The organism is Fuscibacter oryzae (assembly GCF_016765795.1).
Lineage (GTDB): Bacteria > Pseudomonadota > Alphaproteobacteria > Rhodobacterales > Rhodobacteraceae > Fuscibacter > Fuscibacter oryzae.
In genome coordinates this window covers 1-81306 of sequence record NZ_JAESVP010000013.1, presented here as the reverse complement: position 1 = coordinate 81306, position 81306 = coordinate 1, and the positions used below count along the sequence as shown (strand labels likewise).

Genomic DNA, 81306 nt, shown 5'->3' with positions numbered 1-81306 from the left:
AAAAGTCCCATGTGGATCACTCCGTTGCCCCCGCCACTCACCGCGTTGGGGGAAGGTTCACATGGCTCAGTTCTCAGTGAAAATTATGCGCCTAACCGGCTCAGTTCCGGGTGAAAATCAACACCAATTTGTTCCTGTTCCGGCTGACGCGATGCCGCAACTAGAACAACTGTTCGTGGTGCGATGTCAAGGTGTGCGGGATGCCTCCTGCCATGGATCGCAGCAACGAACCCTTGATCACCGCCTTCTCTGCCGTCCTGCGCAAAGCCCGGATGAACGCTGGACTGACCCAGGAAGAGTTGGCCGAGCGCGCTGATGTGTCGGTCAGATTCATTTCGCTGCTGGAGAACGGCAAGCGCCAGCCATCGCTCAGCGCCTTGGCGGCGGTCAGCGCTGGCTTGAACATCCCGATGTCGGTGATGCTTACGATCGTGGAGAGTCGTCTCGCGACCAACCACAACAATCGCGGCGGCGACGAAAACACTCCCTCAGCGTAGATATTCTACACGGACTCGCTTGATCGCCAGACCCGCCCGACATGACCAAAGCACGCCAGAAACGCGACAACGACTACTATCTCGACCGCCTGCGCATCGATTGTCCCGGCATTTATGCCGATTATCAGGCCGGTAAGTTCAAGAATGCGTCCGAGGCGCTCATCGCGGCAGGTCATGCCCAACAAGAAGATCTTCCAGACCCGCCCTGTGTCGAACATCAGGCGGTTTTTCTCTGCCTTAGTTGCCGAGGTCACCAGCGTAGCGTTCTTTGCCCAAGCGCGGCGCAGACGAGAGCAACCATCAGAATGGCGGCTCCATACCAGCTGACGAAGAACAGGGGATTGTCTCTGGTGCAAAACAGGGAATACCCAGCCGTGGCGCCGGTCGCGGCGGTCAGTCCCGCAAGAGCGCCAGACAGCCGTGGCCAAGTGGAGGCGCCTTGGCGAATGACCCGCAGAATGACGGCAGCCGGCACGACCGACAGCAGAAGAATAGAACCGAGACATTCGCCCAGAGATGCGGCGCTCACCTCGGCAAACCGCTCGGGTGCCGCGCGCAAGGCATAGGCCCCGAACCAGAGCGCCACCGCCACGGCCCCCGGTCCTGCGAGGAGCCAGACAGCGCCGCCTGCCCGTGCCCCAGGACGCGCCAGCCGCAGCAACAGCAGCAAAGACGCGGCGCTGGCGGCAAGTGGCAGGATGGTCTTGAACGGCACAACCGGGTTCGACCAGGCCGCCGCCAATCCTTGCCGATGACCAAGGACCAGCAGGAACAGCGTAACCGGCACCGCAATCGACAAGACCATGACCAAAGCCATCCGGCGCGGGTTGAAAGGTGGCAGCGGCGGTTCAGTCGCAAGGCGTCGAATGAGGTTGTCGGTCGTGGTCATGGCAGATCCTTTCGCGCCAGAGCCGCCAGGCGCTTCATGGCCCTGTGCAGCGTCACCCGCAGATTGACCGGCGTCATTTCGAGGCGCACGCCCACTTCGGCTTGGGGTTCCTCCCGCAGCTCCAGAGCGCGCACCACTTCTGCAGATCGCGGGTCAAGCTGGCCAAGCAGTCGATCAACCTCGCGCTGATCATCCCGCGCATCCAGGGGGTCCGCTGTCTCCTCGGCCGGCAGCACGTCACTGTAATCTTCGATCGGCAGATACACTTTCTTCCCGCGGGCACGCAGCGAGTCGATGACCTTGTAGCGGACAATTGCATAGAGCCACGGGCGAAGCGGATGGCCCGCGTCCCAGGTCTGCCGCTTGAGATGAATGGCCAGCAGAACGTCTTGCACAATATCCTCGTGTAGATCCACCGGAAGACCGCGACCGCGCGCGCGGACAATGCCCCGGACAATCGGTGCAACGGCGTGAAGGAAACGCGCATATGCCTGCCCGTCCCCAGCGTTGGCCGCCACCAACAGGATGCCCAAAGGGTCTTCGGTCGCCTGCATCCCCGGTCCCTTCGTTGCGCCGATGCGGATCGTTACAGGAGAGAAGTCCCGGTGAGCAATAAATTCCCGTGACCGCGCCGTCAGCATGAACACCAAAGCGTGAACAGCGTAACAGATCGGTCCTCTCCACGAATGGACTGTCCGAAGACCGGATGCTGATCCGGCAACTTTGGAGGAGAGACACTATGCCACTGACCCGCCGTTCTGTCCTGACCGCCACAATCCTTGGCGCGGTCGCGGCCCGCTACGCGTTTTTGGGTAAGCCGGCACAGGCCGGCGAGGGTTTTGCAGTCACCCACACCGACGCCGAGTGGCGCAAGCTGCTGACGCCAGAGCAATATGAGGTGCTGCGGCAGCAAGGCACCGAACGCCCCTTCACCAGTGCGCTGTTGGACGAACATCGCAAGGGCACCTTTGCCTGTGCTGGTTGCGACCTGCCGCTTTATGCCTCTGACACCAAGTTCGACAGCGGCACCGGCTGGCCGAGCTTCTGGCAACCGCTGAAGGGCGCGGTCGGCACATCGGTCGACACGTCCGGGTTCGTGACACGCACGGAAGTGCATTGCAGCCGCTGCGGCGGCCATTTGGGCCATGTCTTCCCCGACGGACCGCAACCGACCGGCCTGCGCTACTGCATGGATGGGGTCGCGATGACCTTCCACCCTGCCTGACCCTGTCAACGCAAAGGACTGACCAGATGCACTTCCTCCTTGCCTATTTCGGTGGGCTTCCCAACACTCGAAAGGAAAGACCATGACGACGAACCTGAAGGAAGAACAAATACCGCGCCGGCGTGCAGGCTCCTCATTCGTAGCGCTGATCGTGGCGGCGGTGATCGGTGGGGCATCGCTTCTGTCGCCCCCCGCAAGCCTTGCTGGCGAAGGCGTGGTCATTCCGGCGCCGACCCTTGATGAAACAGCCAAATCCGGCACCGAAACCGCCATTCTGGCCGGCGGCTGCTTCTGGGGCGTGCAGGGTGTATTCCAGCACGTGGATGGCGTGATCAGTGCCACCTCAGGCTACGCAGGCGGATCGGCCGCGAACGCCACCTACGACATGGTGAGCAACGGAAGCACCGGCCATGCCGAAGCCGTGCAGATCGTCTACGACCCGATGAAGGTCACTTACGGCCACTTGCTGCAGATCTTCTTTTCGGTGGTGACCGATCCGACGACACTCAATTACCAGGGGCCAGACCACGGGACGCAATACCGGTCGGCGATCTTCCCGACCAATGGCGAACAGGCAAAAATCGCCAAGGCCTATATCGCGGAGCTGGATGCAGCCCATGCGTTCGGCGGCCCCATTGTCACTGCGGTTGAAGCCCCGGCGAAGTTCTATCGGGCCGAGGACCATCATCAGGACTTCCTCGCCCTGAACCCGACCTACCCCTACATCGTCCGCAACGATCTGCCCAAGGTGGCCGATCTGAAGGCGATGTTCCCTGAGGATTATCACGCGAAACCGGTTTTGGTGATGAACTGATCCGGCACCAGTCCGGTCTGTCTGACACCCGTGGCGTGAGCACGCGCCGAGGCCCTGGACGAAACCGGAAAACAAGCTGAGCGACCCTGCCATCCGAAGTATCTGGGCGGCTGGCGCCGAATGAATTCGCTCCCACCTGGGATCGGATGCAACCGCAAACGGGACAAGCCGAGACCGGCACCCCACCAACTAACGGAGACTTCACGATGAAACGCTTTCTGACCGCCCTTGCGATCTCGACCGCGCTGACCGCCCCTGCCTTTGCCGATGCCATGGCCAAGGACATGACCTGCAGCGCCTTTACCGCGATGAGCACCGACGACATGATGACCGCGATGACCGACGCGATGAAGGCAGGCGATGCGATGGCCTCCGACGATGCTATGGCTTCGGGTGACGCGATGGCCTCCGGCGATGCGATGGCCTCCGGCGATGCGATGATGAGCCCGGAAGATACGATGGCGGCACTGGTCAAGACCTGCACCGAACATCCCGACATGATGGTCATGGATGCAATGCACCCGATGAAGTGATCTGCTGCGGGCGCCGGACCAGCTTCGGCGCCCGCCCCTTCAACTTAACCCCGCGAGGGCCCGATGAGCACCACCGAACCGATTGACGCGCCGATGAACGCCACCCCAGCCGGCGGCGACGTAGTGGAGCGGCACCGCCTTTCGACCCGGCTCTGGCATTGGACCAATGTTGTGACACTGGTGATCATGCTGATGAGCGGCTTGATGATCTTTAACGCTCATCCGCGCCTCTACTGGGGCAAATATGGCGCGAACCCGGACTATGCCTGGCTGCAGATCGGCGCGACCCAGGCAAACACCGGCTTTCTGCGCATCGGCAGCCTGACGGTCGAAACGACGGGCATCCTGGGCCGCTGGACCGACAGCAATGGCCAGGTCCGCAACCGCGCTTTTCCGTGGTGGGCCACCATTCCGCAAGGCTACAATCTGGCTTCGGCGCGGCGCTGGCATCTGACCTTTGCCTGGGTTTTTGCCGTTGGCATCGGTGTCTACCTGATCCGCAGCCTGTGGAACCGCCACCTTCAGCGCGACCTGCTGCCTTCTGCGGAGGAGGTGAAGCCGTCGCACGTCTGGACCGATATCAAGCATCACGCCAAGCTGCAGTTCCCGACCGGAGAGGCGGCGCGGCACTACAACGTCCTGCAGAAATTCGCCTATCTGTTGGTGCTGATCATCCTGATCCCCGGCATGATCCTGACCGGCTTCACGATGTCGCCGAGCCTCAATGCGTCGACGCCGTGGCTCTTGGACCTCTTCGGAGGACGCCAGTCGGCGCGTTCGCTGCACTTCATTTTTGCCTGCGGGATCGTCCTGTTCATCCTAGTCCATCTGCTGATGGTCGTCCTGGCGGGCCCGATCAACGAGATCCGTTCGATGATCACTGGCCGCTACCGGCTTCCAAAGGAGAAAAAGTGATGGCCAAACTTCTCACCCGCCGGTCCGTCCTGACCGGACTTGGATATGGCGCGATCATCGGCGGCACTGCGGGCCTGATCTTCAGCCCCTCGTTCCACGACATGGTGCTGAGCACGGGCGAACGGCTGGCCTACCGCAGCCATCGCCTTATCGGACGCGATGCCCTGGCGCCCGAGTTTACCGAGGCGGACTTGTCGCCCGATTTCCGCACCAACGGCAACACCATGCCGAAGTCTGATGATTATCAGCGTCACATGGACACCGGCTTCGCCGACTGGAAGCTGAAGATCGACGGGCTGGTCGCGGCACCGATGGAATTCTCGCTGGCGGCGCTGAAAGCAATGCCCGCCAGAACCCAGATCACCCGCCACGACTGCGTGGAAGGCTGGAGCGCCATCGGCAAGTGGACCGGCGCGCCGCTGGCCGCGCTCCTGTCGCAGGTCGCCCTGCTACCGTCGGCGCGCTTCCTGGTGCTGCATTGCGCCGATGATTTCGGTGGAGACGCCTATTATGAAAGCATCGACCTCGTCGATGCCTTCCACCCGCAAACCCTGCTGGCCTACACGATGAACGACCAGCCCCTGTCCGTCGGCCACGGGGCGCCGCTTCGGCTGCGGGTCGAGCGGCAGCTGGGCTACAAGCAGGCAAAATATGTCATGCGGATCGAGGCGACGGCCACACTTGCCGGGACGGGCCTCGGCAAGGGCGGATACTGGGAAGACCAGATCGGCTATGATTGGTATGCAGGAATCTGACCTGGCCGGGTTGGAATAATCGCCTTGCTTCAAACGCTCCGGGCGGCGTCAAAGCCACCCGGAGGTATTTCGTCTCACGTCGGCACAAGCACCGCATCGACGACTTGGATGACGCCGTTGCCACCCTGCGTGAAGAACATCCCGCCCGCCGAAGCCGAAGCCAACTCCTACGCAGCGCTGGAACCTAAACCCGTGGCCGCGTAACTAACCGAGATCAGCCTACCTCAAACCCGGCGCGGCTCAGATCGCTTCCAAACACCAGCAGAAGCTGAAACTGCAAGGCGTCTGGAAAACTAGAGGCCATTTAATCAGAACATCCCAAAGTAGGGAAGCCGCGCTGTTTCAAACTCTTCAACAACTGGTTCGCCCGGAGAAGGCGCAGCTTCACCGAACACAAGAGCTTCAGGTGCCAAAGGGACTTCATCCTCTGCATCAATTTCCGCCCATTCGCGAATGCGGGCTTCAGCTTCGCGGCGTTGACGCTTGAGACCATCTCCAGTCCAAGGCCGCTTCCAGCCCGTCAGAATTCCGCGCCGGTTCAGAAGATCAGCCAGGGCACGGTGCGACAGGTCGCGATAGGCTTCATCTTCAAGAAGAACATGGGCAATCCTGTCCACGATATTGTCAGACCGCCCGGAGCGTGCGCGCCGCGAGGCCTCCCGTGCTGCTGACAGATCGACCGGCGAGCCAGGTTTCTCTTCTGCCTGCCTACGCGCCAAGGCAGTGGATGTGCCCCGGCGGATGTTGTGCGCTGATGTCTCGCCTTTTCTGACAGCATCAAGAAAACGCTCCTTCGAGAGCATTTCGTCGTCTTCGGCCGACAAGATACAGATATCGAAATTCTGAAGCCATGTTTCGGCATCCTTCACATGACGAAAGAGCCGGGTAGGATCGCTGACAACAAGAACTGCGCCTTCCTGCTGCACATGCCTCGTCGCATCGCGTAACCCTTCGCGGCGGGACAGACTGTCGCTTTTCGCCGCCGAGCCGACATCTTCATAGATGGAGGTCAGAGCAAGGCCACGCTTCTGGCAGCACTGACGCAACTTCTCCGCCTGACGCTCAAGGGCATGGTCTTCATCGGCCTGCATCTCGGTAGACAGTCTGATGTAGCCTATGGCGTTGGTGGGGTGATCGGTCAGGTTGGTCATTGAGGATCTACGTTGTTAACCAGAACAAATGCACACGGTTTGGGGTTCAGCACGCACAAAAACTACGATATCGGAACATTTGTATCAAGCAGAAATCTGGCTGACTACGCTCATCCGGGGCAAGCCCGGTGACGGCACTATGGCCAAAACTCGCCGCCGACCTAGCTTGCTGCCTGCGGTTACGCGGGGATTCAGGATGCAGGAAATTGAACGGGAGGACTGCGCCAAGGGCTGCGACAGCCGCAGAGACGGCGCGCCCGCAGAACCCTCCGCGCCTTCGATCTCCCATGCCTGTCTTGCCAGATGTCGCGCGATCGCAATCACGAGGGTTCACCGCTAGTTACACATGCTCGCAGGCTGGCTGGGGCGAGCGCTGAGGTGCATCCGTGCTCTCGGCGGTGGTGAGGGTGCACCCAGATCAGCAACGCTGCCCCTGATCGCCCCCTGCGCTGTTCTTGGTGATCGCCGTCAGCGCCACCGATGACCGTTCGTTTCTCCCTTCCCTATCAGCATGTCCTCAGACGCCCGCGACGGGGATGAGATGCCTTGCGCGCCCGTCCTTCCGGTGCTGATCAGCATGACGGCGAGCCATGATCATCGTCCGCGGCCGATTTCGTGCTCAGGATCGTGGATCTGCGGACGATCAGCATCGGGTGGATTTCGATGGCCGCAAGCCCGTCCTGCGGTCCGTCTCTCTGGCAAGTTATCGGGAAAATTCAGTTTCGGCGGTCGAAATGTAAACTTAGCGCCCACTTCTCTGTGCCAGGATCAACAAAACAAGGGATTTTCATCGTCCGAAGCGCAACATTTCATCGCCCGAAGCAACCAAATCCGTCCACGAAGCAACCGGAAGTGTTGCGTTTCAGCGGGAATATGTTGCGCTTTGTTGACGTGTGGACAGATTTTCGGCCCGACATGTTGCGCTTGCTCACCCTGTCAACATGGTCACGCGGCCTGACGACGCTGTTCATCAATGCGTTTCCGCGCCCTTGCGTAAACGGATTTGATCGCGGCCGCGGCCAGTTCCTCGGTCTCGAACCTGCCGAGGTTGATGACGGCCTCGTCCAAAAGCACCATCGCCTCGTAGGCATCGCCGATCTTCCACACCCCGCGCGTCGCAGTCGGTTCAGTTCTGGGCGGGCAGTGTTGTTCTTTCTGGCTGCGGCCGGCCTCACGCAGGTTCTTCCAGCGGTTGTCGCTGCGATCGCCGTTGATGTGCTTGACGTTGCTGCGGGCCATGGTGCCTGACATCCACAGCCAGGCCAGCCGGTGAAGCAAGTGATAGCGGTTGTCGATGGAGACCTTGAGGAACCCTCTGTCGTCATGCCGGGTGCCAGCGATCCGGCCTTTGCGGCTTCCTTTGACAAAGGTGAATACCCCGGTGTCAGGGTCGTAGTCGAGCACCTGGTGCAGGCGCTGTTGGGTCAGCATCGTCGATCTCCATCAGGACGTTATCCTGATAGTTAAGGTGCCATCCATGGATCGTCGCATGGGATGGAAAATTTCTGGTCGAGGTGACCAACTGAGTGTCAGGTGCGATTCATGTGTGCGGGGTCGCATGTTGCTGAGCAACACAGCCAGCCCAGAGCAGCCGCTGAAGCCAGTTCTTCGAACGATCGATTTCAAATACCGGCGTTGCGCTCAATAGCAGCTGGGTCCAGACTTTTGACCCATGTCATGGATCGCGGCCCCAAGACGCGGCATGATCGTCTTGTGTTTAGGGATGACTTCTGATGGATACCGCGTCTCTTTTTGAAGATCCGACGCATTTCCTGTTCTTCACGGGAAAGGGCGGCGTGGGCAAGACCTCGCTCAGTTGTGCCGTGGCGTTGGGTTTGGCGGATACAGGCAAACGCGTGCTTCTGGTCAGCACCGATCCGGCCTCGAACCTTGACGAGATGTTGGGCGCCAGGCTTTCCGATCAGCCGAAGGCCATTCCCGGCGCCGTGAATCTGTTCGCCATGAACATCGACCCCGACAAGGCGGCAGAAGACTATCGTGCACGGGTCATCGACCAGTTGGGAGCCGATGTTTCCGAAGTGGAAATAACCACTGTGCGCGAGCAACTTTCCGGCGCCTGCACGATCGAGATTGCGGCTTTCGACGAATTTGTCGGGCTGCTGGCCGGGGATGCGCCGGAATACGATCACATCATCTTCGACACCGCCCCGACCGGCCATACCCTGCGTTTACTGAGCCTGCCTCGTGCGTGGACGGGGTTTTTGCAGGGCAACGACCGTGGTGCTTCCTGTCTTGGTCCACACTCGGGGTTGAAGATGCAGGAGGCGCGGTTCCAGGCTGCGCTGAAGGCCCTGGCCGACCCGAAGCGCAGTTCGATCGTGCTGGTAACCCGCGCCGACCGTGGGGCGGTGCAAGAGGCGGCGCGAACCTCGGACGAGTTGCGCGCGTTGGGGCTTGGCAATCAGCGCCTGGTGGTCAACGGCGTGTTCCATGCGAGCGGGCAAAGGGATGCTGTCGCAGAGGGTCTGGCCCGCGATCACGCCACTGTTCTGGCACATCTGCCACAGAACCTTGCGGCTCTACCCCGGAGCGAGGTTCCGCTACGATCCTTTGATATGGTAGGGCTGCCAGCCCTACGCGCATTGTTTAGGCCCGAGGAGACGGCCGGCCATGTGGCGGTGGTTCCGCCAGGTATCGATGAGGCCGGGCTTGCCGAAATGGTAGACGAACTGGCGCAAGCCGGTCGCGGTCTGGTCATGGTGATGGGCAAGGGCGGGGTGGGCAAGACAACCGTGGCCGCCGCCATCGCCGTGGGCTTGGTCAAGCGCGGGCATCAGGTGTATCTGACAACAACCGATCCCGCCGCGCATGTTGCCTTGGTGGTGGATGGCATCCTGTCTGGTCTGACCGTGGACCGTATCGACCCCGTGGCGGAAACCTCTCGCTATGTCGAAAAGGTCATGGCCACCAAAGGGCGTGATCTGGATGCGGCCGACCGCGCCCTGATGCTGGAAGACCTGGCTTCGCCCTGCACCGAGGAGGTGGCGGTGTTCCATGCCTTTTCGCGGATCGTTGCTGAAGCCCGTAGCGCCTTTGTCGTGGTGGATACGGCGCCGACAGGCCATACGCTTTTGCTGCTGGATGCGACAGGAGCCTATCACCGCCAGATGACGCAGGACATGGGCACCGTGCAGGGGCGTATCGTCACGCCTTTGATGCGGTTACAGGACCCCGACTATACGCGGGTCGTCCTTGTGGCCTTGCCGGAAACCACTCCGGTCTCCGAAGCGGCAAGCCTTCAGGATGACCTGCGGCGGGCCAAGATCGAGCCTTGGGCCTGGGTCGTCAACCGGGCGATGGCGCGCACGGGCACAACTGATCCGCTTTTGCAAAAGCGGGTCGCGTCTGAGGTCGCGCAAATCACGCGCATCCGAAGCGGGCTGGCGCGTCGGCTTTACCTTCTGCCGTTCTGCCCGGAACCGCCTGTCGGGGTCGCGCGTCTCTCAGATCTGAGCTGAATGGTTTCAGACGGAGCAAGCCGCCGGTTCTGCGACCCTGGCAAGGCACCACTGCGTGACGGCTTCGGCTTCGGTCGGAGGCCCTTCGATCTCTTCACCCGCAAAGGCGAGAAACGCCGCGAGGTTCAGACCGTTGACGCCGACCAAAACCGGTAGCCTGATGAGCGCCGAAAACCATGAAGCTGCGTATCTGCCAGCTTGACTTGGATACCGACAATCTAATAATTTGTCTGTAACCTGAAGGGAGGCTGACACGATGATCCAGCGACTGCCGGTCTCGTTGCAGACCCTCTATGCCGATCTTGTGGACCGCAGCTGGTCAGGTTCCTATGGCGAGCTGATCCAGGCTGGCGGGTCACCTTACAAGCGGACGCTGAAGGGGCGCGACTACTGGTATCTCAAGATGCCGATGGTGGCCGGGCAGCGCAGCAAGGATCTTTATCTCGGGCCGGATAGCGACGAAATACAGAAACGCGTCAGCCAGCACCTTGACCTGAAGGCGGTTCGCAAAGATCGGCTGGATATGGTGCGCGCCCTGCGACAGGCGCGCATCCCTGGCCCGGACCCTGTCAGTGGCAATATCCTCTCAGCCTTGTCCGAGGCTGGTGTCTTCCGGTTGCGGGCTGTGGTCGTCGGCACCGTCGCCTTTCAGGCCTATGGCCCCATGATGGGCGTCAGGTTCGAGAATACCGCCGGTCAGACCGGCGACCTGGATCTTGCGCAGTTCCACTCGGTCTCGATCTCGGTCGGTGATGAAATCGACGGTGGGATTCTGGCGCAACTGAAGAGCGTGGACCCACGGTTCGAACCGATCCCCTCCCCCTTTGATGGCACGAAGGCGCTGCGCTATGCGATCCGTGTCGGCGGACAGGAGCTGTTCGCCGTCGATCTGCTTTGCCCGTTGCGCGGGCCTGACCGCGGTTCGACAACGAGCCTGAAGGCGATGCAGGGTGATGCGCAGCTACTGCGCTACCTCGATTTCCTGATCTATGGCGAGATCAACGCCGTGGTGCTGCATGGGATCGGAGTGCCGGTCAACATCCCCGCGCCCGAGCGATATGCCGTTCACAAGCTGATCGTGTCCAGAATGCGGATCGGCACCGCGCAGTCGCAAACGAAGGCGCGGAAGGATCTGGTGCAGGCGCAGACGATGATCGAGGTGCTTCTTGAAGACCGGCGTCATGAACTTCAGGAGGTCTGGAATGAAGCCCTGCGTCGGGGGCCGAAGTGGGAGGAGAAGCTCATGCAGGCGGCAGGGCAACTCGCACACGGTCTCGGTGATCGTCTGATCGCTTTGACAGAGGATCGGTCCTGATCGGTGCATGGAGCGTGCTGTGCTGATCGCGCAAGCAGCGACTCACCAACCCGGAGGATTGAGGCGCCCCCGACCGGCTGGCGCAGAATGCACCCCCACCGTCAGACGCGATTTTTCCTAGGACTTCGCTGGTCCCTTTCGCAGAACTTCAACTCCCACCCGACGCTCTCAGCGCTGGTCGCTAAGTTCAGTCTGTAACCAACCACAGACGAGACCAAAATGACTAACCCCTACGAGAACAGCCATGCGACCATCTTCATCGCTGACCGCATCCGCGACCTGAGCCACACCAAGACCCAGGCCGAGATCGCCACCGAAGCGGGTTTCGTGAATCCGAACATGGTCACGTTTCTCAAAACCGGAAAGACCAAGATCCCCCTTGATCGCATCCCTGCGCTCGCCAAAGCGCTGGAAGCCGACCCCGCGGTTCTGATGCGTCTGGCGCTGGATCAGGCGGTGGGCGCGACCGCAGCGCGGGCGATCACCGAGATCTTCGGCTCGCCCGTCAGCGAGAACGAACAGGGCTGGCTCGACGAAATCCGTGACGCGTCCGGCAATACCGACCCACGCCTGACCGCGCGGTCTCGGACGGCGCTGAGGGGGATCTTCCGCAAATGAGTGAAGGGAAACTCGTCGTGCCGGCTGGACCAGCGGGACCGTGGCACCAGTTGACCGAGAACGAGAAGGCGTGGATTGAGATGATCCGCGTCATCTCCGGCGGCCGCGATCCTCGGATCACCTTGTCCCGCGTTGAGGCGTTGACGAAACTCCTGGACGCGGGATGGGGCGGCGGCGAGGAAAGCTAGCCGTTTCCCGTGGGAGCTAATGCTTCTGACCCACTCGCAAACTTCGAGTGCTGTGAGAACAAATGCGCGACTGATCGGACGGCGCTCAACATGATAACTACGCGCAACTCGCAAACCCACTGCCGGGACAAACCCCAGCAAGATGAACCCACCGGCTAATGAATCGCCGCGTTATGGCGTTAGATCATAGTCCGGGAGTGAGTCGATAACCCGAGACTTCGCGGTAATGCTCACATCGCCATACCCATCAGAAGCGGTGCGTCCGGCGTGCCCCTGTATTCCATCCACAATTCGAATATCCGCGCCCAGATCGCGTGCTTGGGTCTTGAAGCGGTGCCGCCAGGCATAATTGGGCTGCATACCCGCCGGAACAAGACCGCACTCTTGCAGCCAGGTTCCAACTTGGTTTGTCATGCGGACAGCCTTCGCCGCAAATTTGGCAGAGTCTTTGCCGTTATGGAACATCGGCCCAGCGTCAGACTGCTCCACAAACCGAATGAACCCTTCCTCGACTATTTGCCGGTGCAGAGGAACATCGCGGTAATGCCCGGCCTTCATGGTGCCCGCATCGGGCGTAATGCGAATTATCCAGCGGTCGCCTTCCTTACGCACATCTTCTTTTCGCAACTGTGTGATCTCGGAAACGCGCGCGCCAGTGAACGCGCACAGGATCGGAACCCACCGCTTTGCATTTATTGACTCTGGCGTTTCGCGGACACGCCCGCCCGGATCAGATTTCGGTTGATAGGATCGCGAAGCCTTCAAGATATTGACCGCCTCGGCATCTGTGTAACCTGCTTCGCGGGCGCGCTGTTTCTTGGGTTTGGCCTGCTTCACCGTGGCCGCCGGGTTTTCAGGCAGGCGCTCGTTATCGTGCGCCCATAGGAACAGCGACCGGACAGCCGACAGATATATATCTGAAACGGTCTTTGCGGAAAGTTCGTCAAGTAGCTGGTCGCGCCAATCAAGAAGGTTCTTCTTGGTGACGTTTCGCGCGTCATTGTGCCCCAGGAACTTCCGCAGGCTGGCGACGACCGGGCGCATACGCTTTCCGCTGTCCTTCATGAAACCCGCCGTGGTGCGGGCCTTTATGTAGTCATCCCATAGTTTCGAAAGACTCACCGGATCAGGCTCGGCCTCGGGCAGCTTGGCGTTCACCAGCAGAGGGTGTTCAGGCTTGCCGGTAAAGTCTCCTTCGTCGCGTTCAGCGACACGAGATAGGGCTTCATATTCGGCCACGCACAAGGCGCGCGCGATCTGCCGCCATTCGTCCGAACCTGGTTCGGCAGTCAGGTTGCCAGCCGCGCGAAAGCGCTCCACCCGCGCCCCGATCAGCGCACCAAGCTCGGCATCCGTCAGACGGCCCGCCATTGCATCGCGCAAACGCTGCACAAGCGCCTCGTCCACAAACCCGTAGGAATGCCGCACATCGTTCCGCAGTTCGTCATCAAAGGCGATACGCTGTTGGTAGTGGGAAAGTGCGATCTGGGCCGGGGCGAGAGGGTAACGGGCCGGGGCTGATGTGGTTTTCGCGGGTGCGGCCTTCCGTTCAGCTTGCGCAATCTGGTGTTGAAGCTGCGCGACCGCTCCGGGCAACAGCTTCATAGCGGTCCTGCGATCTGGTCCAAGAGGTGCCCGCAGTTCCGACTTACCGACAGCGGCTCGAAGGTCTTTCGGCACCACCAGCCGGGCGAAAAATCTGCCATCGCGGTTCAAAAGGTATCGTTGTGCGCCAGCCATTCCAGACCTGTTTTGTAACAGTGTTTGTAACAGCAAAACGGAATAGCCCCAGCAAAACAAGGCATTTCTTTATTTTGCTGGGGATATGATGGTGGGCGATAAGGGATTTGAACCCCTGACATCTTCGATGTGAACGAAGCGCTCTACCGCTGAGCTAATCGCCCGTGGCGGGGTTATTAGCTGTCTTCCCCATCCTCTGCAAGAGGTTCCGCGCCGGTATTTTTCGCCGGTTTTGCCCCTGCCCGCTTCAGCTTGACTTGCATCATGCTGCCGGTGCCCTGGGGCCGTGTCTTGGCGACGTGCATCCGGCCAAGGCCGGGCAGGTGCAGGGCGTCGCCCTTTTCCAGATGGCTGCCAACCTCGGTCAGAAAGGCCTCGACCACCGCGCGCACCTTGGCTTTCTTGGTGTCCGTTACCTCGGCAACCTTGGCCACCAGTTCCTTCAGCCGAGTCACGGCGACAGCGGCGGCATCCTCGACCGCCTCTGTCACCACCTCCAGCACCGGCACGGCGGGTGCGGGCGCTGTGGGCTTTGGCTTGGCCACCCTGGGCGTTGCGGCCTTGGCTGCCGCTGGCTTGGCTGCCGCCGGCTTGGCGACGGCCTTTGCGGCAGCCTTGGCCGCGCGCGGCGCCTTGGCCGCAACCTTCGCCTCTGCCGGTTTGGCGGTGGCCGTGCGGCTGCGCGGGGCCTTGGGTGCGGCGGGTTTCTTGTCTGCGGGCGCGGTCATGGCCAATCTCCGGCTGGTTTGGCGGCAGCTTATTGCGGGCAGCAGAACAAATCCACTGCATTCAAGGAACTATCCATGGATAAGAAACGAAAACGGGCGCGCAGGTTGCCCCGCGCGCCCGTCTGCTTTTCCTTGACCAATCAGTGTGCCGTGGCCCCAGCCGAGGCTTGCGCTGCGGCCTGACGGGCTGCTGCTGCGGCCTCTTCTGCCGCCTCGTCCCACTCCACCGCAACCGGCTGACGCACCAACGCCTGTGCCAGAACCTCGCGCACATGGGTGACGGGGATGATGGTCAGCCCCGACTTCACGTTCTCGGGGATGTCGGCCAGATCCTTTTCATTCTCTTCGGGAATGAACACGGTCTTGATGCCGCCCCGCAGCGCCGCCAGCAGCTTTTCCTTCAAGCCGCCAATCGCCATCGCATTGCCGCGCAAGGACACCTCGCCCGTCATCGCAATGTCTTTCCTGACCGGAATTCCCGTCAGGACCGAAACGATCGAGGTCACCATCGCCAGACCGGCCGAAGGCCCGTCTTTCGGGGTGGCCCCATCGGGAACGTGGACGTGAATATCCACCGTCTCGAACTTGGGCGGTTTCACCCCGATCTGGGGCGAAATCGACCGCACATAGCTGGACGCCGCTTCGATGGATTCCTTCATCACATCGCCCAGCTTGCCGGTGGTCTTCATCCGGCCCTTGCCCGGCAGCTTCAGCGCTTCGATCTGCAGCAGATCGCCGCCAACGCTCGTCCAGGCCAGACCCGTGACCACGCCAACCTGATCTTCCTTTTCGGCCAGACCAAAGCGATGCCGCTGCACGCCCAGATATTCCTCGGCCTTGGCGGGATCGACCGACACCGCCTTGGTTTTCTTCTTCAGAATATCGGTCACGGCCTTGCGCGCCAGCTTGGCAATCTCGCGCTCAAGGTTCCGCACCCCGGCTTCCCGCGTGTAATAGCGGATCACATGGGTCAGCGCCTCGTCCGAAATGGCGAATTCGCCTTTTTTCAGACCGTTCGCGGCGATCTGCTTTTGCAGCAGGTGGCCTTTGGCGATCTCGCGCTTTTCATCCTCGGTATAGCCGGCCAGCGAAATGATCTCCATCCGGTCCAGCAAAGGCCCCGGCATGGTATAGCTGTTGGCCGTGGTGATGAACATCACGTTGGACAGATCGTATTCCACCTCCAGATAATGGTCCACGAAGGTGCTGTTTTGTTCGGGGTCCAGCACCTCCAGCAGCGCACTTGCCGGGTCGCCGCGGAAATCCTGCCCCATCTTGTCGATTTCATCCAGCAGGATCAGCGGGTTGGTCGTTTTCGCCTTTTTCAGCGACTGGATGATCTTGCCGGGCATCGAGCCGATATAGGTCCGACGGTGGCCGCGAATCTCGGATTCGTCGCGCACGCCGCCCAGCGAAATGCGGATGAATTCGCGCCCCGTGGCCTTGGCCACCGACCGCCCCAGCGAGGTTTTGCCAACACCCGGAGGGCCGACAAGGCACAGGATCGGGCCTTTCAGCTTGGCCGAACGGGCCTGCACCGCCAGATATTCGACGATGCGTTCCTTGACCTTTTCCAGACCGTAGTGATCGGCATCAAGGATCTTCTGCGCGCCTTCCAGGTCTTTCTTGACCCGGCTCTTGGCGCCCCACGGCACGCCCAGCAGCCAGTCAAGATAGTTGCGCACAACGGTCGCCTCGGCGCTCATCGGGCTCATCGACTTCAGCTTTTTCAGCTCGGCCTCGGCCTTCTCGCGCGCCTCTTTGGACAGGGCGGTCTTCTTGATCCGCTCTTCCAGCTCCTTGACCTCGTTCTGGCCTTCGTCGCCGTCGCCCAGTTCCTTCTGAATGGCCTTCATCTGCTCATTCAGATAATACTCGCGCTGCGTCTTCTCCATCTGGGTCTTGACGCGGGACTTGATCTTCTTCTCCACCTGCAGGACCGACATTTCGCCCTGCATGTGGCCGTAAACCTTCTCCAGCCGTTCGGCCACATCTAGAGTTTCCAGCACTTCCTGCTTCAGCCCGACGTCGATGCCCAGATGCCCAGCGACCAGATCGGCCAGCCGCGCCGGTTCGCGGGTTTCGGCCACGGCCGACAGCGCCTCTTCGGGGATGTTCTTCTTGATCTTGGCATAGCGTTCGAACTCGTCGCCCACTGTGCGCAACAGCGCCTCGACCGAGGCCTGATCGCCGGGCGTTTCGCTCAGCACTTCGGCCCGCGCCTCGAAGAAGGCAGGGTTGTCGATGAATTCGGTGATCTTGACCCGCAACTTGCCCTCGACCAGCACCTTTACGGTGCCATCGGGCAGCTTCAAGAGTTGCAGCACATTGGCCAGAACCCCGGTGCGGTAGATGCCATCGGTCGCGGGGTCATCGACCGTCGGGTCGATCTGCGACGACAGCAGGATCTGCTTGTCATCCGCCATAACCTCTTCCAGCGCCTTGACCGACTTTTCGCGGCCAACGAACAAGGGAACGATCATGTGGGGGAAAACCACGATGTCCCGCAAAGGCAGAACCGGGAAGCTCGTGGAAAGGGTGTCCGTCATATCGCGTTTCCTTAGTGGCAGGAGCGCCCGGCCCCGGTAATCGGCAGCACTTGGGCCCTCCCCTCGTATCGGTATATCTGGGGGGCAGTCCCAGAGGTGTCAACCATTGGACAGCCGATCATGCCGTTACATGCCCGTTACAGCAAGCGACAATCCGGGCGAATTGTTGGCGTTCGGCCGGTGTTGCAGCGGTCTTACAGGGGCGCAATATCGCCCATCGCACGCTGGGCGTGAAAATCGGCGACGAAGGCCGACAGGCGGCCCGCCCCGATCGCATCGCGCAGGCCCTGCATCAGCTCCTGAAAATAATGCAGGTTGTGCCAGGTCAGCAGCATCGAGCAGATGATTTCCTGCGATTTCATCACATGGTGCAGATAGGCGCGGGAATAGTTGCGGCAGGCCGGGCAGGTGCAAGCCTCATCCAGCGGGCGCGGGTCGTCCATGTGGCGGGCGTTCTTGATGTTCACCTGGCCCCGGCGCGTCCAGGCCTGCCCGGTGCGGCCAGAGCGGCTGGGCAGCACGCAGTCCATCATATCAATGCCACGCTCCACCGCGCCCACGATGTCATCGGGCTTGCCGACGCCCATGAGGTAACGCGGCTTGTCTTCGGGCAAAAATCCGGGGGCATAGTCGAGGACATTGAACATGATCTCCTGCCCTTCGCCCACCGCCAGCCCGCCGACGGCATATCCGTCAAACCCGATATCTTTCAACGCGGTCGCCGATTCCTCGCGCAGCGCCCGATTGTCGCCGCCCTGCATGATGCCGAACAGCGCATGGCCGGGCCGGTCGCCAAAGGCATCGCGGCTGCGCTGTGCCCAACGCATCGACAGGCGCATCGACTTGGCCAGCGTCGCCTCATCGGCGGGCAGCGCGGGGCATTCGTCAAAGCACATCACGATGTCGCTGCCCAACAGGCGCTGGATCTCCATGCTCCGTTCGGGGGTCAGCTTGTGCTTTGATCCGTCGATATGGCTGCGGAAGGTAACGCCCTCTTCGGTCAGCTTGCGCAGATCGGTCAGGCTCATCACCTGAAACCCGCCGGAATCGGTCAGGATCGGGCGGTCCCAGTTCATGAACTTGTGCAGGCCGCCCAACCGGTCGATCCGTTCTGCCGTCGGGCGCAGCATCAGGTGATAGGTGTTGCCCAAAAGGATGTCGGCCCCGGTCGCACGCACGCTTTCGGGCATCATCGCCTTGACCGTCGCCGCCGTGCCCACCGGCATGAAGGCGGGGGTGCGAATTTCGCCCCGTGGCGTCGAAATCACACCCTTCCGTGCCTTGCCGTCGGTCGCCTGAACCGTAAAGCCGAACTTGCCCATGCTGTGCCCTTCCCGAAGGTGGCCCTTTTGCCTTTGGTGCGGCGGTTTGCCAAGGGGAATTGGGCCACGATGGGGTCAAGGGGGCTTGGCAGCGCGCGCGCCGCATGATTTGTTCTGTCGTACAAAAAAGCAGGCACCGGGCAGTCATGGACGAAACCACCCCCCAACGCGGCACCGAGGCGCGGCGGCGCGAGATTGCCGGGGCCGCGTTGCGCAGCCTTGAAAAACATGGACATGCGGGCCTGACCGCCCGGCGGGTGGCGGCAGAGGCTGGGCTTTCCCTGGGTCATCTGACCTACAATTTCACCGGCATGGACCAGATTCTGGCCGCCGCCTATCAGCTTGCCGCGACCCAGATGCAGGATCAGGCCGAAGCCCGCATTTCCCTGCCCGGCGCGACGCATCCAGAGCGGCTGGAGGCATTCCTGCGCGGCATCTTCTCACCCGAGGCGCTGACCCCGGCCCAATTGCGGGTCCGCATTGATCTCTGGGCCGCCGCACAGGGCAACCCGGCCCTTGCCCAGACCGAGCAAGATGTGAACGCCACCTTGCGCGCCCGCGTAGAAGAGCTGCTTGCACGGATGTGCGATAGCTGGAAATCAGAGCGGATCGCGCAGGTGGCCGACCTGATCATGGCCACGATGGACGGGCTTTGGCTGGATTACGCCCGGCGCGGCGATGTCGAGGCGGTGCGCTCTGCCATCGGGGCATGCGTGATGTTTGCCAAGCTGCGGCTGGGTTAGGCGTTGCCTTGGCCGCTGGCGCGGATATGTTTGATGAAACATAAAGCGCGGCGACCGTTCATGCTGAACATCCAGAAACCCTTGCAGATCATTGGCAGAAAACAGGTTTTTTGTGCCTGATCTGCTGTCGCCCCAGGAATGGCAGGCGCTGGCCCTGTCGCTGAAAGTGGCGTTCTGGGCCACGGTGATCAGCCTGCCTTTCGGCATCCTGACCGCCTGGGCCTTGGCACGGCGGCGGTTCTGGGGGCATGGGCTGCTGAACGGGCTGGTCCATCTGCCGTTGATCCTGCCGCCGGTGGTGACGGGCTATCTGCTGCTGTTGACCTTTGGCCGCAAGGGGCCGGTGGGGGCGTGGCTGGAAAGCTGGTTCGGCATCGTTTTGGCCTTTCGCTGGACGGGCGCGGTGCTGGCCGCTGCGGTCATGGCCTTTCCCCTGATGGTCCGCGCCATCCGCCTTGCGTTCGAGGCGGTGGACCCCAAACTGGAACAGGCCGCCGGAACCCTTGGCGCGCCACCGCCTTGGGTGTTCCTGACCGTGACCCTGCCGCTGATCCTGCCCGGCCTGATCGCCGGGGCCATCCTGTGCTTTGCCAAGGCGATGGGAGAGTTCGGAGCCACCATTACCTTCGTCGCCGCGATTCCGGGGCAGACGCAGACCCTGCCCTCGGCCATCTATGCCTTCCTTCAGGTGCCGGGGGGCGATGCTTCGGCCTTGCGGCTGGTGGTGGTTTCAGTGGCGGTGGCGCTGGGGGCGTTGGCGCTGTCGGAATGGCTGGCGCAGAGGGTCGCTGCCCGCATCGGTGGGCGCATCGGGGGCCGCGATGCTTGAGGTCACCTTTCGCCACGCCTTTCCCGGTCTGGCGCTGGATGTCTGTTTCAACGCCCCGCCCGGCATCACCGTGCTGTTCGGGCGCTCTGGGTCGGGCAAGACCACCATCGTCAATGCGGTGGCAGGCCTGCTGGCCCCCGATCAGGGCCGCATCGCGGTTCAGGGCCGCAGGCTGTTTGACAGCGCCGTGCGGCTGAACCTGCCGCCGCACCTGCGCCGCGCGCCCTATGTGTTTCAGGAAGCGCGGCTTTTCCCGCATCTGACCGTGCGGCAGAACCTGACCTATGGCCGCTGGTTCACCCGCGCCATCACGCCAGATTTTGCTGCTATCGTTGAGATGCTGGGCATCGGCCCGCTGCTGGCCCGCCGCCCTGCCGCGCTGTCGGGGGGCGAAAAGCAGCGGGTCGCGCTGGGGCGGGCCTTGCTGGCGGGCCCAGAAATCCTGCTGATGGACGAACCCCTTGCGGCACTGGACGAGGCGCGCAAGGCCGAGATCCTGCCCTATATCGAGCGGCTGCGCGATGCGGGCGGGCCGCCGGTCCTTTATGTGACCCATGCGCTGACCGAGGTGGCGCGGCTGGCCACCACGCTTGTCGTGGTGGAAAACGGCGTCACCATCGCCCATGGCCCGGCGCAAGACCTGCTGTCCGATCCGGCCCACGCGCCGCAACTTGGCTTGCGCGATGCCGGGTCGATCCTGTCTGCGCGCCTTGTCGCGCAGGAGGCGGATGGCCTGTCGCGGCTGGAAACGGCTGCCGGGCCGCTGTGGCTGCCGCAGGTTCATGCGCCGCTTGGCAGCGCGCTGCGCATTCGCATCGCCGCGCAAGATGTCATCCTGTCACGGCAGGCCCCGCAGGGGCTTTCGGCGCTGAACATCCTGCCCGCCACGGTCAGCGCCTTGCGGCTGGGGGGTGGCCCCGGCGCGCTGGTGCAACTGGCGCTGGGGGGCGAACATCTGTTGGTGCGGCTGACCCGGCGCTCGGCAGAGGCGCTGGCCCTTGAACCCGGCGCGCAGGTTTTCGCCATCGTGAAATCGGTGGCCGTGGCGCAATCCGACATCTTTTCCCCGACACCGCAGGCCCCCCATGACGCTGAACCTTAAGGCCCTAGACCGGGCGCTGGATCTTTTGCCCCTGCGCTACAAGGGGCCGGGCGGCGCGGTGGGTGTGGTGCATCAAGGGCGCATTCATGCCACCCGCGTCTGGGGATACGCCGATCTGACGCGCCGTCAGGCGATGACGGCGGCAACGCGGCTGCCGATCTGTTCAATCTCCAAACAGTTCACCTGCGCGCTGCTGCTGGACCAGATTGCCGACCCTGCCACGTTGAACGAACAGGTGCGCGACTTTCTGCCCGCCTACCGCGATGCGCTGCCAAGTGTAAAGGATCTGGCCGACAACCAGTCTGGCTTGCGCGATTACTGGGCGCTGACCGTGTTGCAAGGCGCTGTACCCGAGGCCGAAGTTCGACGCGAGGATGCCCTGCCGCTGCTGGCGCGGCAGAAAACCGGCCATTTCGCACCCGGCACGGCCTATTCCTATTCCAACGGCAATTTCCGTATTCTGGCCGAACTGATCCAGCGCGCCACCGACCGGCCCTATGAGGAGGCGCTCGCCGACCGCATTCTGGCCCCGGCAGGTATGGCCAGCGCCGTGCAAGCCTCGGACACCCGTTACCCGCTGGATGGGGTTGTGGGCTATGAAGGCAATGACGAGATGGGCTTTCTACCCGCCCAGAATGGCATCTGGTGGATGGGCGATGCCGGGATTTCGGCCAGCCTGACCGATATGCTGGCGTGGGAAACCTTTATCGACACCACGCGGGGCGATGCGTCGGGCCTTTATAGCCGCCTGTCGGCCCCGGCAACCTGGGGCGATGGCAGCCCGGCCTTTTATGCCAATGGCCTGCGGCAGGACCGGGTTGGCCCCCACCGCGTCACCGGCCACGGCGGCGCGTTGCGCGGCTTTCGCGCCAACCGTCAGCATGTCGCCAGTGAGCGCCTGTCGGTCGTGGTGATGTTCAACCACGAGGCCAATGCCCATGCCGCCGCGACCTGGCTTTTGGAAACCGCGCTTTGGGTGCAAGCCGCGCCTGCCCTGCCGCCACAGGGCTGGGACGGGCTGTGGCTGGACAGCGCGAACGGCCTGATCGCCCGCACCACGCAGGACGCAACTGGGGTGACCCTGCGCTATGGCACCACGCCCGCCCGCCTGACCATGGCGGCAGATGGCAGCGCCGTGGCACCCGGTCTGACCCTGCGGCAAGGGCCGGACGGGTTGCAGATGCAGCGTGAAACCGAAAACCTGACCGTCACCGCCAGCCCGCTTGCTTCGCGGGACTGGGCCGATGGCGGCCAGATCGCCGGGCGCTACTGGTCGGACGAATTGCAGGCCGAAATGACCATCGCGGCACAGGATGGCGTGGCCTTTGCCGGGTTTCAGGGCCTGCTGGGATCAGGCCCGATGGAGCGGATGTATCCTGTCGCCCGCGATATCTGGATCATGCCGACCCGCCGCGCAATGGATGCGGCCCCGCCGGGGGACTGGACAGTGCAGATCCACCGGGACGTCGGCGGCGGAATTTCCGGCCTGACCATCGGCTGCTGGCTGGCGCGCAATATCGGCTATCGCAAGCTGGCCTGAACAGATCAGGCGGTACGGTCAGCGCATATCGCCGCGCTGATGGTCCAGCCAGGTGCGTACCGCAGCGGCGGTTGTGTCCAGCAGCGGCGGCAGGTCGTGCGGGGCGGCGGCAAGCAGGCTGCGGTCACCGCGCGTTGCGGCGGATTCAATCGCCTCCAGCCGGGCGTGCAGCGCCATCGCGCCAAAGGTGGCCGCCGCCCCGGCACAGCGGTGCAGCGCCTGCAATTGTTGGCGGTCCGCGTCGGGCTGGGGCATGTTGTTGCCATTCGCGACAAGGCCTTGTCTAACCTCTTGCAACTGATCCAGAAACCGGCCCAGCAGGTCGCGCAGCGGCGCCGTGACCCCACCCCCGACCAGATCAGCCAAGCGTGCGGTATCCAGCACCGGCACAGGTGCCATAGCCGCCCGGTCAGTCGCCGCACCGATGCGAAGGTGCAAATCCCGATTGAAGGTCCGGCCCAACATGGCGATCAGTTGTGGTCGGTCAATTGGCTTTTTCAGCACCTCGGTCATGCCGGCAGCGCGAAAGGCGGCCAGCTCTTCGGGCAAGGCATGGGCGGTGACGCCGACAATCGGAGTGCCACGCGAGGGGCCATCACCTGCGCGGATGGCGCGCGTCGCCGCCTGCCCGTCCATTACCGGCATCGAGACATCCATCAGGATGATGTCAAACGCCCGCCCGTTGGCCAGCAGCACCCCCTCGTGACCATCAGCGGCCTCGGTCACGTCATGACCCTCGGCCTCTACCATTTCGCGCAAGATGGTGCGATTGATCTCGTTATCCTCGACGATCAGAACCTGTAGCCGCTGCTCGGCGGGCATTCGGGCCGGTGAGGCGGCGGTAAGGCCCGTCAGCCCGCTTTCGGCGGAGGTGGCCTCTGCCACCTCCAGCGGCAGACGCATCCAGAACAGGCTGCCCGCGCCAGGCTCGCTTTCCACCCCAATGCTGCCCCCCATCAGCGTCACCAGCCGCCGCGAAATCGCCAACCCCAGTCCGGTGCCGCCCTGACGGCCATAAGAGCTGTCGAGCATTTCGAAATCATCGAAAATCCGCTCAAGATCGGCCGCGGCAATGCCAGTGCCGCTGTCGATCACCCGAAACTCCACCTCGCGGCGGGGGGCCGGATTGCCCAGCGCCTCGACCTCCAGCCTGATTTCGCCGTTCCGGGTGAATTTCGTGGCGTTATTGACAAAATTCAGAAGCACCTGCCGGATCTTGGCCGCATCGCCGATGGTGCCCGGCAGAGCCGGACCATCCCAGGCCCAAGCCAGGGTGTTGCCATTGGCGCGCGCCAGATGCGTCTGGCTTTCCACCACATCCTGCAACACGCGGCAGAGATCAAAGGGCCGCAGGTTCAGCCGCATCATCCCTGCCTCCAGCTTGGACAGGTCCAGCACGTCATTGACCAGCCCGCTCAACAAGCCCCCCGACACTTCCATGGTATCGACATAGCGCCGCTGCCGGGCATCAAGGCGGGTATCCTTCAGCAAGGACATGGTTCCCAGCAGGCCGTTCAGCGGCGTGCGCATTTCATGTGACATCACCGCGACGAAATCTGCCCTCGCCTGCTCGCCGGCGACGGCCTGATCATGGGCGGCCTTCAGGCGCTCCTCGGCCTGTTTCAACTGGGAAATGTCGCGGATGAACAACACGAAAATCTGGCCCTGCTGGCCCTGAATCTTGCGCACAGAAACTTCGGCGGGAAACACCCGGCCAAGGCGGTCTGCCCCGTTCAGATAGATGCGGCCCGGCGTATCCGCTGCCCTGCCGTGCAGCACATCTTCCAATTTGGCATTGCCGGGGCCGCTGCGGGCGCTGTCAGAGGGGGGCAGGATCAGACCGCGCATATCCTGACCGCGCGCCTCTTCAGCGGAATAGCCAAAGATAGCCTCGGCGGCGGGGCTGAAATCCACCACACGGGCATCGCTGTCGCAGACGATGATGCCGTCCAGACTGGTTTCGATCACGGTCTGCATGCGGGCTGCGGTGCGCGTCTGTTCCTGCCCGCGCCGTTCCGACAGGCGGTAAAGCCGCAGCAGCGTCACCGCCAGCAATGAGACGGTCACGAACATACCTGCCGCCGTCACCGCCAGCCGTGCCAGTGTACTGGTGATCTCGTGACGGCTTTCGTCCGAATGGCGGGCAAATTCGGCCAGCCCCGTCAGCGACAGCCGCCGTACCGTTGGGCCAAGCGCATCTGCCTGTTGCTGCAACCCGTCAAGCTGACCCGCCAAGGCCTGATCGGACTGCCCCATGATGACGCCGATCTGTTGCAATTCTTTCGTTGCGATTGTGAAATCGGTTACGAAATCGGTCCTTTCCTGCAGCCAGGAATAGGTGGTTGTGGCGCGAAACGTGTCGATCCGGCTGAAAAAGATGTCATACCGCTTGCGCAATTCGGCATAGTCGGCAGTTTCGGGACCGGTGCGTTCTGCCGTAAGACGGGTATTGCTGATCTCTAGGCGAAAGCGCAGGAATTCGGTATCAACTTGGGCCAGCGACCATTGCAGGTTGTCAGAGGCCGCCGTGCGCAGGGCGTGCAACTGGTCCAGCACATCAACGCTCATCATCCCCATCAGGCCGAACAGCCCCGACAGCACAAAAAACAGGATAGCCGCCCTGGCACGCCGCAACATGCCCCGCCACCCCGAGTCCGCCAAGCCACGGTCCGCCGATGTCTGTACTGTTGTGGCCGAATCCAGCGTCACGCCGCCCCCAGGGCATCCAAGGTCAGGGACCAAGGCTTAAGGCTGAACCTCGATCCGGTCCAGTTGCCAAATGCTGCGGGCATAGATGACCTCGCTGCGATAGGCAGGGTCGGCGTCATAGGGATAGACAATCCACAATGGCCCCTTGTCGCGGATTGTCATGGGCTTGCCGTTGCGGGCATAGGCGATGATGGGCCCGTTATCGGGCCATTCCTCGACCGGGATTTCCACGGCATAATCATTGGCGGCTGTGGCCTCCAGCATCTTGCCCTGCATGTGCGCGGCATTCAGCAAAGCGGCCAGCGGCACCCCGGTAAATTCTTGTGGGCCGTCGGTCCAGATCGTGGTTGTGGTGATGGTCTTTTGCGGCAGGGCCGCCAGCATCGCCTGATCAAAGGCCATACTGGTGGCCTCTGACTTGCCATCCACATGGCCCATCAGCGTCAGCAATACCGGGCCGCTCGGCTCCGATACGGCCACCTGCGCAACCGCGGGACCCTCTGCCCGCAACGGCCCGGCAACGGCGCACACGCAGCCAAGCAAAAGCGCTGCACGACAAAGGGCGTAACGAAGATTTGGCATCACAGTACCCGCACACCTAAAAAGGCCGGACCTGCCCACAGATCCGGCGCCTGATCATCTTTTGCGGCAATCTAGCACCCCGGCGCGCCGCTTGGGCAAGAACTTGTGCATAGGCTCGCTATCCCTTCGGATAGGGCAATCATGGCCTCTGACCACAACGTCGGGACGAAATTTCTCTGGCCAAATGAGATTCCTTATGCCAGCCTTGACAAATAACATATTGATAATATTAATATTTTAATTTTATGCCAGACAGGCATCAGAAATCTCAGGACCGGGGTTCTGTGTTAGCGTTGAACATTGTAACTATGGGGTCGAACCCCGGCTGAATTACCTGCCGACGGATTGCCCTTGTGGTAGTGGAAGCCAATTCATGCGGATCTTGATCGCCGACGATCATGACCTTGTGCGCGACACCATCGTGCTGTTCCTGCAAACCGAAAGCGGGATTGTGGCCGAGGCTGTGGGCAGCCTGCCTGCAGCCGTCGCCGCCATCGAGAGTCAGCCGCAGTTCGATCTGGTTCTGCTGGATATGATGATGCCCGGCATGAACGGGCTGAACAGCTTGCGTCAGGTCATGGCGATGAATGGCGGCCAGAGGGTTGCGCTGATCTCGGGCACCGGCTCGCCGGAGCTGGCGGAACAGGCGCTTGCGGCAGGAGCGGCGGGGTATCTGCCCAAGACCCTCAGCGCCAAATCGCTGGCCAATGCCGTGCAGTTCATGGCGATGGGAGAGCAATATGTACCGCTGGGCTTCCTGCGCTCTGGCGCCGACGAACCGGCCCATCCCCTCGCCCAGCGCCTTTCGCGCCGAGAGCGCGAGGTGCTGGGCGGCCTGATCGAAGGCAAGTCAAACAAGGAAATCGCCCGCGATCTGGGCATCAGCGAACCGACGGTCAAGCTGCATATGAAGACGCTGTATCGCAAGATCGGGGCGCAGAACCGGACACAGGCCGCAATGATCGCCAAAGAGGCGGGGTTGTTTTAGGCGACAACAACGCAGTGCCCGGCCCCCCGCCGCAAGCGGGACAGGAATCGGCAGGGGCAAAAAGATACACCCCAGCCCGATCTGGCGACGGCCATTGCCTTCGCCACGCGGTGAAAGTGCAATTTGCACCGCCGGGGCTCAAAGGCCCGGCCAGCGCCCAACCCGCCCCCGGCGGGCGCTGGCCTCTTGGTGTTCTGGCGGAAACGTCTCTAACGGACAGGTCCCGCACGGACGGGGAAACGCAGTGCGTTTCCTGACCCGCCCGGACAGGCGTTGCGGCAAAAGCAATCCGGCCCTGACCGCCAAGGCGGCTATCTCGGGCGAATTCATCAAGCGAACGATGGTTCGACCGCAAAAAAGATAACCCCTGCCCGCACCGCGGACAGGGGCAATAATTCCGGTGCCAGTGGCTCAGCTACACCCCGTGGTCCCGCCACAGGTGTTGCACTTCATGCAGGTGCCGTTGCGCACAAGCGTGTAGTTGCCGCATTCGCCGCAGGGGTCGCCCTCATAGCCCTGCATCTTCGCCTTGGTCCGGGCATCCATGCTGACGGTGCCAGAGGCCAGCGCGGTCGAGGTTTCCACCACCATCGCGGCAAAGCCGGTTTCGGTGCCGGTCGATGCCATACCGCCCTGGAACACCATCAGTTCTTGCGGCAGACGTTTGCGCAGATATCCGGTGGAGCTGATCGACTTCAGCATCTCCAGCGATTTCGACGCCGCATTGTCGGTGACTTCGGCAAAGTTGCGCTTGCCCTCGTCATCGCCCCGGCCCAGATCATCGAACGAGGCGCCTTGCGGCTTCACATGGGCCAAATCGGTGCGGTCCAGATAGGAAATCGCCAGTTCGCGGAAGATATAGTCCAGGATCGAGGTGGCATTCTTGATGCTGTCATTGCCCTGCACCATGCCCGCCGGTTCAAAGCGGGTGAAGGTGAAGGCCTCAACAAACTCTTCCAGCGGCACGCCGTATTGCAGGCCAACCGACACCGCGATGGCAAAGTTGTTCATCATGGCGCGGAAGCCCGCACCTTCCTTGTGCATGTCGATGAAAATCTCGCCCAGCCGCCCGTCACCATATTCGCCGGTGCGCAGGTAAACCTTGTGCCCGCCGACAATGGCTTTCTGGGTATAGCCCTTGCGCCGCTCGGGCAGCTTTTCGCGGTTGGTGCGGATGATTTCCTTGATGATCACCTTTTCAACGATCTTCTCGGCAATCACCGCCGCCTTTTCCTGCAACGACCCGGTGGCGAGGATTTCCTCGGCCTCCTCGTCATCCTCGATCAGTGCCGAAGCCAGCGGTTGCGACAGTTTCGACCCGTCGCGGTAGATGGCGTTGGCCTTGATGCCCAGTGAATGCGACAGTTCATAGGCCGCCAGAACCTCGGTGATCGAGGCCGAATTCGGCATGTTGATCGTCTTGGAGATCGCCCCCGAGATGAACGATTGCGCCGCCGCCATCATGTAAATGTGGCTGTCCACCGACAAGAACCGCTTGCCGGTCTTGCCGCAAGGGTTGGCGCAGTCGAAGACCGACAGATGTTCCGCCTTCAGGAATGGCGCGCCTTCCAGTGTCATCGTGCCGCAAACATGGTCATTGGCGGCATCGACCTGCGCTTTGGTGAAGCCAAGGTGCTTCAGCAGATCAAAGGTCGGGTCAGCCAGCTTTTCGGCGGGGATGCCAAGGGTCTGCTTGCAGAAATCTTCGCCCAACGTCCACTGGTTGAACACGAACCGGATGTCAAAGGCCGAGGGCAGCGCGCCTTCGATCTTTTCAATCTCGCGCGGGCCGAAACCATGGCCGATCAGCGCGGTGTGGTTGATGCCGGGGCAGTTGCCCAAGGTGCCATGGCCCACGGCGTAAGAAATGATCTCGGCCACTTCGCTGGTGCGGTAGCCCAGCATCTCCAGCGCCGCTGGAACCGACTGGTTGATGATCTTGAAATAGCCGCCGCCCGCCAGCTTTTTGAACTTGACCAGCGCAAAGTCCGGCTCAATCCCCGTGGTGTCGCAATCCATCACCAGACCGATGGTGCCAGTCGGCGCGATCACGGTGGTTTGGGCGTTGCGATAGCCGTGGGCCTCACCCAGCGCCAGCGCCTCATCCCAAGCCGATTTTGCCAGTTGGGCCAAGGCCTTGTCGGGGCATCCTGCGGCGTCCAGCGCGACCGGATTGACGTTCACGCCCTCATAGCCCTTGGTCTCGCCCATCGCGGCGCGACGGTGGTTGCGGATGACGCGCAGCATGTGCTCGGCGTTGCGGGCATAGCCAGCAAACGGCCCCAGCTCTTTCGCCATTTCGGCGCTGGTGGCATAGGCAACGCCGGTCATGATCGCGGTCAGCGCGCCGCACAGGGCACGGCCTTCGCGGCTGTCATAGCCAAGGCCCATGTTCATCAGCAGACCGCCGATATTGGCATAGCCAAGACCCAGGGTGCGGAAGTCATAGGACAGTTGTGCAATTTCCTTTGACGGGAACTGCGCCATCATCACGCTGATTTCCAGCGTGACTGTCCACAAACGGCTGGCATGAACATAGCCTTCGGCATCGAACTTGCCGTCATGGAAGAAGGTCAGCAGGTTCATCGAGGCCAGGTTGCAGGCCGTATCATCAAGGAACATGTATTCCGAACACGGGTTGGAACCCCGGATCGGCCCGTCCGCCGGGCAGGTGTGCCAGGCGTTGACCGAATCGTGGAACTGGATGCCGGGATCGGCGCAGGCCCAGGCGGCATGGCCGATCTGGTCCCACAATTCGCGCGCCGAAACGGTCTTGGCGACCTTGCCATCGGTGCGGCGGATCAGCTCCCACGGGGCATCGTTCTTGACCGCCTTGAGGAAGGCATCGGTCACCCGGACCGAGTTGTTCGAGTTCTGGCCCGAGACGGTGATATAGGCTTCGGAATCCCAATCGGTGTCATAGGTCGGGAATTCGATGCTGGTGAATCCCTGCTTGGCATATTGCAGGATGCGGTTGGTATATGTGTCGGGGATCAAGGCCTTTTTGGCCGATTTGATCGCCGCCTTCAGCGCCGGGTTTTTCGCCGGATCAACAGAATCTTCGGCCGAGCCATCCCACTGACGAATGGCCGAGAATATTTCGTTCAGTTTCAGCTCATGCGCCTTGGACCCGGCGACGAGGCTGGCAACCTTCTGCTCCTCGATCACCTTCCAATTGATGAACTGTTCGACATCGGGGTGATCCATGTCGCAGATCACCATCTTGGCCGCGCGGCGCGTGGTGCCGCCCGACTTGATCGCGCCAGCAGCCCGGTCGCCGATTTTCAAAAAGCCCATCAGGCCCGACGACTTGCCGCCGCCCGACAGCTTTTCGCCCTCGCCCCGCAGCGATGAAAAGTTGGTGCCGGTGCCCGAGCCGTATTTGAACAGCCGCGCCTCACGAACCCACAGGTCCATGATGCCGCCTTCGTTCACCAGATCATCGCTGACCGACTGGATGAAGCAGGCATGGGGCTGCGGGTGTTCATAGGCGGATTCGGATTTGGTCAGCGTGCCGGTCTTGTGATCGACATAGTAATGCCCCTGCGCCGGGCCATCGACGCCGTAGGCCCAATGCAGGCCGGTGTTGAACCACTGGGGGCTGTTCGGCGCGGCCATCTGGCGGGCCAGCATGAACCGCATTTCGTCATAATAGGCGCTGGCGTCGGCTTCGGTGGTGAAATAGCCACCCTTCCAGCCCCAATAGGCCCAAGCACCCGCCAGACGGTCAAACACCTGCTTGGCGGAGGTTTCGCCGACAATCCGTTGATCTTGCGGCAGTTCTGCCAGTGCCGCGTCATCCGGCACTTGGCGCCACAGGAATTTCGGAACGCCAGCCTCTTTCACCCGTTTCAGCCGCGCGGGCACGCCCGCCTTGCGGAAATATTTCTGGGCCAGAACGTCACTGGCAACCTGGCTCCAGCCTTCCGGCACCTCTACCGCGTCATTCTTGAACACCACCTTGCCGTCGGGATTGCGAATCTCTGACGTGGTCTTGGTAAAGGCGATCTCACCATAGGCGCCGCCAGCCTCGGTCGTGAACTTGCGCTCGATCTTCATCTCTGCCCCGTCTCCGCTTGGCAGGGCTTCGCGCCCCGTCCGGTTGAAATCCTTGATAGGCAGACAAATCTCATAGCCCGAAGCCTTTATGGCCCCGGTCGCCGCGCCCGCACTTCCGGCGCTGCATCTGTCGAAGATCATTCCTGCCCAGCCACAACATATGGTGGTGTCGTCGGCCACTTCGTCAAACTGTCGCAAAGACTGGTGTCTCGCAACGGGATTCTTTGGGTTATCCACCAGATTTTGTGCTTGACGCTTTCGCGCAACATATGGGTGGCGTCACGGCGGCGTGATCGCACAGTTCAGGCATCGCGTGAATACGGGCGGAAAAGCCAAGGCGCACACAGATTTGGACGCGACACCTCAGCTTTTGCCGCAAGGCCGGGGCGAATCTGTCAGCGCCGCCTGTTGATCAGCACGATTCCGCCCGCCACCAGCACCGCCGCCCCCAAAAGCGGCAATGTCAGCGTTTCGCCGTAAATCAGCACGCCCAGCGCCATCGCGAACAAGGGTGTCAGGAAGGAAAAGCTGGCCACCGTCGCCGTCGGGTAGACCGACAGCAGCCACAGCCAACTGATGAAACCGCCAGTCACCACCACCAGCGCCTGCAACACCAGCCAAACCCAATGGTGCGGCTGAATATCGCGCAGCAAGGGACCAAAGGCCGGGGCCAACAACAGCATGATCGGGCCTGATACAGCCACCATCCAGAACAGTTGAGCCTCTGGCCCTGCTTCGCGCAGCCGGGTCTTGCGGGCCAGAAACGCGGTGCCCGCCCAGCCCCAGGCCCCGACCAGCGCGCACAGATCACCCCAGATGTTGCCATGCCCGCCGGGGCTGCGCGACAGGATCGCCCAAGCGGTGCCGGCAAAGGCCATGGCAAGGCCCACCGCACGCACCGGGGTCAGCCGTTCCCCCGGCAGGCCGAAATGGGCCAGCAGACCCATCCACACCGGCATGGAATAAAAGATGATCGAGGCGCGGCTGACCGCCGTCAGGTCCAGCGCCAGAAACAGCGCCATGAACTCTACCGCGAAAATCGCGCCAATCCACAGTCCGGGCACCAGATCGGCGCGGCGTACCCGGCCCGTCAGCCCCCGGTGGCGCAGCCACAGCCAGACGAATCCGGTAGCAAGAACCGACCGTGCCCCGGCAAAGAACACCGGCTGCAAACCGCGGTTGGCATCCTTGATGATGATCTGGTTCGCCGCCAGCAGCAGGGTGATTCCCAAAAGCGCCGCAAGGCCCGTTCCGTCCAGCCGATCCTTGCGCATCATCGCCCCCTGTTCGCGGGCCGCACCCTTTGCCTGCGGCCCGGCAGAGTCAAGGCGAGGCGAAGCCAATGGCCAGCCCGAAACCGCTGGCACCCGCAGCGGCTTTTCGCTAATCGGGCCAAAAGGGGGTGGCCCATGACCGACATCATCGCCCGCTGCGAAGCACGGGGCCTGCGGATGACCGACCAGCGCCGCATTCTGGCCCGCGTCATCGGCGAGGCTGAAGATCACCCCGATGTGGAAGAGCTGTACGCCCGCGCCAGCGCCGTAGACCCGAAAATCTCGCTGGCGACCGTCTACCGCACCGTCAAATTGCTGGAAGAGGCGGGGATTCTGGAAAAGGTCGAATTCGGTGATGGCCGCGCGCGCTATGAGGATGCGGAGCGCGACCACCATGACCATCTGATCGATGTATCCTCTGGCCGGGTCATCGAATTCATCGACCCAGAAATTGAGGCCTTGCAGGAAAAGATCGCGGCGCGTCTGGGATACCGGCTGATCGGGCACCGGCTGGAACTGCTGGCGGTTCCCCTGACCAAAGCCGACAAAACGTGAGCGCCGCCGAAAACACCCGCGCCGCCGCTTTGATGACCGGCTCGATGGCGTTCTTTGCCATTGAAGACCTGTTCCTCAAGCGCGCTGCCGAGGCGCTGCCCCCCGGACAGGTGCTGGCGCTGACCGGGGCGGCAGGGGCAGTGGTGTTCTGGCTGCTGGCCGCATCAAAACGCCAGCCCGTGTTGTCGCGCGATGCCCTGCGCGGCGTGCCCTTGCTGCGCACGCTGTCAGAGGCAGCGGCGGCAATATTCTACATCATCGCGCTGGCCTATGCGCCCTTGTCGATGACATCGGCGCTGCTTCAGGCCTCTCCGCTTGTCGTTACTGCGGGGGCAGCGCTGTTTCTGGGCGAAACCGTGGGCTGGCGGCGCTGGACCTCTATTCTTGTGGGGTTTGCCGGGGTGATGGTGATCCTGTCCCCCTGGGATGCCGGGTTTGATCCGACCGGCCTTTTTACCGTGGCCTGCGTTGTGGTTCTGGCTTCTCGCGATCTGGCGACGCGGGTGATGCCGGCGCGGATCGGCACGTTTCAGGTGGCGGCCTGGGCCTATCTGGGGCTGGTGCCAGCGGGGATCGGGCTGATGGGCCTGATGGGCGACAGCTTTGTGCCGCCCACACCGGGCCAGTGGCTGGGGCTGTCGGGTGCCTTGCTGACCGGGCTGTTCGGCTATTACGCCGTGGTCGCGGCGATGCGGCTGGGCGAGGTGTCGGTGGTGGCCCCCTTCCGCTATACGCGGCTGGTCTTTGCCATGGTTGTCGCGATGATCTTTCTGGGTGAACGGCCGGGGCCATCCACCCTGATCGGGGCCGCGCTCGTGGTCGGCTCTGGCCTTTACGCCTTTGCCCGTGAGCGTGCGCGCCGACTGCGTCAGGCCTAGGCGCGCAATACGCCCACAGTCACCAAGCCGTCCACACCCCCCGGCGACAGCCGCATCAGTTGCGCCGCCCGTTGTTCGGGGGTGTTGTCGCCAAAAATCCAATCCCCTTCGAACGTCACCCCGGCCAACGGGGCAATGCTGCCAGCATAGCGCGCATCGGCCAGATACAGCGCCTGCGCCGCCGCCCCCGGCATCGCGATCTGCGAAGTCAGCAACGCCGCCGTCCCCGAAACCGCCGCCGAGGCCGAGGCAAAGACCTCAAAATGGATATGCGGCCAGCGGCCCTGATAGGTTCCGGGAAAGATCGTGGTGAACCGCACGACGCCAGAGGCGTCGCTTTCCTGAAGGCCGCGCAGGTAATTCGCCTCGGCACGCCCATATATCGAATAGTCCCCCGCCGCATCGCAATGCCACAGATAAACCGCCAGCCCAGCCAGGGGCGCACAGGCGGCCTTTACGTCAACCAGTCGAATCTCCAGCTCCAGCAGCGCACCATCGGCCACCGAGGTCAGCCCGCCGAAACTGGGCCGCAGGTCGCGCCGCATCACGCCGCTTTCGGTCAGCACATTCACCGTGGCCCCGTTCAGGCGGTTGGTGCCATCGGCAGGATAGGGGCCGTTGGTTTCCTCCGGCAGCTTCAGACAGGCGGCACCATCGGCCCCCGTCGCGGCCAGGTTCGGCTCGGACTGTCCGGGCGGGCCTGTGAACCACCACCCTGCCCCGGCAGCCCCCGCCACCAGCGCGCCCAAGGCCGCCCGCCGCCCCCACAGCCGCGCATGGTCCTGTCTGAAACTGCCGTCATCATCCTGGGTCATCGCCTGTCACATCCTTGTCTTGGGCCTTGCCTACCAATGATACGCCGCAGCGGCGGGTTTCCGTTGGCGCTAACATGATGCCACTATCTTGCCCTTTCCCTAGGGGCCATCAGCCGCTAAACGAGATTGCAACATTCTTTGGTTCGGGAGAGGCCCCATGAGCACGATCATCGACATTCACGCCCGCGAAATCCTTGACAGCCGGGGCAACCCCACGGTCGAGGTGGATGTGGTTCTGGAAAGCGGCGCCATGGGCCGGGCCGCCGTGCCCTCGGGCGCATCAACCGGCGCGCATGAGGCGAACGAAAAGCGTGACGGTGACAAGTCGCGCTATATGGGCAAGGGCGTGCTGGAGGCGGTGGCGGCGGTGAACGGCGAGATCGCCGAAGAGCTGGTGGGTTATGACGCGACCGAACAGGTCGGCATTGACCGCACCATGATTGAAATGGATGGCACGCCGAACAAATCGCGTTTGGGCGCCAATGCCATTCTGGGCGTGTCGCTGGCGGTGGCCAAGGCGGCGGCGGAATATTCCAGCCAGCCCTTGTACCGCTATGTCGGCGGCACCTCGGCCCGCGTTCTGCCGGTTCCGATGATGAACATCATCAACGGCGGCGAACATGCCGACAACCCGATCGACATTCAGGAATTCATGATCATGCCGGTGGGTGCGCAAGACATCCGCGAGGCGATCCGCATGGGGTCCGAAGTGTTCCACACCCTGAAGAAGGAACTTCAGGCGGCGGGCCACAACACCGGCATCGGCGATGAAGGCGGCTTTGCGCCCAACCTGAACTCTGCCCGCGATGCCTTGGATTTCATTCTGAAATCCATCGAAAAGGCGGGCTACAAGCCGGGCGAGGATATCTATCTGGCACTGGACTGCGCCGCGACCGAATATTTCAAGGGCGGCAAGTATGAGATGAAGGGCGAAGGCAAATCGCTGTCCATCGAACAGAACGTCGATTTCCTGGCCGGTCTGGCCGCCGACTATCCGATCATCTCGATTGAGGATGGCTGTTCGGAAGATGACTGGGAAGGCTGGAAGCTGCTGACCGACCGTCTGGGCGGCAAGATCCAGCTGGTGGGCGACGACCTGTTCGTGACCAACCCGCGCCGTCTGGCCGAGGGGATTGCCAAGGGCTGCGCCAACTCGATGCTGGTCAAAGTGAACCAGATCGGCACCCTGACCGAAACGTTGCAAGCCGTCGATATGGCGCACCGCGCGCGCTATACCAACGTCATGTCGCACCGTTCGGGCGAAACCGAGGACAGCACCATCGCCGACCTGGCCGTGGCCACCAACTGCGGCCAGATCAAGACCGGCTCGCTGTCGCGGTCGGACCGGCTGGCGAAATACAACCAGCTGATCCGCATTGAGGAAATGCTGGGCGAGACCGCCGAATACGCGGGCCGCTCGATCCTGAAGCGTTAAGGCCAGCGCCCAGGATTTTCAAAGACATTTGCGGGCACCTCCGGGTGCCCGTTTTCATTGCCGCGCCTGCATCTACGACCATGCCAGCCGCAAGGTTCCGGCTTTGCCCCGCATCCGTTCACGGTCGTAGAGACTTTGGTGCGATTGTCGGCAAATGCCGCCCGAACCCACCCTGCGCCCATCCGCCGAAAACAGGCGGCAATGGGAGAGAGGGACACATGCACATCATCACCGCACTGGCCATATCCATCGGCGCCTTGGCCGCCGTGGCCACCTACCTTTGCCTCGGCACGCCGCTGGGCCTGCAGGTCTGGGCGCTGTTCATCGGCTGGGGCAGCTTTTACCACTCGGGCGGCAAGGGTGACGGGCTGGTCAAATCGGCCACCAACCATGTCTGGGGCGTCGTGGTCGCGGCGCTGGCGCTGATCGTGGTGGGCACGGTCGGCGGGTCGGTTCTGGTCACGTCGCTGATCGTCGGGGTGTCGGTGGTCATTCTGGTCATGGGCGCGCATCTCCCGCAACTGGCGACCATTCCGGCGGCGGTTTACGGCTATGCCTCGACCGCGGCCTTCTGCCTGCTGACGGGCGTGGCGATTGCCGATGCCGGGGCCACGATCAAGGCGGCGGCGGTGGTGCTGGCCTCGTTGATCGTGGGCAATGTCTTTGGCCTTGTGTCGGAAAAGATCGCCGGCGGCCTGGCCAAACAAGCCTGACGCTTTCGGGCCATGGCGGGGCGTGCTATGCCCCCGCCATGGCAAAAATCATCCTGCTGAACAAACCCTATGATGTCCTGTGCCAGTTCACCGATGGCGAAGGGCGACAGACCTTGGCCGATTTCGTGCCGCTGAAGGATGTCTATCCCGCCGGTCGGCTGGACCGCGACAGCGAGGGGCTGGTGGTGCTGACCGATGACGGTCGGTTGCAGGCCCGGATCGCCGACCCAAAGCACAAGACGGAAAAGACCTATCTGGCGCAGGTCGAAGGCGTGCCGGATGCGGCGTCACTGGCCGCGCTGTCGGGGGGCGTCATGCTGAAGGACGGGCTGACCCTGCCTGCCCGCGCCCGGCTGATTGATGCGCCCTCTTGGCTGTGGCCGCGCAATCCGCCGATCCGGGTGCGCCAGACCGTGGCCGATTGCTGGCTGGAGCTGACGATCCGCGAGGGGCGAAACCGTCAGGTCCGCCGCATGACCGCCGCCGCAGGCCACCCGACCCTGCGGCTGATCCGCTGGCGCGTGGGCGACTGGACGCTGGAGGGGCTGGCCCCCGGAGAGTGGCGGCAGATTACGGTGTGACCACCCCGCTGATCTGATCGCAATCCTGTCGCCAGCACTTGCGACAGCCCCGAAATGCCCCGTCCACAGCCATGTCTGCATTCACCCACTGACAGTGGGGGCGAAATGACGGGCTGAAGCGGCGGGGCGGTGGCGACAATCAGATCTGGCAAGGTCAACCATAGCCGGTAGCCAGACCCGACGGCGCGGCTTCTGCCCTTACGCGAGCGTCTGGGCCAGAAGCCAGTCGCGCACCTCTTGTGCAACGCGGCTCAGGGCAACATCGCGGGGCCAGATGACGTGGAACTGCATCCCTGTCGTCAGGACATGGCTGGTCAGGCGAACCAGGACTCCGCTGGCCACCAGCCCTTCGACCAGATGCCGCCAACCCAGCGTTACGCCCTGCCCTGCCATGACAGATTGAATCACCAGAACATAGTCGTTGATCTGCAACCCCTTCGGGATTCTTCGCCCCTCGATCCCGGCGGCCGCAAACCAATCGCGCCACGTCGCCGCAGATCGGAACGGCTCTTCCAGATGGATAAGCTGGTGGTCCAGCAGATCCGCCTCTTGCTTCGGCATCTCGCGACCCAAAAGATAGCCCGGCCCGCAAACCGGGAAGATCTCTTCCGCCGCAAGCGGTTTGGCCAGATATTGCGGCCACTCCGAGGGGTTCCCGCCCCGCACGGCCAAGGGGATACCCTCGCCCACAAGGTCAAGGTCGCGATCCGCCGTCTGGATGCGCAAATCGATATGAGGCAGATCTTGGCGAAACTGTGCCATACGCGGCACCATCCAGAACGCCGCAAAAGCGGTCGAACAGGACAGGGTTACATGATCCCCGGTTGCCGCCGCCCGCAGGTTCTGCGCTGATCGCTGAATATGCGAAAGCCCGATGGACACATCGGCGTGAAAGCGTTCTCCCGCCTCGCTCAGCCGGATGCGCCGGTGTTCGCGCAGGAAAAGCGCGGTGCCCAGATGTTCCTCAAGCCGCGCAATGGCATAGGACACCGCCGCCTGTGTCATGTGCAGCTCTCGGGCTGCGGCGGTAAAGCTGGGTAACCTTCCCGCCGCTTCAAAGACGACAAGGCTGTTGATCGATGGCAAGAGGCTGCGCAGATTTTCCATAAGCTACATTTATCAAGTCGATGAAAACTTTCCAGCGTCACAGATACCCCAAGACGCATTAGCTTGCCCTTGATTTATCGAAAGGTGCGGTCGTGGCAGACGGGGATCTAGGCGCAAACGAAACCAAGCGTCAGCGCGGCGGGCGCTCACAACGGCGCGAAAGCCGCCTGTCCGGCGGTCAGGGCATGCACCGGCCCTATATCGTGCGGGGCATCCCGACCTATGACATCCTGTCCGACGAAAGCCTGACGGCCATCGAAGCCACCGCCGACCGCATTCTGGCCGAAATCGGCATTGAACTGCGTGACGATGCCGAGGCGATGCGCCTTTACAAACAGGCCGGGGCCGAGGTAGCGGATGTTTCTGCCGATGTCTGGCGCATCAAGTTCGAACCGGGCATGCTGCGCGAAATCCTGAAGACCGCTCCCGCAGAATTCACCCAGCACGCCCGCAATCCGGCCAACAACGTGCAGATCGGCGGCAAGAACGTCGTCTTCGCGCCCTCTTACGGTTCGCCCTTCGTGATGGACCTCGATCGCGGTCGCCGCTATGGCACGATCGAGGACTTCCGCAACTTCGTGAAACTCGCCCAGTCCTCACCCTGGCTGCACCATTCGGGCGGTACTGTGTGCGAGCCGACCGATGTTCCGGTGAACAAGCGCCACCTCGACATGGTTTATTCCCATATCCGCTATTCCGACCGCCCCTTCCTTGGCTCCATCACAGCATCCGAACGTGCGGCCGACAGCATCGACATGGCCCGCATCCTGTTCGGAGCGGATTTTGTAGACCAGAACTGCGTGGTGATGGGCAACTTCAACACCACCTCTCCCCTCGTGCTTGATGGCGTTACCACCGCCGGTATCCGCGCCTATGCCGCCGCCAATCAAGGCTCTATCCATCTGCCCTTCCTGTTGGGGGGCGCTGTCGCGCCGCTGACCATTGCGGGCATGGTGGCACAAGGGTTGGCGGAATCGATGGCGTCCTGTGCGCTCACGCAGCTTGTCCGTCCCGGCGCACCCGCGATCCTTGCATCTTTCTTCTCCTCGATGTCGCTGCGTACGGGTTCGCCCACGTTCGGAACACCTGAACCGGCCATCGGGTCGCTTGCCATGGGGCAACTTGCGCGCCGTCTGAACCTGCCGCTGCGCTGCGCCGGCAATTTCAGCACCTCGAAACTGCCGGACGGCCAGGCGATGCAGCAAAGCATGATGTCCATGATGTCCGCGGTGCAGGGGGGGGCGAATTATGTTCTCCATTCGGCCGGTTTCCTTGATGGTCTGTTGTCGATGTCCTACGAAAAGCTGGTCATGGACACTGACATGTGCGGGTCGCTGCATGCCTATCTGGACGGGATGGCGGTGAACGAGGATACGCTGGCCTTCGAGGCGCTGGCTGAACTTGGCCCCGGACAGCACCTGTTTTCCACCCAGCACACCTTGCGGCACTACGAAACCGCCTATTGGGACAGCGCGCTTGATGACAACCAGCCGTGGGAAACCTGGGACGAGCAGGGCGGCATCGACTATGCCCAGCGCGCCAATGCCCGCTGGAAAAAACTTCTGCGCGAATACGAGGCACCCCCATTGGACAAGGCGACGGACGACGCGCTTCTCGACTTCATCGCGCGCCGCAAGGCCGGGATGGCCGACATGTGGTACTGATCGGCACGGCAGCCTGACCGCCTGATCCCGTTTTCGCAATCGAACCGGCACCGCCCGACCCATGGTCAGGGTGCGGCTGCCCTTTACCCAAAACACGCCAAGAACAGGGAGAGCATTGGCATGAGCAAGGATCTGATCGCCAGGCTGGACGACAAATTGCGCAACACGCGCGAAAATTTCGACTCCATTCCGGTTATCGACGTGGCACCGTTGCTGGATGGCAGCGACAAGATGGGTGTGGCCAGGCAAATTCGCTGGGCGCTGTCCAATGCGGGCTTCATGTATGTCAAGAACCATGGCGTGACGCAGGGCTTTGTGGATGAGGTCTTTGATGTCACGCGCCGCTTCTTTGAAATGCCGATGGCGGACAAGATGGCGCTGCACGTCAGCAGATCTGACGTGGCCTTGCGCGGCTATATCGAGCCCTTTGGCGAAAACACCGACCCTGGCAAGACGCGGGATCTGAAGGAATGTTTCGACATCGGGCCAGAGCGCACCGCGCTGGAGGGGCCCTTCTTCGGCCCCAACCAATGGCCCGCGACCTTGCCGGAGTTCCAAAAGCTGGTCTACGGCTACCATGAAAAGATGGTCACACTGTCCCGGCAGCTCTTGCGTGGCATTGCTCTCAGCCTCGACCTTCACGAGACCTTCTTTGAAGGCATCATGACGGACCCGATCAGCATCCAGCGCCTGCTGCACTACCCGCCCCAGAACGGCCACGCCGACAAGGACATTATCGGCATCGGCGCCCATACCGACTATGGCAACCTGACGATCCTTGCCCAGGACGACGTGGGTGGGCTGCAAGTGATGAACCGCGAAGGCAACTGGGTTGATGGCACGCCCATCCGCGGAGCCTTTGTCATCAACATCGGCGACCTGATCCAGAAGCTGACGAATGATGTCTATCTTGCCAACATGCACCGCGTGATCAACACCTCGGGGCGCGAGCGCTATTCGATCCCGTTCTTCATCGACGCCGATTTCAACGCGGTGATCGCACCCCTGCCCTCTTGCGTGACCGAAGCGAACCCGCAGCGCTATCCGCCTGTCACCTGTGGCTCACACAAGTTCGGGCGCTTTGTGGCAAGCTATGCCCACCTGCAGGCACCCGCTGCCTGAACAAACGCCCGACGTGCCGGCCTGTTCCGGCACGTCTCATCCGCAGCGCCATGCCGCCCTGCTTCAAATAGTGTTCTGCATAATGTCGGGAGGCTTGCCTGACTTGCGATTTCTGATCATCCGGGAAAAACACGCCATCGTAACCTTTTACAAAATCAGGATTGCCCTGAAATCGTTGACATTCGTCAGTGTAGGCCCTGTGATCACATTGCCACCAATCTGGCGAAAGAAGCTGTGCGCATCATTTCGGGCAAGGGCATCGGCCGCCGAAACCCCGATGCGCGCCGATGATGCAAGCGTATCAGGGCCGATGATCGCGCCCGCGATTTCTGCGGCACCATCCACACCATCGGTGTCGCAGGCAATCACGTGAATGCCTTCCGCCCCATCCAATGCCAGCGCCAGCGCAAGGCAAAATTCTGCATTCGGCCCGCCGACGCCTGCACCCCGGCGGGTAACGGTCAACTCTCCGCCGGACAATAGCACAAGGGGCCGATCAGTCGCAGTGCGACCCGCCTTCAGCCGCAGCGCAAGCGCGGCCATCTCGGCACCCACATCGCGGGCCTCACCTTCCAGCGCATCGCCCAACAGCCGCACCTCGCAGCCGCTCTTTTCAGCAAGCAGGGCAGCGGCCTGCAAGGATTGGGCCGGTGCCGCGTAAAGCACGTTCTGAACACGCGACAGGCGCGGATCGGTCGTGGAAACGACCTGACTCGGCCGTTTCAGGGCCGCCAGCGCACTGTCCGGCACAGCGACCTTCCAGTGCTGCAAAATAGCCGCCGCCTGCTGGCCCGTGCTGTCATCGCCCACTGTCGGGCCAGAGCCGATCAGCGCCGGATCATCGCCCGGCACGTCAGAGATCAGCAACGCCAGCATCCGCGCCGGATAGGCCGCCGCCGCCAACTGCCCGCCCTTCACCCGGCTCAGGTGCTTGCGCAGGATGTTCATGTCACCAATCGGCGCACCCGAGGCCAGCAACCCCGCATTGACCGCCTGCTTGTCCGCCAGCGTCATCCCCGCAGCCGGGGCACAGAGCAAAGCCGAGGCCCCGCCCGAGATCAGGGCAAGAACGAAATCCCTCTCTTGCAGGCCAGAGACCAGCGCAAGCATCCGCGCCGTGGCATCAACACCAGCCTGATCCGGCACCGGGTGCGCCGCCTCGACAATTTCGATGCCACGACAGGGGCGGCCATAGCCGTAACGCGTGATCACCAGCCCTTCGCACGGCCCCCACGCGGCCTCGACCGCCTCGGCCATCCGCGCGCTGGCCTTGCCTGCGCCGATCACGACCACCCGGCCCGCAGGCTTGGGCGGCAGGAAACGCGCCAGCGATTGCATCGGGTCGGCAACCTCGACCGCGCGGTCGAAAAGCGAACGCAGAAAGCGGGCGGGGTTTTGCATGGGCATCTTCCTGTTCGGGCGCAAGGTCAGCCCAGATAGGGGCCTTCCAGCCCCGATGCACGCAGCATCTGCGCCAACCGGTTGCAGGTCATCACAAAATCGCGGCCAAGCTGGTCCGTCGCGCCAGCCTTCAGATCCTCTGCATGGCGCGCAAGATCAGCGGCAAGGCTGGACAATGTGTCAAGTTTCCCGGCTTCGCCTGACAGATGGTTCAGATCATGGGCCGAAACGCCCCCCATACCATGCGGACGGGTGCCACCGGCATTGGTCAGCCCATCGGGCAGATCGCCCTTCAGGTTACGCACCTGACCCTTCTGGATCGCATCCAGAATCTGGTCGATGGCCTGAATGGCCCCGGCGACGCGGGTCGGATGGTCGGTATCGGCGGCGGCATGGGGCAGCAGCGACAGCTTGGCCCTATGGGCGGACAGCAGGTCAAGATAGGGCAGCATCGGCCCCGAAAGAGTGCCGCTTTCCATATCCCGAAACAGGTCGGCATCAATCGCGGCATGGTCAATCTGGCCAGAGGCCAGCGCATCGGCCAGCGCGGCGGTATCCACCAATTCGCCACGGTCATAGTTCACCAGAACCGCACCATGGGAAAGCGCGGCCATCACCCCGGCCCCGATCAGGCCGGCATTGGCATAGCCATCGGGGCCGAGCGCCCCAAGGCCGATATGCACGCTGATCACATCGGCCCCGGTCGCGGCAGAAACCGGGCTGTCGGCATAGTCGAAGCCTTCGCTTTCGATCCAGTCCCGATGGCGCGGGCGGGCATGAACGCGCACCCGCATGCCAAAGGCCCGCGCCAGCTTGGCCACCTCGCGCCCGATGTTGCCGTAACCGATCACAGCAAAGACCTGACCTTCCAGCTTGGCGGTCGGAAAGCGCACCAGATCGCGGCCGGTGTCAAAATTGCCCTGCGCGACCAGATCGTTCATCACATCAACCGGCAGGTCTGGGCGCACGCGCAACACGGCCTTCATCACCATCTGCGCCGTGGCGCGGGCATTGATGCCGGGGGTGTTCATCAGGGGGGCCACGCCGCCCAGCCCATCGCCACCGCCCCAACTGGCCGACCGCATGTTGCCGGTTCCGGCCCCGATCCGCACCCCGCCCAGATCAAACCGGGTCGCGGCGGGCAAAAGGGTGGCGGCGGCGATCACCGCGTCGTATCGGCCATCACCCGCCTCGGCCAGCAATTCGGCCTCGGTTGACAGCATGGGCATGTAATAGAAATGCGGGCGCCCGGCCTGCGGGGCCGGGTGGTCGGCGACAGAGCCAAGGTGAAACACCCCGCCGCGCGCCTCGACATGGGCCTTGGCGGCGGAATGATCGGTGCCGCCCGCCGAGTCCGGGGCCAGGCCGATCAGATCGACGATCAGAATCCGGGGTGTGTCTTTGTCAGCCATATCATCCTCATCCGGCTTGGGGGGCATCCTCTGCCCCCGTGCCGATCATGCAAAGAGTTCAGAAACGAACTTGGTGCGCAAGAACGCCTCCAGCCCTTCGATCCCGCTTTCTGAACCAAAGCCGGATTCGTTCACCCCCCCGAAAGGCGTTTCCGGGGTCGAGATCATGGTGTGGTTCACCCCCACCATCCCTGCATTCAGCGCCAGTTCCGCATTGCGGGCTGTGCCGCCATCGCGGGTGAAAACGAACGAGGCCAGACCATAGGGCAGCGCATTGGCGCGCGAAATCACCTCGTCAAAGGTGGAAAACCGCGTGATGGCGGCAACCGGGCCAAAGGGTTCCTCGCTCATGATCCGGGCATCGGCGGGCACGTTGTTCAGCACCGTCGGCGCAAAGAAATTGCCGGGGGCATTCAGGCGGTGGCCGCCGGTCAGCAGGTCGGCCCCCTTGTCCACCGCGTCATCGACCAGCGACTGGATCGCATCGCAGCGGCGGGGCGCGATCATCGGTCCCATCTGCGTATCGGCGTCCAGCCCGTTGCCCAGCTTTAGCGCGGATGCCTTGGCAGCCATGCCCTTGGCAAAAGTATCGGCCAAACTGTCATGCACAAAGAACCGGGTGGGCGATGTGCAGACCTGCCCGGCATTGCGGAACTTGGCCGCCGCCAGCGTGGCAACCGCCTGATCCACATCGGCATCGGCAAAGACCAGAACCGGCGCGTGGCCGCCCAGCTCCATCGTGGTGCGTTTCAGCGTATCGGCGGCCAGTTTTTGCAACAGCTTGCCCACGGTGGTCGATCCGGTCAGCGACACCTTCTTGGGGATCGGCGATCCGATCAGGTGGCGCGACACCTCATCCGGCACGCCGAACACAAGGTTCAGCACCCCGTTCGGCAGGCCCGCGTCCTGAAAGCAGCGCGCAAAGGCCACTGCGGTGCCGGGGGTTTCCTCGGCGGTCTTCAAGATGATCGAACAGCCCGCTGCCACCGCCCCCGCAACCTTGCGGATCACGTTCGAGGCTGGAAAATTCCACGCGGCAAAGGCCACCACAACACCGACGGGTTCTTTTAGCACCATCTGGCGTTGTCCCACCACGCGGCCCGGCACGATGCGACCATAGACGCGTTTGCCCTCTTCGGCATACCAGCGCGTCGCCTCGGCGGAAAAGGCGACCTCGCCGCGCGATTCCGCCAGCGGCTTGCCATTTTCCATGGTCAGGACGCGGGCGATGGTTTCAAGCCGCTGATCGATCAGGTCGGCAGCCTTCATCATGATCTTGTAGCGGGTGATGGCGGTTTCCGCCTTCCAGGCCGCAAAGGCGCGCTCTGCCGCAGCCAGCGCCTGATCCAGATCGGTGGGAGAGGCATGGGGGACGGTGGCAATCTGTTCCCCGGTGGCGGGGTTCAACAGCGGCTGGCTTTTGCCTTCGCTGCCATCACGGAATGTGCCGTCGATCAGCAGTTGGATCTTTTCTTCGTACATCGGAAACTCTCCTGTCGCCGGCGCAGGGGGCCGGGGTGATGTCGGGTCGGTTAGAACCGGGCCGAGCGGAAATGGGAAATGTCGATCGAGGTGGGTTTGCCGGTCGCCAGTTCGGCGACCAGCCGGCCGGTGACTGACCCGCCCATCAGCCCCTGATGCCCATGGCCAAAGGCAAGGATCACATTGTCATGGCGGGGCGCAACCTCGATCACCGGAATGCTGTCGGGTGTGCCGGGACGGTTGCCCATCCAGCGTTCCACCCCGCGCAGATCGGCGCCGGGGAACATATGGCGCGCCTGACCAAGCAGAATTTCCGCCCGCCGCCAGTTGGGCGCGGCAGAGGGGCGGGCGAATTCCACCGTGCCCGACAGGCGCAGCCCTCCCTCCATCGGGGCGGCCACAAACTTGCGTTCGGCGGCGTTGACGTTGACGCGCAGCCCGGTTTCGGCATGGGGCAGCATGATGTGATAGCCGCGTTCGCTGACCAAAGGCACCCGCACACCCACCTGACGGGCAAAGGGGCCGGAAAACGCCCCGGCAGCGACAACCACTTTGGTCGCGGAAATCATGCCCGCCTCGGTTGCCACCCCAACCACCCTGCCCTGCTGCATCACCAAAGACCGCGCGGACTGGCGGGTAAAGACCACGCCCTTGCGCCGCGCCAACGCAGCGATAGAGGCGACCAGACGCCCCGGATTGGGGCACTGGCCCTGTTCGGGCAGAAAGACCCCGGCCTTGTAGTCTGGCGAAATCGCAGGTTCCAGCTCGCGCATCTGGGCGGCGTTCAGCACCTCGACCCGCACGCCGCGTTCGCGCCGCATGGCAATGGACAGCGCGCTGCCCGCCGGGCCATTCGGGTTTTCATAGGCGAAAAGCTGGCCACGATGCAGGATCAGATCGGCGCAGCCCGCCTCTTTCACCAACGGCTCATAACAGGCCAGCGTCAGGCGGTTCAGCTCGATCATCCCGTCGGCGATGCGCTGCACCCGCGACAGACGCGAATTGGCCAGAAACCGCAACAGCCACGGCAGCGCATGCGGCAGGTCCAGCAAGCGCAGCCCGATCGGGCCTTCGCGGTCCAACAGCATGCCCGGCACCTGACGGGCAATGCCGGGCATCGAATTCGGGATGCAAGACCCCGGCGAAAGCCCCCCGGCATTGCCATAAGAGCATTGGCCGGGGCTGCCCGGTTCCAAGGGGTCGATGAACTCGACGGCAAACCCTTCGTCGGCAAGGGCATTGGCGGCACAGACACCGATAATGCCCGCACCAATCACAACCACCTTTTGCGCAGCCTGCGTCACAGTCATCGACCTGACCCCGCTTCAGGGCACGTTCGGCACGGGCTTGCCCGCGCGAAGGGCCGGCAGCGCCTGTGCATAGGCCATCTGCAACATGCGGAAATCCGACAGATAGGCGATGAACTTGTAGCCAAGCTGCCGCATTTCCTCGCCCGCCGCGACCGACCCAACATGGATGCCCGGCACGACGCCCGCCGCGATGCAGCGTTCCGCAATCAGGGCGATGGCCTCTTTCACATCCGGCCATTTCGGATCGAACCCCGGCGCATGATCCATCGACACTGCCAGATCGGACGGGCCTACGAAAATCGCATCCAGACCCGGCGTGGCAAGAATTGCGTCCAGATTGGCGACGCCATCCTTATGTTCAATCATCGCCATGGTGATGATGGTCTTGTTGGCATTGGGAAAATAGTCCGACCCGCCATACAGCCCCGCGCGGATCGGGCCGACCGAACGGCCCCCTTCGGGATAATAGCGGCAGGCCTCGACAAAGGCTTTGCATTCTGCCGCCGTGTTCACCATCGGGCAGATCACGCCATAGGCGCCCGCATCCAGAACGCGACCGATGATCGCCGGATCGTTCCACGGCACGCGCACCATCGGCGTCTTGTCGGTGGTGGAGATGGCCTGCAACATCGACAGCATGTCGGCATAATCGGCCGCGCCATGCTGCATATCGACGGTCACGGCATCGAAATCTTGCTGGGCCATCATTTCGGCCGACAGGCTGGACGGAATGGCAAGCCAGCCGGTCAGGGCGCATTCGTCCTTGGACCACAGGGTTTTGACCTTGTTCTCACGCATTTTCGGATTCCTTTAGCGGTTCGGATCAAGAATTCAGGATCAGATCGGCGGCCTTTTCGGCGATGGCGATCGTGGTGATGTTGGTGTTGGCCGCGATGACTGTGGGCATTGTCGAGGCATCGACCACCCGCAGCCCTTCGACTCCGCGCACGCGGCACTGGTTGTCCAGCACGGCCATCGGGTCGTCATCGGCGCCCATCGGGCAACTGCAAGACACATGCCAGCCCGACCAGACCGACGCTTTCGCCCAGTCCACGATCAGATCGCGGTTCTGCATCATCGCGTGCATCCGGTCCTGCGTGCCGAATTTGTGACGTAGCAGCGTTTCGCGGAAGAAGGGCGCATAGTCGAACAGCAGTGCCGCCGTGCCGGTCTTGACATAGTTCGACAGTTTCTTGACCGACAGCGACCGCGCCTCTTCGGTATAGCCTGCAAGGAACCAAGTGTTGACATGCGCCTTGACGCGCGGGTCTTCCATGATGCGGTAAAGACGCTCGAACCCGTCCACCAGCCGCATCAGGTCGCGGTCATCGCCGCCAAGGTTCAGGTTCACCACCGGCTCATCCCGCCAGTCACCCGATTTCAGCGTGACGTTGCCGCGAGAGTAAGACTTGTTCACGCAGACGTTCAGCGCACCCATCGTTCTGCCCAAGGGATGCCACCCCGCTCGGTTGACCGGCATCAGCAGCATGTCCGACGGCGTGCAACCCTCATACCCGGATGAATAACGCACCCCAAGGAAGATGTGGCGGCGCTGTCCGGGGCGCAGGCGGGCGGATTTCTTGAAATGCGCGCCCACGGCCAGATGCGGATGGTCCATCAGGTTCTGGCCGACGCCGGGCAGATCGGCGATGACCGGAATGCCCTTGGCCCGCAGGTCCGCCGCCGGGCCGATGCCTGCGCGCAGCAGAATGGCCGGGGTGTGCAGCGCGCCTGAAGACAGGATGACCTCGCGCGCGGACCAGATTTCGGCGGGTTTGTCGCCGGTATGGGCGCGCACGCCGGTGATGCGGCGACCGTCAATCTCCAGCGCCTCGACTTGCGTGTTGGCAAAGATGTGCAGGTTAGATCTGGCCCGCGCCTCGCGGGTCAGATAGCCGGTTGCGGTTGAAACGCGACGGTCGTTTTCATTGGCAAGGGGCAAGGGGAAAGACCCGTCGCCGGGGGCCGCGTTGTAATCATCCTGATAGGCGTAGTCGTCTGCGACGACATCCATGACAGACCGGGTGAACCCGGCCCAATCCTTTGGGAATACCCGACGGATCGGCATCGGGCCGGTCTTGCCGTGCAGGGGGCCATCGAAATCCTGATCCCTCTCCAGCTTTTTGAAATAGGGAAGCATGTCTTCCCAGCCCCAGCCTTTGATGCCCTTGGCTTCCCATTCATCATAATCGGCAGGCAGGCCGCGCACGGCGAACTGGCCGTTGATCGACGATCCGCCCCCCATCACGCGGGCCTGTTCCAGCCGCGTGGGCGGAATGGTTTCGGAATTGCTGCGCGGGTTGCGGGCATAGACCCGCAGTGCGGACCAATGATAGGCCGGATCGAAATAGGACAGGCCGGGATAACTGTCGGAAATCACATCCGGCACGGCATCGGGCGGGGTATCCGGCCCCGCCTCCAGCAGGGCGACCTGCTTGGCCGGGTTTTCGGAAAGCCTTGCCGCAAGCGTCGCCCCAGCCGAACCGCCCCCCACGATGACGTAATCGTAGATCATTTGGGATGTTCCTTAGTTGTAGTTGATCCAAACGGCCTTTTGCCGCGTGAATTCTTCGATCCCGGCGCGGCCCATGTCCTTGCCAAAGCCCGCGCCTTTCCAGCCGCCTGCGGCATAGGTGAACTCCGGGTCGCGGCCATGCTGGTTAACCCAGACCATCCCGGCCTCGACCGCATCCGCCACCTTCAGCGCCACTTTCAGATCCTGCGTGTGAACCGAGGCGGCAAGGCCATAGGTCGGGTGCTGCGCCTCGGCGATGGCCTCCTCGATGTCGTCAAAGGTGGTCACGTTCATGACCGGGCCAAAGAATTCATCGGTAAAACCCAGATTGTCGCGGCTGACATTGGCCAGCACGGTCGGTGCATAGAAGTTGCCGGCGTTCGGCCCCTCAAGGCGCTGGCCGCCGGTCAGCACCTCTGCCCCCTGCTGCACCGTCTGCTGCACCATGGCGTCGATCCGGTTGAATTGCGTGGCCGAGATGATGGGCGCGAAGGTGGTCGTCTCATCCCAGGTCGGGCCGGGCTTGATCACCCTGGCCTTGGCCAGCACCCGTTCAACCAGTTCATCCGCCACCGACCGCTGCACAATCAGGCGCGAGGCCAGCGTACAGACCTGCCCGGCATTGGCCATGAAGGCGGTCGCCACACGGGTTGCCACCGTCTCCATATCGCCGGGATCGTGGGTCACGATCTGCGGGCTTTTGCCGCCCAGTTCCAGAACCACCGGTTTGATGCCCGAATTCGCGGCCAGCGACATGATCGCCGCCCCGGTCTTTGTCGATCCGGTGAAGGAAACAATGCCGATGGCCGGGTGCGCGACAATCGCCGCCCCGGTCGTATGGCCCCAGCCGTTGATCACGTTGAACAGCCCGCCGGGCAAACCGGCCTCTGCCGCGCATTCCGCCAGGGCCAGCAGGCTGTGGGGCGTCAACTCTGAGGTTTTCATGATCACGGCATTGCCCGCCGCCAGTGCGGGGGCAAACTTCCACGCTGCCGTGATCATCGGGAAATTCCATGGCACGATGGCCCCGGCGATGCCATAAGGTTCGCGGCGGGTATAGCTGAGGGTGTCGGCCTTGGTGGCGGTGACGATGCCTTCCAGCTTGTCGCAATATTCGGCGAAGTAACGCACCACGCCTGCGGTCCGCACGGCATCCCCGGTAACGGTGCCCGAAATCAGGCGGCTGGAGCCCATCGCCTCTAACCGGCCAAGATATATGGCCTTTTCCTCGATCTTTTCGGCAAAGCGGAACAGCACCTTGGCCCGGTCACGCGGGTTCATTCTGGCCCAGCCGGTTTCGGCCAACGCTTTTTTCGCCGCAACCACGGCCATATCCACAGCCACCGCTCCGCCATCGGTGATCTGCCCCATCGGCTTTTCATCCGAGGGGCGCAGCACGGCGATCTCTTCGCCCGGAAGATCGACGAACCTGCCACCGATGTGATGGCCGGAGGGGACCGGCACGCTATCGGGGTTGAAGCTGAGGGTCATGGGCGGCGTCCTTTCGTCTGTTGGTGCGCAGAAGGCACCGTTCGCGGGCCAGTGGTCTTTCTTGGCCGCGTGTCGTGATTTCGGTTGGGTGGCAAAGGGCGGGCGGGCCCGCGCCTTAAGAACTTTCGAGGAAGGGGCGCAGCAGGTCGGCTGTTTCGTGGAAACGCCCAACGAAACTTTTCAGCCGGGGGTGGGTCGGCCGCAGCAGGATTTCATTCGGCGGCCCGTCCTCGGCAATCGTGCCTTCGTCCAGAAAGATCACCCGGTCGGCAACTTCGAACGCAAAGCCCAGCTCGTGCGTGACGATCACCATGGTCATGCCGCTGCGCGCCAGATCGACCATGGCCTTCATCACCTCGCCCACCAGTTCGGGATCCAGCGCCGAGGTCGGTTCATCAAACAGCATGACCTGCGGGTGCATGGCGCAGGCGCGGGCAATGGCAACACGCTGCTGCTGGCCCCCAGAAAGCTGCCGGGGGTATTTGCCCACATGCTCTTGCAGACCCATCTGCGCCAAAAGGTCCAGCGCCTCTTTGCGGGTCGCCTCCTTATCGGCTTTTTTGACGGTGATAGGCCCTTCCATGACGTTTTCCAGCGCCGTCATATGGGGAAACAGGTTGAACTGCTGAAACACCATGCCCGTGCGCGACCGGATGCGGTTCACGGTTTTGGCGGGAACGTCATTGCCGTCGCGCGCCTTGGTGTCGGCCTCATAAATCGCCTCGCCATCAATGGTGATGCGGCCGTGGCTGGGCATGTTCAGCAGGTTGATGCAGCGCAGAAGCGATGTCTTGCCGGAACCGGAGGCGCCGATCAGCACGACCACCTCGCCTTTGTTCACTGTAAGGTCAACGCCTTTCAGAACGTCCCGCTGGCCAAAGGTCAGCCGCAGCGCTTCAATCTTCAGCAGGGGCGCAGAGGTGTTGGAAACATGGGTCATTTCATGCGCTCCGATACTTTCTCCAACTTGCGCGACAACAGGGTCAGCGGCACCAGCAGGACAAGGAACATGAACCCGACCATGGTATAAACCTCCATCGGGCGATAGGTGAACGAGCTGACATAGCTGGCCTGATACAGAAGGTCAGGCACCGTGATCATCGACATCAGCGTGGTGTTCTTGATCTGGATGATCGACTGCCCGGCAAGGGGCGGGATCATCCGGCGAAAGGCTTGCGGCAGGATGATGCGGCGCATCCGTTGGCCATAGGTCATTCCAAGTGCGGTCGAGGCATCGCTTTGCCCCTTGTCGATCGACTGCACGCCTGCGCGCAGGATCTCGGCATAGAACGCCCCGGCATACAGGCTTAGGCCCGCAAACCCGGCCCAGAATTTCGTAACCGACAACCCGGCAAAGATCGGGAAGGCGTAGTAGATCCACAAAAGGATCACCAAAAGCGGGATGTTGCGGAAGATTTCCACATAGACCCTGCCCAGAAGCGCCAGCGTTCTGGAGCCCGTCAACTGGATCAGGCCGATCACAAGGCCGATCACCAGCCCCGCAGCAATCGAAAGGGCGGAATACAGCAGCGTGACCAGCAGCCCGTTCCAGAACAGGGGCCAGTTCTGCGTTATGACGGAAAAATCGAACAAGCGCGCGTCTCCAGGCTGGTTTGACAAAGGGTTCGGGCCTTGGCCCAAGGATCGGCCGGGGTTGCCCCCGACCGATCAGGATAGGGGTCAGAAGCTGAAGTTGTCGGGCAGGATCGACAGATCAATGCCACGGTCTTCCCATGACTTTGCCAGACGGCCCTGCGCCAGACCCAGCGAGCGTTGCTGCTGCACCCAGTTGGTCAGGAAGTTGATGTAGCCCGCATTGCCCGGCTTGCGTGCAACGGCCAGCGTGGCCGGGTTGCGCAGCATGGGTTCCGGCACCGACACCTCACCCCCGACGTTCTTGGCGATTTGCAGCACGTCAAAGACCGACTGGATCATCGCATCGGCGCGACCGGCCTGCAACTCCATGATTGCAAGGTTGCGGTCTTCGACCACGGTCAGCGTAGCCTTGGGTAGCAGCGCCTCGGCCACGATCTGCATGGTGGAACCCTTCTGCACCACAACGGTCTTTTCCGGGGTGTTCAGTTCGGCCCAGGTTGCGACAGGCTTACCCGCAGGCGTCAGAACGGCCCAGGCATCGGTGAACAGCGGTTCCCACAGGTAATCAACCACAAGGCCGCGCTTGGGGTTGGGGTTCACGCCGATGGCGATGTCGATCTTGTTCGACTGAAAGTCTGCCGCCAGGTTGCCCCAGGTGGTTTCGACCGGGGTGACCTTGACGCCCAGTTGCGTGGCCAGATCGGTCAGGAAATCAACGTAAAAGCCCGACCAGGCGCCCGTGGCCGGATCTTTGATATAGCCCGGCTCCTCACCGATCATCACCGGGATTTTCAACTCTCCGCTGGCGCGGATTTCGTCCAGAACAGCCGAGGGGTTGTCTTGGGCAACTGCGGTTTGGGCGGCAACAGCTACCCCGGCCCCCAAGGCGAGTGCCCGGAGGATATTTCCGAAGAAAGACATGGTTCAGATCTCCCTGATCTTGTGTTTTGGTAGATTTTTCAGGCCGTTGTCACCGGCCCAGGAACCCCCCGGAAAGCGGATCACCCTTTTCGAGGTAGAGTGTGCCCTGAGAGGTGAGAAAGGCTTCTCCCCGGACAACAACGCTGTATCCCGTCGTGCCTTGCACCTTGCTCTTGCCGGCAAGTGTGGCGGTGAAAGGCACGCCGAAGATGTTTTCGGCGCGATAGGTCGCGTCTTCGGTCAGTTCGCCCTGCATCAAAAGCTGGGCCATGCGGGCGCAGGTTCCGGTGCCACAGGGTGAACGGTCGTATTTGTTAGGCGCAAGAACCAGCAACTGACGAGAGCTGCCCTGAACCAGATCACTGTGAAACAGCACGCTGGGCGCAGGCAGGCCACGCAGTTCGGGCAGGCCTTCAGTCGCCTTGGCGATGGCTTGCTTGATCTTCCAGCCAAGTGCCAGGCAGGCCGAAACATTGTCCGGTTCCAGCGACAGGCCAAGCGGGGCGGCGGGAACCATCGCATACCACATGCCGCTGTAAAGAATGTCGGTGCGGATCAGGCCAGGGCCCTCAACCTCAACCTCGAAACCTGCCAGCCCCATATAGGCGGGCACGTTTTTCAGCGACACGCTGCGCAATTCGCCCGCGTCATCCCATTCCAGTTGAACATCCACAACGCCCGCGGGCGTTTCCAGCGTAAAGCTGTTGCAGGTCTTTGCGGAAATCGCGCCGGTATGGGCCAGCGTGCGGGCAAAGCCGATGGTGCCGTGTCCGCACATCCCCAGATAAACATAGGAAGATATGAAGATGGCCCCGAAATCGGCCACCTCGGATGGAACCGGGATCAGCCCGACCATCGCGGCATGGCCGCGCGGTTCATGCAGCAGGGCCGAACGCAGATGATCGAACCGCGCCTCGAAATCCTGCCGCTTTTCCAGAACGCTGCGCCCGCGCAGAGGTGGCACCCCCCCAAGGATCGCCCGCGTCGGATGACCGGCAGTATGGGTGTCGATATAGGGGAATGCCGCCTCTAGCCGGGTCATGGCCGCCCCTCTCCGAATTCGCTGCGAATTTCGTCGCGCGTTTCGTGCCAGATGCGGTGAATCAGATCACGCTGCAACTTGAAGGACTTGTCTGCATCACCTTCGGTGATGGCCTCAAAGATGCGTGCCGTATCATCCAGCGACAGATCCACCACACTCTGGTTGCGGCGATAAAGATGATAGCGATAGCGCAAAGCCTGCTTTTCCAAACCTTTCAGCAGGCGGCGCAGGGTCTGGTCATCGGCGATTTCATAGATCAGCTCTGACCCGCGCACGTCATGGGCAAAGAACCGGCGGGCGTCCCCCGCCTCTCTCGCGCGCTTCATCTCCTCAAGCACCAGCCAAAGCTGCTGCTTGAGCTTGGCATTGGTGGACCGGGCCGCCTGTTCTGCCGCAATCGCCTCAAGCGCAATGCGGCAGCGATAAATCTCGTCAAAGTCGCGCAATGACATTGGCGTGACCCAGATGCCCTTGCGTGCTTCTCGCAGAACCAGACCCTCACGCTCCAGCGAGCGCATGGCGTCGCGGACGGGCGAGCGGCTGACGCCATAGCGTTCCGCCACCTCTTCCTCGGTCAGCCGCTCATTCGGGGCCAATTCAAGAAAGACAATCGCCTCCTCCAGCACGGCAACAAGGTTGTCCGTGATTCCCGCTGAAAGCTTATTGGTTTGCCCGATAATCATGAATTCACCATACTGTGTATTGTATACAATGCAAGCCTCTCTTTTTTGCCAGTGCACTGATCGACACCGCTTGTCCCTATCGATGCAGTCAAACCAATGTTGAATGGCACGGATGTCCGACCAATCCACAAGAAGAAACATTGTGTTGCGGGGGCTTGCAACCTCATGGCGTCACATCCCTCGGTTCAAAGGTGCGTCTGTGTTCGGTTTGCAGGCTGAACACGAAGAGCGCCAAGGGCCGGTATTGCCCCGGTCAGAACTCTTACGGCGCTATGTCGCCACCAATCGCAGCACCAGGCGGTAGGCATGTTCCGAGTCTCTGCGCTGACGGCCGAATGCGGCCATCGCCTCCGCCCTGTTCCGCAATGGACCCATTGAGACAGAAGCTATAAGGGACGGCCCAAGTTCCGCTTGCAGGCGCTGCGGCATTGGAGATGACGCGCCGCCGAAAGGTGCGTGGGCGCCACGGCATGCACCGCAGGGTCAGTATCGATACTGCATAGCCCTATTACGCATATTCCATTGCTGGAAGGCCTGCGCTCTTTGCGACCCGCCCGCGTCGTCCTCACGGATGAAAACTTCGGCTGTCATGACACTCTGAGCGAAAAAGGAGAATGCCATGCCACTGCGCCGTACGCCCTTTCACGCCCTCGCCTCTGCCATGGGCGCCCAGATGGGGCCCGTTGGGGGCGGGTTTCTGAATGCTCTCACCTATGGCGATGTGGCAAGCGAACATCTGAACACCCGCGCTCGTGTCGGGGTGCAAGACTTGTCTACGATGGGAAAAATCGACATCAAAGGCCCGGAGGCCGAGGCCTTGGTCAATCATCTGATTGTCAACGATGCCGCCCGCATGGTCCCCGGCCAGGCGCACTATGCCAGCGTTTGCGCACCCGATGGTGGCATCATGGATGACCTGACGGTGTTCCGGCTTGGGTCTGAACACTTCCTGATCGTATCTGGTTCGCGCAACCGCCTGAAGATCCGCGACTGGGCGATGCACAATGCCACGGGCCGGCGCGCCTATGTAACGGACATCACCGCAGCGCTGGCTTTCCCGACGATTCAGGGGCCGAACTCTCGCGCGCTGCTTCAAGGCCTGATCGAGGATGCCGATCTGACAGCCCTGAAACGCTGGACGTTCGCCCATGGCCATCTGGACGGCACCCGCGTCATGATTTCGCGCACCGGCGTCACCGGAGAACTGGGGTTTGAGCTTTTCGTGCCCTCTGATGAGGCGGCAGGCGTCTGGAATGCCCTGTTCCATGCTGGTGGCGCCCATGGGTTGCGCCCCTATGGCGTCAAGGCAATGTTCACGCTGGGTCTGGAAAAGCTTTACCCCGCGCATGGCATCGACATGGATGAAAGCCTCACCCCTTTTCATGTCGGCACTGATGCGTTCATCAAATTCGACAAGGGCGATTTCATCGGACGTGAGGCGCTGTTACGGGCGCGCGACGGGGGTGTAAAAACCGCATGGGTCGGGTTGAAACTGACGGGCGACAGCCCTGCGCCGGACTTGACACCCGTGATGGCCCAAGGTCACCAGATCGGTCATGTCACCTATTCCGACCATGGCCATTCGGTCGGCGCAGTCCTGGCAAGCGCTCATATTCAAAAGGAATTTGCCATAGAGGGCGCTGAAGTCAGCGTTCTGGGTCAGCCCGCGACAGTGGCGCGCAAGGCGTTCTTCGATCCCGACGGCCTGCGTTTACGGGCATAGGGGATGGGCATCCATCTTTGGATCGACCGGCAGTTGGCCGCGTTACATGCACCAGCGGATCATGCTGGAGGCGAGAGCGATCACGCTGGTGCAGCAGGCCTTCCATGGCGCGTGGCAACAGCGGGAGCCGGATGTAGAGCATCACTGCAAGGCGAATAATCTCGTCGCTGGCCTTGAATTGGCGGACGGGAGGGCGCCCATAAAACCTATTGGCCCACCCTGCCCTGCCCCGCCGCAAAATGGTTCTACTGACACTGCCTTTATGACCGATGACCCGGAACGACAGGCGCAAGTGCCCCCAAAGGTCCACTATGTGCCCAACGGACTGGCCATGAAGAACCGGCGTTCTGTCCGCGCCCGTCTCCTGCAAGCTGTTTTCCGCACCTTTAGGTCCGTCGATACAGGGCGCGGCGATCCAGACGCCGTCGTTCAGGCGGGGGTGACCGTGGCACCAATACCCCGCTGCATCCTGCTCACCCAGCATGACTGCGCCCGCTGTCGGCTCGATAAGGCCATTAAGGTGGCTAAGCAGAGTGCTTTTGCCCGAACCAGACAAACCCGTTATGACTGTAATTTCATAGGCCTGCACATCGACGTTGATGTCCGGCGGCCCGATGACGTGGTTGTTCGATAATGGAGCGCATTTTTCTTTTTCTTGGAATACGTCCATCTTTTGCTGGCGCAATCCTCACAGATTGGCTGGAAACACCCCGGTGTTCTTGATCGTGCCATAGACAAAGCTCGAATCGATCGAGGCAATGCCATCAATCGGGTGGATACGGTTGCGGATGAAGGCTTCATAGGCCTCTAGCCCCGCCACAACGACACGAAGAAGATAGTCGGCTGGGCCGGTCATCAGCAGGCATTCCAACACCTCATCCAGCGCCCGTATCCGCGCCTCGAACAGCGCAACGGTCTCGGCGCTGTGACGTTCCAGCCTTATTCGGATAAAGACGGTCACAGGCAGGCCATAGGCACGCTGGTCTGCCATCGCGCGATAGCCCTGGATCGCGCCGCTCTCCTCCAAAAGACGGATGCGGCGCAGACACGGTGAGGGCGACAGGTTCACAGCGGCGGCAATTTCAAGATTCGTTGCGCGACCATTGCGTTGCAATGCCCGAACAATCTGGCGATCCTTGTCGTCCATATCGGCACTCCCTGGAATTATATGCCAAATCATATGGATTTCTTGGCATAAATAGCAACCAAATGCCAAAGGCACCGGCGCATCATCGGCCCATCAGCAGGAGCCCCCGATGCGCCATACCGCAGCCAGTTTTGCCACCCGCGCCATTCACCATGGCCATGATGCCCGCGATCATCAGGGAGCACTGAACCCGCCGGTCTATCTGTCCTCCACCTTCACCTTCGAGACTGCCGAGGCGGGTGGGGCGATGTTTGCCGGCGCGTCCGAGGGGCATTTCTACAGCCGAATTTCGAATCCGACGCTTGACGCGCTGGAAAAGCGCATTGCCAATCTCGAAGGTGCCGAGGCCGGTCTTTGCGCCGCCTCGGGCATGGGCGCGATCGCCTCCACGCTCTGGACATTCCTGCAGGCCGGGGACGAGGTGATCCTGGACAAGACGCTTTACGGCTGCACCTTTGCCTTCCTGACCCATGGCTTGCCGCGCTTTGGTGTCACGGTACGCCCTGTAGACCTGTCCGATCCGGGCAATCTGGTTGCGGTGATCGGGCCGAAAACTCGGATCGTCTATTTCGAAACCCCCGCCAACCCGAACAACCGGCTGGTGGACATCGCCGCGATCAGCGAAATCGCTCATCACCACGGCGCAAAGGTGGTGGTGGACAACACCTATGCCACGCCAGTTCTGACGCGGCCCATCGAACATGGAGCCGATATCGTCGTGCATTCGGCGACCAAATATCTCAGCGGTCATGGCGATGTGATCGCCGGTCTGGTAGCGGGCCGCGCCGAGGATATTCAGCAAATCCGACTGGTCGGCATCAAGGACATGACCGGGGCGGTGATGTCGCCCCTGACCGCCATGCTGATCCTGCGCGGCATCAAGACGCTTGACCTGCGGGTACGGGCACATTCCGCCGCTGCCCTTACAGTGGCCCGCGCGCTAGAGGCGCATCCGGCGGTGAAATGCGTGCATTATCCTGGTCTTGAGAGCTTTTCGCAGGCCACCCTTGCCCGCCGCCAGATGACTGCGTTTGGCGGCATGATCCCGTTTGAGGTGGTTGGCGGCAAGGCGGGCGGCATCGCGATGATGAACCGTCTGCGGCTTGTTCAACGTGCGGTCAGCCTTGGCGATGCCGAAAGCCTGATCCAGCACCCCGCTTCGATGACGCATTCCACCTATACCCCAGAGGAACGCGCCGCCCATGGCATCGCCGAGGGGCTTGTGCGCTTGTCAGTCGGGCTGGAAGGTGTGGAAGATATCCTTGGTGATCTGATGGCAGCCCTTGCCGCCCACAACGCCGAAGCCGCCTGAACAAAGGATCCTCTTTATGACATTCGACTTCGCCATCGGCGCGAACCTCCGCAAATCTCCCTACTTTGACGCCACGCTGCGCGCCGGGGTCAAAAGCTTTTCGGTCTACAACCACATGCTGATTCCTGCGCATTTCGGCGATCCAGAGGCCGAGTATCAGCGCTTGATGACCGGGGTGGCGATGTGGGACGTGGCAGCGCAGCGCCAGGTCGAAATCACCGGCCCCGATGCGGCGCGTCTGGTGCAATACATCACCCCGCGCAACCTTGGCAGCACCCGTGTAGGTCAGGGCCGCTATGTGCCGATCTGCGATCATGACGGCTGGATCATCAACGATCCAGTGCTTCTGAAACTGGCAGATGACCGCTTCTGGCTTTCGGTGGCCGACAGCGATCTGCACCTGTGGTGTCAGGCCATCGCGCAGGAACGCGGCTGGCAGGCACGGGTGACCGAGCCTGACGTCGCCCCCCTTGCGATCCAAGGCCCGCTGGCCGAAGCGGTCACGGTGGCACTGTTCGGCGATTGGGTGCGTGATCTGCGCTATTTCGGCTTCCGCGAAACCGTACTTGACGACATTCCCCTGGTGCTGGCGCGGTCGGGCTGGTCGAAACAGGGCGGGTTCGAACTTTACCTGACCGACGGTAGCCACGGCAACGCGCTCTGGAACCGGGTGGCCGCCGTAGGGGTGCCCTTTGGCATCGGGCCGGGCGCGCCCAATGATATAGAGCGGGTGGAAAGCGGGCTGATCTCTTACGGTTCCGACATGCGCTGGCAGGTTCTTCCGGCCGATCCGTTCGAAATGGGCATGGGCGCTTTGGTCGACCTGACCCGCGAGGATGACTATGTAGGCCGCGCGGCCCTGCGGACCAAGGCCGCCCGTGGCCTGACGCGCCGCCGCACCGGCTATTGGGTCGAAGGCAAGCCTGCCTTTCCCGGCCATCCGATGCCGGTGCATCTGGGCGGCGAGGCGGTCGGGGTGGTCAGCGAGTTGCTCTATTCTCCGCGGCTTGGCCGATCCATCGCGGTTGGACTCTTGCGGGCCGATCTGGGCGACGAGACGTCGGGGCTTAGCATCGCCTTGCCCGATGGTGCGGCCGGTCTGCGCCCCACCCCGCTGCCTTTCAAACCCTGATCCGGCTTCCCGATCCAAAGCAACCTGCGGGGCTCGTGAAACTCGGCCCAAACGGCACGTCTGGGCTCCTCCGCACCTTTGGTATCAAGTGGATCTGGTCAGCACGGCTCGAATGTCGGTGGCGCCGGCGCAGACCGTCTGCGAGATCGTCATGGGCCGCGGTCGATAAGTGCGGCCAACCCGATGCAGGGCCTGCCATGGCTGAAATGTAACATCCATGATGGCTTAAGGCGGCGACATGCAGTGCAGCGGGTGAGATATGTCACTACCAGACCCATGGCCGGATCGACACCACCCTAGAAGCTGAAGGCGCAGCACTGGCAAGAATCCGGCCTTCAGCGACCCAGGCCTGAATGCTTTGCCAGTGCAAAGTCATTTCACGACAAAGCCATGCGCGAAGGGGTCGCGGTCATCGATGAAGATGGTGTTGTAGCCCGTCATGCGCGCCCAGCCCGCAATGGAGGGGATGATCGCAGGGCGACCTGCGACAGTGGTCGCGGCCTCTACCCTGCCCTTGAACAGGCTGCCGATGATGGATTCATGCACGAACTCGTCCCCCACCGCCAGTTTGCCCTTGGCGGCCAGTTGGGCCATGCGGGCGGAGGTGCCGGTGCCACAGGGGCTGCGGTCGATGGCCTTGTCACCATAGAACACCGCATTGCGTGCATGCGCACCGGGCACCGTGGGCTGGCCGGTCCACAGGATATGCGACAGCCCACTGATCGCGGGATGTTCGGGGTGGGTGAAATCGTATTTCGCATTCAGCGCGGCGCGCAGTTTCGGCGACCAGCCGATCAACTCGCCTGCCGTATGGTCCGCCATGTCGCGGAAGACCTTTTGTGGCTCGACTATGGCATAGAAATTGCCGCCATAGGCCACGTCCACCACCACCTCGCCCAGGCCTTCGACGTTGGCGGTCAGGCCTTCGGCATGCAGGAAGCCTGGGACGTTGGTAAGGCGCACCTCGTCAACGAAGCGACCGTTCTGGACATAGGTGATGTCCACCTTGCCCGCAGGCGCATCGATAGACAGCTTGCCAGGTTCGCGCGGGGTGATCAGGCCATTCTCGATGGCCATGGTGATGGTGCCAATGGTGCCGTGGCCGCACATCGGCAGACAGCCCGAGGTTTCGATGAACAGCACAGCCACATCGCAATCGGGGCGCGTGGGCGGGTAAAGAATGCTGCCCGACATCATGTCATGGCCGCGCGGTTCGAACATCAGGCCGGTGCGAATCCAGTCGAAGTCGCGCAGGAAATGCGCGCGGCGTTCCAGCATCGTGGCCCCGTCCAGACGCGGGCCACCCCCGGACACCAGCCGCACCGGATTGCCGCAGGTGTGCCCGTCGATGCAGTTGAAGGTATAGCTGGCCATGATCGGAACCTTTGCAGGAAAAACGCTAGAAACGTTGCGGCGAGAAGGGGGTGATGTCGATCGCGGGCGCGCGGTCTGTCAATAGATCGGCCACAAGTCGTGCAGTGCCCGCGCTTTGCGTCAGACCAAGATGACCGTGACCGAAGGCATAGATGACCTGCGCCGTATCGCGCGCCCGCCCGATTGCGGGCAGACTGTCGGGCAAGGAGGGGCGGAAACCCATCCACTGCACCCCACCCGTGGTTTTCAGATCGGGCAGAAACGCCTTGGCCTTGGCCAGCATCGCGTCGGATCGTTTGTAGTTCGGCGGCAGGGACAGGCCGCCCAGTTCGACCGCGCCACCGATGCGGATGCCCGTGGACAGGCGGCTGATGACGAAACCATGGCCGCCGAAAGTGACCTGCATCCGCAGATCAAGGGCATCTGGCGGCAGGGTGGTGTTGTAGCCCCGCTCGGTTTCCAGCGGAATCCTTTCGCCCAAGGTCCGTGCGATACGGTGCGAAAAGGCCCCCGCCGCCAGAACCACCCGGTCAGCACGAATTGGATCGCCGGATGCCCGGGTGATGATCACACCCTGATCATCGGGGCGCAGGCCCGTCACCTCGGACCGCAGGATTTCTCCGCCCTGCGCGCGAAAGAGGTCGGCAAGTGCGAGTGTGTAGTGTTTCGGATCGGCGATGGAATACCAGCCCGGCGTGAAGGTGCCATGGGTGAAACGCGGCGCAAGGCCGGGTTGCAGCGCGGCCATTTCGGCGGCGGTCAGATGGTGGAATTCAATCCCGTGATCGGCGCGCGCCTTCCAACCCCCGGCCGAGGCCCTGAATTCGGCCTCACCCTCGTAGACCTGCAAATTGCCCCGCTTTTCCAGCATTGGCAGCGTGCCGGTGGCGGCAAGGAAAGGTTCCAGTTCCGCCTTGGACAGATCCATCATCGCAATCTGGGCAAGGGTGGATCGGGCCACGGCGCGCGGGGTGCAGGCCCGCCAGAACCGATACAGCCACGGCGCGATCTGCATGGCATAGGCCGGCGGCACCGATAATGGACCCAAGGGATCAAGCAGCCATTTCGGCGCCTTGCGCAGAATCCCCGGCGAGGCGAGCGGCATTATATCGGTAAAGGCAAAGGCCCCGGCATTGCCTGCCGAAGCCCCTGCCGCCGGGCCTTCGCGGTCGATCACCGAAACGGAAAGTCCGCGCGCCTGCGCCGCAAGCGCCGCCGATAGCCCGACGACGCCCGCCCCGATGACGATGACACCGGCCATGTTTAGGCCGCGTATTTCAGCGCCTGCGGTTGGCGCGACCAATCCGCGTACCACGCATTGAAGAGCGCGAACTGCTTTTCCACAAAGCCCTGCTGGCTGGGTGAAAGGGCATCGCTTTCGTTGAAGTGCAGGCGGAAGGAGGCGTCCCCCTGCAGGACGAGCATGTGTTTGAAGAACAGGACCAGATCGGGGCCGGCATCGACCTTGGACAAGACCTGCATCGCGGTGTCGAGTTCATAAGCCAGGCGTCGCGCCTCGGCGTCTCCCGCCACGGCAGCCTTGCAGAGCGCGGTCAGGTGCAGCACTTCGCGCGGGAAGACGTTGCCAATCCCGGTGATCGCGCCATCGGCGTTGCAGTTCACATAGCCATGGAAAACAGCGGTATCGACGCCGATCATCAGTTTGATGTCGTCGCTGCCGCTGGTGATGGCCTCGCCCGCATAGGACAGATCTTCAAAACCGCCGAATTCCTTGAAGCCGACAAGGTTGGGATGTTCGGCACGGATCTGGGAGAACAGGTCGGCCTTGGTGGAATAGCCATAATAGGGGCTGTTGTAGATCACGGCGGGCAGGTTGGGTGCTGCTGAAAGGACCGCCTTGAAATGCGCCTTTTGCGCCGCCGGAACCGTGCCGCGCGACAGCAGGCGCGGGATCACCATCAGGCCATGCGCGCCAACCTTCTGGGCATGGGCGGCAATGGCGGCGGCTGTGGCGGTGTTCACCGCCCCCGTGCCTACGACGACCTTGATGCCGGCCTTCACCAGACGTTCCACCCCTTCCATCCGCCACTCGTTGGTCAGCAGCGGCCAGTCGCCCATGGAGCCGCAGTAGACCACGGCCGACATTCCAAGGGAGACCAGCTCTTGCGCCTTTTCGACAAGGCGGTCGAAGTCAGGCGTGCGGTCTGCCTTGCAGGGGGTCATCAGGGCGGGGATCGTGCCAGAGAAGATGTCGGGGTTCATGGATGCCTCCTGCGAATGATGGGTCGAATCTGGGGTGTTGCGCCCATCTTAGACTTTGCATTTTATTTGTCGACAAAATTCTGAAGCACAGGATTTGGGGGTGCGACGCGAAAGCTACAGGGGAATGTCCTGACGTTGATCGCGGGCGATCATGGCTTGAATCTGGGACACGATCTGATCGGCATGGGCCTTGGCCAGACGGTCGCACAGGGCAATGTCGCGGGCGGCGATAGCGGCGATAATCGCCTCATGCTCCAGCACAAAGGGATGGGGGGCCTGCGGTTCGAAATTGGGGTAGTAATACAAGCGCAGGATGCGGCGGCCTTCGTCCAGAAGGCGCGCAAACAATTGGGTGTAATAAGGGTTGCGCCCGGATTCTGCGATGGCGACGTGGAAATCCCGGTTACGGGCGATCATCGCCAGTTCATCCCCGTCAGCGACCGAGTCAGCATAGACCGCCTGACAGGCGAGGATGCGGGCCATGTCGGCATCGCTATGAAACTGTGCCGACAGCCGGGTGGTAACGCGGTACATCAGGGTCAGCGCGTCGAAAAAGGCGTTCAGGTTGGGAAAGTCGATCTGCGCGACGACCGTGGTGCGGTTGGGCAGGGTGGTGACCAGCCCCTCCCCTTCCAGCTTGACCAGAGCTTCACGGATCGGGGTGCGCGACATGGCAAAGCGTTCGGCCAGGGTCACCTCGTCCACCGGGCTGCCGGGTCGCAGGGTCAGGTCAAGGATTTCGTCGCGCAACACTTCGTGGGCGAGGCGCACGCCAGAGCCACGCTTGCGTTCGGGCGGGGTTGGGTCAGTCTTTTCGATCATGTGATCCCCTTTTGAAAACACCTAAGGGCCGAAAGCAGGCGGCACAATCGAGATTGGCGAGATTAGGAAAATCTCTGAGGAGCAGACGCGTGCTGATATTGAAAGCATCGGCACATAAGGCTTAGTGAACGCCCAGCTTCGGTCGGGCGTTTTCATATGGGGAGAGGGATTAGGTACGAAATGTCGCTAATTATAGCATTAGCAATAGTATAATGAGAAAATAGTGGCGGAGGGGATGGGTATGCCGTCGAACCTCCTCCACATCAAGTCATTGATTTTGTTTATCTCCAGTAGCGGGCATTTGGTTCGCCCGATGTTTCGATCCCTCACCCGGGGCTCTCCGCCAACGCCCATGTACCAACCTGCCAAACCGACGGTGACGCCGAAGAGCACAACCGACCGGCTTCGTCTTGCAATTCCCAGTCACGGTACGATCTGCCCTTGACCTTCCAGTTACGGGAGGGAGCACATTGAAATCGAAGCTCAGCATTGGCCTTCAGGCAGCAGAGCCCGCGCAAGGAGAAGACCATGCCCACCATTGACGCCCACAGCGACCACGATATGCCGACGCACCACGAGGCGCCGGGATCAGGCGCGACGGTGATCGACCCTGTCTGCGGCATGACGGTGACGCTGAAGCCCGAGACCCGCACGGAAACCTTCGACGGGTCGGACTATCATTTCTGTTCGGGCAAGTGTCAGACGAAGTTCCGGGCCGATCCGTGGTTCTACGCCTCGGGTCGCGCCGCGGGCCGCAAGAAAGCCGCCCCGGCCAACGTCCAGTACACCTGCCCCATGCATCCGGAGATCGTCCGCGATGCGCCGGGTAGTTGCCCGATCTGCGGCATGGCGCTGGAGTCGATGGTGCCCTCGGACGAGCCGAGCGAGGAACTGACCGACTTCACGCGACGGATGTGGATATCGGCAGCGGCGGCGGCGCCTCTCGTCATCCTGACGATGGGCGAACTGGTGGCGCTGCCGGTGCGCGACTGGGTCGGTCACCAGACGGCAAGCTATCTCGAGTTCGTACTGGCGACGCCGATCATCCTATGGGCGGCCCTGCCATTCTTCCGGCGAGGCTGGGATTCGGTGCGGAACCGGTCACCCAACATGTGGACGCTGATCAGCCTCGGCGTAGGGGCGGCGTATCTCTATTCGCTGGTCGCGACCTTCCTGCCTGGCGCGTTTCCGGATGCCTACCGGATGGGCCATGGCGTCGGCACCTACTACGAGGCGGCCGTGGTGATCGTGGCGTTGGTCTTCGTGGGCCAGGTGCTGGAACTGCGGGCACGCGAACGCACCGGGGATGCGATCCGTGCCCTTCTGGACCTCGCGCCCAAGACCGCCCGACGCATCTTGCCGGACGGCACGGAGTACGACGCGCCGCTCGAAAACATCATGGAGGGCGACAGGCTGCGCGTCCGCCCCGGCGATGCGGTCCCGGTCGATGGCACGGTGATCGAGGGGCGCTCATCTCTCGACGAGAGCATGCTGACCGGCGAGTCGATGCCGGTCGAAAAGGGTCCGGGCGATGCGGTGACCGGGGCCACGATCAACAAGAACGGCTCTCTGGTCATCGAGGCGGGCAAGGTCGGGTCCGATACCGTGCTGGCGCAGATCGTGGCCATGGTGTCGAACGCGCGGCGGTCTCGCGCGCCGATCCAGGGTCTGGCCGACCGTGTTTCGGCGGTGTTCGTGCTGACGGTGGTGGCCATCGCCACAATAGCCTTCGTCGCCTGGCTGACCGTCGGCCCCGAACCTGCGCTGGTCTTCGCCGTCGCCTCAGCCGTATCGGTGCTGATCATCGCCTGTCCCTGCGCGCTGGGATTGGCGACGCCAATCTCCATCACCACGGCGGCGGGGCGCGGCGCGCAGGCGGGCGTGCTGATCAAGGACGCAGAGGCGCTGGAGCGCATGGCAAGTGTCGATACTCTCATCGTGGACAAGACAGGCACCTTGACCATGGGCAAGCCGAAGTTGACCGATACGGTTGCGCTTGGGGACGTCACCGAGACCGACCTCCTGTCGCTGGCCGCCGCACTTGAGCGCGGTTCGGAACACCCGCTGGCCGAGGCGATCGTCGAAGGTGCGGAAGCGCAGGGCGCCCTGCGACAGGAGGCGACCGACTTCGAGGCCGTCACCGGCAAGGGCGTACGCGGCCAAGTCGGCGGACGCACGGTAGCGCTCGGCAACGCTGCAATGATGCGGGAGATGGGGCTCGTCACTGGTGCCGCCGAAGCAAATGCCGACATCCTGCGCGTCGACGGCAAGACGGCGATGTTCATCGCCGTCAATGGCGCGCTTGCCGGGATCGTGGCCGTGGCTGACCCGATCAAGGACTCGACCGCACAAGCGATCCGGGAACTGCACGCGCAGGGTCTGCGGGTGATCATGGCAACCGGCGATAACGAACGCACGGCTCGGGCGGTGGCGGACAAGCTCGGAATCGACGAGATTCGCGCAGGTGTCCTGCCCGAAGCCAAGAAGGATCTGATCGACCAGTTGCGCCGCGAAGGCCACAAGATCGCGATGGCGGGCGATGGCGTTAACGACGCGCCTGCGCTCGCCGCAGCCGAAGTCGGCATCGCCATGGGCACGGGGGCCGATGTGGCGATGGAAAGTGCCGGCATCACCCTGCTGGGCGGCGACCTCATGGGCATCGTGCGCGCCCGCAGGCTGGCCCGCGCCACCCTGCGCAACATCAAGCAGAACCTGTTCTTCGCCTTCGCCTACAATGCACTTGGCGTGCCGGTCGCGGCAGGGCTGCTCTATCCCCTCACCGGAATCTTGCTGTCGCCCATGATCGCAGCAGCGGCGATGAGCCTGTCCTCCGTCTCGGTGATCACCAACGCACTGCGGCTCAAGCGGATCGAGTTGTGAGGGGTTGACGATGGCCGAAACACCGAACCGCTGGGAAACGTCGCGAGCCGCCCGAGCTCTAGATCACCGTTCATCAGATCCGTCCTTTTCATTCGCTGCATCTACGTTCTCCGGCTCGATCAGTCCTGCGTGTTGCAGATGTCCCATCAGCAGCCAGCACATCAGAGCCCAAGACGCGCCGGCCGCCCATCCGGCCAGAACATCCGTCGGCCAGTGCACGCCCAGATAGACCCGGCTGCACCCAACCAAGAGCGTGAGCACAAGCGCCAGTGACAAAAAATAGATCTTGCCCGCAAGCGATGGCTGTGACCGGGCAAGGAGATCGCCAAGCGTCAGATAAACGACGGCAGACATCATGGCATGGCCACTAGGAAAGCTGAGGGTAAACACGGCCATCGCATGCGGTACGAGATCGGGCCGTGGCCGGGCGAAACCGATCTTCAGAAGGCTGGACAGGACGACGCCGCCCACAACTGCCAGAAGCACGAAACCTGCCATGCGTTGCTTTCGCGAGATCAGCAGCCAGCCGACCGCCGCCAGCGTGACAACCGTCAGAACCCCAGTGCTGCCAAGCGCCGTGAAGTCACGCACCATCTCCTGCAACCAAAGCGGGCCGATCGGCCGTGCAGTGTCGCCCGGGGTGCGCAGGGACAGCAGGATAACCTCGTCGAAACCACGCGTCTCACCTTCGAGGATCTCCTCAGCAATGTAGACGAAGCCGAAAAGCAGAATGGCGACGGCAGCGGTGACCACCGCAAGCGATCGCTCGACAGATCGTGTCGCACGAATGGCTCGGCCCGAACCCATGATCGCCCACAACCGGAGACTCATTTCCCCGTACTCCCATCATGCAGCCCCTCCTGACGCCAGAAGCGATATTTTTCGACCGCTAGCGCAAGAACGAGCAGGTCGCGTTCTACCGCGTCCGCACCATCACCCTGCCTCTTAGCTTGAGCACTGCCGCCCCAGAGGCCTACTGTTTCAATCTCGAAAATCTTACTTGCACCTGGCGATCTGATGCATCCGCTCACGCAGGATCGCGACTATACCGATATCGCCGTCGAACAGTCGGCGCCAATAGACGAAGTGGTGCTCATACCGGAAGAAGTACCCTTCGACGCCGAACTCTGCCGGGATCGGCTTTGGTGCGCCGCCATAGGCCCCTCTCCGCTCGGACGCAGGGCTGTCCAAGAGATGAAACGACGGGGCCTCTGATGATTCAACGCGCAACTAATTGAGGATAATCGAGGCCGCAATGACATTGGCACTTTTTGGCGCATCTGCGGCATATCGCCAATTGTATTGATCGCGCCGTAGGCCCGCGCGCGGCGCTGGTCGAGTGCCGGATACACGACAAATGATCAATCCACAGAATAGCATGGCTGGCTTCGTCAAGCCCGCGCCGCAAAGACATAGAGGCAGCGGCAATTTTCTTCGTCACCGCCTTTCAGGCACGCATGAGGCATTGTTCCGTCGAAATGGACGCTATCGCCCGGCGACAGAATGACAGGTTCATATCCTTCGGTGTGCAGCAGAAGATGGCCCGACAGGACGTGCAGCATGTCGTCGGTATCATGGCGGTTCCACTCGCTGATTGGCGGGGGTTCGCTTGATGTAAACTCGACCAGCATCGTCTGGAACGGTCGCCCGCGCAGCTCTGCGCCCAGTGACCAAAGCCGGGCGCCGGGGCTTTCAATCGGTGCGCCCAGCACTCCGCGCTCGACCACCATGCGGCCCGAAAGCCGCCCTGCCTCATTTCGCACCAGATCCGACAGGGCGCAGTCAAACCCATGTGCGATCTTCAGCAAGATCTCGAAAGTGGGCGAGAGCTGGCCGTTCTCGATCTTTGAAAGGGTCGAGCGGGCGAAGCCGGCGCGATCCGCCAGCGCCTGCTGGTTCCAGCCACGCTCCTCCCGCCAGCGGCGGATGCGCTCTGCCAGTTCGCGGTGCGGCTCGGCATTCCTCGGGCGTTCAGCTATCGGCGGCATGATGTTCCATTTGACGGCATTATGTTCTTATACTAACAATCCGCGACCATCACAAGAAAGGATGCGTCATGGCCGGACCAAAATCGAAAGCCCTTTTCGAACGTGGACGCAAGGTTCTGATCGAGGGGGTCTCCTCGGCCTCGCGCGGACCGGCGACCTTTGGTGGTGCCCCGCGCTACATGAGCCATGGTCAGGGCGCGCGGCTTTTTGATGTGGACGGCCGCGAATACATTGACTGGATGATGGCTTTCGGCGCGCTGCCGCTGGGCCATGCGCATCCCAAGGTGGTTGAGACCATCGCACGCGAAGCCGCCCGAGGCACCCATTTTGCCACTGCGCTGGAGGTTGAGGTCGAGGTCGCCGAGATGCTGGTCGCCCTCCTGCCCCACGTCGACAAGGTCCGCTTCGCCAATACCGGGACCGAAGCGGCGATGGCTGCCTTCCGCCTCGCGCGTGGTCACACCGGGCGCAGGAAGATCATCAAGTTCGAAGGCCATTACCACGGATGGTGGGATTCGGTGCTGATCAACACCAACCCCTATCCGCCGACCCTGCTGGGGCATCCGAACGACCCGATCCGCATTCCCGACAGTTCGGGCATCCCAGAGGAGGCGTGGAAGGACACCATCGTCGTCCGCTGGAACGACGTTGAGGCCCTCGAGCGCGCGATGGCACTGCATGGCCGCGACGCGGCCTGTGTGGTGACCGAAGGTGTGATGTCCAATATGGGGGTGATCCCGCCGAAACCCGGTTATCTGCAACGCATGCAAGAGCTTTGCCGCCAATATGGGGCGCTGTTCTACCTCGACGAAACTGTCACCGGATTCCGCCTTGCCGCCGGAGGTTGTGCCGAGCTTTATGGGCTGGAACCCGACATCGTCACCTATGGCAAGGCCTTGGGCGGCGGCTTGCCCATGGCGATGATCGGTGGCCGAGACGAGATCATGGCGGGTCTTGAATGGGGCAAAGTGCTGCATTTCGGCACCCATAATGCGGGCCGTCTGGCGCTGCATGTGACCAAGGTCATGCTGGAGACGATGCTTGCCGAGGATCAGGCCGGGTTCCGGCGGATCAAGAACCTCGGCAAGGCGATGACGGATGAGATCCGCAAGCTTGCCAAACATTCCAACCGTCACGGCATGGTTGTGCAGGGGGTGAATTCAATGTTCCAGATCTTCTTCACCGACCAGCCGGAGATCAGCGATTACCGCGACTTTTGCAGCCATGTCGACCGCGCGAAGTTCCGCGACTTTGCGCTGCGGCTGATGGACAAGGGCATATACATGAACCCCTCGGCCACACTGCATTCGCTGTCCTCCATCGTCCATACCGAGGCCGACATCACCGCCACTGCCGCCGCCATGGCCGAGGTGCTGGAGGAGATGCCGTGATCCTGATCGGCATCCTCGGCACGGGCCATCTGGCCGAGATGATGGTGCGGGGATTGCAGGGGACGGACTACCGCTTTGTCCTGTCCCCGCGCGGGCCTGAGACCGCGGCCCGGCTGTCCAGGCAATATGGCTGCGAGATTGCCGCAAGCAATCAGGACGTGGTGGATCGCTGTGAAGGAGTCTTCGTCGCATTGCCGGCGGCACAGGGGATGGCGGAACTGTCGCGTCTGCATTTCCGCCCGGGCCAGCCGGTGTTGTCGGCAATGGCGGGAAACCACGCGCAGGTTCTGGCCGCAGCCATCGGCCCGGCTACGGGCGACATGGCGATGATGCCCGGCTATGCAAATGCGTTGCGCGTCGGGCCGTCGATTCTCTATCCTGGCACAGCATTCTGGCGGGCGTTTCTTGGGCAGGTCGGCCCGGTGCATGTGCTTGAGAAGGAAGATCAGTTCGTGATTGCCGCCAGCTTTGGGGCCTTCTCGGGTGCCTCCTTCGCCTGGATGAAGGCGATCATCGACTGGTTTACCGCGCAGGGCCTGCCGTCCGATCTGGCGCTTAGCCTGGTTGCAGGCACCCTGCGCGGCAATGCCGAGGTCCTGCTGCGCGAGGGCCGATCAATGGAAAGTATCCGTGAAAGCGTCGCCACGCCCGGCGGCATCACCGAACTTCTATTGGGCAAGCTGGGCGAAGCCGAGGGTTTGCAAGCCTGGGCGCGGGGGCTGGATGCGGTGGCAAGGCGACTGAAAGGCTGAAGAAGGTCAGCGCGGTTACAGCGGGAATTGGTCAAGAACCGCAGTAACCTCATAACCAAACAGAGGCCGTAATGGGATCAGCGTCCGCTGTGACCTGCCGTAGGAATTTTCTTCCATCGGCACCCCCCTAAAGCAAGGGGCTGCATAAGTGGGATTTTCTCGCCAAGATGAACGAGGAAATTCTGAATTAAGACAAGCAGATACACTGAGGCGCAGATCCTTTCTATCCTGCGTCGTGCCCAAGGCGGTATGCAGGTGGCCGAACTGCGCTGGGCGCATTGCATGACCGAACTCGCCAACCGCGGTATCCTTTGACCGTGCTGCACTAATCGACAATGTCATATGCATGCGGCCTGAGGATGAGGCGGCCAAAGATTGAGCAGAGTCGAATGGAGCATCTGTGCTACACTTTGTACAGGAACCGGACTCCGGCGCTCCTTTCTCCGGTCTGTCATGGCTTCCTGTCACCCTTGGGAGGATCAGATGTCGGACTACAAGGTCGGATACTTCGTCGGCAGCCTTGCAAAAGGCTCGATCAACCGGAAACTCGCCAGGCGCTGGTTCGCCTCGCGCCATCGGGCCTGCAGATGCAGGAGATCCCTTTTGGCGACCTGCCCCTCTACAGCTACGACTATGACGCCGACTACCCAGCAGTCGCCCGGGAGTTCAAGGCGGCCATCGCAACCGTGGACGCCGTACTGTTCGTCACTCCGGAGTACAACCGCTCGATTCCGGGCGGGCTGAAGAACGCCATCGACTGGGCGAGCCGTCCCTGGGGGCAGAACTCGTTCACCCGGAAGCCGTCAGGAATTATTGGCACGTCGCCCGGCGCCATCGGCACAGCCGTCGGACAGCAGCACCTGAAGAGCATCCTCAGCTTCTGCAATTCGCCGATGATGAACGCGATCGAAGCCTATATTCAGTTCACGCCGGACTTGATTTCTGACGACGGCAAGGTCAGCGTCGAGGCAACCGAGACCTTCCTGCGCAACTACATGAGCGAGTTCAGCAATTTCATCGGGCGGGTGCTGACCGTCTATCCCCGCACCGCGTGACTTGGGGCGCAAAGAACGATGCAGTTCAACTGAACGGCGACGGTGACATGCCGCAACCTTAGATGTTGGTCTGGTCGGGCGGCACCCCGCGCGGCAGAGCGGCTGCGCCATCAGCCTCCTCGCAGTTCACGCCCTCCATGCCGACACCGTAGCAGGTCATCGACAGTGACCCCAGCGCATAGCCGCGCAGCAGCGCCTTGGCATCCGTCCCCGCCATTGCCAGTCCTGCGGTATAGAGCAGCGGGATGAAATGATCGGGCGTTGGCACCGCCATCGCATAGTCGGGGTGTTCCAGCGCCTTGAGGATGTCGGCGGGTGCCTCCGACATCTGGCGCGCAACCGCGTCGTCGAAACGCTGCGCCCAAGCGGCACCGGCATCCGGCTTGTTCCATTCGACTCGACGTAAATTGTGCACGACGTTGCCGCTGGAAACGATCATCACCCCGCGCTTGCGTAGAGCGTTCAGTTTCGCAGCAAGATCGAGGTGATACTCCATCGGCTTCAGTGCGTTGATCGACAGTTGCACGACCGGGACATCGGCCTTGGGAAAGAGGTGGGCCAGAACGCTCCAGGTGCCATGATCAAGGCCCCACTGGTCCTGATCGGCCCCCACCCAATGCGGCTTGACGACTTCGGCGATCTCTCCAGCCAGTTCCGGCAAGCCGGGGGCGGGATAGTCGAAGTCGAAGAGATCCTTGGGAAAGCCGTAGAAATCATGGATGGTCCTCGGCTGCGCCATTGCGGTGACTGCGGTAGCACCGATGAACCAATGCGCAGACACCACAAGAATCGCCCGAGGTCTCGGCAGCGCCGCTCCCAGCTTGCGCCATGCGCGGGTATAGCCGTTTTCTTCCAGAGTATTCATCGGGCTGCCATGACCCAGAAAAAGCGCGGGCATCGTTTCCATAGTAGCCTCCCGGCCAGGTGTGATGGGCATCTGTTGGCGAAAGCCCGTAGCAAGGAACAAATGGTGTCAGGTAGATAGGCGCGCGGCGTCCCCACCAGACAGGGAAAGGGTATCACGAACTGCCTTGAGAATGCGCGCGTCAATCGCATGCCCAAGACCATCGAATACGATCAGCCGTGGTGTCGCTCCGGCGTCTTGCAACCAGGCCTCGGTAGCGCGGGCAACAGCAGGCGGCATCACCGGATCGTCGGCGCCATGCATTAGCGTGACGGAAGGCCAATCGCCGCGTGAGCCAACCGGTCCCGCCAATCGACCCGAAAGCGCAATGACGCCCGCCACCGGCATACCTGCGGCGACGGCGTGCAGTGCCATGATTGCGCCTTGGGAAAAGCCGATCAGCACGCTGTCGCGGGGAGAGCCAAGGCTTGCGATCAGATCGGCGAAGGCTGGCATCGCTTCGGCGATACGACCAGGGCGGTTTGCCTCCGTCACCCCCTTGACCGAAAACCACTGCCGTCCAGCCCCCATGTCAAAGGGTTGCAGCCCATCCGGACAAACGGCGGGCTGCGGCAGCGCAAGGACTTCGGCCAGAGGACGCATGGCTGCTCCGCTGCTTCCGACACCATGCAGAAAGATGACATGCTTGTAAGACCCGATCATTGGGTGGCCTGCAGAAGGTCGGTAACATTGTCGGCGCGCATGGGCTCGGTCCCACTTTGGTTCAGCGCCTTGATCGGGTAATATCCGGCCTTGACGTGGTCGAGATAGACAGTTTCCCGCACGCCGGGCAGGCGCAGGACGCGGGCAATGCGGGCTCCCTTGCCAGTCGGCCCGGCGAAGTCATCGGCGGTGATCCAGTTGCGGGAGGACGACTGCTGGCGGACAAAGCGTCCCTGTTCTTCCTTGGCCTGCACCGGATGCCAGTTTGCCGTCAATTTGCCGTTCACCAACGTCTTGTCTCTCCTTCAGCTGGGTGGCCCGCGCCGGATGCCCGGCGCAGAGATCGCAGGGGTCAAGCGCGCTTCGACGGCAACATAGCATTGGCCCCGTCGCCGACGGCGGCGAGGGCCGCCTGCACCATGGCCCACATCATCGGGTATTCCCAGCCGCCGTTCGGGTTCGACCAGTTGAAGCCCGATGCGCCGTGGCCGAACCAGGCAGCCCCGAGCAGCACCGGAACCAAGGCCAGAGACACGATCCGGGCCTTGATCCCGAGGATCAGCGCGAGGCCGCCTGCGATCTCGATCAGCATGGTCAGGTAGCCGAGGGTACCGGGCAGGCCGATGGATTCGAAATATCCTGCAGTTCCGGCTGGTGTGAAGACAAAGAGCTTCACGAGGCCGTGGAACAGAAACAGCGCACCAGTGGTCACGCGCAGCGCGAGGATGGCATATGGAGCGGTCTTGAGATCGATCATTTCTTTATTCCTTGAGGACAAGGTTAACGGGAAAGCCAGACGGGCGCGATCTGGGTGCCTTGCCCCAGCATGTAGCCGAACTGGATGTTGAGGTAGGCGAGCGGTTCGATATGGCGGGCGTTCGACAGCGGCCCGGCGTCGCGGACGTCAAAGCCTGCCTCCTGTGCCAGCGCGATTACCGCGGCCTTGGCGTGGCCATCATCGGCGGCAACGAAGGTCTGCACCGGGGTCGCCCCGAAGATCAGCCCCTGATCATAGACCTGCGCAAAGACCGTGTTGAAGGCCTTCACCAGCTTTGCCCCGGTCAGCGCGCGGGCGATCTCTTCAGCGGCCGAAGTGGTGTGGCCTACCAGAAGGCCCGAGAAGTCCTCTTTCACCGGGTTGGTCACATCAACCACGATCTTGCCTGCGAAATCGGCGACCTCGGCCAGACCCGCCGCAGCGCCGTAAGGCACCGCCAGAATCACCACGTCCGCCGCGGCCACCGCCGGGCGAACCTCGGCGGCCCGCACCAACACGCCGCGCCCGGCCAGTTTCGCCGCTGCATCCGCGCCACCCTTGCGATCGGACACAGTGACCTCGTTCTTGCCGTTTGCCAGAACCGAAGCCAGCCCCGCGCCGATGCCGCCGGTTCCGATGATTGCGATCTTCATGTCAGTCACTCCATTCCAGTACCTTGCGACCGTTCTGGCCGCCTTGGTCATGCCCGAAATATGAGCCGTGCAGCGTCTGGCGAAAATGACGAAGGTGTGCTATGACTTTCGCCGAATTGTTCTGAATTGGGGCGACGATGGATCTGGTCGACGGCATCCGCGTCTTTGTGGCCTCGGTCGAAACCGGGTCGTTCTCGGGCGCGGCGGCGCGGTTGGGGATGTCACCCAAACTGGCATCGAAATACATGGGCGAACTGGAAGCGCAGCTTGGCACCCAGCTTCTGCACCGCACCACCCGACGTCTTGGCCTGACAGCGGCGGGCGAGCAGCTGATGGCCCGCGCGCCAGATTGGCTGAACGAGCTGGAGGAGATGACCGGCGAGCTGCGCGAGGCACGCCGCGGTCTGTCTGGCACGCTGCGCGTCTCGGCTCCGGTCACTTATGGCGAACTGCGGGTGCTGCCGCTGATGCGCCGCTTCCGCGCCCTGCATCCAGATCTGACCATCGACTTGCGCCTGTCCGACCGCTTCGTCGATCTGGCCGCGGAGGGGATCGACGTCGCCATCCGCATCGGGCGGCTGGACACCTCGGCGCTGATCGCCCGCAAGCTCGGCCAGATCAGCCTGCTGCTGGTGGCTTCGCCCGCGCATCTCGATCATGCGGGCCGCCCCGAAACCTTTGGCGACCTTGTCCCCCACTGCTGCATCCGCGACACCAATATGCGCGGCGACGGGGCCTGGCCCCTGACCGAAGACGGGCAGATACACCGGATCACCGTCTCCGGCCCCTATCTTGTGAACAGCGCCCGTCTGGCCCGCGATCTGGTGATCGAAGGCGAAGGCATCGCGCTTTGCCACGACTACATGGTGAAAGCCGACCTCGATGTGGGCAGGCTTGAACATGTCCTGCCGGGTGTGTGCGGTCCTCGGCTTGATGTCCATGCGGTCTATATCGGGCAGCGCCGTCTGGCGCGACGAACGCGAGCGTTTCTGGATTTTGTGGCCGCCAACATGTTCACAGAAGAAGCGCGGTCCTAGGCTTGGTCCGCGCGATCAACCGTGTCAGGCAACTTCCGAAGCTGTCGAATGCCATTTGCCGGCCGTCATGCGCTGTTGCACACGCAGGCGATGCGCTTCGGGGGACAGCGGGTGTTTCCGCCGGTGGCGTCGGCTGTTGCAGTACCAGCAAGCGGCGACAATATTATCGGTCGTGTCTTGGCCTCCCTCGGATCGGGGGTGGAGATGTTCGGCGGTGCAGTGCAGGGCCTCCGGTACGGCTTTTGAGCCGAACGGTGATCCTGTAGAGGCGGGATCATCCCACATCGGCAGACCGCAGTAATAACAGCGGCCTGCCCAGCCTCATATTGAAGCATGCCGGATTTATAGATTGCAATCAAAGCAGGATTGTACACAGATTAACGAGATATAATCACCAACAGTCAGTTTATTCTCGGAACGTACAAATGACCCGTGCTTTGCGGCCGCCTCGTTCGGCGAACATTTCGTCAGATCAAATTACTTCACAAGGCGCGGTTGGCTCACGATTTTTGATCGTGGATTTAAACAATTTTGCTAGCTTTCCAACGCTTGCCGTCGGCATTCTCGCGGCAGCGCTTCGTAATCGCGGCCATCAGGTTGAAGTACTATGTCCTCTTGCCTATGACGTGCCCGCAACACAGCGAGAGCGGCAAGAGACTCTGCTTGACCATGCAAAGCGGCGAATTCATCTGTCGGATTGGTCGCCCATACTGCGGGCGCGAGATCTGCTGCGTCAGGCGGCGAGCCGCGCCGCCGAAAGAGCGCATCCAGTCGTTCTGCGCGAAGTGGCCAGGGCGCTTGAGCGCAAGCCTGATGTCATTCTTGTATCAGCCTATTTGCAGCATTTTGAAAGTCTCCGTGCCATCGCGGCCCTAGCCAAGACAAAGGGGGTTTCGGTGTTGTTGGGCGGGCCAATGTTCAACATTGCTGAAACCGCCGATGTCTGGCGCGCGCTGCCAGGCGTCTCGGCAGTGGTGGGCGCCGAGGTAGACCGCGATCTTGCGGATTTGGCAGAGGCACTGGTATCGGATCGGGATATGCTGAGCCACACTGGTGTCGTACTCGCCGATGGGCGCAGGTCAGCTCCCGCGCAGCCGCTGCGCAACCTGGATGCGGCGCCGATACCAGATTTCACCGATTTTCCGTGGGACCGCTATCCAGTACGCATCGTTCCTGTGATGACCGGGCGCGGGTGTCAGTGGGACCAGTGTCTGTTTTGCTCCGACGTGATTTCGGTCAGTGGGCGAACCTTCCGCACACGGAGCGTTGAAAACGTACTTGTCGAGATGCAGGAACAGGCCCGGCGGCACGAGACGACAAATTTCCTATTCCTTGACCTGAAGCTCAACTCTTGGCCCGGCATGATCCGCGGTGTTGCCAAGGGCCTCGGGCGCTATGTGCAGGGGGCTGAATGGGTCGGCACCGTTCATGTAGATCAGCGTGCCGATAATGGCCTCACGCGCGCCGATCTGCATGCGGCGGCAGAGGGAGGAATGCGGCGCATTTCCTTTGGTCTTGAGAGTGGCAGCCAAGCGTTATTGGACGCGATGCGCAAGGGGTCCTCCGTGGAACGCAACAGCACTTTCATCCGTGATGCACATGATGCGGGCCTTTCGATCCGTTGTACGATGTTCAAAGGTTTTCCCGGGGAGACTGCGGAGGATATGCAGGCCACTGTCAGGTTTCTTGAAGAACACGCGCTTTTTCTTGATCGGGTGCGGTTTAACGATTTCACGATTCACACCGGCACGCCAATTTGGCGGGCTCTCAGCGAAAAGGCAGATGGCGCATCAACGCTTGACATCGTGCGACTGGATAATCGTCGGGCCCGCGTCCTCTATCGCACCCGAGAGCCGCGTGATGCCGCCTATCGGCGGGCAAAGGCGCGAGCGCTGGATCTGGTCTACCAGATCAACCGGCGCGAAATTCGGGACGCGGCACGGCAGTTCGACGGGTTGATGTGATGCGGCATCTTGTTTCTGCGCTCTTTCGCGATGGCACTGCTGCAACCGGCAGCCCCTTGGAACGCCGCCTTCGCCGGATCTCAGCGTTGGAGCGCAAGGAAGAGGCCCGGCATTTCCTTGACCAGTTCCACGACGCCAGCAGTGCGGGCAGAGCGGGGCGGCAGGCACGCTGGGCCGAGGTACGCCGCAGCCTATCGCGGCGCGGCTGGTATGAACATACGCCTGATGAGTTGGCCTTCGGCGCAAGGCTTGCATGGCGCAACACCGGGCGTTGTATCGGGCGGTTGTATTGGGAAAGTCTGGATGTCGTCGATTGTCGTCACCTGACCGAACCTAGCCAGATCAACTCGCGCCTGATCAGTCATTTGGGTGAAGCACAGGCCGACGGTCGAGTGCGTTCAACGATGTCGGTATTCCGTCCCGTGCAGGGGCGGGACCTGCCATGCTGGATCGAAAGCCCACAGCTTGTGCAGTATGCTTGCCATCCCGGGTTGGACGGGGTTTTGCTGGGCGACCGCCAAAATGTCGAAGCTACGCGTATCGCGCAATCAATGGGCTGGCGACCCGCTGATAAGCCTGGTCCGTTCGATCTATTACCCCTGTTCATCCGAGACCGGACCGACCGCCGACACATGTTTGCGTTGCCCGAAGGTGCGGTACGCGAGATCGATATTTGCCACCCCGACAGCGGCGGCTTTGATGCCCTAAGCCTGCGCTGGTATGCTGTGCCGCTGGTGACCAACATGATCCTGACGATCGGCGGGATCGATTATCCCTGCGCGCCCTTCAATGGATTCTACATGGGCACAGAAATCGCATCCCGCAATTTCGGCGATGCAAAACGCTATGACCTTGTGCCGCAGGTGGCCCGAGCTCTTGGCCACGACATCAATGAGCCCGGCCCCCCCCTTTGGCGCGACATCGCGTTGACGGAGTTGAACCGGGCGGTTCTGCACTCATTCCGTGCCGCAGGGGTGACGATGGTCGATCATCACAGTGCATCGGACCAGTTCATGACGTTTCATCAACGCGAACAAGCCGCAGGACGCCGGGTTCCTGGCGATTGGCGTTGGCTCTTGCCGCCTCAGGCCGGCAGCGCGAGTGAGATTTTTCATCTGAGGATGCGCAACTTCCATCCGGTACCCAATTTCTATCGCGACCGCGGTGGGGATGGCCTACGTTTGATGCCTTGGTACGGGGACCGTTACAATACTCGTGTACAGATGTGGCAAGATCGCATCACGAGGCGCTGGAAACTTTGGAAAAGGATGCCTTGGTGACATCCATTTCATCTTCGAGCGAAATTGCATCTTTACGGCAAGAACTACTTTTACGCATCCTATTTCAGAACACTATTATTCAGGTGCTTGTTGTGTTGTTCGTTTTGATGGCGGGACTCGCAATTCTTCGCCCAGAACAGGCCGGGTTTGTCAGTCTGATTTTTCAAATCGCAACACTGGCCAGTGCATTGCAATGGTGCCACCACGGCATCCGCACCCGACAGATCAAGCAGTTCCTGACCTTGACCGCCTCCGGTGAGACTGGTCTGCTATGGGAGGATTGGCTGCCTGCCAACCGTCCGCCCTCTCTGCTGGGATCACGATGGATGATCTCGACCAAGGGGGTTTTTCTTGGCCTTGCGATGGCTATGCTGGGGGTCGACCTCATACTGGCCACCGCCGCATCGTTTTGTGGGCGCCTGGCGGCGGTGCTATGGCTTGCAACGGCGGGCTTTCTGCTTACGAACCCCAAGGAATAGGTCATGACCCAAACCGACCCCGCGCCTTTGGGCATCGTGGTACCCGTCCGGAATGAGCGCGCGCGCCTGCAACAATCTGTTCCGGCGGTACTGGCCTGTGTAGGTGGTCTTGATGCCAGGATTATCTGGGTATGCAACGGCTGCACCGACGACAGCGCCTGGCTGATCCGTCACATTGCTGGATCGACAGCAGAGGTGATCGAGCTTGTCCGACCTGGCAAGACCAGTGCCTTGCAAGCAGGCGATGACGCCTTAGAGGGACGGTTTCCTAGGATATATCTGGATGCCGATGTAATCCTGACAGCCGACGGGTTGCAGAAACTGATTGCACCGCTGATTGATGGTGCGGCCGACTTAACGGCGGCGCGGCGCGTGCATGACACGGAAGGGGTGTCGTACCTGTCCGCTGCGATTGCACGAACCTGGGAAAGCCTGCCCTATGCCAAGCATGCCGCTTTTCTTGGGGCGATTGGTCTTTCGGCGGCGGGTCGGAGCCGTTGGCT

75 protein-coding genes, 1 tRNA gene and 1 pseudogene are annotated in these 81306 nt (G+C 62.1%); 34 read left to right on the top strand and 43 right to left on the bottom strand.

What is annotated here, in order from left to right:
* Positions 1 to 212: 212 nt before the first annotated feature.
* Complete coding sequence (locus JI744_RS18345) at positions 213 to 497, top strand: helix-turn-helix domain-containing protein (RefSeq protein ID WP_236019544.1); 285 nt, start codon at positions 213 to 215, stop codon at positions 495 to 497.
* A 5-nt stretch (positions 498 to 502) separates the two neighbouring features.
* Here the strand turns inward: JI744_RS18345 and JI744_RS18340 are convergent, their stop codons facing one another.
* The 3 genes from JI744_RS18340 to JI744_RS18330 are packed head-to-tail and all read right to left on the bottom strand — an operon-like array spanning position 503 to position 1940.
* Entirely contained in the window at positions 503 to 751 is a 249-nt protein-coding gene (locus tag JI744_RS18340; protein WP_202662626.1) for a hypothetical protein, read from the bottom strand.
* On the bottom strand, positions 748 to 1386 hold the full coding sequence (locus tag JI744_RS18335) for an NrsF family protein (RefSeq protein WP_202662625.1): 639 nt from the start codon (positions 1384 to 1386) through the stop codon (positions 748 to 750). The genes JI744_RS18340 and JI744_RS18335 overlap by 4 nt, the downstream gene beginning before the upstream one ends.
* Complete coding sequence (locus JI744_RS18330; RefSeq protein ID WP_202662624.1) at positions 1383 to 1940, bottom strand: sigma-70 family RNA polymerase sigma factor; 558 nt, start codon at positions 1938 to 1940, stop codon at positions 1383 to 1385. The genes JI744_RS18335 and JI744_RS18330 overlap by 4 nt, the downstream gene beginning before the upstream one ends.
* Positions 1941 to 2131: 191 nt before the next feature.
* Here JI744_RS18330 and msrB point away from each other — a divergent pair, with 191 nt between their 5' ends.
* The 5 genes from msrB to JI744_RS18305 all read left to right on the top strand — a co-directional run bounded on the left by msrB (position 2132) and on the right by JI744_RS18305 (position 5628).
* The gene (gene msrB / locus JI744_RS18325) at positions 2132 to 2611 is read left to right on the top strand and encodes a peptide-methionine (R)-S-oxide reductase MsrB (protein WP_236019548.1); all 480 of its coding nucleotides are present in this window, start codon (positions 2132 to 2134) and stop codon (positions 2609 to 2611) included.
* An 82-nt stretch (positions 2612 to 2693) separates the two neighbouring features.
* Positions 2694 to 3425, top strand: a complete 732-nt coding sequence (gene msrA, locus JI744_RS18320) for a peptide-methionine (S)-S-oxide reductase MsrA (protein ID WP_202662622.1) — start codon at positions 2694 to 2696, stop codon at positions 3423 to 3425.
* Between the two features lie 206 nt (positions 3426 to 3631).
* Complete coding sequence (locus JI744_RS18315; RefSeq protein ID WP_202662621.1) at positions 3632 to 3958, top strand: hypothetical protein; 327 nt, start codon at positions 3632 to 3634, stop codon at positions 3956 to 3958.
* Between the two features lie 63 nt (positions 3959 to 4021).
* Positions 4022 to 4873: a cytochrome b/b6 domain-containing protein gene (locus tag JI744_RS18310; RefSeq protein WP_202662620.1), complete on the top strand. Its 852-nt coding sequence runs from the start codon at positions 4022 to 4024 to the stop codon at positions 4871 to 4873.
* Positions 4873 to 5628, top strand: a complete 756-nt coding sequence (locus tag JI744_RS18305) for a molybdopterin-binding protein (protein ID WP_202662619.1) — start codon at positions 4873 to 4875, stop codon at positions 5626 to 5628. The genes JI744_RS18310 and JI744_RS18305 overlap by 1 nt, the downstream gene beginning before the upstream one ends.
* A gap of 308 nt (positions 5629 to 5936) precedes the next feature.
* Here JI744_RS18305 and JI744_RS18300 read toward each other — a convergent pair whose 3' ends face one another.
* Together JI744_RS18300 and JI744_RS18295 are read right to left on the bottom strand one after the other, a co-directional pair.
* Positions 5937 to 6779 (bottom strand): recombinase family protein, encoded by an 843-nt coding sequence (locus JI744_RS18300; protein ID WP_202662618.1) that lies wholly within the window; start codon positions 6777 to 6779, stop codon positions 5937 to 5939.
* A gap of 945 nt (positions 6780 to 7724) precedes the next feature.
* Positions 7725 to 8210 carry an HNH endonuclease gene (locus JI744_RS18295; RefSeq protein ID WP_202662617.1) on the bottom strand — a complete coding sequence of 162 codons (486 nt, stop codon included), beginning with the start codon at positions 8208 to 8210 and terminating at the stop codon, positions 7725 to 7727.
* Positions 8211 to 8512: 302 nt separating this feature from the next.
* Between JI744_RS18295 and arsA the strand changes: the two genes are divergently transcribed.
* From arsA to JI744_RS18275, 4 genes are all read left to right on the top strand, one after another.
* Positions 8513 to 10258, top strand: coding sequence for an arsenical pump-driving ATPase (gene arsA / locus JI744_RS18290; RefSeq protein ID WP_202662616.1), 1746 nt, complete (start codon positions 8513 to 8515; stop codon positions 10256 to 10258).
* Positions 10259 to 10514: 256 nt separating this feature from the next.
* Positions 10515 to 11573 (top strand): nucleotidyltransferase family protein, encoded by a 1059-nt coding sequence (locus tag JI744_RS18285; protein WP_202662615.1) that lies wholly within the window; start codon positions 10515 to 10517, stop codon positions 11571 to 11573.
* A 219-nt stretch (positions 11574 to 11792) separates the two neighbouring features.
* The gene (locus JI744_RS18280) at positions 11793 to 12191 is read left to right on the top strand and encodes a helix-turn-helix domain-containing protein (RefSeq protein WP_202662614.1); all 399 of its coding nucleotides are present in this window, start codon (positions 11793 to 11795) and stop codon (positions 12189 to 12191) included.
* A gap of 50 nt (positions 12192 to 12241) precedes the next feature.
* Complete coding sequence (locus JI744_RS18275) at positions 12242 to 12379, top strand: hypothetical protein (RefSeq protein ID WP_236019543.1); 138 nt, start codon at positions 12242 to 12244, stop codon at positions 12377 to 12379.
* A 171-nt stretch (positions 12380 to 12550) separates the two neighbouring features.
* On the opposite strand, the gene JI744_RS18270 is transcribed toward JI744_RS18275, so the two are convergent.
* The 5 genes from JI744_RS18270 to tgt form a co-directional block, all read right to left on the bottom strand.
* Entirely contained in the window at positions 12551 to 14119 is a 1569-nt protein-coding gene (locus JI744_RS18270) for a DUF6538 domain-containing protein (protein WP_328757567.1), read from the bottom strand.
* 89 nt (positions 14120 to 14208) lie between these two features.
* Positions 14209 to 14283 (bottom strand) — tRNA-Val (locus tag JI744_RS18265).
* 12 nt (positions 14284 to 14295) lie between these two features.
* A complete protein-coding gene (locus JI744_RS18260; RefSeq protein ID WP_202662612.1) occupies positions 14296 to 14847 on the bottom strand; it encodes an HU family DNA-binding protein in 552 nt (183 codons plus the stop codon).
* 140 nt (positions 14848 to 14987) lie between these two features.
* A complete protein-coding gene (gene lon, locus JI744_RS18255) occupies positions 14988 to 17396 on the bottom strand; it encodes an endopeptidase La (protein ID WP_202662611.1) in 2409 nt (802 codons plus the stop codon).
* A gap of 194 nt (positions 17397 to 17590) precedes the next feature.
* On the bottom strand, positions 17591 to 18718 hold the full coding sequence (gene tgt / locus JI744_RS18250) for a tRNA guanosine(34) transglycosylase Tgt (protein WP_202662610.1): 1128 nt from the start codon (positions 18716 to 18718) through the stop codon (positions 17591 to 17593).
* A 146-nt stretch (positions 18719 to 18864) separates the two neighbouring features.
* Between tgt and JI744_RS18245 the strand changes: the two genes are divergently transcribed.
* The 4 genes from JI744_RS18245 to JI744_RS18230 all read left to right on the top strand — a co-directional run bounded on the left by JI744_RS18245 (position 18865) and on the right by JI744_RS18230 (position 22932).
* On the top strand, positions 18865 to 19461 hold the full coding sequence (locus tag JI744_RS18245; protein WP_202662609.1) for a TetR/AcrR family transcriptional regulator: 597 nt from the start codon (positions 18865 to 18867) through the stop codon (positions 19459 to 19461).
* 112 nt (positions 19462 to 19573) lie between these two features.
* Positions 19574 to 20290 (top strand): molybdate ABC transporter permease subunit, encoded by a 717-nt coding sequence (gene modB, locus JI744_RS18240; protein ID WP_202662608.1) that lies wholly within the window; start codon positions 19574 to 19576, stop codon positions 20288 to 20290.
* Positions 20283 to 21392: a molybdenum ABC transporter ATP-binding protein gene (modC, locus tag JI744_RS18235; protein WP_202662607.1), complete on the top strand. Its 1110-nt coding sequence runs from the start codon at positions 20283 to 20285 to the stop codon at positions 21390 to 21392. Before modB ends, modC begins: the two co-directional genes overlap by 8 nt.
* Entirely contained in the window at positions 21376 to 22932 is a 1557-nt protein-coding gene (locus JI744_RS18230) for a D-aminopeptidase (RefSeq protein ID WP_202662606.1), read from the top strand. The genes modC and JI744_RS18230 overlap by 17 nt, the downstream gene beginning before the upstream one ends.
* Positions 22933 to 22950: 18 nt before the next feature.
* Here JI744_RS18230 and JI744_RS18225 read toward each other — a convergent pair whose 3' ends face one another.
* The gene (locus tag JI744_RS18225) at positions 22951 to 25569 is read right to left on the bottom strand and encodes a PAS domain-containing hybrid sensor histidine kinase/response regulator (RefSeq protein WP_202662605.1); all 2619 of its coding nucleotides are present in this window, start codon (positions 25567 to 25569) and stop codon (positions 22951 to 22953) included.
* 108 nt (positions 25570 to 25677) lie between these two features.
* Positions 25678 to 26223, bottom strand: coding sequence for a molybdopterin-dependent oxidoreductase (locus JI744_RS18220; protein WP_202662604.1), 546 nt, complete (start codon positions 26221 to 26223; stop codon positions 25678 to 25680).
* A gap of 373 nt (positions 26224 to 26596) precedes the next feature.
* On the opposite strand from JI744_RS18220, the gene JI744_RS18215 reads away from it, so the two are divergent.
* A complete protein-coding gene (locus JI744_RS18215) occupies positions 26597 to 27211 on the top strand; it encodes a response regulator transcription factor (protein ID WP_202662603.1) in 615 nt (204 codons plus the stop codon).
* 411 nt (positions 27212 to 27622) lie between these two features.
* On the opposite strand, the gene JI744_RS18210 is transcribed toward JI744_RS18215, so the two are convergent.
* Together JI744_RS18210 and JI744_RS18205 are read right to left on the bottom strand one after the other, a co-directional pair.
* Complete coding sequence (locus tag JI744_RS18210) at positions 27623 to 31270, bottom strand: vitamin B12-dependent ribonucleotide reductase (protein WP_202662633.1); 3648 nt, start codon at positions 31268 to 31270, stop codon at positions 27623 to 27625.
* 395 nt (positions 31271 to 31665) lie between these two features.
* On the bottom strand, positions 31666 to 32544 hold the full coding sequence (locus tag JI744_RS18205; RefSeq protein ID WP_328757565.1) for a DMT family transporter: 879 nt from the start codon (positions 32542 to 32544) through the stop codon (positions 31666 to 31668).
* 135 nt (positions 32545 to 32679) lie between these two features.
* Between JI744_RS18205 and JI744_RS18200 the strand changes: the two genes are divergently transcribed.
* Both JI744_RS18200 and JI744_RS18195 read left to right on the top strand, forming a co-directional pair.
* Positions 32680 to 33099, top strand: a complete 420-nt coding sequence (locus JI744_RS18200; RefSeq protein WP_202662602.1) for a Fur family transcriptional regulator — start codon at positions 32680 to 32682, stop codon at positions 33097 to 33099.
* The gene (locus JI744_RS18195) at positions 33096 to 33977 is read left to right on the top strand and encodes a DMT family transporter (RefSeq protein ID WP_328757564.1); all 882 of its coding nucleotides are present in this window, start codon (positions 33096 to 33098) and stop codon (positions 33975 to 33977) included. Before JI744_RS18200 ends, JI744_RS18195 begins: the two co-directional genes overlap by 4 nt.
* Here JI744_RS18195 and JI744_RS18190 read toward each other — a convergent pair.
* Positions 33974 to 34792, bottom strand: a complete 819-nt coding sequence (locus JI744_RS18190; RefSeq protein ID WP_202662601.1) for a dioxygenase family protein — start codon at positions 34790 to 34792, stop codon at positions 33974 to 33976. The genes JI744_RS18195 and JI744_RS18190 overlap by 4 nt on opposite strands.
* Positions 34793 to 34949: 157 nt before the next feature.
* On the opposite strand from JI744_RS18190, the gene eno reads away from it, so the two are divergent.
* The 3 genes from eno (at position 34950) to JI744_RS18175 (ending at position 37521) form a co-directional block, all read left to right on the top strand.
* Complete coding sequence (gene eno / locus JI744_RS18185; protein ID WP_202662600.1) at positions 34950 to 36227, top strand: phosphopyruvate hydratase; 1278 nt, start codon at positions 34950 to 34952, stop codon at positions 36225 to 36227.
* A gap of 218 nt (positions 36228 to 36445) precedes the next feature.
* Positions 36446 to 36940 carry a DUF1097 domain-containing protein gene (locus JI744_RS18180; RefSeq protein ID WP_202662599.1) on the top strand — a complete coding sequence of 165 codons (495 nt, stop codon included), beginning with the start codon at positions 36446 to 36448 and terminating at the stop codon, positions 36938 to 36940.
* Positions 36941 to 36978: 38 nt separating this feature from the next.
* Positions 36979 to 37521 (top strand): pseudouridine synthase, encoded by a 543-nt coding sequence (locus tag JI744_RS18175; protein ID WP_202662598.1) that lies wholly within the window; start codon positions 36979 to 36981, stop codon positions 37519 to 37521.
* Positions 37522 to 37719: 198 nt separating this feature from the next.
* On the opposite strand, the gene JI744_RS18170 is transcribed toward JI744_RS18175, so the two are convergent.
* Positions 37720 to 38628, bottom strand: coding sequence for a LysR substrate-binding domain-containing protein (locus JI744_RS18170; RefSeq protein ID WP_202662597.1), 909 nt, complete (start codon positions 38626 to 38628; stop codon positions 37720 to 37722).
* 92 nt (positions 38629 to 38720) lie between these two features.
* Here JI744_RS18170 and JI744_RS18165 point away from each other — a divergent pair, with 92 nt between their 5' ends.
* Together JI744_RS18165 and JI744_RS18160 are read left to right on the top strand one after the other, a co-directional pair.
* On the top strand, positions 38721 to 40292 hold the full coding sequence (locus tag JI744_RS18165) for a trimethylamine methyltransferase family protein (RefSeq protein WP_202662596.1): 1572 nt from the start codon (positions 38721 to 38723) through the stop codon (positions 40290 to 40292).
* A 120-nt stretch (positions 40293 to 40412) separates the two neighbouring features.
* Positions 40413 to 41414 (top strand): isopenicillin N synthase family dioxygenase, encoded by a 1002-nt coding sequence (locus tag JI744_RS18160; RefSeq protein ID WP_202662595.1) that lies wholly within the window; start codon positions 40413 to 40415, stop codon positions 41412 to 41414.
* Between the two features lie 147 nt (positions 41415 to 41561).
* Here JI744_RS18160 and JI744_RS18155 read toward each other — a convergent pair whose 3' ends face one another.
* The 12 genes from JI744_RS18155 to JI744_RS18100 all read right to left on the bottom strand — a co-directional run bounded on the left by JI744_RS18155 (position 41562) and on the right by JI744_RS18100 (position 55267).
* The gene (locus JI744_RS18155; protein ID WP_202662594.1) at positions 41562 to 42815 is read right to left on the bottom strand and encodes a glycerate kinase type-2 family protein; all 1254 of its coding nucleotides are present in this window, start codon (positions 42813 to 42815) and stop codon (positions 41562 to 41564) included.
* Between the two features lie 26 nt (positions 42816 to 42841).
* A complete protein-coding gene (locus tag JI744_RS18150) occupies positions 42842 to 44227 on the bottom strand; it encodes an NAD(P)-dependent oxidoreductase (protein ID WP_202662593.1) in 1386 nt (461 codons plus the stop codon).
* Positions 44228 to 44272: 45 nt separating this feature from the next.
* The gene (locus JI744_RS18145) at positions 44273 to 45709 is read right to left on the bottom strand and encodes an NAD-dependent succinate-semialdehyde dehydrogenase (RefSeq protein ID WP_202662592.1); all 1437 of its coding nucleotides are present in this window, start codon (positions 45707 to 45709) and stop codon (positions 44273 to 44275) included.
* Between the two features lie 50 nt (positions 45710 to 45759).
* Positions 45760 to 47019 (bottom strand): NAD(P)/FAD-dependent oxidoreductase, encoded by a 1260-nt coding sequence (locus JI744_RS18140; RefSeq protein ID WP_202662591.1) that lies wholly within the window; start codon positions 47017 to 47019, stop codon positions 45760 to 45762.
* Positions 47020 to 47034: 15 nt separating this feature from the next.
* A complete protein-coding gene (locus JI744_RS18135; RefSeq protein WP_202662590.1) occupies positions 47035 to 47817 on the bottom strand; it encodes an HpcH/HpaI aldolase family protein in 783 nt (260 codons plus the stop codon).
* Positions 47818 to 47842: 25 nt separating this feature from the next.
* Positions 47843 to 49534 carry a GMC family oxidoreductase gene (locus JI744_RS18130; protein WP_202662589.1) on the bottom strand — a complete coding sequence of 564 codons (1692 nt, stop codon included), beginning with the start codon at positions 49532 to 49534 and terminating at the stop codon, positions 47843 to 47845.
* Between the two features lie 12 nt (positions 49535 to 49546).
* Positions 49547 to 51025 carry an aldehyde dehydrogenase family protein gene (locus JI744_RS18125; protein WP_202662588.1) on the bottom strand — a complete coding sequence of 493 codons (1479 nt, stop codon included), beginning with the start codon at positions 51023 to 51025 and terminating at the stop codon, positions 49547 to 49549.
* A gap of 115 nt (positions 51026 to 51140) precedes the next feature.
* Positions 51141 to 51965 carry an amino acid ABC transporter ATP-binding protein gene (locus JI744_RS18120; RefSeq protein WP_236019541.1) on the bottom strand — a complete coding sequence of 275 codons (825 nt, stop codon included), beginning with the start codon at positions 51963 to 51965 and terminating at the stop codon, positions 51141 to 51143.
* Positions 51962 to 52618 carry an amino acid ABC transporter permease gene (locus JI744_RS18115; RefSeq protein ID WP_202662587.1) on the bottom strand — a complete coding sequence of 219 codons (657 nt, stop codon included), beginning with the start codon at positions 52616 to 52618 and terminating at the stop codon, positions 51962 to 51964. The genes JI744_RS18120 and JI744_RS18115 overlap by 4 nt, the downstream gene beginning before the upstream one ends.
* An 87-nt stretch (positions 52619 to 52705) precedes the next feature.
* Positions 52706 to 53542 carry a transporter substrate-binding domain-containing protein gene (locus JI744_RS18110; protein WP_202662586.1) on the bottom strand — a complete coding sequence of 279 codons (837 nt, stop codon included), beginning with the start codon at positions 53540 to 53542 and terminating at the stop codon, positions 52706 to 52708.
* A 49-nt stretch (positions 53543 to 53591) separates the two neighbouring features.
* Positions 53592 to 54584, bottom strand: coding sequence for a proline racemase family protein (locus JI744_RS18105; RefSeq protein WP_202662585.1), 993 nt, complete (start codon positions 54582 to 54584; stop codon positions 53592 to 53594).
* Complete coding sequence (locus JI744_RS18100) at positions 54581 to 55267, bottom strand: GntR family transcriptional regulator (RefSeq protein WP_202662584.1); 687 nt, start codon at positions 55265 to 55267, stop codon at positions 54581 to 54583. The genes JI744_RS18105 and JI744_RS18100 overlap by 4 nt, the downstream gene beginning before the upstream one ends.
* A 619-nt stretch (positions 55268 to 55886) precedes the next feature.
* Here JI744_RS18100 and JI744_RS18095 point away from each other — a divergent pair.
* Entirely contained in the window at positions 55887 to 56990 is a 1104-nt protein-coding gene (locus tag JI744_RS18095) for an aminomethyltransferase family protein (RefSeq protein ID WP_202662583.1), read from the top strand.
* Here the strand turns inward: JI744_RS18095 and JI744_RS19365 are convergent.
* Both JI744_RS19365 and JI744_RS18085 read right to left on the bottom strand, forming a co-directional pair.
* On the bottom strand, positions 56914 to 57660 hold the full coding sequence (locus tag JI744_RS19365; RefSeq protein WP_202662582.1) for an ATP-binding cassette domain-containing protein: 747 nt from the start codon (positions 57658 to 57660) through the stop codon (positions 56914 to 56916). The genes JI744_RS18095 and JI744_RS19365 overlap by 77 nt on opposite strands.
* 18 nt (positions 57661 to 57678) lie before the next feature.
* Entirely contained in the window at positions 57679 to 58137 is a 459-nt protein-coding gene (locus JI744_RS18085; protein ID WP_202662581.1) for an Lrp/AsnC family transcriptional regulator, read from the bottom strand.
* Between the two features lie 109 nt (positions 58138 to 58246).
* Here JI744_RS18085 and JI744_RS18080 point away from each other — a divergent pair, with 109 nt between their 5' ends.
* Together JI744_RS18080 and JI744_RS18075 are read left to right on the top strand one after the other, a co-directional pair.
* Positions 58247 to 59449: a methionine gamma-lyase gene (locus JI744_RS18080; protein WP_202662580.1), complete on the top strand. Its 1203-nt coding sequence runs from the start codon at positions 58247 to 58249 to the stop codon at positions 59447 to 59449.
* 16 nt (positions 59450 to 59465) lie between these two features.
* On the top strand, positions 59466 to 60581 hold the full coding sequence (locus JI744_RS18075; RefSeq protein WP_202662579.1) for a glycine cleavage T C-terminal barrel domain-containing protein: 1116 nt from the start codon (positions 59466 to 59468) through the stop codon (positions 60579 to 60581).
* 372 nt (positions 60582 to 60953) lie between these two features.
* On the opposite strand, the gene JI744_RS18070 is transcribed toward JI744_RS18075, so the two are convergent.
* The 4 genes from JI744_RS18070 to JI744_RS18055 form a co-directional block, all read right to left on the bottom strand.
* Positions 60954 to 61955 carry a 4-hydroxyproline epimerase gene (locus JI744_RS18070; protein WP_202662578.1) on the bottom strand — a complete coding sequence of 334 codons (1002 nt, stop codon included), beginning with the start codon at positions 61953 to 61955 and terminating at the stop codon, positions 60954 to 60956.
* 25 nt (positions 61956 to 61980) lie between these two features.
* A complete protein-coding gene (locus JI744_RS18065) occupies positions 61981 to 63216 on the bottom strand; it encodes an NAD(P)/FAD-dependent oxidoreductase (RefSeq protein WP_202662577.1) in 1236 nt (411 codons plus the stop codon).
* A 2-nt stretch (positions 63217 to 63218) separates the two neighbouring features.
* Positions 63219 to 64178 (bottom strand): dihydrodipicolinate synthase family protein, encoded by a 960-nt coding sequence (locus tag JI744_RS18060; RefSeq protein ID WP_202662576.1) that lies wholly within the window; start codon positions 64176 to 64178, stop codon positions 63219 to 63221.
* 114 nt (positions 64179 to 64292) lie between these two features.
* Positions 64293 to 65000, bottom strand: coding sequence for a GntR family transcriptional regulator (locus tag JI744_RS18055; RefSeq protein ID WP_202662575.1), 708 nt, complete (start codon positions 64998 to 65000; stop codon positions 64293 to 64295).
* 528 nt (positions 65001 to 65528) lie between these two features.
* Here JI744_RS18055 and JI744_RS18050 point away from each other — a divergent pair.
* Positions 65529 to 67880 (top strand): heavy metal translocating P-type ATPase, encoded by a 2352-nt coding sequence (locus JI744_RS18050; RefSeq protein ID WP_407927612.1) that lies wholly within the window; start codon positions 65529 to 65531, stop codon positions 67878 to 67880.
* A 63-nt stretch (positions 67881 to 67943) separates the two neighbouring features.
* Here the strand turns inward: JI744_RS18050 and JI744_RS18045 are convergent, their stop codons facing one another.
* The 3 genes and pseudogenes from JI744_RS18045 to JI744_RS18040 all read right to left on the bottom strand — a co-directional run bounded on the left by JI744_RS18045 (position 67944) and on the right by JI744_RS18040 (position 69868).
* Positions 67944 to 68699 (bottom strand): phosphatase PAP2 family protein, encoded by a 756-nt coding sequence (locus tag JI744_RS18045; protein ID WP_236019540.1) that lies wholly within the window; start codon positions 68697 to 68699, stop codon positions 67944 to 67946.
* A 177-nt stretch (positions 68700 to 68876) separates the two neighbouring features.
* Positions 68877 to 69020: pseudogene (locus tag JI744_RS19175) on the bottom strand (type II toxin-antitoxin system RelE/ParE family toxin); the annotation flags it as partial.
* A gap of 251 nt (positions 69021 to 69271) precedes the next feature.
* Complete coding sequence (locus JI744_RS18040) at positions 69272 to 69868, bottom strand: XRE family transcriptional regulator (RefSeq protein WP_202662574.1); 597 nt, start codon at positions 69866 to 69868, stop codon at positions 69272 to 69274.
* Positions 69869 to 69936: 68 nt separating this feature from the next.
* Between JI744_RS18040 and JI744_RS18035 the strand changes: the two genes are divergently transcribed.
* The 3 genes from JI744_RS18035 to JI744_RS18025 all read left to right on the top strand — a co-directional run bounded on the left by JI744_RS18035 (position 69937) and on the right by JI744_RS18025 (position 73066).
* Complete coding sequence (locus JI744_RS18035) at positions 69937 to 71259, top strand: aspartate aminotransferase family protein (RefSeq protein WP_202662573.1); 1323 nt, start codon at positions 69937 to 69939, stop codon at positions 71257 to 71259.
* Positions 71256 to 72011: a pyrroline-5-carboxylate reductase dimerization domain-containing protein gene (locus JI744_RS18030; protein ID WP_202662572.1), complete on the top strand. Its 756-nt coding sequence runs from the start codon at positions 71256 to 71258 to the stop codon at positions 72009 to 72011. Before JI744_RS18035 ends, JI744_RS18030 begins: the two co-directional genes overlap by 4 nt.
* A gap of 335 nt (positions 72012 to 72346) precedes the next feature.
* Positions 72347 to 73066 carry an NADPH-dependent FMN reductase gene (locus JI744_RS18025; RefSeq protein ID WP_328757555.1) on the top strand — a complete coding sequence of 240 codons (720 nt, stop codon included), beginning with the start codon at positions 72347 to 72349 and terminating at the stop codon, positions 73064 to 73066.
* A 58-nt stretch (positions 73067 to 73124) separates the two neighbouring features.
* Here the strand turns inward: JI744_RS18025 and ygiD are convergent, their stop codons facing one another.
* From ygiD to JI744_RS18000, 5 genes are all read right to left on the bottom strand, one after another.
* On the bottom strand, positions 73125 to 73973 hold the full coding sequence (ygiD, locus tag JI744_RS18020; protein WP_202662571.1) for a 4,5-DOPA-extradiol-dioxygenase: 849 nt from the start codon (positions 73971 to 73973) through the stop codon (positions 73125 to 73127).
* Between the two features lie 66 nt (positions 73974 to 74039).
* Positions 74040 to 74633 (bottom strand): alpha/beta hydrolase family protein, encoded by a 594-nt coding sequence (locus JI744_RS18015; RefSeq protein ID WP_202662570.1) that lies wholly within the window; start codon positions 74631 to 74633, stop codon positions 74040 to 74042.
* The gene (locus JI744_RS19170) at positions 74630 to 74920 is read right to left on the bottom strand and encodes a hypothetical protein (protein ID WP_236019537.1); all 291 of its coding nucleotides are present in this window, start codon (positions 74918 to 74920) and stop codon (positions 74630 to 74632) included. The genes JI744_RS18015 and JI744_RS19170 overlap by 4 nt, the downstream gene beginning before the upstream one ends.
* A 65-nt stretch (positions 74921 to 74985) precedes the next feature.
* The gene (locus tag JI744_RS18005; protein ID WP_202662569.1) at positions 74986 to 75390 is read right to left on the bottom strand and encodes a DoxX family protein; all 405 of its coding nucleotides are present in this window, start codon (positions 75388 to 75390) and stop codon (positions 74986 to 74988) included.
* A gap of 23 nt (positions 75391 to 75413) precedes the next feature.
* Positions 75414 to 76094, bottom strand: a complete 681-nt coding sequence (locus JI744_RS18000; RefSeq protein ID WP_268885817.1) for an NADPH-dependent F420 reductase — start codon at positions 76092 to 76094, stop codon at positions 75414 to 75416.
* Positions 76095 to 76180: 86 nt separating this feature from the next.
* Here JI744_RS18000 and JI744_RS17995 point away from each other — a divergent pair, with 86 nt between their 5' ends.
* The gene (locus JI744_RS17995) at positions 76181 to 77080 is read left to right on the top strand and encodes a LysR family transcriptional regulator (protein WP_202662567.1); all 900 of its coding nucleotides are present in this window, start codon (positions 76181 to 76183) and stop codon (positions 77078 to 77080) included.
* A gap of 24 nt (positions 77081 to 77104) precedes the next feature.
* On the opposite strand, the gene JI744_RS19410 is transcribed toward JI744_RS17995, so the two are convergent.
* Positions 77105 to 77365 (bottom strand): HNH endonuclease signature motif containing protein, encoded by a 261-nt coding sequence (locus JI744_RS19410; RefSeq protein ID WP_202662566.1) that lies wholly within the window; start codon positions 77363 to 77365, stop codon positions 77105 to 77107.
* A gap of 140 nt (positions 77366 to 77505) precedes the next feature.
* On the opposite strand from JI744_RS19410, the gene JI744_RS17985 reads away from it, so the two are divergent.
* From JI744_RS17985 to JI744_RS17970, 4 genes are all read left to right on the top strand, one after another.
* A complete protein-coding gene (locus JI744_RS17985) occupies positions 77506 to 79044 on the top strand; it encodes a B12-binding domain-containing radical SAM protein (RefSeq protein ID WP_202662565.1) in 1539 nt (512 codons plus the stop codon).
* Positions 79044 to 80324 (top strand): nitric oxide synthase oxygenase, encoded by a 1281-nt coding sequence (locus JI744_RS17980; protein ID WP_202662564.1) that lies wholly within the window; start codon positions 79044 to 79046, stop codon positions 80322 to 80324. The genes JI744_RS17985 and JI744_RS17980 overlap by 1 nt, the downstream gene beginning before the upstream one ends.
* Complete coding sequence (locus JI744_RS17975; RefSeq protein WP_202662563.1) at positions 80321 to 80803, top strand: hypothetical protein; 483 nt, start codon at positions 80321 to 80323, stop codon at positions 80801 to 80803. The genes JI744_RS17980 and JI744_RS17975 overlap by 4 nt, the downstream gene beginning before the upstream one ends.
* A 3-nt stretch (positions 80804 to 80806) precedes the next feature.
* The coding region (locus JI744_RS17970) for a glycosyltransferase family 2 protein (protein WP_202662562.1) at positions 80807 to 81306 on the top strand (500 nt) is incomplete at its 3' end.

Excerpts from the sequence above, each read along its gene's own strand:
- JI744_RS18345 (WP_236019544.1), top strand. The coding sequence starts at position 213 with ATGGATCGCAGCAACGAACCCTTGATCACCGCCTTCTCTGCCGTCCTG.
- JI744_RS18335 (WP_202662625.1), bottom strand. The coding sequence starts at position 1,386 with ATGACCACGACCGACAACCTCATTCGACGCCTTGCGACTGAACCGCCG.
- JI744_RS18330 (WP_202662624.1), bottom strand. The coding sequence starts at position 1,940 with ATGCAGGCGACCGAAGACCCTTTGGGCATCCTGTTGGTGGCGGCCAAC.
- msrA (WP_202662622.1), top strand. The coding sequence starts at position 2,694 with ATGACGACGAACCTGAAGGAAGAACAAATACCGCGCCGGCGTGCAGGC.
- JI744_RS18315 (WP_202662621.1), top strand. The coding sequence starts at position 3,632 with ATGAAACGCTTTCTGACCGCCCTTGCGATCTCGACCGCGCTGACCGCC.
- JI744_RS18310 (WP_202662620.1), top strand. The coding sequence starts at position 4,022 with ATGAGCACCACCGAACCGATTGACGCGCCGATGAACGCCACCCCAGCC.
- JI744_RS18305 (WP_202662619.1), top strand. The coding sequence starts at position 4,873 with ATGGCCAAACTTCTCACCCGCCGGTCCGTCCTGACCGGACTTGGATAT.
- JI744_RS18300 (WP_202662618.1), bottom strand. The coding sequence starts at position 6,779 with ATGACCAACCTGACCGATCACCCCACCAACGCCATAGGCTACATCAGA.
- JI744_RS18295 (WP_202662617.1), bottom strand. The coding sequence starts at position 8,210 with ATGCTGACCCAACAGCGCCTGCACCAGGTGCTCGACTACGACCCTGAC.
- arsA (WP_202662616.1), top strand. The coding sequence starts at position 8,513 with ATGGATACCGCGTCTCTTTTTGAAGATCCGACGCATTTCCTGTTCTTC.
- JI744_RS18285 (WP_202662615.1), top strand. The coding sequence starts at position 10,515 with ATGATCCAGCGACTGCCGGTCTCGTTGCAGACCCTCTATGCCGATCTT.
- JI744_RS18280 (WP_202662614.1), top strand. The coding sequence starts at position 11,793 with ATGACTAACCCCTACGAGAACAGCCATGCGACCATCTTCATCGCTGAC.
- JI744_RS18270 (WP_328757567.1), bottom strand. The coding sequence starts at position 14,119 with ATGGCTGGCGCACAACGATACCTTTTGAACCGCGATGGCAGATTTTTC.
- JI744_RS18260 (WP_202662612.1), bottom strand. The coding sequence starts at position 14,847 with ATGACCGCGCCCGCAGACAAGAAACCCGCCGCACCCAAGGCCCCGCGC.
- lon (WP_202662611.1), bottom strand. The coding sequence starts at position 17,396 with ATGACGGACACCCTTTCCACGAGCTTCCCGGTTCTGCCTTTGCGGGAC.
- tgt (WP_202662610.1), bottom strand. The coding sequence starts at position 18,718 with ATGGGCAAGTTCGGCTTTACGGTTCAGGCGACCGACGGCAAGGCACGG.
- JI744_RS18245 (WP_202662609.1), top strand. The coding sequence starts at position 18,865 with ATGGACGAAACCACCCCCCAACGCGGCACCGAGGCGCGGCGGCGCGAG.
- modC (WP_202662607.1), top strand. The coding sequence starts at position 20,283 with ATGCTTGAGGTCACCTTTCGCCACGCCTTTCCCGGTCTGGCGCTGGAT.
- JI744_RS18230 (WP_202662606.1), top strand. The coding sequence starts at position 21,376 with ATGACGCTGAACCTTAAGGCCCTAGACCGGGCGCTGGATCTTTTGCCC.
- JI744_RS18225 (WP_202662605.1), bottom strand. The coding sequence starts at position 25,569 with ATGTTGCGGCGTGCCAGGGCGGCTATCCTGTTTTTTGTGCTGTCGGGG.
- JI744_RS18220 (WP_202662604.1), bottom strand. The coding sequence starts at position 26,223 with ATGCCAAATCTTCGTTACGCCCTTTGTCGTGCAGCGCTTTTGCTTGGC.
- JI744_RS18215 (WP_202662603.1), top strand. The coding sequence starts at position 26,597 with ATGCGGATCTTGATCGCCGACGATCATGACCTTGTGCGCGACACCATC.
- JI744_RS18210 (WP_202662633.1), bottom strand. The coding sequence starts at position 31,270 with ATGAAGATCGAGCGCAAGTTCACGACCGAGGCTGGCGGCGCCTATGGT.
- JI744_RS18205 (WP_328757565.1), bottom strand. The coding sequence starts at position 32,544 with ATGCGCAAGGATCGGCTGGACGGAACGGGCCTTGCGGCGCTTTTGGGA.
- JI744_RS18200 (WP_202662602.1), top strand. The coding sequence starts at position 32,680 with ATGACCGACATCATCGCCCGCTGCGAAGCACGGGGCCTGCGGATGACC.
- JI744_RS18190 (WP_202662601.1), bottom strand. The coding sequence starts at position 34,792 with ATGACCCAGGATGATGACGGCAGTTTCAGACAGGACCATGCGCGGCTG.
- eno (WP_202662600.1), top strand. The coding sequence starts at position 34,950 with ATGAGCACGATCATCGACATTCACGCCCGCGAAATCCTTGACAGCCGG.
- JI744_RS18180 (WP_202662599.1), top strand. The coding sequence starts at position 36,446 with ATGCACATCATCACCGCACTGGCCATATCCATCGGCGCCTTGGCCGCC.
- JI744_RS18175 (WP_202662598.1), top strand. The coding sequence starts at position 36,979 with ATGGCAAAAATCATCCTGCTGAACAAACCCTATGATGTCCTGTGCCAG.
- JI744_RS18170 (WP_202662597.1), bottom strand. The coding sequence starts at position 38,628 with ATGGAAAATCTGCGCAGCCTCTTGCCATCGATCAACAGCCTTGTCGTC.
- JI744_RS18160 (WP_202662595.1), top strand. The coding sequence starts at position 40,413 with ATGAGCAAGGATCTGATCGCCAGGCTGGACGACAAATTGCGCAACACG.
- JI744_RS18155 (WP_202662594.1), bottom strand. The coding sequence starts at position 42,815 with ATGCAAAACCCCGCCCGCTTTCTGCGTTCGCTTTTCGACCGCGCGGTC.
- JI744_RS18150 (WP_202662593.1), bottom strand. The coding sequence starts at position 44,227 with ATGGCTGACAAAGACACACCCCGGATTCTGATCGTCGATCTGATCGGC.
- JI744_RS18145 (WP_202662592.1), bottom strand. The coding sequence starts at position 45,709 with ATGTACGAAGAAAAGATCCAACTGCTGATCGACGGCACATTCCGTGAT.
- JI744_RS18140 (WP_202662591.1), bottom strand. The coding sequence starts at position 47,019 with ATGACTGTGACGCAGGCTGCGCAAAAGGTGGTTGTGATTGGTGCGGGC.
- JI744_RS18135 (WP_202662590.1), bottom strand. The coding sequence starts at position 47,817 with ATGCGTGAGAACAAGGTCAAAACCCTGTGGTCCAAGGACGAATGCGCC.
- JI744_RS18130 (WP_202662589.1), bottom strand. The coding sequence starts at position 49,534 with ATGATCTACGATTACGTCATCGTGGGGGGCGGTTCGGCTGGGGCGACG.
- JI744_RS18125 (WP_202662588.1), bottom strand. The coding sequence starts at position 51,025 with ATGACCCTCAGCTTCAACCCCGATAGCGTGCCGGTCCCCTCCGGCCAT.
- JI744_RS18120 (WP_236019541.1), bottom strand. The coding sequence starts at position 51,965 with ATGACCCATGTTTCCAACACCTCTGCGCCCCTGCTGAAGATTGAAGCG.
- JI744_RS18110 (WP_202662586.1), bottom strand. The coding sequence starts at position 53,542 with ATGTCTTTCTTCGGAAATATCCTCCGGGCACTCGCCTTGGGGGCCGGG.
- JI744_RS18105 (WP_202662585.1), bottom strand. The coding sequence starts at position 54,584 with ATGACCCGGCTAGAGGCGGCATTCCCCTATATCGACACCCATACTGCC.
- JI744_RS18100 (WP_202662584.1), bottom strand. The coding sequence starts at position 55,267 with ATGATTATCGGGCAAACCAATAAGCTTTCAGCGGGAATCACGGACAAC.
- JI744_RS18095 (WP_202662583.1), top strand. The coding sequence starts at position 55,887 with ATGCCACTGCGCCGTACGCCCTTTCACGCCCTCGCCTCTGCCATGGGC.
- JI744_RS19365 (WP_202662582.1), bottom strand. The coding sequence starts at position 57,660 with ATGGACGTATTCCAAGAAAAAGAAAAATGCGCTCCATTATCGAACAAC.
- JI744_RS18085 (WP_202662581.1), bottom strand. The coding sequence starts at position 58,137 with ATGGACGACAAGGATCGCCAGATTGTTCGGGCATTGCAACGCAATGGT.
- JI744_RS18080 (WP_202662580.1), top strand. The coding sequence starts at position 58,247 with ATGCGCCATACCGCAGCCAGTTTTGCCACCCGCGCCATTCACCATGGC.
- JI744_RS18075 (WP_202662579.1), top strand. The coding sequence starts at position 59,466 with ATGACATTCGACTTCGCCATCGGCGCGAACCTCCGCAAATCTCCCTAC.
- JI744_RS18070 (WP_202662578.1), bottom strand. The coding sequence starts at position 61,955 with ATGGCCAGCTATACCTTCAACTGCATCGACGGGCACACCTGCGGCAAT.
- JI744_RS18065 (WP_202662577.1), bottom strand. The coding sequence starts at position 63,216 with ATGGCCGGTGTCATCGTCATCGGGGCGGGCGTCGTCGGGCTATCGGCG.
- JI744_RS18060 (WP_202662576.1), bottom strand. The coding sequence starts at position 64,178 with ATGAACCCCGACATCTTCTCTGGCACGATCCCCGCCCTGATGACCCCC.
- JI744_RS18055 (WP_202662575.1), bottom strand. The coding sequence starts at position 65,000 with ATGATCGAAAAGACTGACCCAACCCCGCCCGAACGCAAGCGTGGCTCT.
- JI744_RS18050 (WP_407927612.1), top strand. The coding sequence starts at position 65,529 with ATGCCCACCATTGACGCCCACAGCGACCACGATATGCCGACGCACCAC.
- JI744_RS18040 (WP_202662574.1), bottom strand. The coding sequence starts at position 69,868 with ATGCCGCCGATAGCTGAACGCCCGAGGAATGCCGAGCCGCACCGCGAA.
- JI744_RS18035 (WP_202662573.1), top strand. The coding sequence starts at position 69,937 with ATGGCCGGACCAAAATCGAAAGCCCTTTTCGAACGTGGACGCAAGGTT.
- JI744_RS18025 (WP_328757555.1), top strand. The coding sequence starts at position 72,347 with ATGTCATATGCATGCGGCCTGAGGATGAGGCGGCCAAAGATTGAGCAG.
- ygiD (WP_202662571.1), bottom strand. The coding sequence starts at position 73,973 with ATGGAAACGATGCCCGCGCTTTTTCTGGGTCATGGCAGCCCGATGAAT.
- JI744_RS18015 (WP_202662570.1), bottom strand. The coding sequence starts at position 74,633 with ATGATCGGGTCTTACAAGCATGTCATCTTTCTGCATGGTGTCGGAAGC.
- JI744_RS18005 (WP_202662569.1), bottom strand. The coding sequence starts at position 75,390 with ATGATCGATCTCAAGACCGCTCCATATGCCATCCTCGCGCTGCGCGTG.
- JI744_RS18000 (WP_268885817.1), bottom strand. The coding sequence starts at position 76,094 with ATGACCAAGGCGGCCAGAACGGTCGCAAGGTACTGGAATGGAGTGACT.
- JI744_RS17995 (WP_202662567.1), top strand. The coding sequence starts at position 76,181 with ATGGATCTGGTCGACGGCATCCGCGTCTTTGTGGCCTCGGTCGAAACC.
- JI744_RS19410 (WP_202662566.1), bottom strand. The coding sequence starts at position 77,365 with ATGTGGGATGATCCCGCCTCTACAGGATCACCGTTCGGCTCAAAAGCC.
- JI744_RS17985 (WP_202662565.1), top strand. The coding sequence starts at position 77,506 with ATGACCCGTGCTTTGCGGCCGCCTCGTTCGGCGAACATTTCGTCAGAT.
- JI744_RS17980 (WP_202662564.1), top strand. The coding sequence starts at position 79,044 with ATGCGGCATCTTGTTTCTGCGCTCTTTCGCGATGGCACTGCTGCAACC.